This window comes from Microbacterium sp. PA5, from assembly GCF_049860775.1.
GTDB lineage: Bacteria > Actinomycetota > Actinomycetes > Actinomycetales > Microbacteriaceae > Microbacterium.
The window spans coordinates 2884153-2995454 of record NZ_CP187567.1; the positions used below are offsets into that span (position 1 = coordinate 2884153).

Here is a 111302-nt window from a genome sequence, read left to right on the forward strand (position 1 = left end):
AGGTGCGGGCCACCTCGCGGTTGCCGAAGACCTCCGCCACCGTCGCGGGGCGCTGGAGAGCCGGATCGCGCAGCCGCGCCCGCTCGGCCTGCGCGGCCTCGCCCATGCCGGGCACGAACGCCTCGCTGGCCCGGCGGAAGGGCGTGTCGATCGTGAGCGCCGGACGGACGTCGTCGAGCACCCGCTGCAGCAGCAGGTGGAGTTCCTCCAGCTCGTCCGCCTTCTGGGCGACGACGTCGCGGTAGCTGCGCGACGTCGGGCTCGTGTCGGCGACGTCGGGATGCGTCCAGTACGGGAGCTCGGCGATCATCGTCGTCGTTCCGTAGCGCTCGAGGTAGTCGGCGGTGCCCGCGCCACCGGAACGGGTCTCGGGGGGAAGACCGCGCGCCTCGCGATGGTCGTAGCGCTCGCGGGCGAGCGGCGCACGGAAGACCGCGTCGTCGAGACGCGCCAGGCCGTCCATCTCCGGCTCTCCCACATCCAGCGGCAGCCCGAAGGCGGCGGGCAGATCGCGCAGCTCGCGGGCCAGAACCGCGTCGTCCTGGTTGAGGTAGAAGTACACGCCGCCGAACTCGGCGTTGTGGAGGCCCACGAACACGTCGGGCCGCACGCGGTCGAACAGCGCCATCAGCGCGCGCGTCTCGGGGATCGGACGGTCGAACCACGCCTCCTTGTAGTCGAACGGGAACGACCACTCGACCTGCTCCCCCGGCGCCGGGCGGTAGAAGCCCGTGAAGTACACACGGCGGTCGGCTGTGGCGAACCAGGACTCGTTCAGGCGTGCGCCGTCGGGGTCGGCGCACGGGACGATGTGCCAGGTGGCGTTCAGCGCGGTCAGCTCGGGGGCCTCGAGCAGCAGCCGGACGAGCTGCTGGACCGTGCGGAATCCGATCGGCTCGTTGGGGTGGACGCCCCCGGCGACGACGACCTGCAGGGGTCCGTCGCCGACGGCGACGTGGTCGATGGGATCGCCGAGCCGGGAGCGGCCGATGACCGCGTGGCGCAGCCGATCGGGGTGCGCGTCGCAGAGGGCGAGCAGATCGGCTCGCAGCTCGTCGACGGTGGGGAAGCCGTCGATCGCGGGCAGTCGCTGCGCGAGCGAGAGGAGGGGATCGTGCGTCATGGAAGCTCTCGTGGCTGGGTGGTCACGGGGGGTGCGGAGCGCCCCGGGGGGTGGACGCTCCGCACCGCGGTGTCAGTCGTCGAGGACGATCGACCGGTAGGTGGGGTTGCCGACCGGTGACGTGACCAGATCGGCGACCCGCTCCGACGTGACGTAGGAGTACTTCTCGAAGAACAGCGGCACGGCCGGGAACTCCGCCTGGATCAGCTCCTGCACCTCGGCGTAGGCCGAGCCGTCGGTGGACAGATCCGCGTCGGCGGCCGCGATCGCATCGGCGACCTCGTCGCTGTACCAGGGGATGCAGTTGGTGCATCCGCCACCCTCGATGAAGAACACGCGGAGGGTGGCCTGCTGGCTGGGGTACAGCGCACCCCAGCGCGAGAAGAACGGCCCGTCGATGTTCTCGTCGTTGCGGTTCTGGAGGAACTCCGCCCAGTCGGCGCTCGGCTTCGCGGTGGCCTCGATGCCGAGGTTCTGGCGCAGCTGGTTGGCGATCGCCTCGTACAGCGGGTCGAGGCCGCCGCCACCTGGGAAGTAGATCTCGAGCGAGCCGTCGAAGCCTCCGGCCTCGTCGAGCAGCGCCTTGGCCGCCTCCGGGTCGTACTCGCAGTACTCGCCGCAGATGCCGGTCGGCGTCCCGGGCTCGATCGCCGGGGTCCATGCCGTGGCGGGGTCGTAGGTGCCGCCGTAGATCACGTCGATGATCGCCTCGCGGTCGATGGCCATCGAGATGGCCTGACGCACGCGGATGTCGTCGTACGCGTCGTTCCACAGCGGGAGTCCGAGGAACGAGATCCCGGGGGCCTCGAACGAGTACAGCCGGTCGCCGAAGTCGCCGCCGGCCTGGGTGAGCTTGGAGGCGGGCACGCCCGCCACGTCGAGATTGCCGGCGAGCACGTCCGTGTAGGCGGTCTCGCTGTCGGTGTACGGGACGAAGGTGATGCGGTCCACCGTGGGCTTCTCGCCCTGGTAGTCGTCGTAGGCCTCGAGGACGATCGGCTCGTTCTCGACGTAGTCCTCGGCGAAGGCGAACGGCCCGTTGCCGATCGGATGCGTGTTGTAGGCGTCGAAGTCCTCGAGCGCGGACTCCGGCATCGGGAACATCGCGGTCTGGGCCTGGGTCACCTGCAGCGGGAACTGGCTGTCGGCGCCCGTGAGCTCCACGGTGAAGGAGAGCTCGTCGACGACCGCGAGACCCGACATCTCCTCGGTCGACGGCTCGCCTTCGGCGGGGTTCAGGTCGGCGTAGCCCACGATGTTGGCGAGCTGACCGGAGTTCTCGAACGCGTTGGGGCCGTAGGCGACGGCGTTCCAGCTGTCGACGTAGGCCTCGGCCGTCACGGGCGTGCCGTCCTGGAACGTCCACCCGTCGCGGAGGGTGACGGTCCAGGTGATCGCGTCGTCGGACTCGATCGACTCGGCCTGGACGTAGTCGAGCGTCCCGTCGGAGTTCAGGAACGCCAGCGGGGCCCACACCGCCATGTTGACGTCGTAGGCCACGGACTGACGGCCGGGGATGATGAGCTGCGGATCGGTCGCCGCGACGCGGATCTCCGTGGGGGCGTCGCCCTCGGTCGGAGTGGTGCCGGCGCTGCAGGCGGAGAGGGCGAGGGCGGTGACGGAGGCGGCTGCTGCCGCCGCGAGGAGCCTCTTTTTCATTTTTCCTCACAAGGAATCGCTGAAACACGGATGGTGCGGGAAGAGGGTGCCGGGTTGGAGCACGGGCCGGGCTGCGCGGGCCTGGCGACGGTACGGGTGAGTACGTACGCTCACCATAGGGGCTGAGCTTTTCGAACTTTCAGTACGAAATGAAACCTTTACAATCCGGAAACGCGACCTGGATGTCGCGGCGCCGGCTCCCCTGACGCGGCGACCTCCTAGACTTCTGCGCATGAGCACCCCCGGCGAGGCGGCCCGACGGGCGCCCGCCGTGCGCCCCGTGCCGGTGCATCGGGTGCTCAACAACAACGTCGTCATCGCCATCGACGAGTCCGGCAGGGAACGCGTGCTGATGGGCCGAGGGCTCGGGTTCCAGCTGAAGCCCGACGACGTGATCGACCCGGCGAAGGTCGAGAAGACCTTCATCCTCGACGGCGGGGCCCAGGGCGAGCGGGAGCGCCGCCTGCTCGTCGACGTGCCGTACGCGACGATCGAGGCCGTCACCCGCGCGGTCGACGAGGCCGAGCGGATGCTGGGGCGCCATCTCGACCGGCACCTCACGATCGCCGTCATCGACCACGTGCACTACGTGATGGAGCGTCTCGCGCAGGGGCTCCGGATCCCGACGACCACGATGCCGGAGCTGCGCGTGCTGTACCCGCACGAGTTCGCCGCCGCCGACCGCATGGCCGCCTCGCTGGCCGACTCGCTCGGGCAGGCGCTGCCGCCCGAGGAGGCGGTCTTCCTCACGATGCATCTGCTCAACGCCACCCGCGACGAGCCGAACGGCACCGCCGCCCTGCTGCTGCGGCGTCTCCAGCACGTCGTCGACGTCGTCGAGCAGCGCCTGGGCGTGAAGCTCGACGCCGACAGCGCCGACTACGCGCGCTTCATCCTCCACGTGCAGTTCCTGCTGCAGCGCCTCGTCAACCGGACCATGCTCGTCGGCAACGACAGCTCCTTCTTCGAGTTCGCCAAGCACAGCTACCCCCAGGCCCACGCGATCGCCGAGGAGGTCAAGCGCTACGTGTTCGCCGCGACCGAGGCGGCGCTCACCGACGAGGAGGTGCTCTACCTCATCGTGCACGTCGAGCGGCTGCGCACGCATGTGACCAGTGGCGACGCCGGTGAGCCTGTGGTAGGTTGACCTCCGCAGGACCACCGTCCTGCCGAGATCTCCGGATCGTTACCGCGACTGCGGGCGAAACCTGGACTCACATCACCACCGATTCCCGATCGGTGGGGTGAACGAGTCCAGGTCTTTTTTTTGCCCTGACGCGGGCGATCGGACCTCGCGAGAACCACAGAACTGCCGCAGAGCTGCGGCGAGAGGAAGGCGGATCCCAATGGCGGATTACGCGAAGACCGCGGCCGGCGTCCTCGCCGGTGTCGGCGGCGAGGAGAACGTGCAGTCGCTCGTGCACTGCGCGACGAGGCTCCGTTTCGTCCTGAAGGACGAGGCGAAGGCGGACGCCACAACGCTGAAGGCCACGCCGGGCGTCATCACCACGGCGCAGGCCGGCGGCCAGTACCAGGTCGTGATCGGCAACGACGTGCCCGAGGTGTTCGCCGAGATCGGCAAGATCTCCGGGATCGGCGGAGGCGGCTCCGCGGAGGCGGCCTCCGGCCCGAAGGGCAGCCTGTTCAACCGCTTCATCTCCATGATCTCGGCGATCTTCACCCCGCTGCTGTGGGCCCTGGCCGGCACCGGCCTGCTGAAGGCGTTCCTCGCCGCGGCGGTGACCTTCGGCTGGATCGATACGACGACCACCACCTACGTCATCCTCAACGCGCTCTCCGACGCGTTCATCAACTTCCTGCCGCTCGCCCTGGCCTTCACGGCCGCGCGGTACTTCAAGGCGAACGAGTTCACCGCCTTCGCGATCGCGGCGGCGCTGCTGTACCCGACGATCACCCCGCTCGTGGGCCAGCCCGACCTCACGTTCTTCGGCATCCCCTTCACGATGGTCACCTACGTCTCGAGCGTCATCCCGATCATCGTCATCGTCTGGCTGCAGTCCCACGCCGAGCGCTTCCTGTACGCCACGCTCCCCGGCGCCGTGCGCCGCTTCGTGACGCCGATGATCGTCGTCCTGGTCGGCGTGCCGATCGTCTTCGTCGTCATCGGCCCGATCTCCGCGGTCGTCAGCGGCTGGCTGGGAGGCGGCATCGGCTGGCTCTTCGAGTACCTCCCGTGGCTGGGCGGCGCTGTGATGGGCGGTCTCTGGCAGGTCTTCGTGATGTTCGGCCTGCACTGGGGCCTCGTCCCCCTCTTCACGCTCGAGTACCAGACCACCGGCCAGATCATGCTCATCGGTCCCGTGTTCGCCGCCGTCCTCGCGCAGGCCGCCGCCGTCGCCGGCGTCTGGGTGCGCGCGCGGAACAAGAACCTCAAGTCGCTCGCCGCGCCGGCCACCCTCTCGGGCTTCCTCGCCGGCATCACCGAGCCCGCGATCTACGGCATCAACCTGCCGCTGAAGCGGCCGTTCGCCTTCGGCATCGCCGGCGGTGCGCTCGGCGGCACGATCATCGCCCTCGGCGGAGTGTTCTCGACCGCGTTCGTCGTGCCCTCGGGGCTCGCCCTCCCGGCGCTCTTCGGCAACGGCAACATGCTGATGCTCGTCCTGGGCCTCGCCGTCGCGATCCTCCTGCCGTTCCTGCTCACCGCCATCGTCGGGTTCCGGGAGCCGGAGGAGGTCGCCGCGCCGGCGCCGGCCGCGGCGAACGACGTCGCCGTGCTGAGCCCGGTCGACGGCACGGTCGTGCCTCTCAGCGAGGTGCCCGACGCGGCCTTCGCCGACGGTTCGCTGGGTCGCGGCGTGGCCGTCCAGCCGCGCTCCGGCGCCGTCTACGCCCCGTTCGACGCCACGGTGGTCGCCGCGTTCCCGACCGGGCACGCGTTCGGACTGCGCCACGCCGACGGCGCCGAGGTCCTGATCCACATCGGCATCGACACCGTCAAGCTCGGCGGTCAGCACTTCACCGTCAAGGTCACCGCGGGCCAGCAGGTGAAGGCGGGCGACCTGCTGGTGGAGTTCGACGGCGACGCGATCGAGAAGGCCGGCTACGACCTGACGACGCCCGTCATCGTCACGAACCTCGACCTGTATCCCGAGATCGCCGCCGCGGCCACCGGCCCGATCGCCCACGGCGACTCGCTGTTCACCGCCGTGTCGGTGGACTCCCTCGCCACGGCCGCACCCGCGGCGAAGTAGCACGTCGCGCCCCGCAGCCGGCAGCAACCGGCGGGCGGGATGCCCGGCACGACGCGTGCGCGGCATCCCGCCCGCCCCCGAACAGGAGACACACCCACCCATGAGCACCACCCGATTCCCCGACGGCTTCCTCTGGGGCGGCGCGACCGCCGCGAACCAGCTGGAGGGCGCGTACCTCGAAGACGGCAAGGGCCTGTCGATCCAGGACGTCATGCCGAAGGGCATCATGACGCCCCGCACCGAGGGCCCCACCGACGACAACCTCAAGCAGGTCGGCATCGACTTCTACCACCGCTACGCGGAGGACATCGCCCTCTTCGCCGAGATGGGCTTCCGGACCTTCCGCTTCTCCATCGCGTGGAGCCGCATCTTCCCGAAGGGCGACGAGACCGAGCCCAACGAGGCCGGCCTCGCCTTCTACGACCGCGTGCTCGACGAGTTGGAGAAGCACGGCATCGAGCCCCTCGTCACGATCTCGCACTACGAGACGCCGCTCCACCTGGCAGAGCAGTACGACGGCTGGGTGAACCGCGACCTCATCGGCTTCTACGAGCGCTATGTCCGCGTGCTGTTCTCCCGGTACGGCGCGCGCGTGAAGTACTGGCTGACCTTCAACGAGATCAACTCGGTGATCCACGCGCCGTTCATGTCCGGCGGCATCAACACCCCGAAGGACGAGCTCTCGAAGTCCGACCTGTATCAGGCGGTCCATCATGAGCTCGTGGCCTCCGCGCTCGCCACCAAGGTCGCCCGCGAGCTCGCGCCCCACGCGCAGATCGGCTGCATGGTGCTGTCCATGCCCGTCTACCCGCTGACCCCGGACCCCGACGACGTGTTCGCCGCGCTCACGACCGAGCGCGTCAACCTCGCCTTCGGCGACATCCACGTGCGCGGCGAGTACCCCGGCTACTACCTGCGCAGTCTGCGGGAGCAGGGCGTGGAACTCGACATCAGCGACGAGGACCGGGCGCTGCTCAAGGAGCACACGGTCGACTTCGTGTCGTTCAGCTACTACTCCTCGATCTGCGAGACCGTCGACGAGAGCAAGCGCGTGGTCGGCGAGGGCAACCTGTTCGGCGGCGTGAAGAACCCCACGCTCAAGGAGTCGGAGTGGGGCTGGCAGATCGACCCGGTGGGGCTGCGCCTCGTGCTCAACCAGTTCTGGGACCGCTGGCAGAAGCCGCTGTTCATCGTCGAGAACGGGCTGGGCGCGAAGGACGAGCTCGTCGAGGTCGACGGGGTGAGGACCGTGATCGACGACTACCGCATCGCGTACCTGCAGGCGCACCTCGACGCCGTCGGCGAAGCGCTCGAGGACGGCGTCGACCTGCTCGGCTACACGACGTGGGGCTGCATCGACCTCGTCTCGGCATCGACCGCCCAGCTGAGCAAGCGGTACGGCTTCATCTACGTCGACCGCAACGACGACGGGTCCGGCACGCTCGAGCGCTACCGGAAGAAGTCGTTCGATTGGTACGCCGAGGTCATCCGCACCAACGGCGCGAGCCTGCGCGCCTGAGCGGCGCACAGGCTCGGCGAGGTCACGGCCCGTCCGCTCCGGCGGCCACGATGAGGATCGTGACCTCGCTCAGCCGGCCCAGCCGCCCCGAGTCCGGATCGACGTAGCGCACGCCGAGGGTGTGCTCGCCCAGGGCGACGTCGGGGATGTAGCGGTTCAGCGGCTCGCCGGTGAGCAGATGGCGGCGTCCGGTCGACACCCCGTCGACCGCGATGACGACCGACAGACCGGACTCGCCCGACAGCACGACCGCCGCATCGTCGGCCTCGCCGTCGCCGTCCTCGTCCGTGCGGGCGACGGTGAGGCCCTCGCGTCCGGTGACATCGGGCGCCGGCAGGGCGTACGGGCCGACCGGGCCGGCCGTCGAGTGCTCCGCGCCGTCGACCAGCTGACTCACGCGCACCGTCGATTCCCGGTCGAGCAGGTCGACGTCGAGCGGGATCGCCCAGGTACCGTCCGCCGCCACGACGGACTCCCCGACGCGCGCTCCGCTCGAGGACACCGCGGCGACCGCCGCCCCCGGCTCGCCCGTTCCGCTCAGCGGAGCGGGCACTGCGGCGGCCGTGTCGACGGGGCCGAGGGCGACCGCCACCACCGGCGTCGGCGTCGGAGTCGGAGTGGGCGTCGGAGTCGGAGTCGGAGTGGGCGACGCGGTCGGGGTCGGCGTCGGCGTCGGCGTCGGAGGCGGAGTGGGCGACGCGGTCGGCGTCGGCGTCGGCGTCGGCGTCGGCGTCGCGGTCGGCGTGGACGTCGCGGTCGGAGTCGGCGACGGCTCGACGGTCGGCGTCGCGGCCGGCTCAGCCGTCGGAACCGGTTCGGCGGACGGAGAGCTGAGGGGTGCGACGGGGAAGGGCGGAGCGGGCGTCGCGGACGGGCTCTCGGTGATGCTCGGCGTGAGCCCGGGGACAGGCGTTCCGACGGGCTCGACGGCGGACGGGGAGACGGTCGCCGGGATGGGGCCCGGGCCACCCGCGCCCGCGACGGGGCGGCCGGCGCCCGGTCCGGCGACGGAGGCGCTCCACACGATCGCCGCAGCGGCCGCTGCCACCACGACGACTCCCCCCACCGCCGTGAGGACACCGGCTCCGCCACCCAGAGGCGCCGGAGCTGCGGCGGCCGAGGCGGGCAGAGGATGCAACTGAGCGTAAGCTGCGGCGGCCGCGCCGCCCAGCACGCCGACCAGCAGCACGGCGCGCAGGTTCTGACGGGCATCCGCGCCCGCGCCCGCGACCACACGGCATGACGCGCAGTCGTCGAGGTGCTCGTCGAGGCGGCGGCGCGTGGAGCGGGACAGCGGCTCGCCCTCCGCCCTGCCGAGCTCGCCGGTGGCCCAGCGGCACTCGGCCGGCCGGTCGCCGTCGTCGACGTGCTGCGCCAGCCAGGCCTTGCGGAATCCCTCGCGCGCGCGGTACGACAGCGCGGCGACGGCATTGGGCTTCATGCCGAGCATCGGGGCCATCTCACGGGGAGAGAGCCCCTCGACCTCGAGATACCAGAGCACGGTGCGCCACCGCTCGGGCAGCGTCGCGAACGCACGACTCAGCGAGGTCCTCTCGGCGATGAGCGATCCGGGATCGGGGATGCTGTCGTCGGCGCTGTCGTCGAGGGTGTCGATCGAGACGGTGCGCTGGTCCTTGCCCCACGTGGTGGCGATGTTGCGGATCGTGGTGAACAGATAGGGGCGGAAGGCCTCGGTCGGCCCGCCGCCGGCGGAGGTCGCGCGCAGGATCCGCGTGAACGCCTCGGACACGAGGTCGTCGGGCTCGCTGGTCCAGGCGACCGCCCGGGCCACCCGGTGGGCGGCGTCGGCATGACGCGCCCAGAGCGCGGCGAAGGCGGAGCGATCGCCGCCGCGCGTCGCCTCCACGAGCTCGGCATCGGACACGTCGGCCGCACGCCATCCCCTGCGCAGCGAAGGCTCATCCGTCATGGCGTGTGTCGTTCCTCGGGTCGGAGCGGATGCGCCCGTGTTCGGGAGAAGGCGCATCCGAGCGCGTGACATCCGGCACCGGCCGGAATCGCCCTGTGATCCGGGCGGTACAGATAGAGACGCCGCCGGGACGCGATGATGACGGGGCGCGGCGAGAATCTTCTTACCGACCCGCGGCGCGTCATAGCGCGACGGGAGCGGAGTCCCCCAGGCGACGGATCGGACCCGAGATCCCGCCGGAAGGGAGGCCCTCGATGCCGGATGGCGACGCGCCGACGCACTCGGACGCACAGCTCACGCGGCTGGTCAGGAACGGCGATGCGGCAGCCTTCGCCGCGCTCTGGGCACGTCACGAGGGCGCTGCGCGACGCGCGATCGATGCCGTCGGAGCCGCACCGGACGAAGACCTCGCGCTCGTGCGCGCCGCGACGGCGACGGCCCTGCGCCGCCGCGCCGACCCGGCCGATCCGGTCCGCCGGCACGTGCTGCGGATCGTCGGCCGACTGATCCTCGCGCAGGGCACGTTCGACCGGCGGTCGCCGATCCTCCGGGCCTACGCCGCCCTGCCCGCCCGCTCGCGCACGCTCCTCTGGTACACGGCCGCCGAGCACCTCGATCCGTGTGAGCTCGCCGTCCTGCTGGGGATCCCCGAGTCCCGCCTCGCCCGCCGGGTGGCGGCCACCCGGCGGGCGCTCTACCGGCGCTGGCTGACCCTCGCCCGCGAGCGCGGGCTCCGCGGGGAGTGCGCACGGGTCCGCCGGCACGAGCTGCTGACTCCGCGCGGTCCGCTCGCGGCGCGCCTGCGGGAGCACGCGTCGATCTGCCCGCACTGCGTCATCGCGGCCGGGTGCGCCGGCGCACTCCTCGCCCACCTCGGGGTGCTGCTGGTGGACGCCGAGATCGGGCCCGAGGCCGGCGTGCGCTACCGTGCGGGCGCGGCGCCGGCGCGGGCGCGGCGCCCGACGACGGCCGCCGTGTTCGACGACGTGCGCTTCACGGGGAGGTCACCGGAGGAGCTCCCCGCTCCCGGTCTCACGCGATCGGCCCTCACCGTGCTCGACTGCGACGGGTTCGAGTACTCCCTCGGGCCGGTGCTCGTGCCCGAGCACCGGGTGCGCCACCTGCTGGCCGACCTCGCGGCGGCCGAGGAGTCCGTCTGATCCCTGTGCCGGACGCCGCCGGCGGCGACCGCAGCGGTCAGAACTGCCACCGCAGCGAGTGGGCGCCGCGCCGGGGGCGCTCCAGCGCCAGCAGGGCGCTGCCCGCGCGCGACAGCGGGACCGCCCGCACCGCGCGACGCTCGGCGAAGGGCTGGTTCTGGGTGCACTGGTGCACGCGCTGCGGGAGGGCATGCACGTCGAAGCGCACGCGCAGGGTGTACAGCTCCGTCGGGGTCTGGAATCCGCACCCCGCGTGATCCACCGCGGGCGCCGCCGCCTGCGAGGGCCGGCGCAGCTGCGTGTACGAGAGCGTGAAGACGTCGTGCTCGCGCGTCGGCGACTCCAGCGCCAGACGCACCACCCGCACGCCGTTGCCCGCGGTCTCGTCGGCGCTGACGGCGCACCCGTCGAGGTCGGCGAGATCGAAGACGGCCGGACGCGGATCGGGCTCCGCCACGAAGTAGGCGTGCGTGACCGTCCCCCACCGGACGCGCCCCGTCAGCCGCGTCGTCGTCGCGAGCTGCGTGCGCAGCGGCCCGACGCTCACGGTCTGGTCGACATGCAGCAGCGTCACCGCCGACGAGAACCGCCGCGCCTCGTCGAGCAGCGACGACCGGCCGAACGAGAACGGTTCGACCCCCGGGTCGTTCCGGTGGCCCCAGGCCGCCATCACTCGCCCGCGGCTGACGGCGTCGAGGTCGAGGGCGGACGCGATGCGCGACAGCGTGTCGGCGCGCGGGCTCTCGGTCGCCGACAGCTCGAGCGAGCGGATGGTGCGCACGCTCACCCCCGCCCGGCGCGCGAGCCGCTCCTGGCTGAGTCCCAGGTGCTCCCGCGTGCGCCTCATCGCGTGCGCGGCCTGTGCGCGTTCGGCGGTCGCCGAGCGCGGCGTCGTCTCGTCCACATCTCCCCCTGTCGACCCGTCCGGATCGGTCGCGCGGTGCCGGTCTGCGCGCGCGCACCTGAAAGGACTCCGAACCGTCGGACGTATGACGCCGCCGGGAGTGCGGTCTACGCTGAGCGCTGTGGTCCCGCTCGACAACCTCCTCGCCTTCACGCTCGCCGCGATCGTGCTGATCGTGATCCCCGGCCCGGCGGTGCTGTTCTCGGTCGGCCGCACCCTGGCGCTCGGCCGCACGGGGGGCCTGCTGAGCGTGGCCGGGGTGACCCTCGCGCTCGTCCCGATCGTCGCGCTGGTCGCCCTCGGGGTCGGCGGCATCGTGGCCCGTTCCGTCGAGCTGTTCACCGCGCTGAAGATCGCCGGGGCGCTGTACCTCGTGTATCTCGGCGTGCAGGCGATCCGTCACCGCAAGGACGCCGGCCGCGAGGTGGAGATCGCGGGCCTGCCCCGTTCCCACGGCCGTCAGCTGTGGCAGGGGTTCCTCGTGGGTGTCACCAACCCCAAGACCATCGCGTTCTTCGTGGCCGTGCTGCCGCAGTTCGTCGACGTCCGCGCGGGCGGCGTGCCGTGGCAGATGATGGAGCTCGGCCTCGTCTTCGCGGTGCTCGCACTCGTCTCCGACAGCGTCTGGGTGTTCGCGGCCGCAGCGGCGCGCACCTGGTTCGCGCGGTCCCCGCGACGCATCGAGACCCTGACGGCGACCGGCGGCGGGATGATGATCGGTCTCGGCGGCGTCCTGCTGGTCACCGGGCCCAGGCACTGAGCCCGTTCGCCCGCCGCCGGGTGCGGCCGGGGGCAGCCCGCGTGCAGGAGCCGTTCATCCGGGGCTGAGAGGATGGAGCATGTGACTTCCCCGGCATCCCCCTCGCGCATCGTGTTCATCGACGTCGACGGGACGATCCTCGAGCACGGGACGGTCATCGCCCCCTCGACGGTGTCGGCGATCCGCGCCGCCCGGGCCCGGGGGCACCTCGTCTACCTGTGCACGGGACGCTCGGACGGCGACATCCATCCCGACGTGCGCGCGATCGGGTTCGACGGCGCCATCACCAACGGCGGCGGGTTCGCCACCCGCGGCGGCGAGCTCGTCCTGCAGCACACCATGCCGCGCGAGGACGTGGAGCGACTGATCCGCACCTTCGAGGAGGGCGGCATCCAGTACTTCCTGCAGTCGCACGAGGGCGTGTTCGCCAGCCCGGGCATCCTCTCCCTGATGTCCGGCTTCCTGCGTCAGCGCGCCGCGCGCCGAGCGGAGGACCTGCAGCACCTCGGCGTCGACGACGACGACCTGCTCGACGCGGTGCTGCGCGAAGCCTCCGACCGGTACCGTCCGCTCGCGCAGGCGCCGATGGACGCGATCGCGAAGGCCGTGTTCGTCAGCGAGCGCTCCGACAGCGTCGACCACATGCAGGCGGAGCTGGGCGAGCGCTTCCACGTGATCCCGGGGAGCATGCCGATGCCCGGAGGCTCCAACGGCGAGATCTCGCTGCGCGGCATCAATAAGGGCGCGGCCATCCTCGAGATCCTCGATCAGCTCGGCCTCGACGCCGCCGACGCGGTGGGCATCGGCGACAGCTGGAACGACGTCGAGATGTTCCAGGTGTGCGGCACCTCGGTGGCCATGGCCGGAGCCGATCCGCAGCTGCAGGCACTCGCCGACCACGTCACGACGGGTGTGCTCGACGACGGGGTGCACAACGCGCTCGTCGCACTCGACCTGATCTGAGCACCCCGGCCCGCCCGCGACGTGGCAGTCGTCGTCGCTTCCGGCGCGCCGAGGCGGCAACGACTGCCACCACCTCACGTCGAGGCGGCAACGAGTGCCACCCACTCGAGCCGAGTCGCCGCGCGGTCAGAGGAAGATGTCGGGGAACAGCTCCGAGTCGGGGGTGCCGGGCGTCGCGGCGTAGCCGGAGAAGTCGGTGACACCGGCATCCCGCAGCACGTCCTCGACGATCAGCGTCTGACCGGTGTACTCGCGCGACGGCCGGAGCAGCACTTCGTAGGCGGCGTCCGCATAGATCTCAGGGGTGCGGCTGACCTTCATCATCCGGTCGCCGCCGAGGGCGAACTGCACGGCGGCGGTGGCGATCGTCGTCTCGGGCCACAGCGTGTTGGCGGCGATGCCGTCCTTCGCGAACTCCGCGGCGATGCCGAGGGTCGCCATCGTCATCCCGAACTTCGCAAGCGAATAGCCGGTGTGCGCGCCCAGCCAGCGCGGGGTGGTGTTCAGCGGCGGCGAGAGCGAAAGGATGTGGGGGTTCTCGGCATCCTTGAGGATCGGCAGCGCCGCGCGCGACAGCAGGAAGGTGCCCCGCACGTTGACGTCCTGCATGAGGTCGTACTTCTTGGCGGCCAGCTCGAGCGTGCCGGACAGATCGATGACCGAGGCGTTGTTGACGACGACGTCGATCCCGCCGAACTCGCCCTGGGTCTTCAGCACCGCCTCGGTGATGTCGTCGTCGTTGCGGACGTCGCCGACGATCGGGAGCGCCTGGCCGCCGGCGGCGCGGATCTGCTCGGCGGCCGTGTGGACGGTCCCCTCGAGCTTCGGGTGAGGCGTGTCGGTCTTGGCCAGCAGGGCGATGTTGGCGCCGTCGCGCGCCGCGCGCAGTGCGATCGCCAGGCCGATGCCGCGGCTGCCGCCCGACATGAGGATCGTCTTGCCGGCGAGGGATCCGCCGGTCGGGGTGCTGCTCGGGGTGCCGCTGCTCATCGGTTCTCCTTGGGGGTGCGGGATGCCGCGGCGAACGCCGCCACGCGCACCCGGGACTCGTCGGTGTCGAAACGGGTGCCGATCGAACGCGCCTCGTCGTCGAGGTTCTCGGCGAAGTCGCGCCCGGCGCCCGCGCGCACGAGGCGCTTGGCCTGCCCGAACGCCGCGGTCGCCCCCGACAGCCAGAAGCGCGCCACCTCCTCGGCGCGGGCGTCCGGGTCGGCTGCCACCTCGGTGATCAGGCCCCACTCCTGCGCGGTGCCGGCATCGATCGTCAGGTCCTGCAGGAGCAGGCGCAGCGCGCGACGCTGTCCGACCGCGGCCGGCAGCAGGGTCGAGACGCCGAGGTCGGGCGTGAGCCCGATGTTCGCGTACTTGCTCACGAACTTGGCGTCCGGCGACGCCACGATGTAGTCCGCGGTGAGCATGAGGCCGAGCCCGCCGCCGGCGACGGCGCCGCGGACGGCGGCGACGATCGGCTTGTCGGAGGAGACCAGTGCGCGGATGCCGTCGTGGATGGTGCGGGCGGCATCGGTGACGTCGGTCCCCGTCGCCCCCGAGGTGGCCATCTCGACCACGTCGCCGCCCGCGCAGAACGCCGGGCCGTTCGCGCCCAGGAGGACGGCACCCACCGACGGGTCCGCGGCGATCTCGTGCGCGAGGTCGCGCCAGCGCCTCCCCATCTCGAACCCCATGGCGTTCAGCGACGCCGGCCGGTTGAAGGTGAGGCGCGCGAGCGCCCCGTCACGGGTGTACAGGATGGAGTCGCTCACGGTGTCCTCGCTCATTTGGGTGCCATGCGGATCGCGCCGTCGAGGCGGATGGTCTCGCCGTTGAGATAGCCGTTGTCGACGATCGCCATCACGAGGGCGGCGTACTCGTCGGGACGCCCGAGCCGTGCCGGGTAGGGCACCTGCTGGCCCAGGGAGTCCTGCGCGGCCTGCGGGAGGCCGGCGAGCATGGGCGTCTCCATGATCCCCGGCGCGATCGTGCAGACGCGGATGCCGTGGCGCGCCAGCTCGCGGGCGATCGGCAGCGTCATCGCGTGCACCCCGCCCTTGCTGGCCGCATAGGCGGGCTGGCCGATCTGACCGTCGAACGCGGCGACCGACGCGGTGTTCACGATCACGCCGCGGTCGCCGGACGCCGTCGGATCGGTGGCCGCGACCGCGGCTGCCGCCTGGGCGACGACGTTGTAGGTGCCGACGAGGTTGACGCGGACGATCCGCTCGAAGTCCGCCAGCGGCGTCGGCGTGCCGTCGCGGTCGAGGACCTTCGCCGGCGGGGCGATGCCGGCGCAGTTGACGACGACGCGGAGTGGGCCGGCGGCCGACGCGGCGGCGACGGCGGCGGCAATCTGCTCGGCGTCCGTCACGTCGGCGGGGGCGAACGTGCCGCCGAGCTCATCGGCGGTCGCCCCGCCCGCGGACGAGGGGAGATCGACGATCACGACGTGGGCGCCTGCAGCGGCCAGCCGCCGGGCCGTGGCGAGGCCGAGGCCGCTCGCACCGCCGGTGATGAGGGCGGAGGTCCCGCTGATGTCCATGCGCTCTCCTTCGAACGGGTGAAACCGCATCCCAGTCTAGCCGGGACTGCGTCCCGCGCGAGAGAGCAGCCCCCTCGAGCGGGTGCGGCAGTGCAGGATGGGTGCCATGTCGATCCCCACGGAGGCTGTCCCCATCCCCGATCGCGTGCGAGAGCTGGCCGCGGGCGCCGGTCTGGTGCCGGTGTGGCGCAATGGCCTGGGCGGGCACACCTATCGCTCCGACGACGACCGCTACATCAAGCACGGACCCCGGAACCCCGAGACGACGATGGCCGGCGAGGCCGAGCGGCTGCGGTGGGCCCGGCCGTACGCCGTCGTCCCGGAGGTGCTCGAGACCGGCCACGACGCGACCTCCGAGTGGCTCGTGACCCGCGCACTGCCCGGTCTCTCGGCGGTCGACCCACGCTGGGTCGCCGAGCCCGCCGTCGCCGTCGCCGCCGTCGGTGCGGGCCTGCGGGCCCTGCACGATGCACTTCCCGTGGACGCGTGCCCGTTCGACTGGACGGTGCCCGCGCGCCTCGCGAAGGCCGCCGCCCGCGGCATCCGGGTCCCCGACGCGCTCGGCTCAGCCCCGCCCGTCGATGTGCTCGTGGTCTGCCACGGCGACGCGTGCTGCCCCAACACCCTGCTCGACGATCGCGGCGCGCCGCTCGCTCACGTCGACCTCGGCGCACTCGGGGTCGCCGACCGCTGGGCCGATATCGCCGTCGCCGCGATGAGCACCGAATGGAACTACGGCCCCGGCTGGGAGGACGCCCTGCTCGCCGCGTACGGGGTCGAGCCCGACCCGGAGCGCCTCGCCTACTACCGCGATCTGTGGAACGCGACCTGAGCAGCGGGGAGGACGGACCGAGCATGAGTGAGACCGGCAGCAGCCACCCGAGGATGTTCGACGACGACGATCCCGTGCTCGCTCGCGTGCGCGAGCTCGCTCTCGCGCTTCCCGAGGCGGACGTCAAGGTCAGCCACGGGCGACCCGCGTTCTTCACCAGACGCGTCTTCGCCTACTACGGCGGGACGGAACGCAGCGACGACGACCGGGGGCGTCACGACCAGGCGATCATCATCCGGGCCGACCCCGACGACGAGCCCGCGCTCCGTCAGGATCCGCGCTTCTGGGTGCCCGCGTACCTCGGCCCCTCCGGCTGGCTGGGGTTCGACGTGGCCGAGCACAGTGACTGGACGGAGGTCGCCGAGCTCCTCGACGCGTCGTACCGGGTCACCGCGACGCCGCGACAGGTGCGGCTGCTCGACGAGCGCTGACACGGCGCCGGGCCGCGATCAGGACGGGATCAGGACGGGTCAGGGCGGGTCAGGACGGGCCGAGGATGAAGTTCCAGGTTCCGGCGAGCACCGCCGCGCCGATTGCGATCGCCGAGATCGCTGCCCCGACGGCGATGAGCGCCCACTCGCGTGCCCCGAACCGCGACTCGCGGGCCCAGGTGCGGGCACCGGGCGCGCCGAACCCGCGCGCCTCCATCGCCGTTGCGAGCTTCGCACCGCGGCGGATGGAGAGCACGAGCAGCGCGAACGCCATGCCGACGAACCGGCGCACGCGTCCTCGATCGGCGACCCCGCGGGCGCGGCGGGCGAGCTCGAGGGCCCGCCAGTCGTCGAGGAAGAGCCCGACCATCCGCAGGCCCGCGAGGGCGCCGAGGACGAAGCGGGCCGGCAGACGGACGATCTGGGCGAGCCCGTCGGCCAGGTCCGTCGGATCGACGGTCACGAACAGCACCACCGACGGGAGGGCGACGGCCAGCACCCGGACGAGGGTCGCCCCGGCCAGCGCCAGCGACCCCTCGCTGATCCGGACGACGAACCACTCGACGTAGACCTCGCCGGCGGCCTCGCCGTAGAGGGCGATCGTGACCGCCGTCAGCGGTGCCGCGAGCCACACCGGCCACGTCCGCAGCCAGAACTCCCGCCACCCGAGTCCGGCGAAGAGGAACAGCACGCACTCCAGGGCGAGGGCGACCGCGGCCGACACCACGTCGAGGGTGAGGATCAGCGGCACCGCGATCAGGGCGCTCGCGGCGAGCTTCGCGACGGGGTTGATCGCGGCGACCGCACCGGTGCGCGCGCGGGACTCGAAGAGCGTCACGAGGCCTCCTCCCGCCGCGGGAGCGCGAACCGCCGGGCATGCAGCGCCGCGACGACCGCCTCGTCGTGGGTGATCGCGACGATCGCCGCACCGTCGTCGCGGAGCCGTGCGAGCAGGCCCACGAGCTCGGCCCACGTGCGGGCGTCCTGCCCGAACGTCGGCTCGTCGAGCACCAGTACGCGCGGGGCCGTCGCGAGGGCGGCGGCGACCGTAAGCCGCCTCTTCTCGCCACCCGACAGCGTGTACGGGTTGGCGCGGGCGAGCGGTGCCAGCCGCAGGCGGTCGAGCAGCTCGTCGACACGGGCCGCGGTCGCCGCGGCGTCGAGGCCGAGCGCGCGCGGGCCGACTTCGAGCTCCTCCCGCACGGTGCGGGCCAGGAGCTGGTGCTCGGGGTCCTGGAAGACGGTCCCGATGCGGGTGAGCAGCTCGCAGGAGCGCCAGCGGACCGGGGAGGGGCCCGCCCCGGCGGCGAGCGGATCGGTCGCGGTCAGCTCGCCCGCCGCGGGCGGCAGCAGCCCGGCGATCGTGAGCCCGAGCGTCGACTTGCCCGCCCCGTTGGGACCGACGACGGCGAGCGCCTCACCGGCGGCGACCGAAAGGTCGATGCTGTCCGCGACGCGGACGCCCCGCACCCGCTCGACGGCCAGCCCGTGCGCGGACAGCAGCATCTCTCCGGCCGCGCGCGCCGGAGGCGGAGGCGAGGCGGGCGGGATGCCGGGGACCCACACGCCCGCCTCCGCGAGCTGCGTCCGGCGACTGCCGGCCCGGTCGCCGAGCACGTCGCCGGGAGCGCCGTCGGCGATCACGCCGGCGGGTCCGATGACGATCACGCGGTCCACCAGCGGCAGCCACACGTCGACCCGGTGCTCGACCACGACGAGCGTCGCGCCCGTCCTGTCGAGCACGCGACCGACCGCTTCCCGCACCTCGACGACGCCCTCCGGGTCGAGATTGGCCGTCGGCTCGTCCAGCAGCAGGAGCCCGGGCTGCATCGCGAGCGCCCCCGCGAGCGCGAGCCGCTGCTTCTGACCGCCGGAGAGCGCCTTGGTGGGCCGGTCCAGTGGCACGTCGAGGCCGACGGCATCCAGCGCCGCGCCGACCCGTCGCCAGATCTCGTCGCGGGGAACACCGAGGTTCTCGCAGCCGAAGGCGACGTCGTCGCCGACGCGGGCGAGGATCACCTGCGAGTCGGGATCCTGCAGCACGAGACCGGCGCGGCCGCGCGACGCGGTCGCCGGGCTCCCGTCGACGAGCAGTTCGCCCGCCGATTCGCCTTCCTCGTCTCCGCCGAGCACGCCCGCGAGACCGTGGAGGAGGGTCGACTTGCCCGCGCCCGAGGCTCCGAGCAGCAGCACCCGCTCGCCCGTCCCGATGCGGAACTCCACGCCCGAGAGCGCCCACGCCCGCCGGGACGCATGCCGCCAGCCCCAGCCGCGCGCCTCGACGGCGGCGGGAGCGCCGACGACGCCGCCTGTCATCGCCGCGTCAGACGCGTTCGCGTCGCTCGCGCCCCGCGGCGAAGCGGTCGAGCGCGCCGGTGGACGCGAGTCCTCGGGCGAGCACCCACGACAGTGCGCCGGCGATCACCGCCCCCGAGACGATCGTGCTGATGAGGTAAACGACGATGAAGGTGAGATCGGCGCCCGGCCACCACAGCAGCAGGTTGTTGATCCCTCCCGCCAGCGCCGCCCCCGCGCCGGCGAGGACGGCGACCGGCAGCGTCCACGCCCGGTAGAGGAAGAGCAGGAAGACGAGCTCCGCGCCCAGTCCCTGGACGAGCCCGGCCTCGATGGTGAGGAAGCCGCCCCATTGGTTGCCCACGAGCGCCGACAGCACCGCGGCAACCGTCTCGGTGTAGAGCGCGGCGCCCGGCTTGCGGATGATCAGCGCGCCGAGCACGCCGGCGAACAGCCAGGGCCCGTCGAGCAGGCCCTGGAGCCCCGGCAGGAGCGGCTCGAGCAGCAGCTTGGGGCCGACGTAGCCGAGACCCCACGCCCAGAAGATCAGACCGGAGGCGACGCCGAGGACGCTGGCGACGACGATGTCGACGATCCGCCAGCGAAGGCGGCCCCCGGTGAGGGGACGGACGGTGGGGGACGACGCGGACGCGTGCATGTGTTCTCCTCCCTGCGCCGGCATGATCCGGATCAGGTTCGACGGTCGAAGCGTGGATCGCTTCCTCTCAGCCCGGCTCACCGGACTCCCGTGGTTCTGTCGATGAGTATAGTCAGCCGGCGCCGGGGTACGTTGGAGTGCGTGAGTTCGTCCGACGCACCCCCCACGTCGCGGCGCGAGATGCGCGCCCAGGCACAGGAGCGCGCGCGCACCGAATCGGCGCCGATCCCCGCCGTCCCGGCCGCTGCCGAACCGATTCCGGCCGAAACCGTCCCGGCCGCACCCGTCCCGGCCGCGAGGGCCGTTCCGGCAGAACCCTCCTCGGCGGAGCGTGCGGTTCCCGCGCGACCGGTGGCGCTCGCGTGGGTCGACGACGACGCGGTCGGCCTCCGACGCGCACCCGGAGACCTGACGGCGGCGACGAGCCCGTACGTCCCCGTGCTGCCCGACCTCCTTCCCGCGCGGCGGCGGCGCTCCGTCGTGCCCGCGCTCGTCGTCCTGGCGATCGTGCTCGCCCTCGTCGGCGGCTACACCGCGGCGACCCAGCTGTGGACCCTCGACAACGTGGCCCCGGCGGCCGCCCCCGACGAGGCTCCCACGGTGCGCGCACCGGACACCGAGATCTCCTGGCCCGCCGAGGGCCTGGGAGCCGTCGGCATCGGCGGCGTCACGACGGTGGAGGCATCGTCGGGCGACGTGGACGCCATGGCGAGCATCACCAAGCTGGTCTCCGTCCTGATGGTGCAGGACCAGGATCCGATCGCCGAGGGCGAGGAGGGTCCCGCGCGCGAGATCGCGTACGCCGACCGTGTCGACTACTGGGGCTTCCTCGGACGGGGCGAGTCCGCCATCGATGTGCCCGTCGGGGAGACCCTCACCCGCTACCAGCTGATGCAGGGGGCGCTCATCGCCTCGGCGGGCAACTACGCCGACATGCTCGTGCGGGAGTTCTGGCCCACCGACGAGGAGTTCGCCGCCGCCGCGCGCGAGTGGCTCGACGCGCACGGGCTGAAGGGGATCACCGTGGTCGAGCCCACCGGCATCGATCGCGAGAACACGGCCGACGCGGCCTCGCTCGTCCGCCTCGGCGAGGTCGCCCTCGCCGACCCCGTCGTGGCCGAGATCGTCGCCACCCGCACCGCGGAGCTGCCGGGCGCCGGGGAGATCGACAACACCAACCCGCTGCTGTCGGACGACACCGTCGTGGGGATCAAGACCGGCGGGCTGTTCGGCCACTACAACCTCCTGGCCGCGCGCGACGTCGCGGCGGGCGACACGACGGTGCGGGTCTACGCCGCCGTCGTCGGGCAGCCGACCGAGCAGCTGCGCGCCGACGAGACCGCGGCGCTGCTCGACCAGATCGCCGCCGAGGCGTCGGTGCGCCAGACGATCCCCGCCGGGACGCGCGTCGGGAGCGTCACGACCGCCTGGGGCACGACGGCCGGCATCGTCACGGCGGCCGACGCGTCGGTGCTCCTGTGGGACGGCGCGGGCGCGACCGGCTCGGCCGAGCTCGAGCTGGGTGACGCGCGCGCTGCGGGAGACGTCGTGGGCACCATGACCCTCGCCGGCCCGCTCGATTCCGCGTCGACCGACGTGACCCTCACCGCCGCTCTCGGCGAGCCCGACGCCTGGTGGCGCTTCACCCATCCGCTCGAGCTGTTCGGCCTGGCCGGCTCGTCGTCCTGACCGGCGCCTCCGGCGCGTCGTCGTCGCGACCGCCGTCGTCCGTCCGTCAGAACGGCCAGACGAGCGGGACGTAGAGCACCGCGACCGCCAGGAACACGGCCATGAGCGGCAGCCCCAGCCGCCAGTAGTCGCCGAACCGGTAGCCGCCGGGCTGCATGACCATGAGGTTCACCGGGGTCGCGATCGGCGTGAGGAACGCGGCGGCCCCGGCCACCGTGATCGCCATCATGAACGGCAGCACGCTGGCGTCCAGCTCGGCGGCCACGGCCACCGCGATCGGCGCCACGACCAGCACGGTGGCGATGTTGGAGATGAACTGGCCGAGCACCATGGTCAGCAGGCACAGCACGAGCAGGGCCAGATGCGGCGACGCCGAGCCGATGACGCCGAGCACGCGGTCCGCGATCATCCCGGCGGCACCGGTCGTCACGAACGCCGACGACAGTGGCACCATGCCCGCGATGAGGATGACGGTCGTCCACGAGATCGCGCGGTAGGACTGCGGGACCGTCAGCACGCGGGTGAGCACGATCGCGCCCGCCGCCAGGAGCCCGGCCACGACCGGCGGGACGGCTCCGGTGGCGAGGAGGACGACCATGAGGGCGAGGATGACGAGGGCGCGCCGGGCGCCGCGTCCGAGCGGGACCGCGCGCTGCAGCGACTGGGGCGGCGTGACGGCGATCACGTCGGGCGAGGCGGCATAGCGCTCGAGCGCGTCCCACGGTCCCTGCACGAGCACCGCGTCTCCGGCGCGCAGGGTCAGCGAGCCGGCGACCGCCGTGCCGCGGGACGCGTTGGGGCCATCCTCCTCGCCGCGGCGCAGCGCGAGGATCACGAGGTTCTCGTCGCGCGTGGTCATCCCGGCGCACACGGTGCGGCCGATCAGCGGCGACCGCGGAGCCACGAGCACTTCGAGGGCGCCCTCCCGCGCGCTGAAGAGCGTCCCGGTGTCGAGGTCGACGTCGTACGAGGAGCGCAGCGCGCGGGCGTGGTCGCGCGGGTCGGGTGCGGCCGACAGCAGGCGCTCGGCCACCCGGACGGGCAGGAGCCGGTCGCCGAGGAGCACGACCACGACGGTGGTCAGCACGACCAGCGGAAGGCCCACGAGTGCGAACTCGAAGAAGCCGAACGCCCGCCCGCCGGCGGCGGCCGCGGCATCCGAGACGACGATGTTCACGGGCGTGCCGGTGAGCGTCAGGAGCGATCCCGCACTCGCCGCGAACGCGAGCGGGATGAGCATCTTCGACGGCACGATCCCCGCCCGCACCGCGACGACCACCACGACCGGCAACAGGGCGGCGACCGCGCCGTTGATGCTGATGAACGCCGAGAGCGCGGCGGCCAGCAGCACCACGATCACCGTGAGCGTGCGACGTCCCGTCCCCGCCCGGGTGATGACCTGGTGGCCGAGCCATGCGGTGACCCCCGTGGCATCCAGCGCCTCGCTCACGACGAAGAGGCTCGCGATGAACAGCACCGTGGGGTCGCCGAAGCCGGCGAGCGCCTCGGGGAGCGTGAGCACCCCGGTCGCCCACAGCGCGACGGCGACCCCCAGCGCGACGACCGCCAGCGGGATCCGCGAGCTCACGAAGGCGACGACGGCGGCGCCGAGGATGACGAACGTCCAGGCTGCCGGGTCCATGCCCCGACTCTAGGCGCTGAGGCACCCCGCCACCGGTGCCTCCCTCGTTCCGCCGAGCCGACATGCTTTTGCCGAGCCGACACGCTCCATGCGGTGCGTAGCGTGTCGGCTCGGCAAAAGCGTGTCGGCTCGCGGAGGGGGAAGCCGCCGCGGGCGCTAGACGAAGCGGACGGTCTGCTGCAGCCGGGTGCGCACGTCGAAGAGCTCGTTGCCGCCGATCTCGCGGGCGCCCTGCACGCCGCGGCGGAGCACGGTCGCCAGCGCCGAGCGCGACACCACCGCGACGGCGATCCCGCGCACCCGGCCGAGCTCCTCGATGGCGGTCGTGACGTCGTCGTCGGGAAGCACCACGAGCGCGCCGCTGAACTTCACGCGCGCGGCGCGTCCGACCGCGCGCGTGCGGGCCACGAGGGATGCCACGGGGGCGCCCCGGCCGACGGCGTCGCCGATCAGCTCGCCACGACGGGTGCGCACCGGCCCGCCGAAGTCCTCCGAGAGCACGGAATACAGCCCGCTCGGACCGAGCACGATGTGATCGAGCTTCGCGTCGGGCTCGCGCGGGTCCGCGGCCACGTCGTGCCACACCGTGTAGCCCATGCCGAGATCGCCGACGATCCGCGCGGTCGCCTCCTCGGCGAGGGCGTCCGCGAGGAGGCGTCGCAGCTCACGCGGGGCGGTGCGCACGAGCGCCGGATCGTAGGGGTTCTCGAGCGCGACCCCGCGGCCCACCCACTCGCGCATGAGCGTGAGGTAGCGCTCGCGGCGCCAGCCTCCGGGCTGCCCGAACGAGCGGGCGCGGGGGCGCGTGTCGGCTGCGGCCGACGGCGGGCGCCACGTGGGGGCCTCGCCGCCCGCGCCGCCGGCACCTCCCGGGGCGAACGACCGCGGCGCGTCGCCGAACCCGTGCCCGCGGTCGTAGGCGGCCCGCGCCTCCGGCGTGCCGATCAGCTCCCACGCCCGCTGCACCTGCACGAACAGTGCGGCGTCGCCGCCGGTGTCGGGATGGGTCTGGCGCAGCCGCAGGCGGTAGGCGCGCCGGAGCCCTTCCTCATCGACGTCGGGCGCGACGGCGAGGACCTCGTACGCCGAGGCGGACAGGGGGCTGTCGAACACGGTTCAGCTCCAGAGCGCCACGTCGGGCCGGTACGCGAGCGCCTGGGCGCCGATGTCGGACGGCAGCTCGGCGAGGGTCGGCGGGTTCCACACCGGCGACCGGTCCTTGTCGATCAGCTGGGCGCGGATGCCCTCGACGAGGTCGGGCTGGCTGGTCGCGAACCACATCACCAAGCCGTACTCCTGCGCCAGCGCCGCCCGCAGACCGGGAAGCCCTCGCGCCGACCGCACCGCGGCCAGGGTGACCGCCAAGCCCGTGGGGGCCAGCGCCGAGAGCGTGTCGGCCGTCGCCCGCGCGTCGGCCTCGGGGCGTTCGCGCAGCCGGTCGATGATCTCCGCCACCGTGGCGGCCGAGAACGCGTCGTCGATCCACGGGCGCGCCGCCTCCAGCGCCGAGGCGGGCGCGGTCTCGTCGAACAGCAGCACCAGCTCGGTCGGGGTGTGCGGGTCGGCACGGGTGACGAGGGCGTCGTGGAGGTCGCCGAGGCGCTCGGACGGCACGAGGTGGTCGGCGAAGCCCGCGTAGATCGCGTCGGCGGCGTCCATCGTCGCACCCGTGAGCGCGAGGTACTCGCCCGTCCTGCCCGGGGCGCGGGCCAGGAGCCAGGATCCGCCGACATCGGGGGTGAAGCCGATTCGGGTCTCGGGCATGGCGAGCTTCGAGCGCTCCGTCACCACTCGTACGGCTGCGTGGCCGGCGAGGCCGATCCCGCCGCCCATCGTGATGCCGTCCGCGATCGCGACGATCGGGCGGGGGAACTCGGCGAGCCGTGCGTTCAGCGCGTACTCCGCGCGGAAGAAGGTCCCGGTCTCGTCGGCACGGCCCGCGACGATCTGCGCGTGCAGGCCGCGCACGTCACCTCCGGCGCAGAATCCGCGCTCGCCCGCACCGTCGAGCAGTACCACCTGGATGTCGGGGTCGCGCTCCCACCGGTCGAGCGCTGCATCGATCTCGTGGATCATCGCGAGATCGAGCGCGTTGATCGCCTCGGGCCGATCGAGGGTCAGATGACCGACGCTGCCGTCGGCGTGCGCCCGCACGCGGGAGGGAGACGGATCGGCGGTCGTGGCGGGTTCACTCACTCCGCTCACGCTACCCGAGCCGGCCCGGCGGAGGCCGACCGCGGCGCCGGGGGAACGGGGTCGTCACGCTCCGTCCCGGCCGATCACGAGGTACGGGTCGGTGCGCAGCGAGCGACGCGCGGCCAGGCGTGCGACCACGGCGCTCGCGCCGACGCTCAGGAGGACGACGACCACCGAGACGACGGCCGGGCGCCACGCGAGCGCGGCGATCCCCGGATCGCTGCCGAGGAGTTCCGCGGCGGCGGACGCGACGAGAGGTGTCGCGAGGGCCGCGAGGAACCCTCCGGTGAGCGCTCCCCCCACTGTCGCCAGGACGCTCTCCGCGACGACGAGGCGGCGGATGTCGGCGACGCTCCAGCCGTTGACGCGCAGCAGGGCGAGGTCGCGCACCTGCCCCCGCACCATGGTCGCGATGCCGGTGGCCGTTGTCGCCAGCAGGATGAGGAGGCCCAGCCCGGCGGCGACGCCGGCCGCGAGGGGCAGGAGCGTGAAGACGGCGGGGAGTCGCCCCAGCCGGTCCGCGAGGGGGCTCGCCGCGAAACCGAGCGCGCGGAGCTCCGCGGTGAGCGGGCCCACCTGCGCAGGGCTGCGCGCCACGACGAGCGCCGAGACGACGCCGGCGCTCTCGAGGTAGCCCTCCGGCGTCATGCCTTCGCGGGCGGCCACGATCTCCAGCGCGGTCTCGAACGACAGGAGGGCCACTCCGGGTCCGTAGACCTGCCAGGCCGGGTCGTACGCGCCGGACAGCGTGAGGGCGATCGGGGTCGAGGCCCCCTCCTCCGCTCCGGTCCGGGTGGTGATCTCGAGGTCGAGCTGCTCCCCCACGCGGGCGGCGAAGTCGGCGCCCTGCGCCCGGGCGGGTGCCAGGAAGGCACCCGGCCCCGGCGGCTCCGTCACGCCCGGTGGCGGCTGGGACGCCTGGAACGCCGCGATCGGGAGCACCCATCCCCCGTCGGCCGCGTAGAGCGACGCGCCGTCGAGTGCCGGTTCGACGGAGCGGACGCCCTCGAGCTCGGCGATGGCGCCGAGCGCCGTGGCGGTCAGCGGGCGCGCGTCTGCGGCGTCGGCGCGCACGTCGATGACGGCGAGACTGCCGTCGACGAGGTCGCTGGCGATCGTCGCCTGGAGGTTCCAGGCGAGGCCCCCGAGCGCGGCGACCAGGAGGGTCGTCGCGAGCGCGGCGACCATCGGTGCGGCGCGCTGGGTGCCCCGCCGGATGCGCAGCAGCGCCCACGCGAGGATCTCGCCGCTTCTCCGTCGCTGCCCGTTCATGCCGTGCCTCCCGGGGTGAGTTCCACGACCCGGTGGCACCGGAGCCGCACGTGGTCGTCGTGCGTGGCGACCACGACGGCGCGTCCGCGGCGGGTCGCCGCCTCGAGCGCGTCGAGCACGCGGGCGGTGTTGACCGCGTCGAGGCTGCCGGTCGGCTCGTCGGCGACGATGACATCGGCACGCGATGCGACCGCCCGCGCCACCGCGAGCCGCTGGCGCTGACCGCCCGACAGCTCGTAGCCGCGACGATCGGCGAGGGCGCCCAGGTCGAACGCGGCGAGGACGCGCTCGGCGCGCGCCCACATCGCGCGGCGGGGAAGCCCCCAGGCCGTCGCGACGTTCTCCCAGACCCTGAGGTAGGGATGGACGGCGTGCGTCTGCAGCACGTATGCGGATGCGACTGACCCGCGGGACGTCCGCACGCCCGCGGTCGGCTGGAGGAGGCCTCCGATCAGTCCCAGCAGTGTGCTCTTCCCCGCTCCGGAGGGGCCGGTGACGCCGACGAACTCACCCGCGCCGAGCGCGAGGGTGAAGGGGCCGAGAACCGGCGCGCCCGGGCCGCCCGGGTACTCGAACAGGACGTCGTCCAGTCGGACGAGGCACGACGATGGCGTCACGTCAGCTCCACACTCAGATCGAAGGACACCTGGCTCAGCATCCGGGTCACGTCGACGGCGCCGCGGCCGCTCGCTCTCGAGCGGTACCAGCCGCCGGACGACCGAACGAAGCCGGCGGAGACCGCGGCGTCGAAGGGCTCCTGGAGCCAGTCCTCGTCGCGCTCGGGGGTGGCGCCGGCGGCCGCGGCCGCGAGCCCGGAGCGGCACAGCGCCTCGTCGACGTCTCCCCGCCTCAGCGCGGCGAGCACGGCGTCGGCGAGCGCGCGCGGGTCGGCGACCGTCCGGCGCTCGCCGAGGCGGTCGAACCGGACGAGGTGACGGATCACCGCGCTGCGGACGCAGTCGTCGTCGGTCTCGCGCGCCAGCGCGCGGTGCAGCGGCGTGCCCGGGACGCCGTCGAGCACGCCGAGATCGGACGCCGTCTCGATGAGGCTCACCGGGTCGGCGGTGTCGAGGACGTCGGCGTCGGGTTCCCCCAGCAGCCTGGTGGCGGCCGACACCGCCGCCCGGCACCCGTCCGAGTCCCGCGACGACAGGGCGCACACCCTTGCGGCGCCGAGCAGCCGGTGCGGTGCGTGCGTCGTGACGGAGGCGGCCTCGGCGACGTGGTCGATGCGGGCGGCGGTGTCCGCGTCGAGGCGCGGCTCGATCCCCTGGGTCTGCAGGAGCCTCACCGCCGCCGCCGTCGTCCAGAGCCCCTCGTCGAGACCGCCCTCGGCGAGGACGGCACCGTCGAGGCCGCGCACGTCGTGGTCGTGGAGCAGCCCGTCCTCACTGCGGTAGCGGTCGAGGCTCGACGCGTCGAACGCGGGCGCGGGCGCGGGAGCGCAGCCGCCCAGGAGGATCGTCGCGAACAGCGCGGTCACGGCGGCCACGGCGGTCAGGGCGCGAGGCCGCCGGGTCGGGTCAGTCATCGTCGGGTTTCCCTTCGTACAGGTCGAGGTCCGCGGCGGCCGCAGCGACCGACAGCGGGGCGGGCTCGTCGCCCCACAGCAGGAGGCCGCGGGCGCCGGCCCGGACCGGCTCCTCCGGCTGCCCGCCGGCGAGCGCGGCGCTCGCGGTGCCGGCGTCGCGCGGCGCCAGTCGCGCGGCCCAGGAGAGGTCGCAGTAGCCGGTGAGGTCGGCCGCTCGCGCCGCCTCGCGGAACGCGGCACGTGCGGCGGTCCGCTCCGCCGGCGGCCAGGTGCCGGTGGTCGCGACCTCGCGGAACACCGCGATCTGGACGCGCGCGCACCCGTCGAAGGGGCGTTCCGACAGCGAGGCCACGATCGCATCGACGCGCTCCGGGCCTGCCGGACGAGCGAGCGCGAGGGCGGCGAGCAGGCCGTCGAGCGCCGTGGCGGTGAGAGGGGTGCCCGCCGCGACCGCCTCGCCGGCGCGGAGTCCCGGCTCGACGAGCGCACCGCACGTGCTGCGCAGCGTCGCGCAGGCCGCGAGGACGAGCAGTGCGTCTCCGGATGCGGCACGGGCCTCGCGCGTCATGAGGTCCAGCACCTCGGCGGCCTCAGCATCGCCGAGGGCGCGCTCGCCGGCGGTCAGGAGACGCAGCCCCGCGAGCGTGCCGTTGAGCGAGCCCGAGACCTGCGCCGGACGACGGTGGGTGCCGTCCGCGGCACGACGCTCGGCGACGACCGTCGTGATCGCCCGGACCGCATCGGCACGCCGCCCGGATTCGTCGCGCGCCGCCACGCGCAGCGCGGAGAGGAGCACCTGGGGGTCGTCGCTGTCGAGCGCGTCGTCGATCGCGCAGCGCTCGAGCGCCCCCATCGCCGCGGACGGCGTGAGGAGGAGCGCGGCGGCGGCCTCGAGGGAGGTGCGGTCGTCGCACTCCTCCGGCGCGCCGCCGGCGAGGTAGGCGCTGGCCACCTCGATGCGGGCCGGCGACCGGTCCATGTCCGTCAGGACGTCGACCCACTGGAGCGCGAGCGCGGCGTTGGACGACACGGCGGCGAGGATCCGCTCGACGGACACCCTCCGGCCGTCGAGCAGGTCGTCGTCCGCCAGGCACCACGCGACGTGGACGGCGGCGAGGACGTCGAGTGGGACGGCCGCCTCGTCGATCCGCGCGAGTCCGGCGCCCTTCGCCCGCGCGTCGGCGACGATCGCGGCGGCCTCTGCGTCGATCACGGCGCGCGCTGCGGCGGGCCCGAGCGCCGAGCACACCGCATGCGCCTTCCACAGCGGGTCGTCGGCATCGTCCCGCCACAGCTGCCGCCAGCGAGCGAGCGAGGGCGCGTCGTCATCGTCCGTCCGGCGCCGGTCCCGGAGGTCACTCGGAGTCAGCCGGTCGATGCGCACGGCGTAGGCGGTGTCGGCGACCGTCGCCGCGTCGAACGCCGCCACAGCGACGTTCGACAGCAGTCCGTTGCCGCCGCGGTACGCGTCGAGCTCCGCCAGAGAGGCTGTCCGGGCCGGCCCCGCCGCGGGCGCGCATGCGCTGAGCGCACCCGCGATCACGACGAGGCCGGCGCACAGCGCACCGGCTCGGGCTCTCACACCCCGACGCAGGCGCTCGAGCTCGCCCGCACCCCGGCCACCTCGGCGTACGCCCCCGAGCAGAGCCCCAGCGCCACGATCGACCAGGTGGCGGACGCGGAACCGGAGTGGTCGGAGATCCAGGTGTTGTAGTTGGTCCACACGAGGTTGCGGGCCGTGCCGCTCGTGCCGGCGACCGTCACTCCGCCGACAGTGACGGTGCCGACCCCCCAGGCGTTGAAGTCGGCCGTGTTGCGGATCTTCGAGACCTTGTAGGCCGACCCGGACTTCAGCGCCTTGGCGGACGTCTGGAAGCCGCACGACGTGGTCCAGGTGTTGCAGAGCCAGACGTTGGCCTGGATCACCGCCCCGGTGTTCGGCAGCTTGGACGACGAGGAGGAGCTCACCGCCGAGGCCGGCAGCGCCGTCGTCGCGGCCAGCGCGGCGGCCATCAGCACCCCGGCGAGCGCCTTCTTCCATGACGTCGACTTCGACGACCGATTCCCGACCATGTCTCACTCCATCCTCTGCAGCGCCGCGGCGCTTTCGCGGGAGCGGTGCGGCCGGCCCCGTTCGAGACCGGCGCCTTCACACGCGCTCATCAATGAACACTGCTCAAAGTAGTGCGGACCGAGCGCGCCCGTGCGAGTTCTCCACAGGGTGCATGACCCCCATCGTGCGCACGGGCGTGCCGGGACCGGTGCGCAGACGACGTCGAGCCGTGCACCGCGTCGCGATGTTCCGCGTCGGAGCCGCGCACCTCCGTGCCGAGCCTCCGTGCGTCCGTAACGGGAGCGGGCGGAGGCGCGCCCGCGGAATCACCTCCGTCGTCGGGCGCGGCGTCGTGCGATCCGACAGGATGGGAGGACACCGCACCGACGAGAGGTTCGCCATGCCCGACGGACATGTCCTCGAGTTCGCCGGGGTCACCAAGCGCTTCGGCCCCGTGACCGCCGTCGACCGCTTCAGCGCCCGCGTGGAGCCCGGAGTCGTCACCGGCTTCCTCGGTCCCAACGGCGCCGGCAAGACCACCTCCCTGCGGATCCTCCTCGGGCTCATCACCGCGACCGAGGGCACCGCGACGATCGGCGGCCGGCGCTATTCGCAGCTCGACCAGCCGCTGCAGACCGTGGGAGCCGCGCTGGAGGCGTCGAGCTTCCACCCCGGTCGCAGCGCCGCGAACCACCTGGCCGTCTACGCCCGCGCGGCGGGGCTGCCCCTCACCCGCGTCGACGAGGCGCTCGGCACCGTCGGGCTGGCCGACGTCGCGGGGCGCAAGGTCGGCGGGTTCTCGCTGGGCATGCGCCAGCGGCTGGGCCTCGCCTACACCCTGCTCGGCGACCCGGGCGTGCTCGTCCTCGACGAGCCCTCCAACGGCCTCGACCCCGAGGGGATCCGGTGGATGCGCGGCTTCCTGCGCGATCTCGCGCGGCAGGGCCGCACGGTGCTCGTGTCCTCGCATCTGCTCACCGAGATCCAGCAGACCGCCGAGGCGCTGCTGATCATCGCGCGCGGACGGCTCGTCTTCCAGGGCGCGCTCGCCGACCTGACCGCCCAGGACGAGCAGGTCGCCGTCGTCGACGCGCCCGACCGCGCCGCCCTCGGCGACGCGCTGACCGCCGCCGGGATGAGCTTCGACGTGCTGCGCAGCGGACTGTCGGTCCGCGGCGTCGACACCGCCGCGATCGGCGCCGTCGCCGCAGCAGCCGGTGTCGCGCTGTCCGCACTGCAGCGCCGCGGTCCGGCGCTCGAGGAGGTGTTCCTGGCGCTGGTCGACGGGACCGCGGAGCACGCCCTTCCGGACCTCGCCCTCGGCACCGCCCCGGACCCCGACACGGCTGCGGACGCGGCCGCACCACCGCCGGAGGCCACTCCGGACGAGGCCGCACCACCGCCGGAGGCCACTCCGGACGAGCCCGCGCCGCCCGCGGACGCCGACCAGACCTGGGACGCGGGGCACACCCCGACCGACGCCGACCTCGAGGCGGATCGCTTCTTCGCCCGCTACGACGCGGCTGCGGCAGGCGAGGCGGCTGCGGCAGACCACGCGGCTGCGGCACCCGCCGACGAGGCCACCGACGCCGCCGGCACTGATGACACCCAGGGAGGTGACCCGCGATGACCCTGGTCCGCGCCACCCGCTCCGAGCTGACCAAGCAGTTCACCACGTCGATGTGGTGGGTCCTGGCCCTCGTCCTCGTCGTGTATGTGGGCAGCACCGCCGGCGGCCTCGCCGGACTGTTCGCCGCCCTGTCCAACGGCACGCTCCCGGCCGGCGGCGCCAATGCACCGGCGATCCCCGCCGATGCGCTGCCGCCGATCATCTACAGCCTGGCGACGGCGGTGGGCTACATCTTCCCGCTCCTGATCGGTGCCCTGCTGGTCACCGGCGAGTTCCGTCACAAGACCCTCACACCGACCTTCCTCGCGACCCCCCGCCGCGGCGTGGCCCTGGCCGGCAAGGTGCTCGCGGGCGTCCTGATGGGGCTCGTCTTCGCCGTCGTCGCGCTCGTGGCGACCGTCGGCCTCGGGGCGACGGTGCTGGCGCTGATGGGCATCGACACGCAGCTCGGTGAGGCGGACACCTGGGCCATGCTCGGCCGCATCGTCCTCGCCTTCGTGCTGTGGGTGCTCATCGGGATCGGGGTGGGGACGCTCGTGCGCAATCAGGTCGCCGCCGTGGTCGGCGTGATCGCGTTCACCCAGTTCCTGGAGCCGATCCTGCGCACCGTGGCGGGCTTCGTCGACGGGGTCTCGGGCGCCGCGCAGTTCCTCCCCGGCGCCACCTCCGACGCGCTCGTCGGAGCCAGCTTCTACTCCACGCTGAGCGTCCCCGGCGGCGGATCCGACGCGCTCGAGTGGTGGGCGGGCGGTCTGGTGCTGCTGGCGTACGCGCTGGTGCTGATCGTCGTCGGCTACCTGGTCAGCTGGCGACGCGACGTGAGCTGACGGGATCCCGCGATCAGGTCGCGGCGGGGGCGATCTTCGGCGTGCGCGCGCGCCGCGGCTTGACCACCGGCGCCGGGATCGCGCCCGTCACGATCTCCGTGACCTCGACGGCCTCGGCGTCGGTCTCGAGCCGCAGCGCCTGCACCAGGGCGAGACCGTGACGCGTGGTGAGCACCACGCGCTGGAACTCCGCCGCCGCTCCCGCCCCGGTGCCGGGGTCGAGATCGATGACGACGGCGGGCTTGCGGCGCTTGACGACGATGAAGTCGTCGCCGCCGGCCGACTTCCACGTGCCCATCGCGACGACGCCGCGCACCTGCGTGCCCGGACTGGGCACTCCGCGCAGCCACGTCCACGGGTCGTCGGTCAGCTGCACGCGGACGATGTGGGCGCGCTCGATCCGCAGCCTCGAACGACGGAACGAGAGGGCGCGCTCGAGCGGCGACAGCACGACTTCGAGCTGCGCGGAATCGAGCAGCAGAGTCACCATGCCTCCCAGTCTGCCCGGTTTCCGCTGCGCGTTTCCTCACAGAGCGGCAACGATCCGCACGGGTCGCCCCGTGCCGCCCGCGCGCGCTGTCAGACGGCGAACTCGTCTGTGGCGTGCGGGAGCGGGAAGCCCGAGACGGCGGCGATGAGGCCGTCGACGGTCTGCTCGCGTGCGACGACGCTGACGCCGAGGCCGGCGCGCTTGGCGTCCTTCGCCGTGCGCGGACCGATCGCCGCGATCACCGTCTCGGCGGGGATGTCGGGGAACTGGAGGTGCACCTGCTCGGCGACCGAGCCGCTCGTCACGAGGATCGCGTTGATGCGGCCGGAACGGACGTCGGCGGCGATGCGCTCGGTCACCGGTACACCGACCGTCCGGTAGGCGACGACGCTGCGCACGTCGTGACCGGCGGCGCTGAGCTCGCGGGTGAGCACGGGCTTGGCGATCTCGCTGCGGAGGGTCAGGATGCGGCGCGGCTCGGGTTCGAGGGCGATGAGCTGGGCGGCCATCCCCGCGGCGGAGTTGTCGTCGTCGGGCACCAGGTCGACCCGGTAGCCGACCGCCGTCAGCGCCGCCGCCGTCGTCTCGCCCACCGCGGCGACCTTCGTGGTCGCGGGGATCGCGGCGCGGTAGGCGTACAGCACGTCGACCGTCGTGGCACTGGTGAGGGTGACCCAGTCGAACGCCCCCGCCGCAAGGTCGGCCAGCGCCTCTTCGAGCGTCGCCTGATCGGTGGACGGGGCGAAGTTGATGAGCGGCGCGATGACAGGGGTCGCACCCTGGGCGCGCAGGGTGGCGGCGACCGAGTCTCCCCAGGGCCCGCCGCGCGGAACGAGCACACGCCAGCCCTTGAGGGGCTTGTGCGGCGCGGCGGCCGTGCTGTGTGCGTTCATCGTCGACTCTCGTGGTGCAGGGATCGGACGCACAGGGCGCCCGACAACGCGATGCCCTGTCGCGCGGATGAGCGCGTGCCTCGGGCGTGCATCGCCGGCAGCATCCGCCTCATTGCCACTGCCTGTAGATGGATACTACCCCCGGCAGCGGCATGCGAAGCCGGGCCTGCGCGAAGCGGATAGCGGCCCGGCGTGGCTCAGCGCGTGTACAGGCGCACCAGACCCCAGACCGCCAGGCCCGCCGCCGCGGCCACCCCGACCGCTGCGACGACCGCTGCCGACGGGTTCTCGCGGTGGAACCTGCGCACCGCCACGACGCCGCGTTCGGTGGCCCGGGCGACCCGCTTGGGCACGTTCGCCTTCTCCTCGATGGCCGCCAGGGCGGCCTTGAGCTCGGCACGGGCCTTCTCGACGGGGTCGGTGATGCCCAGGGGCACGGCGGTGCGGGGAACGACCGCCCCTGCCACGGGGGCTCCGGTCACGGCGGTGCGGGGGCGCGAGGTCTCAGAACTCATCGAAGACGTCCTTCACGATGCGGGTGTCGGTGGCGAGGGCCTTCTTGGGGCCCTCGGAGCTGCGGAGGTGACGGATGCGCCGCAGGCCCAGCAGGGCGAACACGACGGCGGCCAGCAGTCCGACCACCAGCACGATCAGACTCGCCAGCCACGCGGGGATCCACGACGAGAGCCCGATGATCGCGAAGGCGCCCAGCGCCGGCAGCGACCAGAACAGGAAGAACAGGGCGACGATGAACCAGACACCGCCCATTCCGACGTCCTTGCCCGCGCTGGCGGCCCACTTCTTGGCCGAGTCGACCTCGGCCACGACGAGGTTGCGCACCAGCTCGGGCACGTCGCCCAGCAGGGTGAGGAGTCCGTCGTCCGCGCGATCGCGGAAGCCGCGAGGCGTGGTCATCTCAGCTCTCCGCCGCCTTCTTGGTCCGCGTCGACGCCGAGCTCTTCGTCCCGGTGGACGTCGAGCCCGTCGACTTCTTCGCGCCGCCGGTCGCGCCCTCGGTCGCCTTCTTCACCTCGGCGGCGGTGGTCTCCGCTCCGCGGCTGACCTCCTCGGCCGAGTCCTTGCCGGCGCTGATGACGGCGTCGAGGCGCTGACCGGGCGTGCCGTTCTTGGTCGCCGCCTTGGTCACCTTGACCGCGCCGTCCCAGATCGCGCTCGGCAGGGCGAGGGCCGCCGACTTGCCGAGCCCGGCCACCTTGTCGACCTGCTTCTGCACCGGGTCCGTGTTCCAGACCTTCAGGAAGCCCGACTTGATCTGGTCGTACCGCTCACGTCCGGCACGCGACCCGAGCACGTAGCCCGCTGCGATTCCGACGACGAGTCCGAATTTGCCCCTCATGGGGTCTCCTCACGCTGGTGGCGATGTTGCGTCCTTCGCTCCAGGGTAGCCCCGTATGCCGATTCCGGCATGCCCCCTTCTCTCTGGGAGTGAGGAGTGCTAGAAGGAGCCCGCCGCGTCATCCCCCCAGAGCACCCGGCGACGGAGTCTCACGGCCTCGTCGATCGCGTCGGCCACGGCGTCGGCGCGTCCGCCTCCGCTGATCCACGGCGCGGCCAGCCCGAGCGCCGGGGTCGCCTCGACGGCGGCGTGCAGCGCCGCGGCCTCCTCCGCCGCGCCCAGCCGGACCGCCGGGACCGCACCGCCGCGGCGCACCCGCCGCGACGCCACGACGGCGGACGCCGCGAGCGGCACCCCGAGCGCGACCGATGCGGCCGCCTGCGCCGTCGCCACCGTCGCCGCGTCGTCGGCATCCGACGCCGGAAGGGTCACGTGCAGCACGCGCTCGCCGTCGCCCACCGCCGCGGCGAGCGAGGGGTGCGTGGCAGTCAGGTCGACGACGCGACGGACGCCTTCCCGTGAGGAGACGACCTCGGACGGGGCCGCGCCGGAGATCGAGGGCGCCCGGACCCGCAGCAGGACGACGTCGACGGGCGGCGTGGCCTCGGCCGGCGGCAGCTCGACCAGTTCCGCCAGCAGGCTGCGGGTGCGCGCCTCGTCGGCGGCGACGATGACGATGTCGGCCGTCACGACGGACGACGCGGAGTCGTCCGCGAGATCGTCCGCGGCCGGCTCGCCCACCTCGATGCGCCACTCCCCTCCCTCCCGCGAGATCGACCGCACGCGCGTGCCGGTGCGCACCTCACCGCCGAGGTCGCCCAGTCTCGTCGCCAGCGCGGACGGCCACGCGCCGGGGTCGTCGAAGACGAGGGCGCCCGCCTGCGGCTGCGCCGCGACCTCTGCCACCGCGCCGCCGAGGGAGCCGCTGCGGGTGAGCGCGCTGTTGAGGCCACGCGCCGCCACCTCGACGTCGACGTCGGACGGGTCCAGGCCCCACCGCGCCCGTGTCACCGGTGCGACGAGTCGGTCGCACACGCGATCGCCCATTCGCGAGCGCACGAGGGCCGCGAGGTTCCGCTCGCGTCCGATCGTCAGCGGCGGGCGTACGCGATCGAGGTAGGCCCGCCAGGTGCCCGCCCAGCCGATCACCCGGCGCACGGCAGGATCCCACGGGTTCGGCGGGATGCCGAGCAGGGCGCCCTCCGGAAGCGGCGCGACGGGCGCCGGGGCGGCTGCGGAGAGGTCGGCGATCCCGGTCCGCGCCGGACGCAGCACCTCCACGCGGTCGGCGAGGCCGAGGTCGGAGACGAGCTCGGTGAACGCCGGCACGTCGGCGCCGAACCCGTCGGCGTCGACGTCGACCGTCACACCGCCGAGGTCGACCGTGTCCGCGACCGGGACGCCCGCGCCGGCGTCGTCGAGGACCGTCACCGCCATGCCCACCTTCGCGCACTCCAGTGCGGCGACCGCCCCCGCGGCGCCGATCACCACCACGCGGGTCTCGCGCGCGTGGGCGACCAGTTCGGCGGCGTCGGGCATGACATCCATCCTTCCACTCCGCCTCTGCGCGTTCGGTGGGACGATGGCTCCATGGCTCTGCACATCACCGGCGACCCCGATGCCGATCGCCTGCTCACCGACGACCCGCTCGCGCTGCTGATCGGCATGCTGCTGGATCAGCAGATCGCGATGGAGACGGCGTTCAGCGGCCCGCGCAAGATCGCCACGCGCACCGGATCCGGCGACCGCCTCGACGCCGCCGCCCTCGCGGGGTACGACCCCGATGAGCTGACGGCGGTGTTCACGCAGACGCCGGCGGTCCACCGGTTCCCGGGATCGATGGCCGGGCGGGTGCAGTCGCTCTGCCAGAGCCTTCTCGACGACTGGGACGGCGACGCCGCCGCGATCTGGCGCGATGCCGACGGCCCCACCGTGCTCAAGCGGCTGAAGGCGCTGCCCGGGTTCGGCGATCAGAAGGCGAGGATCTTCCTCGCCCTGCTCGGCAAGCAGTACGGCTTCTCGGGCGCGGGCTGGCGGGAGGCCGCGGGCGCGTACGGCGAGGAAGGGTCGTTCCGCTCCGTTGCCGACATCGTCTCGCCCGAGTCGCTGGCGAAGGTCCGCGAGCACAAGCGGGCGATGAAGGCCGCCGCCAAGGCCGGCTGACCGCTCGTCGATTCGTGCTTGCCCCGCGGCGTGCGGTGCGGGAGGGTGGACGGGACGCCTTGCGGGAGGCGTCGCCGACATGGCGCGGCACGCTGCGCACTGGGGACCTGGGAGTCACAATGAAGCTTCGCGCTGCCGCCGTCTTCGCCGCCTTCGCCGTCGTCGCCGGGGCACTCGTCGCACCGGCGGGCGGCGCACCGTCCACCGCTGAAGCCGCCGGGCCGGCGGCATCCGCTCCGCCGCTGGCGGTGCCGGCAGCCGACGATCGCCCGGCGCCGCCGAGCTCCGGGCGTCGCGACCTCACCGGAGCCGCACCGAGCGAGGAGGCCGGCGTGGTGGGCAACGGCGCCCTGTCGAGCCTCGTCGAGAGCCTGACCTCGGGCGACGGCGTGCCCGATGAGCTGGTCGGCGCGGTGACCGTGCGGGGCGACGCGATCCGCGTGGAGGTGACCCACACCGACGAGGCCGCAGCGCGCGCGGCGATCGCCGCCGCCGGCGGGTCCGACGTCGTCTCGATCGTCAGCGGGCTCCTCGCCGCCAGCGTCCCCGCCCGCGGGATCGCCCGTCTCGAGGCTGCGCCCGCGGTCACCGCCCTCACCCTCCCGGCCTTCGCAGCGCCGGCGCCCGACAGCATCCCCGTCCCGCACGCCGCGCAGGGCGTCAACGGCGGCGACGTCTACGCGAAGACCCTCGTGCAGCAGTGGCACGACATCGGGATCACGGGCAAGGGCGTCTCGGTCGGCATCATCGACTACTTCGATCGCGCCACCTGGCGGGATGCCAGGGCCGGCGGTGAGGTGCCCGACGTCGCCGGCACCTTCTGCCGCTGGGGCGGCCTGAGGTGCGACGTCTTCGCCTCGCCGAGTCCCGACATCCACGGCGTCGCCGTGGCCGAGGCGATCCACGACATGGCGCCGAAGGCCACGATCTACGTGGCGACGGTCCAGTCGAACGAAGACCTGAAGGGCGCGATCGACTACTTCGCCTCGAAGAAGGTCAAGATCATCAGCCGTTCGCTCGGCGGCTTCTACGATGCCGCCGGTGACGGCTCGGGCGCCTCGGCGAAGCTCGTCAACTACGCCGTGAGCAAGGGCATCACGTGGTTCAACTCCGCGGGCAACTCCGGCGCGTACAACCAGACGTACTCGGACGGCTCGACCGAGTGGGTCGGCGGCTACTGGCGCCAGAAGTGGCGGGACACGAACGCGAACGGCTGGATGGACTTCGAGACCGTCGTGCGCGACGCCGACGGCGTCCCGACCGGCGCCAAGACGTACTCCGAGACCATGTGGATCTACTGCACGCCGTATTTCCGCCTGCGCTGGAACGACTGGGGCACCGGAAAGCGCACCGACTACGACATCTACCGGATCAACGGCGACGGCACGGTCCGCGCGCCGGGCTACACGCCGAACGATCAGTCGGAGAGCGGCGTGGTACCCCTGGAGCTCCAGAACGGCAGCTCGAACTACTTCGGGTGCACCTCGGACTGGATCGAGGTAGGCATCTACCGGCACTCGGCGGGCGACGGGTCGTCGGACGACGTCCTCGAGCTCGCCGGGAACTCCGGCGACATCGCGCTGACCGCCTCCTCGGCCGGAAGCGCCGGGGCCGCCTATGTCGACAGCCGCAACAAGGGGATGGCGGCCGTGGGCGCCGTCGACCCGGTCGAGGGTGTCGCGATCGCCGGCTACAGCTCGCAGGGCCCCACGAACGACGGCCGCATCAAGCCCGAGATCAGCGCCGGCTCCAACTTCACGAGCCGCGCCTACACGTACGCCGGCAAGGGCGGGCACTTCAACGGCACCAGCGCGGCGACCCCGGTGGTGGCCGGACTCGCCGCGGTCGTGCTCGAGCGTCACGACCACCTGACGCCTGCGCAGCTGGTGAACTACCTCCGGAAGAGCCAGACCACCGACCGCGGAGCCGCCGGCGCCGACAACGTCTTCGGTTCGGGCGAGCTCATCATGAAGCCGATCTCCGTCGTGCCGTTCACGTCGACGCCCGCCCCGACGATCAGCGGCACACGCGCGGTGGGCTCGACCCTCACCGCGGTGGCCCGGTGGTCGCCCACGGCGAAGTTCACCTACCGGTGGTACCGCAGCGGCACCCTCATCTCGGGGGCGACGAGGGCCACCTACACGCTCACGGCGGCCGACGGCGGCAAGCGCATCCGCGTGATCGTGCGCGGCACGCACGCCGGCATCACACCCGCGGAGAACCACTCGGCGTACACCGCGGTCATCGCGAAGCTGTTCGCGAAGTCGCCTGCTCCGAAGATCACGGGGACGGTCAAGGTCGGCCGGACGCTGACGGCCTCGGTCGGCACCTGGTCGCCCCGGCCCGCGTTCACCTATCAGTGGAAGCGCAACGGCAAGAGCATCAGCGGCGCGACGAAGTCGAGCTACAAGCTGACCTCGAAGGATGCCGGCACCCGCATCACGGTGACCGTCACCGCGAAGAAGTCCGGCTACAAGACGACGGTCCGCACGAGCGCGAAGACCGCCACCGTCAAGCACTGACGGCGGCCGCGCGTGCGCGCTTCTTCCGGTGCCGCGCGGCGGTCACGGGAGCGGCGGGCAGCGCGGCTCAGGCGCCGCGGAGACGCTCGGCGAGGTAGCCCTGCAGCGCGTCGAGGGGCACGCGCTCCTGCGCCATGGTGTCGCGGTCGCGGACGGTGACGGCCCGGTCGTCGAGGGAGTCGAAGTCGACGGTGACGCAGAACGGGGTGCCGACCTCGTCCTGCCGGCGGTAGCGGCGGCCGATGGCGCCGGCGTCGTCGAAGTCGACGTTCCAGCCCTGCGCGCGCAGGGCGTCGGCCGTCTCGCGGGCCAGCGGCGACAGGTTCTCGTTGCGGCTGAGCGGCAGCACCGCGACCTTGACGGGCGCCAGGCGCGGGTCGAGCTTGAGCACGGTGCGAGTGTCGGTGCCGCCCTTGGCGTTGGGCACCTCCTCCTCGACGTACGCGTCGACGAGGAAGGCCATCATCGACCGCGTCAGACCGAACGACGGCTCGATGACGTACGGCACGTACTTCTCGCCGGACGCCTGGTCGAAGTACGTGAGCGACTGGCCGGACGCCTCGATGTGGCTCGACAGGTCGAAGTCGGTGCGGTTGGCGACGCCCATGAGCTCACCCCACTCCTTGCCGGGGAACCCGAAGCGGTACTCGAAGTCGATGGTGCCGGCGGAGTAGTGCGCGCGCTCGTGCTCGGGCACGTCGAACTGCCGCATGTTCTCGGGGTTGAGGCCGAGGTCGAGGAACCAGTCCCAGCACGCCTGCACCCAGTGCTCGAACCACTGCTGCGCCTCGGCGGGCGGCGTGAAGAACTCGATCTCCATCTGCTCGAACTCGCGCGTGCGGAAGATGAAGTTCCCGGGCGTGATCTCGTTGCGGAACGCCTTGCCGACCTGGCCGATGCCGAAGGGCGGCTTCTTGCGCGACGCGGTCAGGACGTTCGAGAAGTTCACGAAGATGCCCTGCGCCGTCTCGGGGCGCAGGAAGTACAGGCCCGACTCGTCGTCGACGACGCCGAGATAGGTCTTCACCAGACCGGAGAAGGCCTTCGGCTCGGTGTACTGACCCTTGGTGCCGCAGTTCGGGCACGGGATGTCGGCGAGGCCGTTCTCGGCGGGGCGGCCCTTGCGCGCCTCGAAGTCCTCGACGAGGTTGTCGGCCCGGAAGCGCTTGTGGCAGTGCAGGCACTCCACGAGCGGATCGGTGAACGTCGCGACGTGGCCGGAGGCCTCCCAGACGCGCTTGGGGAGGATCACCGAGGAGTCGAGCCCGACCATGTCGCCGCGGCCGCGGACGAAGGTCTGCCACCACTGCCGGCGGATGTTCTCCTTCAGCTCGGTCCCGAGGGGTCCGTAGTCCCACGCCGACCGCGAACCGCCGTAGATCTCACCGGCCTGGAACACGAACCCGCGGTGACGGGCGAGGGCGATGACTTTGTCGAGACGGGACTGCTCGGCCACAGGTGGCTCCAAATGGTCGGATTCGCGAAGGCGAGGAGGGCGGATGACGGCCCGCGGGTGCGGGATCGGCATCCGTCAAGTCTAGCCGCGAGGCGTCCGCCCCACTCCCGCTCCGGCAGGCCGGGGACTAGCATGGCGCGCGTCGAGCGAGGAGGCGCGATGGATGACGCGGAGGCGTTCGCCGGCGAGCTGTTCGGCCGGCTCGTCGGCGGCTTCGAGATCCTGTCGGTCTACGTCGGCGATCGGCTGGGACTGTATCGGGCGCTGGCGGGCGGACCGCACACCGTCGATGGGCTGGCCGAGGCCACGGGCATGCATCCGCGGTACGCGAGGGAGTGGCTCGAGCAGCAGGCGGTGGCGGGCATCCTGACCGTCGACGGCGACGCGTTCGTGCTGCCCGCCGCGCACGCGCGCGTGCTCGCCGACCCCGCGTCGCTGCTGTACACGAGCCCGCTCGCCCGCATGATGGTCGCTGCCGCCACTCGGCTCCCCGACCTCCTCGCCGCGTACCGGACCGGACGGGGGGTGAGCTGGGCCCAGTTCGGCGCCGACGCCCGCGACGCCCAGGGCGACGTCAACCGCCCGTGGTTCGCGCAGGAGCTGGCACCCGCGCTGGCCGCGGTGCCCCGCGTGCACGCGCTGCTGTCCCGGCCCGGCGCGAGGATCGCCGACGTCGGCTGCGGTCACGGCTGGTCGACGCTGGCCCTCGCGGCGGCGTACCCGGCGGCGCGGGTCGAGGGCTTCGACGTGGACGCGCCGTCGATCGAGGCCGCACGCACGCACGCCGCCGAGGTCGCAGCCGCGGGCGAGGTGTCGTTCACCCTGCTGGACGGCGAGCGCCTCGACGAGGGTCGCGAAGGCGCCTTCGACGCGGCGTTCGTCTTCGAGGCGCTGCACGACATGCCCGACCCGGTCGCCGTGCTGAGCGCGATGCGCCGCGCCCTCGTGCCGGGTGGCGTGGTCGTCGTCATGGACGAGGCCGTGGCCGACGCGTTCGCAGCGCCGGCCGAACCTCCCGGCGACGGGATCGAGCGCGTGATGTACGGCTACAGCCTGTTCCTGTGCCTGCCGGACTCGCTCTCGACGCCCGGCTCGGTCGGCACCGGAACCGTCATGCGACGGCCGACGCTGGAGCGCTACGCGTCGGAGGCCGGCTTCGCGTCGGTGGAGGTGCTCCCCATCGACGGCTTCGCCGCGTTCCGCTTCTACGCGCTCACCCCGGACGTGCCAGCCGTCAGCTGAGGAAGGTGATCGACAGCGGGTACTTGTACCACTGACCCTGGTTGGCCTTCACCGCGGCGATGATCGAGAACACGATACGGACGATGTAGACCGCGAGCACGATGAAGAAGCCGATGATCAGCCAGCTGGTGAGCCAGCCGACCACCTCGGCGATCAGCAGAGTGAGCTGGAAGTTGAGGGCGGTCGACGTGTGCGAGCGCACGAACGGACCGCGGTCCTTCATCACGAGGTAGCCGATGAGGGCCGGGAGGAAGCCGAAGAAGATGCCGCCGACGTGGACGAGGGTCGACCAGAGCTTCTCGTCAGCCGGGTTCAGCGGCTGCGGGGGCACGGGACCGCCGTACGGGGGCTGGACGGGAGGCTGCTGCGGAGGCTGCGGAGGCGTGGTCACGGGGTCAGCCTAGGGGCACGACGACGACGATCGCATCCGGTTACCCCGAAATTCCGCCCGGTCACAGAATGCGGCAGCGGCCACCCGAGTAGTCCACAGGGTCGGAGTGCCACAGCATCGGCGACTTCGCGATCGGCGAGTTGGAGGAACAATGATCGGTGAGATCTCCCGTACGGAGCTCGAATGGTTCGAGCGGTGGACCGAGCAGGATCACCCCGTCCGGTATGCAGAGGCGGCGCGGCGGGTCGTGATCCTCCACCCGGGCACGCGGTGGCGGGCCCGCCAAGCGTCACCCGGAGAACTCCCCTACGAGAACGGTCCGGACGATGCGCGTGCGTCGGACGAGCAGCGGCGTCTGCTCGAAGCGTGCCTGCACGAAGCAATCGGACCGCACGCGCGGTGCTCGTTCGCGCTGTACGCGGGGTTCCTCACCGAGAGCGATGACGGCCGCTCCGACGGCTTCGACGAGCCGAGCGGGACCTGGTATCGGGGTCGACTGAACTACGTGCTCTTCTCCGGAGAACTGCACGAAAGCGCCTACGCCGGCGTCGACCTGCGGTGGGGGTCCGGGCGACCTTTCGTCGCGGAGGCACCCATCCCGATGGTCGAGCTCAGCTACCTCTGGAGCGGCGATCACTCGGTGCTCGTCGCGTCACCGCCCGACACCGCCGGGACGATCGTCCTCGGTCCGGATACGCTGCTCGATCGGCTGATCTCTCTGCCCGAGCTTCACGCGCGGGAATGGCGCACGCCCGCATGATCCACCGGCGAACTGCTCAGAACCCGCACCACTCGGCGATCCAGCCGAGGATCTCGCCGCGCAGCTCAGGCGTCGCCGCGAGGTCGAACGACCCCGCCCGGCCGTCGACCTCGACGAGCACGCGGAACACGGTGCCGCGTTTGTCCTCCTGCACCGCGTGCGCGTCGCAGCGGGCGGGCAGGATCGGCAGCTCCACCGTCGCGGCGGAGCGATCGGGCCCCGTCTGATCGATGTCGAGCGGGTGGACGGAGTCCTCGACGTCGGGCGTCGTGAGCAGGTTCGTCTCGCGGATGCCGACGATGCGGAGCGCGCCGGTCCCGGCCGTCGGCGTCACCACCATCTCGAGGCGTGCGGGCTCGCCCGGGGGTGACGGAGTGAACCGGCCGAACGCGACGCGGGCGGATCGCTCCGCCTCCGCCTGGAGGCACTCGTTCGCGTGGAGGGCGGCGACGAACGGCACCGCGTCGACGATGGGGACGGTCGCGACGGCCTCCGCGTCGTCCTCACCCCAGCGGTAGTGGAGCGTGACCGTCGCCGCGGCCTCGTCGGGAACGTCGCAGGCCACGTCGGCCAGTTGCACCCGCACATCGGCGACGGCGCCGGGCGCGATCCTCGATGCGCGGTCGACGACGCGCTCGGCCGGCGCGGCGAAGCGCGGGTCGGCCACGGAGACGTCCGCCACCACGAGCGGCTCAGCCGTGCCGTTGCGCACCGAGACCGCCGCCTGCCGGAGGGCGACGTCGGCGCGGGTCTGCCGGAGCTCCACCGTCACACCGGCGGGGAGTCCCGTCGAGGGCGTGGCCCCCGGATCAGCCGGCGCCGCGCACCCCGCAAGCAGGACGATCACGGTCGCCAGCGGTGCACAACTCCGGAAGAGCCGACGCGATCGGGCCGCCCGAGCCCTTCCCGGCCCGTCGACCGCACGAACGTCCGGAGTGGTGAACACGTTAGCGCCGCACCTCGACCCGGTCGACCGTGACCTCATCGAGCGCGTCGGCGTCGATCTCCACGCCGATGCCGGGGCCGGTGGGCACGCGCACGTGACCGTCCTCGAGCACGATCGGCTCGGTCACGATGTCGCGGCGGTAGAACCGGTCGGATGCCGACACGTCGCCGGTGAGGGTGAAGCCCGGCAGCGCGGCGAGCGCGGCGTTGGCGGCCCGGCCGATGCCCGTCTCGAGCATGCCGCCGCACCACACGGGCACGCCGGCGTCGCGGCACAGGTCGTGCACCCGCACCGCTTCGAGATAGCCGCCCACGCGGCCGGCCTTGATGTTGATGACGGACGCCGCCCGCAGCGCCAGCGCGTCGGTGGCGGCCTTGGCCGAGACGATCGACTCGTCCAGGCACACGGGCGTGCGCAGCCGTGCGGCCAGGGTCGCGTGGTCGACGATGTCGTCCTCCTGCAGGGGCTGCTCGATGAGCAGGAGATCGAACCGGTCGAGCGCGGCGAGGGTGTCGGCGTCGGCGAGCGTGTAGGCGGAGTTCGCGTCGACCTGCAGGGGGATGGCGCCGAACGCCTCGCGCACGGCGGCCGTGTCGTCCACGTCCCGCCCCGGCTTGATCTTGATCTTGATCCGGACGTATCCCTCGTCCAGATAGCCGCCGACGGTCTCGACGAGCGCCGCCGGGTCGCGTTGAATGCCGACCGACACCCCGCTGGGAATGCGGTCGCGCACCGCCCCGAGGTAGTCGCCGAGGGAGCGGCCGTCGGCCCGCAGCGCCGCATCGAGCACGGCGAGCTCGATCCCGGCCTTGGCCATGCGATGCCCGACGAAGGGAGCGAGGATGCCGGCGACCTCCTCGGGGGCCACCCGCCCGCGCGACAGGAGCGCGGGGATCAGGAAGCGCTGCGCCACATCCCACGCGCTGTGCGTGTACTCGGACGAGTACAGCGGCGCGTGCTGCGTGACGATCTCCCCCCAGCCGTCGCCGTCGGTCGTGCGCGCCCGCACCACGATCACCTCGCGCACGGTCTCGGTGCCGAACGACGTCGTGAACGGCGAGACGAGGGGCAGCTGCAGCACGCGCAGCTCGATCGCCTCCAGGGCGACCGACGCGGCGGGACGGACGATCGGCATGCGGTCAGGCTAGCGGCGCACGGCCGCGGGCGCGCCGTCAGCGGGCGGCGAAGCTCACCTCGTCGGTGGCGGCGACGGTGCCCTCGGCGTGCGGACTGCGCGCGAAGGTCCAGTAGAGGTTGGCGTACCCGATCGACTGCTCGGGGCTGATCGGCGAGCCCCACTCCCGAAGGTCCTCGGTGGTGTGCGCGTCGGAGACCAGCGTGACGTCGTAGCCCCGGGTGAGCGCGCCGTGGAGGGTCGAGCGGATGCACGCGTCGGTCTGCGCACCCGCGACCACCAGGCGATCGACGCCGAGCGCAGCCAGCCGGGCCTCGAGGTCGGTGTCCTCGAAGGAGTCGCCGTAGACCTTGTCGATTTGCGTCTCGCCGTCGTGCGGGACGAGCTCGTCGACGAGCTGCCACTCGGGCGAGCCCTTCTCGAGCTCGTTGTGATCCTGCACCCAGACCACCGGCGCGCCCTGCTCGCGTGCGCGGTCGACGAGCGCGGCGACGTTGCGCGTCACGCGCTCCACCTCGTGGTTGCCGGCGATGACGCCGCGCTGCATGTCGATGACGACGAGGGCCGTGCCCTCACGGTCGGGGAAGTTGCTCATCGGTTCCTCCTGGGCTGTCCCGCACAGCATGCCACCGGGTTGCGACATCGACCAGTGACTCGGGCGGCGGGCGCCGCGGCGGGGGCCTCAGCGGAGCGCGCGGGCGAGCAGGCGGTCGCGCTGGGCGACGAAGGTGGAACGCCGGGCGCGGGACGGCCGCGGCGTGCGCAGCCGCCGCACGAGTGCGTCGATGAGCGTGTGCACGGCGTCCTCCCTTCGGTCCACAGATGAGACGGAGAACCCGCCCGGTTATGACGCGACTTCCGCTCCCTGCCCTGAAGAGCGCAACGCGACCGGCCTGATACCGGGCACCCCTCTTGACGGCGGCCCCCCGGAGGCACACGATGAACGCGAGCAGCGGTCGGGGGGCCGCGGATGCTCCGATCTCCGGGGGGACGATCATGGCCGACCGCGCCGCACGCCCGAGCTCCATCTCCGGCGTGCGCCGGCTGGCCGCCGCCGCCATCGCCGGCGCCCTGCTCTTCACCGCGGGCACGGCGATCGGCGGCCCGCCCACGTCTGCGGCAGACCCGTCCGTGAGCTTCAGCGCCGCCGGCGACTACGGCATGAACGTGAACGGCGACGCGGTGCTGCGGGGCATGCGCACCTCGGGCAACGACCTCACCCTCGCCCTGGGCGACATGCTGGGCGCCGGCGGGGTCACGGGCACCGAGCAGACGTTCTGCGACTACGTCACCGCGCGGGTGGGCGCCGGCTATCCGTTCGAGCTGATCGCCGGCAACCACGACAACGGCAGCAACGGCAACATCAACGACTTCTCGGCCTGCCTGCCCAACCAGCTCCCGGGACTGGTCGGCACGTACGGCCGCCAGTACTACGTGGACTATCCGCACGACGACCCGCTCGTCCGCTTCGTCATGGTGTCGCCGAACATGGCCTTCAACGGCGCCTCGGCCTGGTTCTACGGTGCCGGATCGGCCCGCTACGCCTGGACGGAGGCGGCCATCGACGGCGCGCGCGCCGCCGGCATCCCGTGGGTGGTCGCGGGGATGCACTACCAGTGCCTCTCGGTGGGGATGTACGACTGCCCGATGGGCGCCGACCTCGCCGACCTCTTCGTCGCCAAGCGCGTCGACCTCGTCCTCACCGGCCACGAGCACCTCTACCAGCGCACCAAGCAGCTCGCCCACGGCGCCGGCTGCACGCGACTGACGATCGGCGGCTACCAGGCGGCGTGCGTCGCCGACGCCGACAGCGCCCTCACGAAGGGCGCCGGCACGGTCTTCCTGACGGTGGGACTCGGAGGCGTGCAGAACCGCACGGTGAACCAGGCGGACCCCGAGGCGCCCTACTTCGCGGCGCTGAGCGGGCAGAACCTGGAGTCCTCCTACGGCTTCCTGTCGACGACGCTGACCGAGACCACGATGACGGCGCACTTCGAGAACGCGGTCGGGCCGTTCACCGACGCGTTCACGATCGGCGCGGGCGGGGAGCCGCCCAACATCGCCCCCACCGCCCGCGGCGACCTCAGCTGCACGGGGCTGACGTGCCGCGCCGACGGCTCCGCCTCGTCCGACCCGGACGGCACCATCGCGTCGTACCTCTGGGACTTCGGCGACGGGACCGTGGCCACGACCGCCGTGGCCGACCACACCTACGCCTCCCCCGGCATCCGCACGGTCACCCTGACCGTCACCGACGACGACGGCGCGAGCCATACGCTCACCCGCACACTGACCGTGGCCGATCCGGGCGCGGTGACGGTGCACGCGGCCGACGCGTTCGACCGCACCCTCACCGGGTCGTGGGGCACCGCCGACACCGGTGGCACGTGGAGCGGCGGCTCGGCGCTGTCGGTCGCCGGCGGGTCGGGCGTCATCACCTCGGCGGCGGGAGCCGTTCCGTCGGCGACGCTGTCGGCGGTGTCGGCCGCCGATGTCGACGTGCGCACGTCGTTCGTCTTCGACAAGATCCCCGTCGGGGGGACCACCGGCACGACCGTCTCGACGTTCGTCCGCCGCACCGCCGACGGGCGCTACTGGGCGAAGATCCGCGTCGCACCGGGCGGCGCCGTGTATCTGACGCTCACGCGCGTCTCGGCGGGTGGAGCGCAGACCTCGATCGCGTCGGAGACGCGGATCGCGGGACTCGTCCTCACCGCCGGCACACCGCTGAACCTGCGGCTCACCGCGTCCGGGTCCTCCCCCACGCAGCTGAGCGCGCGGGTGTGGACCGGCTCGACCGAGCCCGCCGCGTGGCAGCGCAGCGCGACCGACTCCACGGCCGGCCTCCAGGGGCCCGGGAGCCTCGGATTCGAGGCCTACACCTCGACGAGCGTCACCAATGCGCCGCTGCGGATCTCGGTCCCCGACCTGCGGGTGGTCGACAGCACGCCCTGAGCGGCGGCAGCCCCGGACCTCGGCGTCAGCGGTCGATGACGAAGGCGTCGGGGTCGCCGGGACGCGGAGGACGCAGGCGCGCGGGGATCGGCCAGGGCAGCTCCCACCGCCGCGTCAGCGCGTCGACCGCGCCGAAGTCCTCGCCCTTGACGACGATGCGCTGCGGGGTCACCTCCACGAACCGCACCCGGACGGGGCTCTCGCCCTCGCCCTCCAGCATCCACGGCTCGGCGAGGTAGGCGATGCCGAGGGCCTCCAGCGCCGCCTCGGCATCCAGCCACTCCGTCGCCCCGGACGCCGGACGCCCGAGCAGGTCGACGGCCGCCCAGGCGTCGCCGTCGGGGCGGATCCAGCCGAGCAGCTCGCCGTCGTCGCGGCGGTGGGGCGTCCAGTCCGCGCCGATCACGTCAGCTCCGCGTACGCGCGGTCGAGCGGGTCGAGATGGCGCATGGCCCTCAGCCTACGACCGCGCCCGCGCGGGCTGCGCCGGATTCGGAGAATGGCACCGGACTCGGACCGGATGGCAGGTAATGCTCCGAATGCGTGGCGCGACTCCGAATCCGACGCGCGTCGCGGGCGGCGTCAGGCGCGGACGAAGAGATAGCCGCGGTCGTCGAAGCCGCCCACCGCGAAGCCGTCGGCGAGCAGCCCCTGGAACGCGTCACGGACGCGGTAGCGCCAGTCGAGCGCCTCCGCCGGGTCGTCGCGGCGCAGCTGCTCGATGTCGCGGGGCACGGCGACGGTCGTCACGACGTCCTCCTCGCGGGGCGGGGCCGCCGGTGCGGCGAGCGCCCACGAGATCATGAGCCGGTCGGACTCGTCGCCGCGGTTGACGCCGTCGTCCATCGGCCCGTAGTGGTCGACGAGGTACTCGGTGGCGCGCGCGCCCAGCACGTAGAGGTTGAAGTGCGCGTTGCGCGCCACGAGCGGGTCGTAGGTCCAGGTGATGTGTCCCACGTCGTGGGCGAACGCCCAGGCGCGCTGGTGCTGCTTGAGGACGCGTCCGAGCCCCTGCGAGCGGTAGCCGTCGAGCACGCCGGTGATGTGCGAGTGCATCGACCGCGCCGCCGGTGCCGCGAAGAAGGCGACCGACGCGCCGATCATCCGGTCGCCGTCGTACAGTCCGACCGCGTAGTTGCCCGAGTGCGCCAGCGCCCGCAGCAGGTTCGGCGGCATGCCGGTGCGATCGCCGCCCCACACCCGGGAGAGCACGTCGGAGGCGGCGAACACCTCCTCGACGGTGTCGAGCGCACGGATCTCGATGCCCTCCGGGGCGGCGGCGTCTTCGAAGTCGGCCATGCCAGCACCCTAGCCCGCGCACCCGCGGAGGCCGCACCCGCCCGGGGACCGAACCCCGGCGCGCGGCCCCGGCACCCCTGGGGCGCGGATAGCCTGAATCGGTGAACCGCGATGAGGATGCCCGCCGACGCCTCACCCGGAAGCCACCGCAGGGCGCCGTCGTCGCCGTCCTCGCCATCGCGGGCCTGAGCTCCTCGTTCATGTTCACGCTGGTCGTCCCGATCCAGGCGCGGCTGCCCGAGCTCCTCCACGCGAGCCGCGAGGACACCGCGTGGGTCGTCACGGTGACCCTGCTCGTGGCCGCCGTCGTGACCCCGATCGCCGGCCGCCTCGGCGACATGTACGGCAAGCGCCGTATCGTCCTGGTGCTGCTCGCCGCCCTGGTGCTCGGATCGGTCATCGCGGCGCTATCGCCCGGCATCGTGGGGGTCATCATCGGCCGCGGCCTGCAGGGCGCCGTGACCGGCGTGGTGCCGCTGGGCATCTCGATCCTCCGCGACATCCTCCACGAGGACCGCGTCGACAGTGCGATCGCGCTCATCAGCGCGACGCTCGGCGTGGGCGGCGCCCTCGGGATGCCGCTCAGCGCACTGGTCACCCAGTACGCCGACTGGCACGCCCTCTTCTGGATGTCGGCGGGTCTCGGCGCTGTCGTGTTCGCGCTGGTGGTGTGGATCGTCCCGGTGAGCGTGCTGCGCACCGCCGGGAGGTTCGACTACGTGGGCGCCGCAGGACTGGCCGTCGGGCTCACCGGCATCCTGCTGGCCATCTCGCGCGGCAACGAGTGGGGATGGACGTCGCCGGTGGTGCTCGCCTTCGGCCTGGGCGGCATCGCGGTGCTCCTCGTGTGGGGATGGTACGAGCTGCGCATCGACGAGCCGCTGCTCGACCTGCGCGTGGCCGCCCGGCGCCCCGTGCTCCTCACGAACATCGCCTCGGTCGCCATGGGGTTCTCGCTGTTCTCGTCGAACGTGTCGTACCCGCAGCTGCTGGAGCTCCCGCCGCCGGCCGGGTTCGGGCTGTCGCTCCTCCTGGCGAGCCTCGTGATCATGCCGGCGGGCCTCGTGATGATGGTGCTCTCGCCGTACTCGGGCCGGCTGGCGCGCACCGTCGGGCCGCGGCGCCTGCTGGTCCTCGGCGCCGTGGCGCTCATCGTCGCCTACGGCTTCACCCTGCTGTTCTCGTCGGAGGTCTGGCACCTGCTCGTCGCCAACATCCTGGTCGGCGTGGGCATCGGCTTCGGCTACGCCGCGATGCCGATGCTCATCATGCGATCGGTGCCGCAGAGCGAGACCGGCGCCTCCAACGGGCTGAACGCGCTGTTCCGCTCCCTGGGCACGAGCACGGCTGCCGCCATCATCGGCGCCGTGCTGGCGACGATGTCGACCACGCAGGACGGCGTGCAGGTGCCCACCGCGGCCGCGTTCCAGCTGTCGTTCGTCCTCGGCGGCGGCGCGGCCGTCGTCGCGCTCGTGGTCGCCGCCTTCATCCCGACCCGGCCCGCCGCCGAGGCGCATCCGTCGCTGCCGTCCTGACGGCTGCCGCCCGGCCCGCCTTCCAACGCGCGGGCCGCCACCCGACCTGACAGGGCGCCCGCGCCGGGGATAGCCTCGAAGGATGGATGATCCTCGTATCCAGGAGCCCGTCGGACCGGAGCCGGGCGCAGCGACCGCACCGGCACCGGGGACCCCCTCCCGCGACACCCGCGACCACGACACCCGGTTCTTCGGGCAGCCCTGGGCGCTGGCGCACGTCTTCGGCGTGGAGATGTGGGAGCGCTTCAGCTTCTACGGCATGCAGGGGATCCTCCTCATCTACCTGTACTTCTCGGTCGCCGACGGCGGACTCGGCGTGGACCAGACGGTCGCGGCGAGCATCGTCGGCGCCTACGGCGGCGCCGTCTACCTCTCCACGATCCTCGGAGCATGGATCGCCGACCGCCTGCTGGGCGCCGAGCGCGTGCTGTTCCTCAGCGCCATCGTCATCATGGCGGGCCACATCGCCCTGGCGCTCCTGCCCGGCTTCATCGGCGTCGGCGTCGGCCTGGTGCTCGTCGCCATCGGCTCGGGCGGCCTCAAGGCCACGGCCACGAGCGTCGTGGGAACGCTGTACCGGCCGGAGGATCCGCGGCGCGACGCCGGGTTCTCCCTCTTCTACCTGGGCATCAATCTCGGCGCCTTCGCCGGCCCCCTACTGACCGGCCTCCTGCAGGACCGCCTCGGCTTCCACTGGGGCTTCGGGCTCGCCGCGGTCGGCATGGCCGCCGGCCTCCTGCAGTACTCGTTCGGCCGCCGAGGGCTCCCCGCCGAGGCCGGCGTGATCCCGAATCCCCTCCCCCGCAGCCGCTATCCGCTCATGATCGGGATCGCCGTCGGCGCGCTCGCGCTCATCGTGGTGCTGGTGCTCGTCGGGGTGATCCGCGCCGACAACCTCGCGCTCGTGGTGATCGTCGCCGTGATCGCGGCCGCCGTGGCCTACTTCGCGGTCATCCTCTCGAGCCGCCGGATCACGACGGTCGAGCGCTCGCGCGTGTGGGGCTTCCTGCCGCTGTTCCTGACCTCCGTGGCGTTCTGGTCGCTCTACCAGCAGCAGTTCACGGTGCTGACGTTCTACTCCGACCAGCGGCTGGACCGGAACCTCTTCGGCTGGGAGATGCCCGTCCCCTGGGTGCAGTCGATCAACCCGGTCTTCATCATCGTGCTGTCCGGCGTCTTCGCCTGGGTGTGGACGAAGCTCGGCGAGAGGCAGCCCTCGACGCCGGTGAAGTTCGGCCTCGGCGCCATCGTGATGGGAGCCGCGTTCCTGCTGTTCCTGCCGTTCTCCGGCGGCGGGGCGAACTCCACGCCGCTGCTCGCGATCATCGGCATCCTGCTCGTGTTCACCATCGCCGAGCTGCTGCTCTCGCCCGTCGGGCTCTCGGTGACCACCAAGCTCGCCCCCGAGCGGTTCCACACGCAGATGGTGGCGCTGTTCTTCCTGTCGGTGTCGCTCGGCACGGCGGTCGCGGGACAGCTGGCGACCCTCTACGACCCCGAGAACGAGGTGCCGTACTTCGCGACCCTCGGACTCATCGCGGCGGGCGTCGGCGTGGCGCTGCTGGTGGCGGTCAAGCCGGTGCTCGCGCTCATGAAGGGCGTGCGCTAGCGGCGTCGTCCCGCAGAGCCGCGCTCAGGCCGTCGTCCTCAGCCAGACCATGACGGGCAGGTGGTCGGAGGCGAGCCGCGTGTACTTCGAGCCGGTCATCTTCTGCACGTTGGCCCACTTCAGGACCACGGTCTTGCCCGGCTGCACGAGCACCTTGTCGATGTGGTCGCCCCACTTGATGCCCAGCGGCGGCGTCGCGAGCATCTTGGGGTTCATGCTGTTGTGGTGCTGCCGGACGAGCACCCGGGCCTGATCGAACGCGTCGTGCCAGCCGGCGGCGGCCAGCCTGTCCAGCGTGGCGTCACCGGTGCGCGACTTGTGAGTGTTGAGATCGCCCGCGACGAAGGTGGCCGCGGTGTCCCAGTCGAGCGACGGGTGCTCCATCCGCAGCACGGCCAGCGTGCTGCGCACCAGCGCGACCATCCGGGTGCTCTCGTAGATCCGCTGATTGACGTCGCGCGAGGTCGCCCCGGTGCGCAGGTGCGCGTCGAACACGACGGCGAGGCGTCCCGTCGTCCGGTCCTTCAGCGCAGCCCACGAGACGCCGTTGCCGCCGCTCGCGTACTTCGAGGAGAACAGGATCTGCTCGCCGGTGGCGGCCAGGCTGAAGACGTCGGTGTCGTACAGGATCGCGTTGTTGCCCTTGAAGGCGAACCGGTAGCCGCTCGGCGCCGCGGTGTACTTGATCGCCTCCTGCAGTGCGACCATGCTGGGCTGGGTCTCGACGATCCTCGCGTTCACGAGCTTCTGCCGCGTGGCGATCCCTGCGCACTTGTTCGAGCAGACGTTCCACGTCATGAGCTTGTAGGTGCTCGCCGCGCCGGAGCCCTCGGCGACGATCGTGCGGTGGCCGACGCGGTACGACTTGTACCCCGCCTTGCCCGCGGCATCGACGGCACGGACCTGGACGAAGTAGTCCTTGCCGCGGGCGAGACCGGGGATGACGGCCTGGGGCTCGCGCACCGTGACCCGCGGCGTGGTGACCCCGGCCACGCCGGTGAAGCTGCTGCCCACGAAGACCTCGTACTTCACGGCCGTCTTCACCGGCGCCCACCGGATCGTGAGCGACGCGCTGTCGGAACCGGTCAGAGCGGCCCCGACATAGCTGACGATGCCGACCTGGGCCGGTCTCGAGGTCGCCGCGGTCGCCGGGCTCACGGCGGCGACCGACAGGAGGAGGGCGAGCAGGATCGTCAGCGCGGCAGCGGGACGTCGCCGGGACGCGGGCAGGGGGTACGCGGTCGAACGCATCTGCGTCGCCTTTCGTCTGGGGGTGCCGAGAATGCTACCGGCGAACCGGGGAATCCGCGCGGCCGGTGCGGCCGCCGATGCCGTGGCATCCGTCCGGACACGGCAGAATCGATGCATGCCTCCCGTGCACAACCCGCACCTGCTCCCTGCCCACGCCTGCCTCATCGTGCACGGCAAGGACACGCCCGGCATCGTCGCCGCCGTCTCGGCGATGATCACGCGCATCGGGGGCAACATCGTCGCGTTCGACCAGTACTCCGACGATCCCCGGGGCGGGGCGTACTTCCAGCGGGTCGTGTTCCACCGCCCCGACTTCGCGGCGGACCGGCCGCAGATCGAGGCGGAGGTCGATCGCACGCTCGCCGAGTTCGAGCTCGAGTGGTCGCTCACCGATCAGTCGGTCCCCAAGCGCATGGCGATCCTGGCCTCCAAGCAGGACCACTGCCTGCTCGACCTGCTGTGGCGCCATCGCCGCGGCGACCTGCCGGTGACGATCCCGATGGTGATCTCCAACCACACCACCACCGCCGAGGACGTCCGCAGCTTCGGCGTGCCGTTCTTCCACGTGCCCTCGGTCGCCGGACCCGACAAGTCGGCGTCGGAGGCGGAGATCCTCAAGCTGCTCGTCGGCAACGTGGACTTCGTCGTGCTCGCCCGCTACATGCAGATCCTGTCGCCCGACTTCCTCGAGCAGCTCGGCGTGCCGGTGATCAACATCCATCACTCGTTCCTGCCCGCGTTCATCGGCGCCGAGCCGTACAAGAAGGCGAAGGAGCGCGGCGTGAAGCTCATCGGGGCGACGAGCCACTACGTCACGAGCGACCTCGACGAGGGCCCGATCATCGAGCAGGACACCATCCGCGTCACCCACGCCGAGACGACCACCGAGCTCGCCCGCCGCGGTGCGGACGTCGAGCGGCAGGTGCTCTCCCGCGCCGTGCTGTGGCACGCGCAGGACCGCGTGATCCGCCACGGCAACCACACCATCATCTTCTGAGTCCCCCTCGGCCATGTCCCACTTTCGGCTGGTTCGGACCGGCCGGAACCGCCGAAAGTGGGACATGCCCCGCCGAATGTGGGACACGGTGGGAGACGGCCAGCGTCAGTAGACGTACTCCATCAGCTCGAGACCGAGGGTGCGGAACGCCTCGTGCGCGCGCAGCCGGTGCGCCATCGAGAGGTCGTCGAAGCAGACGATGAGCGCGTAGGCGACGCCGGCGCGCGGACCGGCCAGCACCCCGGCCTCGGCGCGGACGCCGTCGGCGCGCCCGGTCTTGTTGACGAACAGGAGCTGGTGCCGGTCGTCGTCGTGGGCGAACGGGTCGAGGCCGGTCGCCGAGGCCACGAGCGACAGGTCGTGGCCGAGGCTCAGCCATTCCGACACCTGCGCACTGACGGCGGGCGAGACGACCTGCGCGTTCACGAGCGCGCGGAACAGCGTCGTCAGCTCCCCCGCGGAGGCGAGCGCGACGTGCGGGGCGTCGTCGGGGCCGCGGCGGTCGCGGAAGCCGTCCATGAGCGCGGTGCGCACCAGTCCGATCCGCTCGATGCGCTCGCGCACCGCCTCCAGCCCGACGCGGGAGAGGAGCGCGTTGGCCGCGATCGCATCGCCCGTGGCGGCGGCGAGCACGGCGAGGTCGCACACCGGCAGGGCCGGCGCCTTCAGGTGCCGCCAGAGCCCGCCCACCTCGACCGGGTCCACCGAGGAGCGCTCCACGATCTCGAGCGCGTCGAGGGTCCCCCGCTCCAGCTGCGAGGCGGTCTCGATGAGAAGGGGGACCACGCCGATGCCGCCCACCGGCAGCGTCAGGTGGTCGTCGCCGGCGAGCACCTCGGTGCCGCGGTCGAGGTCGGACACGTGCACCGAGACCTGGGCGCCCGAGGCGGCGAGATCGTCGAGGGCGCGCAGCGTCGCGGTGAACGACCGCCGCCCGGCTCCGGACCGACGGGGGCGGGAGCCCGCCCGGAGGTCGCCTCGGGCAGCGGTGTCGCGCCGCAGCCCGGTGGCCGCGACGGCGGGAGCGTGGGACTCGAACGGCTCGGCCGCGTTCACGCTGATCCTTCCGCTGGGGGTTCGCCCCGCTCGTCCGGCACGTCGCGTGCCCGGGGCCGGAGTGTGCCGCTCACGCGGCGCTCGTCACCAGATGGTGACACGCTTGTCGGCGTCGAGCCAGAGCCCATCGCCTTCGCTGACATCGAACGCCGTGTAGAACTCGTCGACGTTGCGCACGATCTGGTTGCACCGGAACTCGTTCGGCGAGTGCGGATCGATCGTGAGCAGGCGGATCGTCTCGGCGTCGCGCCCCTTCTGCTGCCAGATCTGGCCCCAGCTGAGGAGCAGCCGCTGGATGCCCGTCAGCCCGTCGATGACCGGACCGTCCGCGTCCTCCCCGGTGGCGGCGAGGTGGAGCCGGTAGGCCTTGATCGCGATGCCGAGCCCTCCGAGGTCGCCGATGTTCTCGCCGATCGTGAGGGCGCCGTTCACGGTGTGCTCGGGGGCCAGCCCCAGCGGGACGAGCGCGTTGTACTGCTCGATGAGGGCCGCCGTCCGCTCCTGGAACGCCGCCCGGTCCTCGTCGGTCCACCAGTCGTTGAGCGCGCCGGTCCCGTCGAAGGCGCTCCCCTGGTCGTCGAAGCCGTGACCGATCTCGTGGCCGATCACCGCGCCGATCCCGCCGTAGTTGGCGGCGGCGTCGCGCTCGAGGTCGAAGAACGGGTACTGGAGGATCGCCGCCGGGAACACGATCTCGTTCATCAGCGGGTTGTAGTACGCGTTGACGGTCTGCGGGGTCATGTACCACTCGTCGCGGTCGATCGGCCGGCCGAGCTTGGCGAGCTGACGGTCGTGCTCCCACGCGTTGGTGCGGCGGACGTTGCCGATGAGGTCGGCGGCATCCACCGTCAGGGCGTCGTAGTCCTTCCACTTCACCGGGTAGCCGACCTTCGGCGTGAAGGCGGCGAGCTTCTCGAGGGCGCGCCCCCGCGTCGCCTCGGTCATCCACTCGAGCCGGGAGATCGACTGCCGGTACGCCTCGATGAGGTTCGCGACGAGCTCGTCCATCGCCTCCTTGGCCGCGGGCGGGAAGTGGCGCTCGACGTAGACCTTGCCGACCGCCTCGCCCATCGCCGCCTCGACGAATCCCACCCCGCGCTTCCAGCGCTCCCGGTTCACCGGCACGCCGGTGAGCTCGGTGCCGTAGAAGGCGAAGTTCGCCTCGACGAACGCGTCCGACAGGAAGGGCGCCGACGAGCGGACGACGTGCAGGCGCAGCCACGCCTTCCAGTCGTCCAGGCGCTCCTCGGTCAGCAGCCCGCCCAGGCCTTCGAGGTAGCTCGGCTGGTTCACGTCGATCTCGGCGAAGCCGTCCTCGTGCCCGGGCGCCACGGCCGTCAGCCACGGATCGAGGTCGACGCCGACCAGGTCGCCGACGGCGTCCCACGACATGAGGTTGTAGGTCGCGACGGCGTCGCGGCTGCGGACGTTGTCCCAGTGGTGCGAGGCGAGCTCGGTCTCGAGGGCGAGCACGCGATCGGCCTGAGCGTCGGCGTCGGCGGCTCCGGCCAGGCCGAGCACCGTCTGCACGTACGAGCGGAACGCGACGCGCGTCTTGTCGAAGTTCTCCAGCCGGTAGTAGCTCTCGTCGGGCAGCGACAGGCCGCCCTGCACGAAGAAGACGACGTAGCGCTGCGGGTTGCCGGGATCGGGCTCGATGTAGGTGCCGAGGAACCCGCCGACACCCTCGCGCTCCAGCTCGCCGACGGTCCGCAGGAGCGCGGGGATGCCGTCGATGGCGTCGACGCGGGCCAGCTGCTCCTGGAGCGGCGCGGCGCCGAGCTCCTCGATCCGGGCGGTGTCCATGAAGCTGGCGTACAGGTCGCCGACCTTGCGCGCCTCGGTGCCGGGCTCGGCCGACTGCGCCTCCTCGATGATCGCGCGGACATCCTTCTCGGCCTGCTCGGCGATGAGGTGGAACGAGCCCCACCGCGCCTTGTCGTCGGGGATCTCGGTGCGCTCCAGCCACGCCCCGTTGACGTGACGGAACAGGTCGTCCTGGGGGCGGATCTCAGAGCTGAGTTCGGCGAGCACGATGCCCGAACGGAGGGAGGTATCGGTCATGGCATCCAGGATACGGCGCCGTCTCCCCGGGTCCGCCGCTCGCGGGGTAGATCGTCACGGCGACGGGATCACGCTCTCCTGGCATCCGGACTCCACGGGGACGGCCGCGAAGCGGTCCGCCGTCCACGCGAGCAGATCCTCGCGCAGGGGCGAGGACTTCAGCTCGACGATCTGGGTGTGGCCGAACCCCTCGTAGAGCCGGTAGTCCAGCAGCTGCCCGGCGGCGCAGAAGCGCTCCACGAGCGGGCGCTGGGTCGCGGGGCGGACGATCCCGTCGGTGCCGCCCTGAGCCACCAGCACCGGGGCGCTCACCGTCGGCGGCGGGGCGTTCTCGCGCAGGTGGCGGCCCAGCGGACCGGTGGCGGGCGAGGTCGCGAACAGCCGCGGGTCGGTCGACAGGCCGATGGAGGCCACGGCCGACACCAGCGTGCCGGGGTCTGCCAGGCAGCGCTCCGACATGGCCCGCACCGTCACCTCCGCTCCCGGGCGGATGTACTCGCGGTAGGTGACGTCGTCGTAGATCGCCTCGTACGACGCGAACGCGAACGAGGTGAAGATGCTCCCCCCGACCACGCCCGTGAGGTGGGCGACGAGCGCGGCCGGCTCGGCGGCGGGAGCCAGCGCCGCGACGCCGCGGAGGAACAGCTCCGGTGCGTACGAGCGCGCCAGCGCACCGGTCCACAGCGCCGCCCCGCCGCCCTGCGAGTGCCCCCAGACCACGGTGTTCACGCTCAGGTGCGCGTCCTCCAGCTCGTGGGCGGCGCGCACCGCGTCGAGCGACGCGTACGCGCTCGCCGGCCCGACGAGGTACGGATGCGGCCCCTCCGTGCCGAGCCCGATGTAGTCGGTGGCCACGAGCGCCCAGCCCTCGTCGATCACCTGCGGCAGCTGGAAGAGCGCCCCCGCCCAGAACGGGCGCTCCATCAGCGACGGCGCGCAGTGCTGCGCGAACCCGGTCGTCCCGTGGTTCCAGTCGATCACCGGCCACGGCCCCTCGCCCTTGCGGGGCACGACGACCAGCCCGCTCGCCACCCTAACCTCGCCGTCGACACCGGTCGTCGTGTAGAGGATGCGCCACCCCGTCGCGTCGGCGGGGATCTGGTTCGTGAACGGCTCGGCGCGGATCAGCCGTCCGGGCTCGTCCGGCGCGTCACGCGGCGCGGCGTAGAACTCGTCGACGACGGTCGACCCCTCGCTGAGCGGAGCCGTCACGAGCGCAGTGGTCACCGCGAGGGCGACCGCCCCGAGCGCGACCACGGTGCGTCCCCACCGGCGTGCGGGCCGGCGCCGATCCGCCGCGCCGCGCCCCCGGCGATCGCGCCGTTCGCGCAGGAGCGTCCACAGCCCCGCGATACCCTGCGCCAGGAGCCACACGCCCGAGGCGGCGGCCGCGACCAGCAGGGTGATGTCGGGCCAGGCGAGCGCCACCGCGCCGAAGATCAGCCCCGACGTGCCGAAGGCGGCATCCGCGATCCGGGCGTCGAGACCCCGTCCCCGCCGGAAGGCGCCGACGACGCCGAGCAGTCCCGCCAGCAGCAGCGAGCCCCCCACGAGCACCGCCGCCACCCGCACGGTCAGTCCCGGCCACAGCAGCACGAACAGTCCCGCCGCCAGCCAGACGCCCACGAGCGCGAACCGCCAGCGCACCCGGGGCGGGTCGGCGCCGGCATCCTCGAAGAACAGGAGGATCCCGGCGAGCACCATGCCGCCGCCCAGCAGCAGGGCGAGCACGTCCAGCGCCGTCGTCGGCCGGACCGCGAGCACGGCGCCGAGGACGACGGCCGTGATGTCGAGGGCGACCCGCATCCACACGGGCAGGCGTCCGCGCAGCCGGTTGAGGCGCGGCGCGATCCTCGGCAGCGTCATGCCTCCTCCTGCGGTCGTCGGGGTTCGTCCGTCGGTCCCCCCAGCCTAGGCGGGGGCCGACCTTGCGGCCGCGGGGCCCGGCGTCGGGCGCGAATGACGGCGAGGGTGTCGTCCGGCGCCCCTAGGCTCGGAGTCATGGCCGCGCTCACCCTCAACCGGGAGATCCTGCGCCTGGCCGTCCCCGCCCTCGGCGCGCTCGTGGCCGAGCCCATGTTCCTGATCGTCGACGCGGCCCTCGTGGGGCATCTCGGCGTCGTGCCGCTGGCGGGCCTCGGGATCGCCTCGGCGGTGCTCCAGACGATCGTCGGGCTCATGGTGTTCCTCGCCTACTCGACGACACCCGCCGTCGCGCGTCGCTTCGGCGCCGGCGACCACACCAGCGCCGTGCGGGCGGGCATCGACGGCCTCTGGCTGGCCCTCGGGCTGGGCGCCCTCCTCGCCGTCGCCGGATCGGTGCTCACCCCCGGCCTCGTCGGGCTGTTCGGTGCGACGCCGGACGTGGCCGAGCAGGCGCGGATCTATCTGCAGCTGTCGATGTGGGGCCTCCCGGCGATGCTCATCGTGTTCGCCGCCACCGGGCTCCTGCGCGGCATGCAGGACACCGTGACCCCGCTGTGGATCGCGGGTCTCGGCTTCGCCGCCAACGCCCTCCTCAACTGGCTCTTCATCTACGGCTTCGGATGGGGCATCGCCGGCTCGGCGGCCGGCACGGTGGCGGCGCAGTGGGGCATGGTCGGCGCCTACGCGCTCGTGGTGGGGCGGCTGGCGCGCCGGCACGCGGCATCCGTCCTGCCCCAGCGCGACGGCATGCGCGGCTCCGCGCGCTCGGGAGGCTGGCTGTTCCTCCGCACGGTGTCGCTGCGCGTCGCCTTCCTGGCCACGGTGGTCGTCGCCACCGGCCTCGGCACGGCCAAGCTCGCCGGCTGGCAGGTCGCGTTCACGATCTTCTCCACCGCGGCGTTCGCCCTCGACGCGCTCGCGATCGCGGCCCAGGCGCTCATCGGCCGCGGCCTCGGCGCCGGCGACGAACCGTTCGTGCGGCGGGTGCTCGGACGGACGGTCGCCTGGGGCGCGTGGTTCGGTGTGCTCGTCGGGGCGGCGATCGCCGCGCTCTCGGGCGTCATCGGCCTCGTCTTCACCGGCGACCCGCTGGTCGCCGCCCTCGTGCAGCCGTCGCTGCTCGTCCTCGCCGTCGCGCAGCCGGTGTGCGGCGTGGTCTTCGTGCTCGACGGCGTGCTCATGGGGGCGGGCGACGTGCGGTACCTGGCGATCGTCGGCGCCCTGAACCTCGTTCCGTACACGCCGGCGCTGATCCTCGTCGCCCTCCTGGGACCGACCGGCGCTGCGGGTCTGGCGTGGCTGTCGGTGTGCTTCTTCGGCGTCTACATGCTCGCCCGGCTGGTCACGCTCGGCTGGCGCGTCCGCCGCTCCGAGTGGCTGAGCGTGCCGGTCTAGCCCCGGCCCGCACCTGCGTCGCGGTTGGGGTCGCGGTTGGGTCGCGGTTGCGGTTGCGGTCGAGGTCGCGGTCGGGCATGTCCCACTTTCGGTCGGAATCACCCTCCGCAATCGGCGGAAATGGGGACATGCCCTGCAGAGAGTGGGACATGCCCTGCAGAGAGTGGGACATGCCTGTGGGGAGGGGGACATGCCCTGCGGAGAGGGGGACATGCCTGTGGAGAGGGGTCATGCCCAGCGGCGGCACCAGTCGTACATCACGACGGCCGCCGCGGCGCTCGCGTTGATGGAGCGGGTCGAGCCGTACTGGGTGATCTCGACGACGAGCTCGGCGGCCGACAGCGCCTCGGCCGACAGGCCCGGCCCCTCCTGTCCGAACAGGAGCACGCAGCGCTCGGGCAGGTCGGCACGATCGACCGGCACCGAGCCCGCCACGTTGTCGACGGCGACGACCGGGATGGCGGCGTCCTCGGCCCAGGCGGCGAACGCGGCCACATCCTCGTGGTGACGCACATGCTGGTAGCGGTCGGTGACCATCGCGCCCCGCCGGTTCCAGCGACGCTTGCCGATGATGTGCACCTCCGCGGCGCCGAAGGCGTTGGCGCTGCGGACGATCGAGCCGATGTTCATGTCGTGCTGCCAGTTCTCGATCGCGACATGGAACGGATGCCGGTGCGCATCGAGGTCGGCGACGATCGCCGCCATCGTCCAGTACCGGTAGCGGTCGACGACGTTGCGCCGGTCGCCGTCGGCGAGCAGCTGCGGGTCGTAGCGCGGATCGTCGGGCCACGCGTCGGGGCCCCCGGGCCAGGGACCGACGCCGATGGGGAGCTCCGGCTCGGTCGCCGCCTCACCGTCTGCCGTGGTCACCGGACCAGGGTAGCCGCCGTCGCGGTTCACAACTCCGGACGATCGTCGAGCGGCATCCCTGCGTCGGCGGTATCGAGACGTTGCACGCCCGAAAGTCCGGAGTTGCGAACCCTCCGCCGATCTTTCGGCTCACCGAAATCTGCCGCTATAGTTTTCGGCATGCCGAAATCATCGGATGCCCTCGCTTCGACGCAGACCCCGCCACCCCCGGGCGCCCGGACGCCCCGCCGGCCGGGCCGCGCGGCGTGGCTGCTCGGTCCCGCCCTCGTCGCCGGCGTCGCCTATCTCGATCCGGGCAACGTCGCCAGCAACATGACCGCCGGAGCCCGCTACGGCTACCTGCTGGTGTGGGTCGTCGTGCTGGGGAACGTCCTGGCCTGGCTCATCCAGTACCTCTCCGCCAAGCTCGGAGTGGTCACCGGCCGGAGCCTCGCCGAGACCCTCGGCGAGCGCATCCGCAACCGATGGGGCCGCCGGGCCTACTGGCTGCAGGCCGAGCTCGTGGCGATGGCGACCGACATCGCCGAGGTGATCGGCGGCGCCGTGGCGCTGTGGCTGCTGTTCGGCGTCCCGCTGCTGTGGGGCGGCCTGGCCACGGGCGCCGTCTCGCTCGCCCTGCTGCTAGTGCAGCAGCGGCGCGGGGCGCGCAGCTTCGAGTTCGTGGTCATCGGGCTGCTGCTGATCATCGCGTTCGGCTTCACCTACGGCGTGTTCGCGTCGCCGCCGGATGCTGCGGGCGTGGCCGCCGGGCTGCTGCCGCGGTTCGAGGGCGCCGACTCGGTGCTGCTGGCCGCGTCCATCCTGGGCGCGACGATCATGCCCCACGCCATCTACGCCCACAGCGCGCTGGCACGCGACCGCTTCACCGCCGACACCGCCGCCCCGGCCGACCGCGGCATCGCCACCCCGCGCTTGCTGCGGGCCACCCGCTGGGACGTCACGATCGCGCTGGCGATCGCCGGCACGGTGAACCTGGCGATCCTGCTGCTGGCGGCGTCGGCCCTCGCGGGTGTACCCGGCACCGACAGCCTCGAGGGCGCGTACGCCGCCCTGCGCGACGGCATCGGCCCGGTCGTGGCGACGCTGTTCGCGGTGGGGCTGCTGGCGAGCGGCCTGGCGAGCACCGCGGTCGGCGCGTACGCCGGCGCGGAGATCATGCACGGCCTGCTGCGGGTGCGGATCCCGCTGCTGGCCCGGCGCCTGATCACCCTCGTGCCCGCGCTCGCGATCCTGGCCGCCGGCGTCGATCCGACCCTCGCGCTCGTGCTCAGCCAGGTCGTGCTGAGCTTCGGCATCCCATTCGCCCTGGTGCCGCTCGTGGCCCTGACGGCCCGGAGGGATGTGCTCGGCGCGTACCGCAACCGCGTGCTGACGACGGCGGTGGGGGTGGCGGCGTCGGTCTTCCTCATCACCCTGAACCTCGTGCTCCTGTGGCTGGTCTTCTCGGGCGGATAGCCTGGAGCGTGCCTTCCGCCGCGATCGACGACTACCTGAAGACGATCTACCACCACACCGAGTGGCAGAGCGCGCACATCACGCCGTCCCAGCTGGCCGCCGAGCTCGGCCTGGCGCCGTCGAGCGTGACCGAGATGGTGCAGAAGCTCGCGGCCCAGGATCTCGTCTCGCACCGGCCGTACGGGCCGATCGCGCTGACGGATGCCGGCCAGCGCCGCGCGGCGGCCATCATCCGCCGTCACCGGCTGATCGAGACGTGGCTCGTGCGGGAGTTCGGCTACGCGTGGGACGAGGTGCACGACGAGGCCGAGGTGCTGGAGCACGCGATCAGCGACCGCCTGCTCGAGGGCATCTCGGTGCGGCTCGGGCATCCCCGGTTCGATCCGCACGGCGACGCCATCCCCGATGCCGAGGGGCGCGTCGAGCGGGTGCCGTTCCTCCGCCTGGACGAGGCGGGCGACGGCCACGCGGGCCGCGTGCTGCGGGTGAGCGACCGCGACCCGGCGCTGCTGCGCTCGCTGGAGCGGGCCGGCATCGACGTCGGCCACACCGTCACGGTCACCGCGCCGGGCACGGTCGCCGTCGACGGCGGCACACCGATCACCCTCCCCGCGGGCGCCTCCGCGGCGGTCTGGCTCACCGCCTGACCATGCTCCGACCGGGCATGTCCCCCTCTCGGCGGGGCGTGTCCCACTTTCGGCTGCTTCCGACCGCGCAGAACAACCGAAACCGGGACACGCGCGACAGCAACCCGCTCAGCGGCGGCGGGCCTTGCTGGCCTTCAGGTACGGCCAGACGGTGCCGGTGGCGTGCTCGCAGTAGTTCCACAGCCGCGCGGCGAGCTCCGGATCGCGCGTGCCCCGGGCGGGGGTGGCCGGCCGCGGCGGTCCGCTGACGCCCCGCGAGGGTCCCCAGAACTGCCCGCCCTCGACGGCGGGGTCCACGAGGGCGCGGACGAGGGTCCAGGCGCCCTGCTCCTTGGACTGGGTGATGGGCGCCTGCAGGTTCGCGGTGAACCGCTTCAGCCGGCCGGGCGCATTGATGCCGATGATGCCGCGGGTGCGGCCGCTCAGCGAGTAGCCGGGATGGGCGACGACGCTCGAGATGGGCACGTGCGCGGCCCGCAGGCGCCGGTCGGCCTCGAACCCGAGCGCGGTCGTCGCGATCTTGGACTGCACGTAGGCCCGCCACGGGGTGTACTCGTTCTGGAGCTCGGGGTCGATGAGCTCCATCGGCGTGAGCGACGTGGACATCGAGCCGACCCACACCATGCGTCCCCGGCCGGCCGCGAGGGCCAGCAGCAGCTCCCCCGCGAGCGCATAGTGGCCGAGGGCGTTGGTGGCGAAGACGATCTCGTGGCCGTCGTGGGTCTCCTCGCGCTCCCGCGGCGGGTGCACGATCCCGGCGTTCAGGAGCAGTCCGTGCAGGCCGGTGCGGCCGCGGGCGGTGGCCGCGGCCGCGCGCACCGATCCGAGGTTGCTGGTGTCGAGCAGGAGCGTCTCCACGTCCGCCTCGCCGTAGTGGCGCTGCACGGCGGCGCGCGCGGCGGCGAGGCGGTGCGGGTTGCGTCCGGTCATGATGACATGGGCGCCCGCGCCGGCGAGCTGGAGCGACGAGAAGAAGCCGAGTCCGGCGGTCGCGCCGGTCACCAGGTACCGTCTGCCGGAGAGGTCCGGCAGGCGTTCGGGGTCCCACAGGTCGCGCGCCACGGAACCGACACTAGAGCGGCTCGGCCCGGATAGGCTGGCCCCATGCGGACACGCGCCGATATCGAGTGCTGGCTCACGGACATGGACGGCGTTCTCGTCCATGAGAACCGTCCGATCCCGGGGGCGGCCGAGCTTCTCGCGCAGTGGCGCGACACGGGGACGCCCTTCCTGGTGCTGACGAACAACCCCTTCTACACGCCTCGCGATCTGAGCGCCCGCCTGGCGCGGTCGGGCCTGAAGGTGCCGGAGGACCGGATCTGGACCTCGGCGCTCGCGACGGCGGAGTTCCTGAAGTCGCAGCATCCCCACGGCACCGCGTTCGTCATCGGGGAGGCGGGCCTGACCACCGCCCTCCACGAGGCCGGCTTCGTCATGACCGAGACCGACCCCGACTACGTGGTCGTCGGCGAGACGCGCAACTACTCGTTCGACCGGATCACCCAGGCGATCCGCTTCATCAACGCGGGCGCGCGGTTCCTCATCACCAACCCTGATGCCACCGGCCCCACCCCCGAGGGCGTCGTCCCGGCGACCGGCTCCTTCGCCGCCCTCATCACGCACGCGACCGGCAAGGCGCCGTACGTGGTCGGCAAGCCGAATCCGATGATGTTCCGCTCCGCGATGAACCGGATCGGCGCGCACTCCGAGAACACGGGCATGATCGGCGACCGGATGGACACCGACGTCATCGCGGGGATCGAGGCGGGCCTGCACACGATCCTCGTGCGCACCGGCATCTCGGACGACGCGGAGATCGAGCGCTACCCGTTCCGCCCCGACGAGATCCTGGACTCGGTCGCCGACCTGCTGGTGTCCGATCCGATCGAGTCGGAGATGCCGGAGCTGCTGTGAGCGAGTTCGAGCAGACCCTGCTGTTCGCCGCGACCGGCGTGGTGCTGGTGGGCACGCTGGTCGTGTTCGTGGTGCAGTACGTCCGCGGCCGGGGCCGCAAGGACGACTGACGCTCAGCCGCGACGGAGGATCAGCGCTGCGGCGCCGATGAGCGGCCCTTCGTCGCCCAGGGCGCTGCGCACGACCCGCACCCGCCGGGCGAACTCGAGCACGGCGGCCTCGCGGAGGGCGGTGCCGACGAGCTCGATGTAGTCGTCCGACACGTGCGAGAAGCCGCCGCCGATCGAGATGACGTCGAGGTCGACGAGCGTCGACGCGTTCGCGAGGCCGATGCCCACGGCGCGGGCCGAGCGCTCGACGGCGGCCCGGGCGGTCGCGTCGCCGGCGGCGGCCGCTGCGCCGAGCTCCATCCCTGTCGTGCCCGACCAGCCCTGCGCCCGCGCCCACGCGATGCTCGCCGGACCGGAGGCGATCTCCTCGAGGGTGGTGTCGCCGACGAGCGTCTGGCCGAGGTGGCCGGCGTTGCCCGACGCGCCGGTCATGAGCGCGCCGCCGAGCACGAAGCCGCCGCCGATCCCGGTCGAGACGACGATCGACAGGGAGGCCACCGCATCTGCGGCGGCGCCGATCCACGACTCCGCGAGCGCGAGCGCGCCGCCGTCGTGACCGAGGACCACGGGCACGTCGAGGCCCGCGGCGCGGACGGCGCGGGCGACGGCCGCGGCCAGGTCGAACCCGACGAGCGCGGGCATGTTCACGGGGAGGATGCCGCCGCTCGGGCGGTCGACCGGGCCGGCGCTGCCGATCCCGGCGCCGACCACCTGGGCGTCCGCCGGCAGCGCCGTCAGCGCTTCGGCGACGACCGCCGCCAGCGCTTCGTCGAGGGCGGCCGGGGTGATGTCGCGGCCCGTGGCCCGGCGCGCGCGCGAGCCGGCGAGCACGGTCCCGGAGGGATCGACGAGCGCGGCGTCGAGCTTGGTGCCGCCGAGGTCGAGGGCGAGGGCGAACGTGGTCACGGGGGCTCCTGGGGGTCTCGGCCGGCGCCGCGTCACTGCGGCGTGGGGATCACGGGGTTCTGGGGATCACGAAGATCTGGGCATCACGAAGCTCTGGGCATCACTGGGGCTGGAGGCCGAGGTCGTCGAGGTCGATCGCGGCCAGCCACTGCAGCCCGGCGTCCTCGACGGCGGCCTGCGCCCCGGTCTTGCGGTCGACGATGACCGCCACCGCGACCGGCTCGGCGCCCTCGCGACGGAGCGCCTCCACGGCCTTCAGCGCGGACTGCCCGGTGGTGGACGTGTCCTCGACGACGACGACGCGCTTGCCGACGACGTCGGCGCCCTCCACCTGGCGGCCGCGGCCGTGGTCCTTCGGCTCCTTGCGCACCACAAACGCGTCCAGGGGCGCGTCGGTGCGCGCCGACTCGTGCATGACGGCGTTGGCGATCGGGTCGGCTCCGAGGGTGAGCCCTCCGACGGCCACGATGCCGTCGACGTCGCGGATGAGGTCGAGCATGATGCGGCCGATCGCCGGCGCGGCGCGGTGGTCGAGCGTGAGCTTGCGCATGTCGACGTAGTACGACGCCTTCTTGCCGCTGGACAGCGTGAAGTCGCCGTGGAAGACGGCCTCGTCGCGGATGAGGCCGATGAGGGCCTGACGGTCGGCTTCGAGCGCGGGCGTGGAGGCGGCGGTCATGACTCAGAGTCTACGGATGCGGGAACCGCGGTTTTTCACGCGACTTTTCCCCCGCACGCTCCCGCCCGGGCCATAGAGTCGGGAACGTCGCCCCGGCCCGTCCGGCGGGCGGCAGCGAACCCGAAGGAGCACCATGGCCCGTATCGCCGTCGTCGCCGAGCAGCCCGGGGAGACGCGGGTGGCAGCGACTCCCCTGACGGTCGCGAAGATCCGCGCGCTGGGTCACGAGGTGATCATCGAGTCGGGCGCGGGTGCGGCCTCGTCGTTCCCCGACGCCGCGTATGCCGAGGCCGGCGCAGAGGTCCGCGGGCACGCCGAGGCCTGGGCGGCCGACGTCGTGCTGACCGTGGGTGCTCCGTCCGAGGACGACATCGCGCTGCTGCGCCCGGGCGCGACCCTCATCGGGATGCTGAGCCCCGCCTTCCGTCCCGAGCTGCTGGACCGGCTGGCCGCGCACGGGGTGACGGCGCTGTCGATGGACGCCGTGCCGCGCATCTCGCGGGCGCAGTCCATGGACGTGCTCAGCTCGATGGCGAACATCTCCGGATACCGCGCCGTCGTCGAGGCCGCCCACGAGTTCGGCCGCTTCTTCACCGGCCAGGTGACGGCCGCCGGCAAGGTCCCGCCGGCGAAGGTGCTGGTGGCCGGCGCCGGGGTGGCGGGGCTCGCGGCGATCGGCGCGGCATCGAGCCTGGGCGCCATCGTGCGGGCGACCGATCCGCGGCCCGAGGTCGCCGACCAGGTGCGCTCGATCGGCGGCGAGTACCTGGAGGTCATCGTCCCCGAGGAGCACACGGAGGTCTCCGCCGACGGCTACGCGAAGGCGACGAGCGAGGCCTACGACCGGAGGGCGGCCGAGATCTACTCCGAGCAGGCCGCCGACGTGGACATCGTCATCACCACCGCCCTCATCCCGGGGCGCGCGGCGCCCGTGCTGCTCACCGCCGCCGACGTCGCCGCGATGAAGCCCGGCTCGGTCATCGTCGACATGGCCGCAGCACAGGGCGGAAACGTGGCCGGCTCGGTCGCCGGCGAGCGCGTGGTCACCGACAACGGCGTCGTCATCCTGGGGTACACCGACCTTCCGGGCCGGCTCCCCCAGCAGGCCTCGCAGCTGTACGGGACCAACCTCGTGAACCTGCTGACGCTGCTGACCCCCGGGAAGGACGGCGAGCTGGTGCTCGACCTCGACGACGTGGTGCAGCGCGCCGTGACCGTCACTCGGGAGGGCGCGGTCACCTGGCCGCCGCCGCCGGTGCAGGTGTCGGCGGCTCCGCCCGCCGCCGCGTCGGCGGCTCCCGACCGGCCGGCCGCCGCCGCGCGCACCCCGCTGTCCCGCGGCGCGCGGACCGGGCTCATCGTCGCCGGGATCGCGGCGCTGTTCCTCGTCTGCGCCGTCGCGCCGCCCCCGCTCCCGCAGCACTTCCTGGTGCTCACCCTGTCGGTCGTCGTCGGCTTCTACGTCATCGGCAAGGTCGCCCACGCCCTCCACACCCCGCTCATGAGCGTGACGAACGCCATCAGCGGCATCATCGTGGTCGGCGCGATGGTGCAGATCACCGCCGACGACCCGCTCGTCCGGGTGCTCGTGGCGGTCGCGGTCCTGGTGGCGTCCATCAACGTCTTCGGCGGCTTCGCCGTCACCCGGCGCATGCTCGCCATGTTCCAGAAGGGTGCGGGCCAGTGACCCCCGACGTCGCCTCCTCCGTCTCCGCCGGCGCCTACGTCGTCGCGGCGCTGCTGTTCATCCTGAGCCTCGCGGGCCTCTCCACGCACGACACCGCCCGACGGGGCGTCGCATTCGGCATCGCCGGCATGGCGATCGCGCTGGGCGCGACGGTGTGGCTCACCGCCTCCGACGCCTGGGGCACGCCGGGGGCGACGATCGGCCTCGTCCTGCTGGTCGCGGCCGTGCTCGTCGGCGGCGCGATCGGGCTGTGGCGCGCGCGGGTCGTGGAGATGACCGGGATGCCCGAGCTCATCGCGCTGCTCCACTCCTTCGTGGGACTGGCGGCCGTGCTCGTCGGCTGGAACGGGCACCTGGACGCCGGCCACGTCTCGGCGGAGCTCATCGACATCCACCACGCCGAGGTCTTCATCGGCGTGTTCATCGGCGCCGTGACCTTCACCGGCTCGATCGTCGCCTTCCTGAAGCTCTCGGGCCGGATGAGCTCCCGGCCGCTCATGCTCCCGGGGAAGAACATCCTCAACGTCGGGGCCCTCGTCGCGTTCGTCGCGCTCACCGTCTGGTACGTCGTGACGCCGTCGATCTGGCTGCTGGTCGCCGTCACCGTGCTCGCGCTCGCCCTGGGCTGGCACCTCGTGGCGTCGATCGGCGGCGGCGACATGCCGGTGGTCGTCTCGATGCTCAACAGCTACTCCGGCTGGGCCGCCGCCGCGGCGGGCTTCCTCCTGAACAACGACCTCCTGATCGTGACCGGCGCGCTCGTCGGCTCGTCGGGCGCGTACCTCTCGTACATCATGTGCAAGGCCATGAACCGCTCGTTCCTGTCGGTCATCGCCGGCGGCTTCGGCATCGAGGCACCGCGCTCGGGTGACGAGGAGCACGGCGAGCACCGCGAGATCGATGCCGAGGGGGCGGCGGAGCTGCTGGCCTCCGCACGCTCGGTCATCATCACGCCCGGCTACGGGATGGCGGTCGCCCAGGCCCAGTACCCGGTCGCGGAGCTGACCTCGGCGCTGCGGGCGCGCGGCATCGAGGTGCGCTTCGGCATCCACCCGGTCGCCGGCCGGCTGCCGGGGCACATGAACGTGCTCCTGGCCGAGGCGAAGGTGCCCTACGACATCGTGCTCGAGCTCGACGAGATCAACGACGACTTCGCGGGCACCGACGTGGTCCTCGTGATCGGCGCCAACGACACGGTCAATCCCGCCGCCGCGGAGGACCCGGGCTCGCCGATCGCCGGCATGCCGGTGCTGCACGTCTGGGAGGCGCGCGACGTGATCGTCTTCAAGCGCTCGATGGCCTCGGGGTACGCGGGCGTGCAGAACCCGCTGTTCTTCCGCGAGAACGCCCAGATGCTCTTCGGCGACGCGAAGGACCGCGTCGACGACATCCTCCGCGCCCTCGCCTCCTGACCCCGCGCCCTCGCCCGAGCCCCGCCCCCCGCCCCCTCGCCGAGCCGACACGCTTTCACCGAGCCGACACGCTTTCACCGAGCCGACACGCTTTCACCGAGCCGACACGCCCCGTGCGGTACGCGACGTGTCGGCTCGCACGCGACGTGTCGGCTCGGGCGGCAGGGGCAGCGTCAGCGGGGGGCGCGGGTGAGGAACGGGTGCGGCCAGGCGCCGAGCGCCAGCACGGCCAGCACCACCTGCGCGAGACCGGCCACGAAGTAGACGCCGTGCAGCGGCGACCACACGAGCATGATGGCGATCTCCACGATGATCCAGATCATCATCACGAGTCCGGCGGCCGCATGGAGCCCCGCGGCGAGCGCGTACCGGCGGTGCTGGGCGACGAGCGCGAGGGCCTGCGCGCCGCCGACGACCACGCCGAGGATCACCCCGGGCCACGCATACGAGTCGAACACGCTGTTGTCGATCCACTCGCGCGGCAGCCCCATCCCGCCGCCGATCGTGAGCCCCGCCATCCCGATCAGGGCGGAGATCAGGCTGAATCCGGCGACGACCCGCAGGCCGATCGCGACCCACCGCGGTGCGCGCGTCATGGCGCCGACGGTACGCGCGGGCGGGCCCGCCGTCATCGGCCGCCCGCCGTGACTATCGGCGTGCGGGAGCGTCGGCGGGGGCCAATACGCTGGATGCATGCGCCTCGCCACCTGGAACGTCAACTCGATCCGTGCCCGCGTCGCCCGCACCGTGGAGTTCGCCGTCCGCGAGCACATCGACGTGCTGGCGATGCAGGAGATCAAGTGCAAGCCGGAGCAGTTCCCGTACGAGGAGTTCGAGGCGGCCGGGTACACCGTCGAGGCGCACGGGCTGAACCAGTGGAACGGCGTGGCCATCGCGAGCCGGGAGCCGATCGAGGACGTGCAGATCGGGTTCCCCGGCATGCCCGGGTTCGCGAAGGGGCACGACGGCCCGGATGCTCCGCAGGAGGCGCGCGCGATCGGCGCGACGATCGGCGGCGTCACGGTGTGGAGCCTGTACGTCCCGAACGGTCGCTCGCTCGACGACCCGCACTACCGCTACAAGCTCGACTGGCTCGAGGCGCTGCGCGGCTACACGGCCGATGCGCTCACCGCCTCGCCCGACCTCGCGCTCGCCCTGACGGGTGACTTCAACATCGCCCCGACGGATGCCGACAACGGCGACCCGACCGTCATCGAGGGCGTCACGACGCACGTCTCGCCGCCCGAGCGCGCCGCGTTCCAGGCCCTCCTCGACGCCGGTCTCGCCGACACCGTCCGTCCGCTCGTGCCGACGGGATACACCTACTGGGACTACAAGCAGCTGCGCTTCCCGCGCAACGAGGGTCTCCGCATCGACTTCATCCTCGGCTCGCACGCGTTCGCCGACGCCGTGACCGGCGCGGCGATCCACCGCGAGGAGCGCAAGGGCGAGATCCCGAGCGACCACGTGCCGGTGGTCGTCGACCTCGACCTCGAGGGCGCGGACGACGACGACCGTCCGATGATCTTCTGACCCGGCTCTTCTGATCCGATCACCTGAACCGAGGGAACTTCTCGCCTCCGGTCATCAGCTGATGCCCCCGGCGAGTCATGTCCCAGATTCGGTCGATCTAGACGGCGTGAAGCCACCGAAAGTGGGACAACACTCACCGAGAGTGGGACAAGGCGGGACGGTTGGAGGCTGCGACCGGCACCGGCGGGACCGTGATCGCGACGGTGGGGAATCAGTCGCGCGGGTCGATGTCGGCCAGCCGCGGCCGGCCGGCCGGGCCGTAGCGCAGCAGCACCGCACCGGTGCCGGCGACGAGCGGGGGCTCGAGCAGGGCGAGCCGCGCGGCCTCGACGCCCTCGGGGAAGACCCGCTTCCCCTCGCCCAGCACCACGGGGAACACCCACAGATTCAGGACGTCGAACAGCTGTGCGTCGAGCAGGGTGCGGGCGAAGTCCAGGCTGCCCACGACGTGGATCTCCCGGTGCCTCTCCCGCAGCGCCGCCACCTCGGCGAGGGTGTCCGGGCCGAGCTGCTCCGACCCCTGCCACTCCAGCGACGGCCGTCCGCGTGAGGCCACGTACTTCGGCACGCTGTTGAACTTCGCCGCGATGGGGTGCGCGGCACCCTCCCCGTAGGCGGGCCAGTAGGGCGCCCAGATGTCGTAGGTCCTGCGGCCGAGCAGCAGCGCGTCGAGCGCGTCGATGCCGGCCATGATCTCCGCGCCGACCACGTCGTCGGTCACCGGGCCCTGCCAGCCGCCGTAGCGGAAGCCGCCGGAGGTGTCCTCCTCGATGCCGCCCGGCGACTGCCCGACGCCGTCGAGCGTGCTGAAGATGTCGATGTGGATGCGCCCGGTCATGACCGGCTCCTTTCCCGCACGCGCGCCGCCCGGTCGCCCGCGGCGGAGGTCAGACGGCGCGCGACCGTCGCCAGTCGCGCGTGAAGCTCGTGCCGACGGCGAACATCGCGATCCCGAGCAGGCCGAGGATCGGGGCGAACCACCAGAACGGGAAGCCGCCGCCGCCGTCCACGCCCCAGGGGACCATGCCCCGCACGGTCCAGGTCACGGCCAGCACGACCGCGATCACGACGAACACCGCCCCCGCCGTGTCGGCGACGACGGCGCCCACGAGCGACATCGTGCGGCGCGCCCTCGGCTGCTCTGCCATGACCAGACAGTATCGGCTCGGGCGGGCGGGTCGCTAGGAGTGCGTCCGAGTGACCGGTCGTGTCGCGCGCGTCATGCCCACCGGTCGATGAGCTCGCGCAACGCGTCGAGGAAGCCCGCGAGGAACTCGCGGGTCCCCTCGCTCGCGATCGACCCGTCGTCGGCGAAGAAGCCGTCGCCGACGCGGATGTACGCCTCGGGCACGCCGACGAGCGGGACGCCCTGCGACGTGAGGATCGACTTCAGGTGCGCCTGCGCCACCGCGGTCGACACGGCGCCCTTGGTGGCCCCGATGACCGCCGTCGGCACGCCCGGCAGCGAGGACGCTCCCCCCGGACGGGTCGCCCAGTCGATCGCGTTCTTCAGCACGCCGGGGATCGAGCGGTTGTACTCCGGCGTCACGATCAGGAGGCCGTCGACGTCCTCGATGGCCCTCTTGAACTCCCAGCCCACCTCGGGGAAGTCCTTGTCGAACTGGGTGCCGTAGAACGGCAGGTGCGCGATCGGGATGTCGACGAACGTCAGCCCCGCCTCCTCGGCCAGCGGCGCCAGCCCCTCCGCCAGCCGCCTGTTCAGCGACGCCTCCGATGCCGATCCGACGATGACTCCGACGCGATGGCCCATCCTGTGCCTCCTGACGATCTGCGGTCCCCCCATCCTGTCAGCCGGTCCGCCGGGTGGGGCCGGCTCCCCCTCGCGGGGGATGCCGCCACCATCTCTCCCCCGTAGCGTGGAGGGATGACCGCCAACGCTCCCCTGCGCGCGCTCGCCGACCCGCAGGTGCGCCGTGACCTGTGGCTGGCCGCCGGTCTGTGCGTGGCCGCGATCGTGAGCGCCTGGCTCGGCCAGGTCGCCGGCTTCTACGGCGAGGAGTCGCCGCCGTTCACGTGGGCGCTCCTCTACGCGGCGGCGCTGACGCTGCCGCTCGCGCTGCGTCGCCGGGCGCCCGAGATCGTGCTCGTGGTCGTCGCCGTGGCGTTCTTCGTGGGCGTGACCCTGCGCATCCCCGAGGTGTACGTCGCCAACGTCGCCCTCTTCCTGGCGATGTACACGGTGGGCGCGTACGTCGCCGATCGCCGCCGGGCCACCGTCGTGCGGCTCCTCGTCATCGTCGGCATGTTCGTCTGGCTGCTGGTGACCACCTTCCAGACGGCCACCGACCCCAGCGACGACGGCCTGTCGCGCGCGGGCCTGTTCTCGCCGTTCGCAGCGTTCATCCTCATCCAGTTCCTCGTCAACGCCGCCTTCTTCGGCGGCGCGTACTTCTTCGGCGAGCGCGCCTGGGCCGACGCGCAGGCGCGCCGCGTCCTCGAGGAGCGGACCGCCGAGCTCGAGCTCGAGCGCGAGCGGACCGCCGCGCAGGCGGTCGCCCTCGACCGGGTGCGGATCGCGCGGGAGCTTCATGACGTCGTGGCCCACCACGTCTCCGCCATGGGGGTGCAGGCCGGGGCCGCCCGGGCGGTGCTCGACCGCGATCCCGAGGCCGCGCGCGCCGCGCTGTCGGGCGTGGAGGACTCGGCGCGGGGCGCCCTCGCCGACCTGCGGAACCTCCTCGATACGCTGCGCACCCCGGACGCCGAGACCGCCGGCGACGCCGCCGGGGCCTCGACGCTGCGGCTGACCGCGCTCCCCGAGCTCGTCGCGCATGCGGCCGCGAACGGGCTGCCGACCGAGCTCACCGTCGTCGGCGAGCCGGTCGCGGCGTCGGAGCTCGTGCAGGTGAACCTCTACCGGATCGCCCAGGAGGCGCTGACCAACGCCCGCCGCCACGGCGGTCCCGATGCCACCGCCGACGTGCGCGTGCGCTACGGCGCGGAGACGATCGAGCTCGAGATCGCCAGCACGGGGGCGGTGCGCGGCGGGGGCCGGCCCGGGCTCGGTCTCGTCGGCATGCGCGAGCGCGCCACCGCCTCCGGCGGCACGCTGGAGGTCGGACCGCGCCCGCGCGGCGACGGCTGGCTCGTGCGCGTGCGGGTGCCGGCACCGCAGGCGGTGGGACCACGATGACCGACGTGCGGGTGCTGCTCGTCGACGACCACGCCGTCATGCGCGCGGGGTTCCGGATGATCCTCGAGAGCCAGGACGGCATCGCCGTCGTCGGCGAGGCGGCCACCGGGGTCGAGGCGGTCGCCGCGGCGCGGGACCTGTCCCCCGACGTGGTGTGCATGGACGTGCAGATGCCCGACATGGACGGGCTCGAGGCCACCCGGCGGATCGTCGCCGACCCGGCGGTCACGGCCTCCGTCGTCATCGTGACCACCTTCGACCGCGACGACTACCTCTTCCAGGCGCTCGCCGCCGGGGCGAGCGGGTTCCTGCTCAAGAACGCGGGACCGGAGGAGCTCATCGCCGCGGTCCGCGTCGCCGCCGACGGCGACGCGCTGCTGGCTCCGGCCGTCACCCGGCGGGTGATCGAGAGGTTCGCGGGCGGCTCGTTCGCCCCGTCCGCCGGTGCGTCCGCGTCCACCGCCTCGCCCGGTGGCGCCGACGACGCCGGCGCGGCCGCGGACCTGACCGAGCGCGAGGCCGAGGTGCTGAAGCTGCTCGCCCAGGCGCTCAGCAACGCCGAGATCGCCCAGCGGCTCTTCATCGGCGAGGCGACCGTGAAGACGCACGTCTCGAACGTGCTGCAGAAGCTCGGCGCCCGCGACCGCGTCGCCGCCGTGGTCTACGCCCACCGCCACGGTCTGGCCTGACCGCCGCCCTCGTCGCCCACGGGGAGGAGGGGCGATCTCCCCCGGGGGGTGGAGGCGCCCGCCGGCCCGCCTGCCTAGCGTGGAGGCAGAGGGTCGGGAGCGGCCCGCCACCTGAGGAGGAGCGCATGCTCGAACTGAACGGGATCACCAAGAGCTACGGCGGACGCCGTGTGCTCGACGACGTCGGGTTCCACGTCGCGCCCGGCCGGCTCACCGGCTTCGTCGGGGGCAACGGAGCCGGGAAGACCACGACGATGCGCATCGTGCTGGGCGTGCTCGCTCGCGACGGCGGCACCGTCACCCTGAACGGCTCCCCCGTGACGGCCGCCGACCGCCGCAGCTTCGGCTACATGCCGGAGGAGCGCGGCCTCTACCCCAAGATGCGCGTGCTGGAGCACATCGTCTACCTCGCCCGGCTCCACGGCTTCTCCAAGCCCGACGCCACGGGCCGCGCGACCGCGCTCCTCGAGGAGCTGGGGCTCGGCGAGCGCCTCACCGACAACATCGAGACGCTCTCGCTCGGCAACCAGCAGCGCGCCCAGATCGCCGCGGCGCTCGTCCACGACCCGAAGGTGCTGATCCTCGACGAGCCGTTCTCGGGCCTGGACCCCCTCGCGGTGGACGTCGTGGCCGGCGTGCTGCAGGCACGCGCCGCCCAGGGCGCGGCCGTGCTGTTCTCCTCGCATCAGCTCGACGTCGTCGAGCGGCTCTGCGACGACCTCGTCATCATCGCCGGCGGCACGATCCGCGCCGCCGGCACCCGTGACGAGCTCCGCAGCCAGCACGCGCAGCGGCGCTTCGAGCTCGTGTCGGCCGGCGACGCCGGGTGGCTGCGCGACGAGCCCGGGATCGAGGTCCTGGAGTTCGACGGCGGCTACGCGCTGTTCGACGCCGACAGCGACGAGTCGGCGCAGCGCGTGCTGCGCCGGGCCGTCGACACCGGCGACGTGGCGAGCTTCTCGCCGCGGCATCCCTCGCTCGCCCAGATCTTCAAGGAGGTCATCCAGTGACCGCGTCCGCCCCGTCCTTCGCCCAGAGCGTCTGGCTCGTCACCGAACGCGAGATCGGCTCGAAGCTCCGCAGCAAGGCGTTCCTCATCTCGACCGGGATCCTCTTCGTGATCGCGCTGGCCTCGGTGCTGTGGGGCGGGTTCACCGCCGGCAGCGACAGCCGCATCCCCGTGGCGGTGACGCCGCAGACCGCGAGCGCGCTGCAGCCCTACGGCGACGCGGTCGAGGTCACCGAGGCCGCCGACGCCACGGAGGCGCGCGAGCTCGTCCGCTCGGGCGACGTCGACGCGGCGCTGATCCCCGGCGGCGCCGATCCGTTCGGCTTCACCGTCGTCGCCGACGAGTCCGCGCCGGGCGGCCTGCTCCAGCTGCTGAGCATCACCCCGGCGGTCGAGCTGCTCGACACCGGCGGCGTGGACTGGGCGCTGCGCTACTTCGTCGCCCTCGGATTCGGGCTCATCTTCTTCATGGCGGCGCTGACGTTCGGCTCCACGATCGCGCAGAGCGTCGTCGAGGAGAAGCAGACCCGCGTGGTCGAGCTGCTCATCTCGGCGATCCCGACGCGGGCGCTGCTGGCGGGCAAGGTGCTCGGCAACACGATCCTCGCCATGGGGCAGATCATCGGACTGGCCGCCATCGCGATCGTCGGGCTGACGGTCACCGATCAGGGGGCGCTGCTGACGGGCCTCGGCGCGCCGCTGGTGTGGTTCGCCGTCTTCTTCCTCTTCGGGTTCATCCTGCTCGCGTCGCTGTTCGCGGCCGCCGCTGCGATGGTCTCGCGGCAGGAGGACATCGGATCGACCACGACGCCGCTCACGTTCCTCGTGATGGCGCCGTACTTCCTCGTCATCTTCTTCAACGACAACCCCGTTGTCATGTCGATCATGTCGTACGTGCCGTTCTCCGCCCCGGTGGGGATGCCGGTGCGCGTCTTCCTGGGCGAGGCGCAGTGGTGGGAGCCGCTCGTCTCGCTGGCGATCCTGCTCGCGACCTGCGCGCTGGCCATCGTGATCGGCGCCAAGATCTACGAGAACTCGCTGCTGCGGATGGGCGCCCGTGTGAAGCTCGCCGAGGCGCTCAAGGCCTGAGCCGGCGCGGCGTTTCGTCTCTGCGTTTCGTCTCTGCGTTTCGTCTCGCTTCGCTCGCTCAACGACCGGTCGGGGTGCTGCTCCGGCCGGTCGTCGAGCGAGGAGCGCAGCGACGAGACGAAACGCCTCAGCCGAGGAGCGCAGCGACGAGACGAAACGCCTCAGCCGACGAGCACCGACAGGACGTTGCCGGCCGGATCGCGGAACCAGGCGATGTCGGGTCCGCCGTTGCCGCGGGCGATGCCGCGCTCGTCGGTGGGCAGGTCCTCGCGGTCGTAGATCTTGGTGGTCACCCCGGCGGCGTTGAGCTCGTCGACGGCGGTGTCGATGTCGTCGACGACGAGGTTCAGGATCGTGAAGGTGGCCGGCTCGTGGTCGTCCTTCGGGTACGCGATCACGTGGCCGCCGCCGGGGAGGGCGATCTCGAGGATGCCCATCCCGTTCCGCTCGACGGCGAGGCCGAGGGTGTCGCGGTAGAACGACTCGGCGGCGGCGAGGTCGTCCACGGAGAATCCCGCGAACGCCGAGCTGATGGTGACCATGGCTGCTCCTGTGGATCGGTGCGGAGGATGAGGCGGGGCTCCGCCGTGACCTCAGTCTTCTTCTCCACGCGGCGTTGCGCCAGGGGTCGCGGCGGCGTCAGCGCTCCACGAGGATGCCGTCGGCATCGGCCCAGACGTGCGCGCCCGGACGGAAGCGGACGCCGCCGATCTCGACGGGGACATCCACCTCGCCCGCGCCGTCCTTCGCGCTCTTGCGCGGGTTGGAGCCGAGGGCCTTGACCCCGAGCGGCAGGCGGCCGATCGCGTCGCGGTCACGGATGGCGCCGTGGACGATGATGCCCGACCAGCCGTGCGCGACGGCCGAGGCCGCGATGAGGTCGCCGACGAGCGCCGACTCCAGCGATCCGCCGCCGTCGATCACGAGCACCGCGCCCTCGCCCGCCGTGGCGAGGACTTCCTTCACGAGCGCGTTGTCGCGATGGCACCGCACGGTGCGCACCGGACCGTCGAACGCGGTGCTTCCGCCGAAGTCGTGGAACTGTACCGCGACGGAGTCGAGCTCGTCGCCGCGCTCGTCGAAGAGGTCGGCCGTGGCGATCGTCATCCCCTCACGGTACTGCGGGAACAGATGGGCGTCGTATGCGGTTGCATGCATCAGGACGATGGCGTCCCCATCCGAGAAAGCCGAACGAGGAGACGCCATGAGCATCACCACCGTCCACACCGCCCAGACCGACGCGCCCATCCTGGACGTCCTGGCCGAGCGCTGGAGCACCCGCGTGTTCGACGCCGAGACCCCGGTCGACGAGGAGGCGCTGCACAGCGCGCTCGAAGCGGCCCGCTGGGCGCCGTCCGCCAACAACACCCAGCCGTGGCGCTTCGTCGTCGCGCGCCGCGGCAGCGCCGAGCACGCGGCCATCGTGGCCGCGCTCATGGGCTTCAACCGCTCGTGGGCGGGCGACGCGGCGGCACTCGTCGTCTTCGCCACGACCACCTCGGTCGACGGCAAGCCGCTGGCCTGGGCGTCCTACGACGCCGGCCAGGCGGCCGCGTACTTCACGATCCAGGCGCACGCGTCGGGCCTGCACACCCACCAGATGGGCGGGTTCGACCGCGAGGCGATCGCCCGCGCGTTCGGCTTCGGCGCCGACCTGGCGGCGGTCACCGTCATGGCCGTCGGCGCTCTCGGCGACATCGACGCGGCACCCGAGGCCCTGCGCGAGCGCGAGCTCGCCCCGCGCACCCGCCTGCCGCTGGAGACGACGGTCGTCGCGAACGCCTGACCCCGCGCTGCGCGCAGCGGCTCGGGCGTCGAGCCCACCCCTTGCCACCGAGCGGGCCCCTTGTGACCCGACACAGGGGGCCCGCTCGGCGTGTAGGGGTGGGCTCGGCGAGCGAGGGCGAGGTCCGCCGGTCAGGGGGCGGGCGGGTTCAGGTCGGGATGGAGCACCGTCACGAGCGAGAAGGTCTCGCCGTCGACGTCGGGACCGCGCTGCTTGAACTCCTCGAGGAGGCCGTAGAGCCGGTCCCGGAGCTCGTCGACGTGCTCCTGATTCAGGCGCAGGCCCAGCCAGGTCGTCTCGATGTCGGCGGGATCCACGCCCACGATCTGCTGGCGCATGGTCTCCAGCAGCACGATCGACTGGTTGGGCACCCGCGGCGCGCGCCACGAGCGGCCCGTCGCGCGGTACGGCACCTCGCGGGCCCCTCGTGCGCCGGCCCGCGCCGGCTCGGCAGCGAGCAGCCCGGTGTCGACGAGCGTGCGCACGTGATGGAGCATGGTGCCCGGGTTCACCTCGAGCAGATCGGCGAGCTCCTTGTTGGTCCGCGCCTCCCACGCGCACAGCCGCAGCATGCGCAGGCGCAGCGGCGAGCTGAGCGCGCGGGCGAGCGCCTCCGACTCGGCCTCGGAGGGCACGTCGGCGCCGTCGTCCCGGGTTTCGGTCGTGTCGGCCATGTCCGCAGTCTAGCGCCCGATTGACAATTCCCAATCGGTGATCGACACTGATTGGCATGTCCCAATCGGAACAGCCTCCGGAGGTCGTCGCGGCCGCCCGCGCCGAGTCGCCGTCCGGCATGTCGCGCGCCGACGCCGCCGACGCGGTCGAGTCCGAGCAGGGCGCGCCCCCCGCCCCCGCCGCCCGCGGATCGCTGTGGCGCGACCGCAACTTCCTCACCATGTGGGGCGGCCAGGCGCTCAGCCAGTTCGGCTCGCAGATCACCGAGCTCGCCCTTCCCGTGCTCGCCGTCCTGGTGCTGCAGGCCACCGAGGCGCAGGTCGGCTACCTCAATGCGGCCGCGATGGCCGCGTTCCTCGTGGTGGGCCTTCCCGCCGGCGCGTGGATCGACCGCATGCGCAAGCGGCACGTCATGATCTGGGCGGACGCGGTGCGCGCGCTCGCCCTCGCCGCTGTCCCGGTGCTGTTCCTCACCGGCGGGCTCGAGATGTGGCATCTGTACGCGGTGGCCCTCGTGGTGGGCGTCGCGACCGTCTTCTTCGACGTGTCGTACCAGTCGATCGTCCCCTCGCTCGTGCGACCCGACCAGATCGCCGAGGCCAACGGCAAGCTCGAGTCCACCCAGCAGCTGGCAGGCCTGTCGGGCCCGGCCGTCGCCGGCGGCCTCGTGGGGCTCATCACCGCTCCGCTCGCCGTCCTGGCCACCGTCGCCACCTACGTGGCGTCGCTGATCGCCCTGCTGCGCACACGCGACCACGAGACCCTCCGGGCGCCCGAGGATCGCGCGCCCCTGCACCGGGAGATCGCCGAGGGGCTCGCGTGGGTCTTCGGCAACAGATTCCTGCGGCGCATCGTCGCCACGACGGGGATCTCGAACCTCTTCAGCACCTTCATCTTCACCCTCATGCCGATCTACTACCTGCGGATCATCGGGTTCACGCCCGCCGTCATGGGTCTCGTCTTCTCGCTGACGGCCGTCGGCGGGCTGCTCGGCGCGATCGCCACACCGCGCATCGTGGCCCGGGTCGGCGAGGCGCGGGCGATCCCCCTGAGCGCGATCGCCTTCAGCCTGTCGGTGATCCCGTTCCCGCTCGCGGTGCTGCTCCCCACCCCTGCCGCCTTCGCCCTGGTGGTCGCCCAGGGGTTCGTGATGAGCTTCGCGGTGCTCGTCTACAACATCACCCAGGTGACCTTCCGCCAGCGCATCACACCGCCGCGTCTGCTCGGCCGGATGAACGCGTCGATCCGGTTCTGCGTCTGGGGGGTGATGCCGCTGTCGGCGCTGGCCGCGGGATGGCTGGGCACCTGGCTCGGCACCGTGCCGGCGCTGTGGATCGGCGCGGCCGGCTCGGTGGCGTCGGCGCTGCCGGTCGTGCTCGGGCCGTTCTGGCGGGTGCGCGACCTGCCGCGCGCCGAGGATCCGTCCGGCGACGCCGCCGCCTGAGCGAGGTCACCTCCGCGGCGTCTGTCCGCAACCCCCATCGGGAATCCGCCGATGCCGGTTACGGTGAACCATGCCCGCCAGCATCCTGTCGATCGGAACCGCCGTTCCCCCGACGCGCCTCCCGCAAGAGCACGTGCGCGACCTGTTCACCGCGCAGCCGGGGGTGGACCGATTGACGTCACGACTGATCCACGCCGCCTTCGACGCCGCGGCCATCGACACCCGGCACACGGTGCTCGCCGAGCTCGGCGAGGGCGCCGCCCGCACCTCGGCCGACCGGGCCCCCGGAACGCTGCCGGTGATCGGCGCCGACGGGGTGCTCCACGCTCCCACGACCGCCGCCCGCAACGCCGAGTACGTGCGGCTCGCGCCGCCCCTGTTCGCCGAGGCCGCCCGCGCCGCGCTGGCCGGCGCCGCCCTGGAGCCGGCGGCGATCACCCATGTCGTCACCGTGTCGTGCACCGGCCTGTTCGCCCCCGGCCCGGACTACCGTCTGATCCGCGACCTGGGGCTGGCGCCGACCGCCGAGCGCTTCCATCTGGGATTCGTCGGCTGCGCCGCCGCCATGCCCGCGCTGCGGCTGGCCGACGCCCTGTGCGCCGCCCAGCCCGACGCCGTCGTCCTCGTCGTGTGCGCCGAGCTGTGCACCCTCCACTTCCGCCCCTCACCCGACCCCGAGCAGATCGTCGCGGCCTCGGTGTTCGCCGACGGCGCGGCCGCCGCGATCGTCAGCGCCCGCGCCGACCTGCGAGATCGCGCCGGCGCGCGGCTCGACCTCGAGCGCTTCGGGACCACCGTCACCGACGACGGCGAGCGCGACATGGCGTGGACCATCGGCGACCACGGCTTCGAGATGACGCTCACCGCCGAGGTCCCCCGCATCATCGGGAGGGAGATCCGCGCCGCGGTGGGCGCGTTCCTCGCCGGCGACACCCCCGCGGTGTGGGCCGTGCACCCCGGGGGCCGGAGCGTCCTGGACCGGGTCGAAGCGGGACTCGCTCTGCCGGCCGACGCATTGGCGGCCTCGCGCGCCGTCCTGCGCACGCACGGCAACATGTCCAGCGCGACGATCCTCTTCATCCTCGCTGAGCTCCTCGCCGACGAGACCGGCACCGGGGGCGGGTCCGGCACCGGCGGCGGGTCCGCCTCCATCGCCGCCCTCGCCTTCGGCCCCGGCCTGACCGTCGAGTCCGCCCTGCTCACCCGCCGCCCCGGCCCCGCGTCATGAGCCTGCGCGAGCGCGACACGGCCGTGCGCGAACTGATGGACGATCCGGACTGCGATCCCGACCGCCTCGCGGCGACGCTGCGCCGCTTCCGGATCGTGAACCGGCTCGTGGCGGCGTGGGGCGGGGTGTACCGCGACCACCTCCGCCCGCACCTCGTCGCCCGGCAGCGCGAAGGACGGGGCGCCGCGCGCGTGCTCGACCTGGGATCGGGCGGCGGCGACGTCATCGCCCGGCTGGCGGGCCTCGCGCGCCGCGACGGCCTGGACGTCGAGTGGGTCGGTGCCGACCCCGACCCCCGCGCGCATGCGGTGGCCTCGGCGGCGGCGATCCCCGGTGCGCGCTTCCGCTGCACCGACTCCGGCACCCTCCGCGCCGAGGGGGAGGTGTTCGACGCCGTGCTGTCGAACCACGTGCTGCATCACCTCGCGGCCGACGAGCTCGCCGCCTTCGCGGACGACTCCCTCGCCCTGACGGACGGGCCCGTGCTGCACGGCGACATCGCTCGCTCGCCCGCCGCCTACGGCCTGTACGCCGTGGGCATCACTCCGCTCGCGCCCGGGACCTTCCTGCGCACCGACGGCCTCCGCTCGATCCGGCGCAGCTACCGCACGGAAGAGCTGGCGCAGGCGCTCGGACCCCGGTGGCGGGTCGAGACGCCGGCGGCGTTCCGCGTGCTCGCGGTGGGGACCGGCCGTGCCTGACGTCGTCGTGGTGGGTGCGGGACCGGTGGGCCTCCTGCTCTCCGCGGAGCTCGCGCGCCGCGGGCTCGATGTGCTCACCCTCGAGCGCCGCGCGGAACGGGGCTCCCGCTCCCGCGCGATCGGACTCCACGCGCCGGTGCTGGCCGCCCTCGAGCCGAGCGGGATCACCGAGCGCCTCCTCGCCGGCGCCGTGCGCGTCGACCGAGGGGAATGCCGCGCCGACGGGCGGGTGCTCGGCGTCGTGCGGTTCGACGCCCTCTCGACGCGGTTCCCGTTCGTGGCGACCCTGCCGCAGCCGGTGACCGAAGCCGCCCTCGCGCAGGATGCTCCCGCCGTGCGGCGCGGGGTCCTCGTCACCGGCATCCGCACGATCGCGGGCGACGGCCGGCGGCGCGTGCGCGTGCACGCCGTGACGGAGGACGGCGCGCGCGAGTGGGACGCCGCGGTGGCGATCGTCGCGTCGGGAGCGGGCGGGCGGGACCTCGTCTACCGCCCGGGTGGCGTCGCGGTCCACGCGTACGCCGACCGCTACCTCATGGCAGATGCCGACGTCGATCCCCGGCCGGACGCCGACGTGGCCGTCGTGACCCTCGCGCGCGACGGCGTGCTGGAGTCGTTCCCGCTCCCCGGGGGCCGGCGGCGCTTCGTCGCGTGGGACGGCCTCGGCGACGACCTCGACACCGGACCGGAGACCCGCGACGAGCGCCTGCGCGCGGCGATGCGTCGACGCGGCGAGGCGGCGGCCGCGGAGCGCGTGACCGGCGCCACATCGTTCCGGGTGCGCCGGGCGGTGGCTCCGCGTCTGCGCCGCGGGCCGGTCCTCGTCGTCGGCGATGCCGCCCACGAGGTGAGCCCGATCGGCGGCCAGGGCATGAACCTCGGACTGCTGGACGCCGTCGGCCTGGCCCCGCTCGTCGCCACGTGGGTCCGCACCGGTGCGGCCCCCGATGCCGAGCTGGAGCGGTGGGAGCGGTCGCGGGTGCGGTCGGCCCGGGTCGCCGCCGCCATCGCGAGCGTCAACACGGCTCTCGGCCGGCCGCGCAGTCCCGTGCTCCATCGCGTGCGGTCGAGCGTGCTGGGGGCCGCGATCTCCGGTCCGGGCGGGCGGCTCCTCGCGCACGCCTACGCGATGGGGTTCGACAGCGGCCGACACCCCACCGCGGCAGGGTAGCGGCCGTGCGGGTCGTCATCGTCGGGGCGGGTGGGCTCGTGCTCGCGCACGCACTCCGTCGCCGTGCCGACGTCGTCGTTCTCGACCGGGATGCGAGCGCGGCGGACACCGGCGGCTATCGCATCGCCCTCACCCCCGAGGCGGTCTCCGTCATCGAGCGGCACGTCCCGGGGTCTCTGGTGGACCGCATCCGCGCCGTCTCCGACGGGCCGGACACGTTCTCGCAGTTCACGATCGCGAACTCCCGGCTGCGACCGATCGTGATCGCTCCGGAGCCGGCGGGACAGGATCGGATGCTCTGCCAGCGCCGCGCGCTGCGTCAGATCCTCGCCGAGGGGCTGCGCGACGAGCTCCGGTTCTCCTCGACGGTCGTCGCGGCCGAGTCCAGCGCGACGCAGGCCGTCGTCAGCCTCGCCGACGGCTCGCGGATCGCCGGAGACCTCGTCGTCGCCGCCGACGGCGCCCGGTCGCCGACGCTCCGCTCCCTCGCCCCGCCGACGAGCTCCGACACCGGCCTCATCGGGATCGCCGGTTCGACGCCGCTCGCCGACACGAGCGCCTTCCCCTTCTACCTCGAACGCGGACCGGCGCTCGCCCTCGACCGGCGCGGGGTGGGGATGTTCCTCTCCCTCACGTCCCGGAATCTGCCGGCCGTGCCGGCCGAGCTCTCCTCCGCCGTGGGACCGCCGTCGCTCGTGTGGGGACTGATCGCGCGCCGGGATGCTGTCGCGGATCCGTTCACGGCGCCCGGGCCGATGCTCGCCGGGCTCGCCGCCGAACTCCTCGGCGCGTGGCATCCGTGGATGGGCGAGGTGGTTGCGAAGTCGGACCCGGCACGGACAGCGGCGTTCTCCTTCCGCAGCGCCGATCCGAGAGCGCCCCGCTTCCCGTGGCCGGTCTCACGGATCACCGCGATCGGCGACGCCGTGCACGCCATGCCGCCCACGGGCGGACGTGCCGGGTCCACCGCCATCCGGTCCGCGGGCGCGCTCGCCGACGCGCTGACGGACGCCGCGAGCATCCCCGCCGCCGTCACGAGGTACCAGTCGCAGGTCGACGAGTGGGCGGTGCCCGCGATCGTCGAGTCGCTCGGCCCCGTCCGCGTCATCCGGGCCCTGCGCCATCCGCTGCTCCAGCTCGCGGCCGGTCCGGCGCTCGCCCTCGCGGGCGCCGCGGGGTCCGCCGCCCACCGCAGCCGCCGGTAGCCGCACGCCGCGCGAAGGGGGCGGGCGCCGTCGCAGTGCGGGTGCCGCCGTCAGACGCTGGTGGCGACGAGCTGCGCGGCGAGCACCAGCGCCGCGAGCATCGTCAGGCGGAAGAGCACCCGCGCGGGCGGGCGGCCGACGGCGAGGTACAGCGTCGCCGCGGCCACGAGCACGGCGAGCGCGAAGAACAGCCAGGAGAGCACCGTGATGTCCGCGCCGTCGAGCAGGACCGGTCCGACCAGCACGGACACGGCGCCCACGAGGATGCCGGTGACCGCCAGCATCACGGAGGTCCGCACGCCGAGGCGGTGCGGAAGCCCGCGCACACCGGTGCGGGCGTCGTCCTCGAGGTCGGGCAGCACGTTGGTGAGGTGCACCGCGGCGCCGAGGGCCGCCCCCGCGACCGCGGCCCACGGGGCGGCGAACGCCGGCTCGGCGGCCGACAGCGTCGCGAGGGAGGGGAAGAGTCCGAAGCTCACCAGGAACGGCGCGATCGACAGCGGCGTGTTCTTGAGCCCCGCGTTGTACGCCCACGCGGACGCCAGCGCGGCGGCGTGGGCCAGCGCCATCACGGGCGACAGCGCCAGCGACAGCGCGAGCGATCCGACGACGAGCGCCGACGCGACGATCCACGCCGTCCGCACCGACACGTCGCCGCGGGCGATGGGCTTGTCGGTGCGGCCGACCGCGCGGTCGCGGGCCGCGTCGATCGCGTCGTTGGAGATCCCCACCGACAGCTGACCGGCCAGCACGGCCACGCCGAGCAGGACCACCCGCCACGGCCCGAGGCCGGCGGCGATGCCGAGGGCGACCGCGAGCGCCGTGACCACGAGGGAAGGCCCCGGGTGCGACGCACCCCAGAGGGCGAGCGAGCGCGAGGGTCGTGGCATCCCTCGACGCTACCCCGTCCCATCCGCTACGCTCGCCCGGGCCCCGCTTCTCTGCCGAGCCGACATGCTCGCGCCGAGCCGACACGCTGCGTACGCGCGAAGCGTGTCGGCTCGGCAGAAGCGTGTCGGCTCGCGGGCAGGGGTGGGAGGCGAGGGGCGACTCAGGCGGGGCGGCGACCGAGCTGGGCGCCGCGGACGGCGACGACGATCGCGGCGATCCAGGCGAGCACGGCGACGCCGGCTCCGGCCGTGAACAGCGATGAGGAGAACTCGTACGAGGCGCCGGTCCACGCCGACACGGCGGAGGTCAGGTGGCCGCTGTCGCCGGAGTCGGGGATCGACACGCCCGCGAGCAGCAGCCCGAACCACAGGAGCGCCGTGAAGATCGCGTACAGCTCGCGCACGGTGCCCGCCTGACGAGCCGCGGTGTCGAACAGCGTGATCACGGGCGGGATCAGCAGCAGCGGGATGGTCACCCAGCCGTAGACGATCCCGATCACCGCCATCCAGCCGAGCTCGGCTCCGACGAACCCGCGGCCGAGGAAGACGAAGGCGGGCAGCAGCACGGCCAGCACCCACTGGGCGACGACCACGATGCGACCGGAGGAGGCGAACTGCATCCTCCGACGCTAGCCGACCCGCCCCCGCCGAGCCGACACGATTCCGCCGAGCCGACACGCTGCGTGCGGTCCGAATCGTGTCGGCTCGCGCAGGACGTGTCGGCTCGGCGAAATGGGGGAAGGATCAGGCGGGGCCGGCGCTGGTCAGCACGAGGGCCGAGCCGTCGGCGGCGACGTCCACGCGGACGAGGTCGCCGTCGTGCACCCCGCCCGACAGCAGGGCCATCGCGAGGCGGTCCTGGATCTCGGACTGGATGAGACGGCGCAGCGGCCGCGCGCCGAAGATCGGGTCGTAGCCGCGCTCGGCCAGCCAGGCCCGGGCGTCGGGGGTGACCGCCAGCGTGAGGCGCCGGTCCTTGAGCCGTCGCTGCAGCGCGTCCACGGAGAGCTCCACGATCTGCGCGAGGTCGTCCTCGCTGAGCGCCTGGAACATCACGATGTCGTCCAGACGGTTGAGGAACTCGGGCCGGAACGCCTGGCGCACCAGGGCCATCACCTGCTCGCGCCGGCTCTCGGGCGACAGGGTCGGATCGATGAGGATGGGCGAGCCGAGGTTGCTCGTGAGGATCAGGATCGTGTTCGTGAAGTCGACGGTGCGCCCCTGCCCGTCGGTGAGCCGTCCGTCGTCGAGCACCTGGAGCAGGATGTCGAACACCTCGGGGTGGGCCTTCTCGACCTCGTCGAGGAGCACGACCGAATAGGGCCGGCGCCGCACCGCCTCGGTCAGCTGTCCGCCCTGCTCGTAGCCGATGTAGCCCGGAGGGGCTCCGACGAGGCGTGCCACCGAGTGCTTCTCGCCGTACTCGCTCATGTCGATGCGCACCATGGCGCGCTCGTCGTCGAAGAGGAAGTCGGCGAGCGCCTTGGCGAGCTCGGTCTTGCCGACGCCGGTCGGGCCGAGGAAGAGGAACGATCCGGTCGGCCGGTTCGGGTCGCTGATGCCCGCGCGCGAACGGCGCACCGCGTCGGAGACCGCCTTGACGGCGTCCTTCTGACCGATCAGGCGCTTGCCCAGCTCGGCTTCGAGGTGGACGAGCTTCTCCCCCTCGCCCTGCAGGAGGCGTCCGACCGGGATGCCGGTCCAGGCGGCGATGACCGCGGCGATGTCCTCGTCCGTCACCTGCTCGTTGACCATCCGGCCTTCGCCGTCGGGCCCCGCGGACGTGTCGGCGCGCTCGGCGTCGGCGACCTCCTGCTCGAGCCGCTTGATCGTCTCGTACTCCAGCTTGGAGGCGCGGGCGTAGTCCGCCTCGCGGAGGGCCCGGTCACGATCCGTGTAGGCCTGGTCGAGCTGCTTCTTCAGATCGCCGACGCGGTTGAGCTCGGCGCGCTCCCGCTCCCAGCGGGCCTCGAGCACGCGCAGCTCGGACTCGGCGGCATCCATCTGCTCGCGCAGCGCCGCGCGGCGCTCCTTGGACGCGTCGTCCTTCTCCTTCTTGAGCGCGAGATCCTCCAGGCGCATGCGGTCGACGCGGCGACGGAGCTGGTCGATCTCGACCGGGCTGGAGTCGATCTCCATCTTGAGGCGGCTCATGGCCTCGTCGATGAGGTCGATCGCCTTGTCGGGCAGCTGACGCGAGGGGATGTAGCGGTTGGACAGCGCGGCGGCGGCGACCAGCGCGCTGTCGCTGATGGTGACGCCGTGGTGCGCCTCGTAGCGCCCCTTGAGTCCGCGGAGGATCGCGACGGTGTCCTCCACCGACGGCTCACCCACGTACACCTGCTGGAAGCGCCGCTCCAGCGCGGCGTCCTTCTCGATGAACTCGCGGTACTCGTCGAGGGTGGTCGCCCCGATCAGGCGCAGCTCACCGCGGGCGAGCATCGGCTTGAGCATGTTGGACGCCGCGACCGAGCCCTCGCCGCCGCCGGCCCCCATGAGCACGTGCAGCTCGTCGATGAAGGTGATGACGCGACCCTCGGACTCGGTGATCTCCTTGAGCACGCTCTTGAGGCGCTCCTCGAACTGACCGCGGTACATGGCTCCGGCCACGAGCGCCGAGATGTCGAGAGTGACGAGCTCCTTGTCCTTGAGCGACTCGGCCACGTCGCCCGCGACGATGCGCTGCGCGAGCCCCTCGACGACGGCGGTCTTGCCGACGCCGGGCTCGCCGATCAGGACGGGATTGTTCTTCGTGCGGCGGGTCAGCACCTGGCTGACGCGGCGGATCTCGCTGTCGCGTCCGATGACGGGGTCGAGCTTGCCCTGGCGGGCGCGATCGGTGAGGTTGATCCCGAACTGCTCGAGGGCGCTCTGCTGCTCCTCCTGCCCGGGTGCGGGTTGTGCGTTCATGTGTGCTCCTGAAAGTCGATGGGACTCAAACTTGAGTCGCTCTGGCTCAACTTTACCACGGACGTTGAGGATGGTGGAGGCGTTTCGTCTCGTCGCTGCGCTCCTCGCTCAACCACCGAGCACCTCCCCGGCCGTCGAGCGAGCGCAGCGGGACGAAACACCGCACCCACCCCGTGACTCAGGAGGCGAGCGCGCCCATCGGCTCGGCGGGGACAGGACAGGCGAAGCGGGCGCGATACGCGGTCGGCGTCGTGCCGAGGGCGCGCGCGAAGTTCTGCCGCAGCACCGCCGCCGAGCCGAAGCCGCACTCGTAGGCGATGGCGTCGAGCCCGAGCTCGGTCTGCTCGAGCAGGCGCTGCGCGTGGATGATGCGCTGGCGGCCGAGCCACGCCGCCGGAGTGGTGCCGAAGTCCGCCTTGAAACGACGGGCGAAGGTGCGCGGCGACATGTGGGCGCGGGCGGCGAGCTGGTCGACGGAGAGGTCCAGGCGCAGATTCGCGAGCATCCAGTCGGTGACGGGCGCGAGCGAGAGCGAGGCCGTCTCGGGCAGGGGCTTGTCGATGAACTGCGCCTGCCCGCCGTCGCGCTGGGGCGGGACCACCATGCGCCGTGCGATCTTGTTGGCGAGCTCGGCGCCGAGCTCGATGCGCAGCAGGTGCAGGCACGCGTCGATGCCCGCGGCCGTGCCGGCGCTCGTGATGATCCGGCCGTCCTGCACGTAGAGCACGTTCGGGTCGACCTCGATGCCGGGATACATCTCCGACATGGTGTCGGCGTAGCGCCAGTGGGTCGTCGCGCGGCGCCCGTCGAGCACGCCGGCGGCGGCCACGACGAAGGCGCCGCTGCACACGGTGAGCACCCAGGCGTCGCGCGCGACGGCGCGACGCACCACGCCGACCACCCGCTCGTCGACCGCGGACCACGAGGCGCGCGGGATCGGTGCGAGCACCACGAGGTCGGCCTCGTCGGCGAAGGAGAGGTCGTGCTCGACGTTGATCGAGAAGCTGAGGTTGCTGTCGACGGCCCCCGGGTCGGGGGTGACGATGCGGAAGTCGAAGTTCGGGATGCCGTCGTCGGAGCGGTCGAGGCCGAACGCCTCGCAGGCGAGCCCGAACTCGAAGGGCGCGAATCCGGGGAGGACGACGAGGGCGACGGTCTTCATGGCAGAAATCCTACCCTGATGTGCAGTCCTGCCACTAGTGGCGGGATATCGGCGTCCGTAGTGTTTCTGCCATGTTCATCCTTCTGCTGATCGCGGGCCTCGCGATCGTGGGCGCCGTGGCCACGCTGCGCGCGCTCCCGACCGACGGCTACCGCGCCGTCCCCACCGATCCCGCGCGCCTGCCCTGACGTCGCCTTCCGACGTCGCGGCCGACGCGCGCGGACCGTGCACACCGCACCTCCGCCTCCGTCACCGTCACCCACTCGCCGAGCCCACCCGTTCGAGTCGACCCCACCCCGCCGCACCTCGCCGCAGAGGGTGGGGTCGACGAGAACGGGTGGGCTCGGCGCGCGAGAGGCGGCGCGAGGGGGTCAGCGCGCGAGGTCCGCGACCGTGTCGAGGAGGATGCCGGCCGAGCGAGCCCAGTCGAAGCGGGCGATGTGCGCGGTGCCGGCGGCGACGACGCGGGAGAGCTCGTCGGGGTCGTCGAGGGAGCGCACGGCCCGGGCGAACGCCGCCGCATCCGTGCCGGGTGCGTACAGGGCGCCGCCACCGGCGACCTCGCGGAAGATCGGCATGTCGGTGACGACCGCCGGCACGCCCAGCGCGAGCGCCTCGGCCAGCGGAAGCCCGTAGCCCTCGTCGAGGCTCGCGCTCACGAGCACCGCCTCGTCGGCCAGGAGCGCGGCGTACTCGGCATCGCTCACCCCGCCGTGGAACACCACATCGGCGCCGGCGGGGACGAGGGCCTCCAGCTCCGCCCGGCGCTCCGGCGAGATCCGCGAGAGCAGGTGCAGGGTGCGCCCGGGAAGGTCGGCCATGGCGCGCACGAGGGTCTCGACGTTCTTGTAGGGCATGAACGAGCCCATGTAGACGAGGTGGCGGGCGCCCGGTTCGACGGAGCCGCCCTCCGGAAGGAGCTCGGCCAGCCGCTGCGGGGCGTTGGGCACCACGACCACGGGCCGGCGCGTCAGCCGCACGTCGGCGAACTGGCGGGCGCTCGTCTCGCTGACGGTGGCCACGACGTCCGCGGCGTTCAGGGTGAGCCGCTGCGGCACGTACGACAGGTGGAACAGCCGCCATGCGACGCGCACGAACCAGGGCAGGTCCTTGGGCGGCGTGCGGTGGCGGTAGTAGATGGTGTCGTGGAGGGTGAGGATCTGCCGGTAGCGTCGCCCCATCGTGCCGATCGTCTGCATCGGCGAGAACACGACGTCGGGTCGGTGGCGGTTGAGCTCGCGCGCACGCAGGGGCTCGGTGATGGTGGTCGGCGCCCCGATCAGGAGCGTCGCCGCCCCGTCGGGCAGGAGCGCGCGCTGGCGCTCGTCGAAGACGAGGAAGGTGACCTCGACCCCGCGGGCCGGCGCCTGCGCGGCCACCGCCGCCGCGAGCTCGGCGGTGTAGCGGCTGATGCCGTCGTGGAAGTCCGTGCGGAGGTAGCGCGCGTCGAAGAAGAGCCGGGTCACACGCCGCTCACAGCGGCTCGCCGCGGTACAGCTTCTCGAAGGTGTCGAGCGTCTTCTCGATGTCGTGGACGTTCACTCCCTCGAGCGACGCCTGCTGCATGCGCAGGTACTCGTCGGGCGCCGCAGTCAGCACGCGACGCAGCTTGTCGGCGAGGTCGTCGACGTCTCCCGGCTCGAAGAGGTAGCCGTTCACGCCGTCCTGCACGAGGTGCGGGAGGGCGACGGCGTTGGCGGCGACGACCGGGAGACCCGACGCCATCGCCTCCATCGTGGCGATCGACTGCAGCTCGGCGATCGAGGCGATCGCGAACACGTCGGCCTTCGAGTACGAGGCGCGCAGCTGATCCTCGTCCACGCGGCCGTGGAACGTGACGCGGTCGGCGATGCCCAGGCGCTGGGCGGTCTGCTCGAGATTGCGGCGCTGGTCGCCGCCGCCGACGATGTCGAAGGTGATCTCGGGAAGCTCGGGCGCGAGCTTGGCGACCGCTTCGAGGGTCACCTCGACGTGCTTCTCGGTCGTCAGCCGGCCGACGAACAGCACGCGTCGATGAGGTCGCGGCGTGAAGTCGGGCGTGTAGTTGCGCTTGTCGATGCCGCAGCTGATGGCGATGACGTTCTGGATGTCGATGGTCGACTCGAGGAACTCGGCCGCACGTCGCGTTGGGGTCGTCACGGCCTGCGACATCTTGAAGGTGCGCTCGGCATCGTCCCACGCCAGCTTGAGCGCCACCTTGTCCAGCAGCGGCGGAAGCGTCGTGAAGTCGATGATGTTCTCGGCCATCACGTGGTTGGTGGCGATCACCGGGATGCCGCGCTGGCGGGCGATGCGGGTGAGGCCGCGTCCTATCACGATGTGCGACTGGCTGTGCACGACGTCGGGCTTGACCTCGCTGAGCACGCGGCGGGCGTAGTGCTTGCTCATCCACGGCAGGGCGAAGCGCAGCCAGTCGTGGGGGTACCAGCGCCATCCCGGCAGCCGGTGCACGGTGAGGTCCTGTCCCTCGATGCGCTCGGTGAAGGTGCCGTGCTGGGAGTGGGTGACGCTGGGTGTCACCACGTGCACGGTGTGGCCGCGCGCGGCCAGGCCCGCCGACAGGCGCTCGGCGAACCGCGCGGCACCGTTCACGTCGGGAGCGAAGGTGTCGGCGGCCATCACGATGGTCAGCGGGCTGCGGGCGGGTTGCGGGTCGTCGGCAGGGCTCGCGGATTCGGTCACGGGGTGCGGGGCCAATCTGTGCGGCGGAGGAACGCGGTCGCGTGCGCGCCGCTGCGAGTCTACCGGAGCGGCCTCGTGCGGCCGGGAGCGGGCGCCGCGGCCCGCGGGGAGTGCGGGATCAGCGCAGTCCGACGTCCACGAGGAGGGGGTGGTGGTCGGAGCCGAGCGGGGTCACGTATCGGCCGTTCACCATCTCGCCCGCGTTCGCCCAGCGGTACACGACCGAGCGCGACGGACGCACGAGCGCCTTGTCCACGTGCGCGCCCCACGTGACGCCGATCGTGGGCTTGGTGCTCCACTCGGGGTTCGCCGTGTTGTGGTGCTGCCGCGTGAGGGCGTGCGCCTGGTCGAAGGTGTCGTACCAGCCGCGCTTCTCGAGGATCGCCATCGTGTCCTCGCCCGTCCGCGACTTGTGCGTGTTGAAGTCGCCGAGGATGAGGACGTGCGCCTTCGTCCAGTCGGTGAGGGAGCCGTGCGTCTTGGCCAGCCGGTTCATCGTCGCGGAGATGTAGGTGTTGAGGCGGCTCGCCTCGTACTCGCGCTGATTGACCTGCGCGCGCGAGGTGCCGGTGACCAGGTGCACGTCGAAGACCAGCACGTAGGAGCCCGACCGGTGCTTCAGGGCGGCGTAGGCCAGGCCCTTGCCCGACGTCGCGTACTTGCTCGCGAACCGGGCGGTGCCGCTCGTGGGCGCCGAGGTCTTCTTCGCGACGAGGGAGAACTGCCCCGTGCGCACGAGGATATCGTTCTGCCCGTTGACGACGTGACGGAAGCCCACGGGAGCCTTGGTGTAGCGGGACGCCTCCTGGAAGCCCAGGATGTCGGCCTTCAGCTCCTTCACCCGCGTGTTGATGACCCGTGCCCGGGTGGAGATCGACGAGCACGCGTTGGAGCAGATGTTCCAGCTGATCGCGCGGTAGCGCGGGGAGTCGGAGGTGAGCTTCGCCTCGGTCAGGATCGTGCCGTGGCCCACGCGGGCCGAGCGCCCGCCGAAGCCGACGCTGTTGACGGCGCGCACCTGCACGAAGTAGTCGCGGCCCGGGGTGAGGCGGGTGAGGGTCGCCTTCGAGGAGGTCACGGTGAGAGAGGGCGTGCGCTTGTCGGCGACGCCCTCATAGGTCGTGGCCGCGAACACCTCGTACTTCCGCGCACCGGACACGTCGGCCCAGTCGACGGTGAGGGTGGCTCCGGAGGAGGTGAGCGACGCGCTGACGAAGCTGACGAGGCCGACCGGCGCGGGACGCGAGGCGGCGGAAGCGGAGGCGACGGGCGTCGCGACGACGAGGGCGGCGGCGGCCAGGACGGCGACGGCCCCCCGGGGGGAGAGGAGGCGCATGCGGGGATGCTAGCAACTTACGCTGGGGGAATGGTGAGACTCTCTGCGGACGCCGACCGACGGCGATGGGTCCCGGTGACGGGCTCGTTCGGATTCGGCAGCCGCCGCGCCCGCAAGAAGGCGATAAGGATGCTGCTGACGCAGGCGAACGCGTCGTTCGGCGCCGCCGCGCGCCCGGGCAGCGGCTTCGCCGCATGGGCGATGAGCCAGGCCGCGCCCGCCCTCATGCGCAGGGCCGCCGGACGGGTGCTCGTGTGGGTGTGGAAGGACGAGCCCGATCTGCTCGTGGTGATGGCGCAGGTGCAGCAGGCCACGACGCAGCTGCGGGCCGCCCGGGCGATGATGCCGATCGAGTACGACGACACCGAGCCGTTCCGCGGCACGCATCTGGGCATGGGCGAGCGGCTCGTGATGCCGCTTCCGCCCGTGCGCGCGGACGGCACCGGCGGCCCGCCTTTCGCGACCTACACCTGGGACACCGGATCCCTGTTCGTCACCGTCACCGCGGTGTGCGCCGATCGCGAGCGGTTCGGCACCCTGATCGGCGCGGTCGACGATCTCGCGCGGTCGCTCCGCGTGATCGAGGACATCCCCGCCGGCGAGGGGCCGGACGTGCTGCGCCTCGATCCGAGCTGACCCCGCTACGCGCGACGACGGCCGGCGACGGCCGGGACGAGCGCGCCGAGCACGAGGGCGATCCCGATCCCGATCCCGGTCTCGACGACCCGTTCGACCAGACGCCTCGCGGGGTCCTCGCCGGGGAGGGCCAGGATGAGCGTGAGCACGACGAACGTCGTGAAGGCCGGTGCGACGTACCAGCGGCTGCCCGCGGAGGCCGCCAGCGCGGCGACCGCGACACCGGCGGCCAGAGCAGTCAGCGCCGGCGGCGCCGGGACCGACCCCAGCAGCGCCGCCGCCAGCGCTCCGATGCTGACGCTGATCGCCCGCCCGACGCTGCGCGTCAGCAGCTGCTCCTGCGCCGGGCGCATCACCAGGAGCGCCGCGCCCGTCACCCAGCCGACGTGCTCGAGGCGCAGCGCGAACCCGAGCCCCGCCGCCGTGGCGCCCACCGCGCCCAGCACGAACGCGTAGACGAGCAGCCGGGCGCGATCGGGCGTCGGCGCGGCGGGCGCGGCGGGCCGCTCTCCCTGCGGCCAGAGCAGCGACACGAGGCCGGCGTACACGGACCCTCCCACGATGAGCGCGGCGGCCACCGCCGCCGGCGCCGGATCGAAGCTCAGCCCGATCCCGATCAGAGGAAGGCAGAACGTCATCGCCGCGCGGCCGGTCGGCGCTGCACGCGCCCACAGTCCCGCTCCGACGCCGAGGACGAACATGGCCGCCACCGCCACGGCCGGGTGGGGTGACAGCAGCGATCCGAGCAGCAGCGACGCCGCACTGAGGAGGCCCACCAGCGGCAGCACCCCCCGCCGGCGACGACGCGCCGGCAGCGGGAGGGCGGCCACCGGGATCACGCCGACCGCCAGGGCGATCCCGAGAAGCGGCCAGACGCACCCGACGACCATCGCGGGAAGCGCGTAGACCGCGCCCCGCACGAAAGACGCCCATCGCCACGACACGGGAGCGACGGGGGCGACGGAGGCTCCGGTGTCAGCCATGCCGCCACGCTAGCGCCGGCGGGGGGCGGACGCAGCAGGGGTCGCCCAGACGCGTGCGGCGGCGCGGGAGCGGTGCCAGGATGGGCCCCATGACGCCGCGGACTGCGCACAGCGGGGGCATCTCCCCGCGGACCCTCGCGTGGGAGGACCGCACCGCGTGGCCGCTGTTCGTCCTATCGCTGGCGTTCTTCGCCGCCTGGGTGTGGGTGCTGGCCGACCTCGGCCCGGCCACACCGTGGCGCACCGCGATGTGGACCACGATCGCCGCCACCTGGATCGTCTTCGCTGCCGACTTCGTCGTCCGCTGGGTCCTCAGCGGCGATACGCGCGCCTTCTTCCGCACGCGGTGGTTCGAGGCGGTCTCCCTCGCCGTCGTCTACCTCCGGCCGTTCGTGATCATCGCCTACGTCTGGCGTCTGCCGTGGTTCCGGGTGACGCCCGCCCGGCAGCGGGCCCGGCTGGTGATCCTGGTGACGATGTTCACCTTCCTCTTCGTCTTCACGGCGTCCACCCTCGTGTGGCTCGCCGAGCGCGGCGACCCGCGCGCGAGCATCGTGGATCTGGGAGATGCGATCTGGTGGGGCTTCTCGACGATCGCGACCGTGGGCTACGGCGACTTCGTGCCCGTCACCCTCGCGGGCCGGACGATCGCCGTCGGCCTGATGATGGGAGGCCTCGTCGTGCTGGGTGTGACGAGCGCGACGGTCATCTCGGCGCTGAACGACCAGATCCAGCGCACCGCCCGCGTGCGCGAGAGCGAGCGGGCCGGCATGCCGGCGTCGCACGAGTCCCCGCGGCCCCCGATGTCAGGATGACGACATGACCGCACCCGCCTGGGAGCCCCCGCCCTCCCGAGAGCAGCGCGTCGCCGAGGGGCGAGCGGCACGACGGGCCGCGCCCCGGCGAAGCCTCGCCGAGCTCGCGACCGACGGCCGCGATCCGCTCGGGATCCTCGCGTCGCAGAACGCCGGACGCGTCGCCGAGCTGGTGCCGCTGCGGGCCGAGCGGATGGCGGCGAGCCCGTTCGCGTTCTACCGCGGGACCGCCGCGCTCATGGCGGCCGACCTCGCCCGGAGCCCCGGCAGCGGCATCCCCGTCGCCTCCTGCGGCGACGCCCACGTCGCGAATTTCGGCCTCTACGCGTCGCCGCAGCGCAGCCTCGTCTTCGATCTGAACGACTTCGACGAGGCCGCGTGGGCGCCCTGGGAGTGGGACGTCAAGCGCCTCGTGACGAGCGTCGTCATCGCCGGGCAGGCGACGGGCCGCGACGAGCGGGTGGTGACGGATGCCGCGCGCGTCACGGTGCGCGCCTACGCGCAGGCCATCGCCGCCTACACGCGCCGCAGCGCGCTGGCGCGCTACTACGAGCACTTCGACGTGTCGGGCGGGCGCGCGGTGCGCGACAAGGCCGGGCGGCGCGTGGTGCGCGCCGCGATCCGGCATGCGGAGCGCCGCACCGCAGAGCGCGCCGCGCGCAAGCTCACCGAGGCCGATGCCACCGGCAGGCTCCGCTTCGTCGAGGAGCCGCCGGCCATGACGCACCTCGACGAGCTCACGGCAGCCCTCGTCGAGGGCGCGTTCGCCGGCTATCGGGCCACCGCCGGGGTGGACATCCGCCTCCTGCTGCGGCACTACCGCGTCTCGGACACGGTCCGCCGCGCGGTCGGGGTCGGCAGCGTGGGAACGCGCTGCTTCGTCACCGTGCTGCAGGACGGCGACGGCAGCGCCCTGCTGCTCCAGACGAAGGAGGCAGGCCGGAGCGTGCTCATCGAGCACGGCCGGTGCCCGCAGCCCGAAGGCCTCGATCAGCAGTGGGCGGAGAGCGGCGAGGGATCCCGGGTGGTGTCGATGCAGCGGATCCTCCAGGGCGTGTCCGATCCCTTCCTCGGACACCTGCGCGGCCGGACGGGCGACTACTACGTGCGCCAGTTCCGCGACATGAAGGGCGGCATCGACATCGAGACGCTCGAGGACGGGCCGTTCGCCCTCTACGCCCGGGCCTGCGCGGTCACGCTCGCCCGCGCGCACAGCCAGTCGCCGAACGCGACGAACGTCGCCGGATACGTCGGCAGCGGGCGCACGCTGGCCGAGGCGCTCACCACCTGGGCCTACGCGTACGCGGACCTGTCGCGCGCCGACTACGACGCGTTCCTCGCCGCTCGGGCGTAGCGGATTCGGAGGATCACCGCGGAGTCGGAGGATCCGCCGCTCGTGCTCCGAATCCGGCGACATGCTCCGAATCCGGTGCGGGGGTCAATCCGCGTCGGAGGCCGGTGGGCGCCAGACGACCACCTCGGTGGCCCTCCGCACCCGCGTGCCGTGGCGCAGGGTCACCACCGAGCCGGAGGCGCCGGCGGCGAAGACCCGGGCACCGCGGCGCTGGTCGACCTCGTCGCGCAGGCGCTGCTCCAGCTCGCCGACCTGCCGCTGCAGGGAGCGCACGCTGTTCTCGAGCTCGATGATGCGCGAGATCGCGGGAAGGCTGATGCCCTCCGCGGACAGCGCCGCGACCTCGCGGAGCTGCTTCACGTGCCGCAGCGAGTAGCGACGCGATCCGCCCTGGGTGCGTCCGGGCACGACGAGGCCCAGCCGGTCGTACTGGCGGAGGGTCTGCGGGTGCATGCCCGCGAGCTCGGCGGCGACCGCGATCGCGAAGATCGGGGTCTCCTCGTCTACGTCGGGATCGCTCATTCGCGTGCCCTGCTCATCAGCTCGGCGCGCGGGTTCTCCTTCGGCTCCAGGTCCTGGAACCGCTCGAGCGCCTCGCGCGCACGGTCGTCGAGATGTGCGGGAACCGCCACCTGCACCTCCGCGAGGAGGTCGCCGGTGCCCTTGCTGGACTCCACGCCGCGCCCCTTGACGCGCAGGACGCGTCCCGAGGGCGTGCCCGGCGCCACCCGCAGCTTGACGGGATCGCCGCCGAGCGTCGGGACCTCGATGGTCGCCCCGAGAGCCGCCTCGGTGAAGGTCACCGGCACGGTCACGCGCAGGTTCAGTCCGTCGCGGGTGAACACGGGATGCGGACGCACGGTCACCGACACCACGATGTCACCGGCCTCGCCCCCGTCGGGAGAGGGACGACCACGACCGCGCAGCCGGATCTTCTGGCCGTCCGAGACACCCGCGGGGATCTTGACCTTGAACGGCTTGCCGTCCTCGCCCTGGAGCGTGATCGTCTCGCCCTTGACGGCGGTCTGGAAATCCAGCGTCGTGCGCGCCGAGACGTCGGCGCCGCGCTGCGGTCCGCCGAAGCCGCGGAATCCCCCGGTCGGCTGCCCGAACCGGCCGGAGCCGAAGCGGCCGCCCGACTGCTCGCCGAACATGGCGAACAGGTCGTCGAAGTCGGCCTGCTGCGTGCGCGTCCCGCCGCCGAAGCGGCTGAAGACGTCCTCGAAGCCGCCGCCGGACGAGCCCGGCGCCTGGAAGCGGGCGCTGCCCGATCCCATCGCGCGGATCTGGTCGTACTCCTGGCGCTGCTCCTTGTCGCTCAGCACGGCGTAGGCCTCGCTGATCTCCTTGAACTTCGCCTCGGCGACCGGGTCGCCCTGCGTCGAGTCGGGGTGGTACTGACGCGCGAGCTTTCGGTACGTCTTCTTGAGATCGGCGTCGGAGACGTCCTTGGCGACACCCAGGACCTTGTAGAAGTCCCTGTCGAACCAGTCCTGACTGGCCATACGTCTCCTAGTCGGTCCCTGAGGTCGACGCCGGAACGGCGACGACGACCTTCGCCGGCCGCAGCTCGATCGCGCCGAGGCGGTAGCCCACCTCGACGACCTCGAGGATGGTCGGCGTCTCGGTGCCGGGCGTCGGGGCCTGGAAGATCGCCTCGTGCTGCTGCGGGTCGAACGTGTCGCCGGCCGCGCCGTAGGTCTCCACGCCCAGGCGCGCCACGACGGCGCGCAGCTTCTCGGCGATCGCGGTGAGCGCCGAGCCCTCCACCAGGTCGCCGTGCTTCTCGGCGCGGTCCAGGTCGTCGAGCACCGGCAGCAGACCCTTCGCGACCGCGCCCTTGGCGCGCTCGATCTCGACCTCGCGCTGGTCCTCGGTGCGACGGCGATAGTTCGCGTACTCCGCCTGCAGGCGCTTCAGGTCGAGGAGCAGGTCGTGCTCCTCCGCGGGGGCGTCGGCCACGGCGGCGTCATCGTTCTGGGCGGCGCCCAGGATGTCGTCGATCGTCAGCTCGTCCTCTTGCGACTCAGGGTCGGATGCCGTGGCATCCGACCCCTCCTCGCCGAGGACCTCGTCGCCGTCTTCAGGCTTGTCGAAGTCCTTGTTCGTCATGCTTACTTCTTCTCGTCTTCGTCGTCGACGACCTCGGCGTCCACGACGTCCTCCTCAGAGGATGCCGCATCGGCCGCCGGCTCGTCCTGCGCCGGAGCGCTCTGCTCGGCCTGCGAGGAGGCGTAGATCGCCTCGCCCAGCTTGCCCTGCGAGGCGTTGAGCTTGTCGAACGCGTCCTTGACGGCGTCGTCGTTGTCTCCGGCGAGCGCGGTCTTCAGCGCGTCGACGTCAGCCTGCACCTCGGACTTGACGTCCTCGGGCAGCTTGTCGGCGTTGTCGGCGATGAGCTTCTCGATCGAGTACGAGAGGGTCTCTGCCTGGTTGCGGACCTCGGCGGCCTCACGGCGCTTCTTGTCCTCGGCCGCGTGCTCCTCGGCCTCGCGCACCATCCGCTCGATGTCGTCCTTCGGCAGCGACGAGCCGCCGGTGATCGTCATCGACTGCTCCTTGCCGGTGCCCTTGTCCTTCGCGGACACGTGCACGATGCCGTTGGCGTCGATGTCGAAGGTGACCTCGATCTGCGGGATGCCGCGCGGCGCCGGCGCGATGCCGGTGAGCTCGAACGTCCCCAGCGGCTTGTTGTCGCGGGTGAAGTCGCGCTCGCCCTGGAAGACCTGGATGGCGACCGACGGCTGGTTGTCGTCGGCGGTCGTGAAGGTCTCGCTCCGCTTGGTCGGGATGGCCGTGTTGCGCTCGATGAGCTTGGTCATGATCCCGCCCTTGGTCTCGATGCCGAGGCTCAGGGGGGTGACGTCGATGAGGAGGACGTCCTTGCGCTCGCCCTTGAGGACGCCGGCCTGGAGAGCGGCGCCGACGGCGACGACCTCGTCCGGGTTCACGCCCTTGTTGGGCTCCTTGCCGGTCTCCTTCTTCACGAGCTCGCTCACGGCGGGCATACGCGTCGAACCGCCGACGAGGACCACGTGGTCGATGTCGGACACCTTGATGCCGGCCTCGCGGATGACGTCCTCGAACGGCTTCTTGGTGCGGTCGAGGAGGTCCTTGGTGAGGTCCTCGAACTTGGCGCGGGTCAGTGTCTCCGACAGCGACACGGGGCCGGAGTCGGTCAGCGACAGGTAGGGCAGGTTGATCGAGGTGCTCGTCGAGCCCGACAGCTCCTTCTTGGCCTGCTCCGCCGCCTCCTTGAGGCGCTGGAGGGCGATCTTGTCGCCCGAGACGTCGACGCCGGTCGTGTCCTTGAACTGCTTGATGAGGTAGTCCACGATGCGCTGGTCCCAGTCGTCGCCGCCGAGGCGGTTGTCACCGGCGGTGGAGCGCACCTGGATGGTCGAGAAGTCGTCGTCCTTGCCCACCTCGAGCAGCGACACGTCGAACGTTCCGCCACCGAGGTCGAAGACGAGGATGAGCTCGTCCTCCTTGCCCTTGTCGAGGCCGTAGGCCAGCGCGGCGGCGGTCGGCTCGTTGATGATGCGCAGGACGTTCAGGCCCGCGATCTCACCCGCGTCCTTCGTCGCCTGACGCTCGGCGTCGTTGAAGTACGCGGGGACGGTGATGACCGCGTCGGTCACCGTGTCGCCCAGGTACTGCTCGGCGTCGCGCTTGAGCTTCTGGAGGATGCGCGCCGAGATCTCCTGCGGCGTGTAGTTCTTGCCGTCGATCGACTGGGTCTTCCAGTCGGTGCCCATGTGGCGCTTGACCGAGGTCAGCGTGCGGTCGACGTTGGTGACGGCCTGGCGCTTGGCGGTCTCGCCGACGAGCACCTCGCCGTCCTTGGTGAAGGCGACGACCGACGGGGTCGTGCGGAAGCCCTCGGCGTTGGCGATGACCTTCGGCTCGCCGCCCTCGAGGACGGAGACGACGGAGTTCGTCGTGCCGAGGTCGATTCCCACTGCACGTGCCATGTGTGTTTCTCCTTTGTGGAACGGATCGGGGTGAAGTCTTTCGAGATTGAGCCGTCGCGGCTCAAGTTCGCTCTGCTTCCACGATAGACCGCACCGCCGGTACTGTCAAACCAAGTTGATACGACTCTTATCAACTTTTCAGGTGCGGTGGTGGCTGCTCGGCGGCGGCCGGCGTCGGCCGGCGTCGGCCTCTGCGCGGCGGACGGGGGCGAAAGCAGGCTGGATCGGCCGGAGGCGTCCCCGGCGGCGCCCGCCCCGGCAGTCGGGCCTGCTTTCCGCACGTCTGCCCGCGCCGGACCCCGCCCGGCGGGCAGGATGGATGCCATGTCCCTGCCCGCCGTCTTCACCCGCCTCGTCGGCCCCCGCGTCACCCTCGACCCGCTGCGCCCGGACGACATCGAGCCCCTCTACGCGATGCAGTCCGACCCCGAGGTGTGCCGCTACCTGCTCTACGAGCCCCGCACCCGGGAGAAGGTCGAGGAGGTGCTCGCCCGCGACGCCGCGGCGCTCCGCCTGGCCGAGCCGGGCGACTACCTGCAGCCCGCCATCCGCGACGAGCACGGCGACTTCATCGGGACGATGTACCTCGACCTCAAGAGCGTCGACGACCGCACCGCCGAGATCGGCTGGATCCTGCTCCCGTCGGCGCAGGGCCGAGGATACGCCGCCGAGGCGGCGCGCCTGCTCCTCGCCTACTGCTTCGACGACCTCGGCCTGCACCGCGTGTACGCGGAGCTCGATCCCCGCAACGACGCCTCGGTCGCGCTGTGCCTGCGCCTGGGCATGCGCCACGAGGGACACTTCGTCGAGGACATGTTCCTCAAGGGCGAGTGGACCGACACCGGCCGCTACGCGATCCTGGAACGCGAATGGGCGGGGCGCCGGGGCACGGCGCCGGTAGCCTGAGCACACCCCCGCACCGCCGCGGGGGTGCAGCACCCGTCGCGGGTGCGGCACCCTCCGTTCACGGAAGAGTCCTAGCGTGACCCACATGTCGCTCCCCGACCAGCCCGCACCCGACTCCGTCCACGCCGCGGCGGCGGGCACGACCGAGGCCACCCGCAAGCCCGGCGTCCTGGCGTGGGCGCTCTGGGACTGGGGTTCGGCGGCGTTCAACGCCGTCGTCACGACATTCGTCTTCAGCACCTACCTCTCCAGCAGCTACTTCATCGATCCGGCGATCGTCGAGGCCGCGGGCGGCAACGCCGAGGACCCGGCCCTCGTCGCCGCCGAGGCGTCCAACGCGTCGCTGATCGGCGTGGCGCTGATGATCGCCGGCATCCTCATCGCCGTCCTCGCCCCCGTGCTCGGCCAGCGCTCCGACGGCTCGGGGCGCCGCAAGCTCTGGCTCGGGATCAACACGGGCGTCGTCGTGCTGGCGATGGCGGCGATGGTGTTCGTCGAGGGAGCGCCCGGCTACCTCGTCCTCGGGGCGACCCTCCTGGCCGTCGGCAACGTTTTCTTCGAGTTCGCGGGCGTCAACTACAATGCGATGCTCGTGCAGGTCTCCACCCGCGAGAACATGGGCCGCGTCTCGGGCTTCGGGTGGGGCATGGGCTACGTCGGCGGGATCGTGCTGCTGATCATCCTCCTCGTCGGCTTCATCGGGCTGGGCGACGAGCCGGGCCCGCTCGGGATCACCGAGGAGGGCGGACTCAGCATCCGCCTCGCGGTGCTCGCCTCGGCCGTGTGGTTCGCCGTCTTCGCGATCCCGGTGCTCCTGCGCGTTCCCGAGATCCCCGCCCGCGCCCGCGCGAACCGGGTCGGCTTCTTCGCCTCCTACCGCGTGCTGTTCGGCACGCTCCGCAAGCTCTGGCACGGCAATCGGCAGGTGCTGCAGTTCCTGCTGGCGAGCGCCGTGTTCCGCGACGGCCTGGCCGGCGTCTTCACCTTCGGCGCGATCATCGCCGCACAGGTGTTCGGCTTCACGTCGACGCAGGTGCTCTATTTCGCCGTCGCCGCCAACGTCGTGGCGGGCGTCTCGACGATCCTCGCCGGACGCCTCGACGACCGATTCGGTCCGAAGAACGTCATCATGGCCTCGCTCATCGGGCTCGTGATCGCCGGCACCGCGGTGCTCTTCATCGGCACCGCCGCGGTCGGCTTCTGGATCGTCGGGCTCATCCTGTGCATGTTCGTGGGGCCGATCCAGTCGGCGTCGCGATCGTTCCTGGCGCGGATCACGCCCGAGGGGCGCGAGGGCGAGATCTTCGGCCTGTACGCCACCACCGGCCGCGCGGTGTCGTTCCTGGCGCCCGGACTGTTCGCCCTCTTCGTCGGGCTGTCCGGCGATACGCGCCTGGGCATCCTCGGCATCGTGATCATCCTGCTGGCGGGCCTGCTGCTCATGCTGCCGGTGAAGACACAGCAGGTCGCCATCGACTGACCGGTCGAGCCGGTTGCGCGTTCACAACTCCGGAAGCGCCTGGCGCTCGAGGGGCGGAGGCGGCCGATGCGTCGCCCTGCGGCCCGGATGTCCGGAGTTGTGCACCGGGCGACGCGCCCAATGGGAAGTCGGTCAGGCCTGGGGCCAGGCCGCTGCGAGCTTGGACAGCAGACGCGCGAGCTCGGCACGCTCGGCGTCGCTGAATCCGGCGAGCGCGGCCTGGATGCGCTCCCGCCGCTCGCCGCGGAAGCCGCGGGCGATCCGGCTCCCCTGCTCGGTGAGGGCGACGCGGGTGCGGCGCGCGTCGTCGGGATCGGCCTCGCGCTGCACGAGGCCGAGGTCGACGGCCTGCTGGATCAGACGGGAGGCCCGCGGCTGGTCCACCCCGATCGCCTCGCCCACGTCGCTCACCGAGAGGGGGTGGGAGGCTGCCGCGAGGGCGTCGAGCAGGCGCAGTCGCGCCGGTCCGCCGCCGAAGCGCGCGTGAGGAGCGAAGGGACCGTGGCCCCAGCCAGGTCCGCCGGGGCGCCCTCGCCCGCCCGGGCCGTCGCCGCGGGCGCCCGCGTCGTGGGCGTCGTGACCGCCGCCGCCGTGGCTCCCGCCGTCGCCGTGCCCACCGCCGCCGTGCCCGCCGGGTCCGAACGGACCACCCGGCCCGAACGGCGGGCGAGGGGGACGGCCGCGCAGCTGCGAGAGGGCGGCGACGATCGCGTCGAGGTCGGCAGCATCCGTCATGCCTCCACGGTACATGCCACTTGACATGTTTCTTGGATGCATGTCACAATACATACGCATGCACAAGTACATGCATCTGCGACGCTCACCGCAGCGACAGACGACCCGGCGGGATCAGATCCCGCCCACGAAAGGACTTCTCATGGAGAACCCCACACCCCACCCCGAACACCCGCAGCCCGCGTCCCGGCCCCTCGGCTTCTGGCTGCGCGCCGTCGACCGGCTCCTCACGCGCGAGTTCGCCGCGGCCTTCGAGACCGAAGGCGTGACGCGACGCGAGTGGATGATCCTGAACGTCCTCGACGGATCCGTCGAGGCACCCGAGATCGCCGCCCGCATCGCGCGCGGCAAGAAGCTCCGCTCGCTCGCCGAGCGCGGCTGGGCCGTCGAGACCGACGGCACCTGGACGCTCACCGACGAGGGACGTGCCGCCAAGGCGCGCCTGTCCGAGACGGTCGACGGCATCCGCTCCCGCGTGGCCGGCGCCGTCTCGGAGGCCGACTTCGCCACGACCCTCGCGTCACTGCAGGCGATGGCCCGCGAACTCGGCGGCGACGACCTCGCCGCCGGACTCGGCCGGCCCGGCCGCGGCCGTGGCTTCGGCCGTCCCGGATTCCGTCCCGGGTTCCGCCCGGGCTTCGGCGACGTGCCCGGATTCGGCCCGCACCGCTTCGACGGCCAGCGGTTCCCCGGCGCCCTCCACGGCGGACACGGCCCCTGCGGTGGCCCGCGCGGGCACCGCCACAGCCACCACCACGGCGACGGCGGCGAGCGCGCCTACGAGCGCGGCTTCGATGCCGGCTTCGCCCGCGGACGCGAGGAGCGCACGGCCTGACCCGCACGAGCCGACCTGCACGACCAGACGGCCGCTGCCCTTCCGGGGAACGGCCGTCTGGTCGTATCGGGGCGCGAGATCGGGTCAGTGACCGGGCGCGCCCGCGTCGGTCGTGCCGACGTCGGTGCGGTGGAAGTTCTGGAAAGAGCGGGAGGCGGTCGGTCCGCGCTGCCCCTGGTAGCGGTTGCCGTACGGACCCGATCCGTAAGGCGACTCGGTGGCCGACGACAGACGGAAGAAGCAGAGCTGTCCGATCTTCATCCCCGGCCACAGCTTGATCGGCAGGGTCGCGACGTTCGACAGCTCGAGGGTCACGTGCCCCGAGAAGCCCGGATCGATGAAGCCGGCCGTCGAGTGGGTCAGCAGGCCCAGACGACCGAGCGAGGACTTGCCCTCCAGGCGGGCGGCGACGTCGTCGGGCAGGGTGACGAGCTCGAACGTCGATCCGAGCACGAACTCGCCCGGGTGGAGCACGAACGGCTCGTCGGGGTCGACCTCGATGAGGTGGGTCAGGTCCGGCTGGTCCTCCGCCGGGTCGATGAACGGGTACTTGTGGTTGTCGAACAGCCGGAAGTACCGGTCGAGACGGACGTCGACGCTCGAGGGCTGGACCATCGCCGGGTCCCAGGGGTCGAGCCCGACCCGTCCGAGGTCGATCTCCCGGCGGATGTCGCGATCACTGAGCAGCACGCGGCCAGCCTACTGGCCGAGGACGGCCGCCCGGATCGCCGCGACGGGCACCTTCGGCGACCTGTCGTCATACAGCAGGCCGTTGGTCTCCTGCCCGGTGTCGGTGAGCTGGGTGTAGCAGAACCCGCTCAGCGGCGGCGCGGCCTCGGCGGCGGCGATGAGGGCGCACACCCGGTCGCCGAACTCCTCCGGGGTGTCGGCCGTGGAGTAGCCCCAGTCGGTGCCGTTCGCGGGACGCAGGCTCACTCCGCCGAACTCGGTCAGCATGATCGGCTTGACGCCCGTGTCGCCGTCGACCGAGATGCGGCGTCCGGCCGGCCCGAAGCCCGAGATCATGGCGTCGAGCGAAGCGGCGTCGCCGTAGCGGGCGGCGAGGACCTCGGGGCGCGCCTCGTAGTCGTGGATCGTCCAGATGTCGGAGCGCGTGTGCTCCCAGCCGTCGTTGGAGATGACGGGCCGCGAGCCGTCGAGGGCGCGGGTGATGTCGGCCACCGAGCGGCTGAGCGCGCGCTGACGCGGATCGTGGGCGATGTGCTGCACGCCCCAGCTCTCGTTGAGCGGAACCCAGACGATCACACTGGGGTGCGATTGGTCGCGCCCGACGAGGCTCGTCCACTCGGAGACGAGGTTGGTCACCGCGCGCCGATCGAACGCGTAGGCGCTGGCGGTCTCGGCCCACACCATGAGGCCGAGCCGGTCGGCCCAGTAGAGGAAGCGGGGATCCTCGGCCTTCTGGTGCACGCGCGCTGTGTTGAAGCCCAGATCGCGGATGAGCTCGACCTCCCGGCGGAGCGCCTCGGCGCTCGGAGCGGCCAGATGCGACTCGGGCCAGTAGTTCTGGGCGAGCACCGCCCGGAGCCTGGTCGGCCGGTCGTTCAGGAGGAAGGCCGTGCCGTCGGTGCCGACGCTGCGCATGCCGAGGTAGCTCGCCACGGCATCGGACGAGGACGGCGACGCGAGGCGGACCACGGCGTCGATCAGCTGCGGGCTCTCGGGGCTCCACAGGAGCTCCTCGTGCTGCTGGCCGTTCGTCTGACGCGGCAGCGTGAGCCGCAGCGTCTCGAACCGGGACAGCACCTTCGTCCGCGCCTCGGCGAGGATCTCGCCGTCGTGCCGCAGCTCGACGTGCAGCCACGCGTCGTCCTCGACGGGGCCGGACAGCTCCACCTCGACGCTCACGCCGGCCGTGGGGATGTCGGAGTCCCACCCGAGCCGCGCGATCGCGGTGCGCGGCACCACCTCCAGCCACACCGGCTGCCAGATGCCGGTCGTGCGGTGATACCAGATGGCATGCGGCTGATCCCGCCAGTCCTGCTTGCCACGCAGGATCGATACGTCCTCGGGGTCGTCGACGGCGTGGACGACGATCTCATCGCCGCCGTCGGCGCGCAGCACCGCGGTGATGTCGGCGGTGAACGGGGACTGGCCGCCGCGGTGGGTGGCCACCACCACGCCGTTGACCCAGACGGTCGCCTCCCAGTCCACGGCGCCGAAGTGGAGCAGCACCCGTCCGTCGCCGGCGTCGCCGCCCGCCGCCGCGAGGTCGGCCGCCGTGATCGCGCGGCGGTACCAGACCGAGTGCAGCATCCCGGACTCCGCCAGCCCCGAGGCGGCGGACTCGGGCGGGAAGGGCACGGTGATGGTGCGGTCGAAGGAGACCTCTGCCGGCTGCGCGTCTGGCGCGCCGAGCGCGAAGTCCCACGGCCCGGTGAGGTCGGCCCAGTCCGGCCTCATCAGCTGAGGGCGCGGGTAGGTCCCGTCCTGCGTCGATGCGACGGGAAGCGGGGTGGCGCTCACGTGTGTCCTCCTGTGCTCGCCCGGTCGGCGATGGTGAATGGGATCGCCGGCGACCCTGCCGACGAGGGGGTGATCAGCAGGTCGATGGCGGCGCGCGCGAGTGCCCGCGTGTCGGGCGCGACCGAGCTGAGCGACGGTGTGCTGTAGCTGGCCTCGTCGATGTCGTCGAAGCCGATCACCGCGACCTGCTCGGGCACGCTCACGCCGCGCGCGCCGAGCACGTGGAGGGCGCCGAGGGCCAGCAGATCGTTGAAGGCGAAGACGGCGTCGAACTCCACGCCGGTGTCGAGCAGGTGTGCGGCGGCGGCGGCGCCGTCGGCGCGGTGGTAGCCGTCGACGACGCCCACGAGAGCGGGATCGAACGGGATGCCCACCGCCTCGAGCGCGGCGCGATATCCCGACAGGCGGAGCACCGAGGTCTCGTTCGGGCCGTCCTGCTGCATGCCGATCGCGGCGATGCGGCGGCGGCCCCGGGAGAGCAGATGC

General features: G+C 72.5%; 104 protein-coding genes and 1 riboswitch (2 of these 105 only partly in view). Of the genes, 42 read left to right on the forward strand and 62 right to left on the reverse strand.

Annotated features, from left to right (window positions below; all coding sequences use genetic code 11):
• Both ACPWUT_RS13615 and ACPWUT_RS13620 read right to left on the reverse strand, forming a co-directional pair.
• Positions 1-1123 carry the 5' portion of a M14 family zinc carboxypeptidase gene (locus ACPWUT_RS13615; protein WP_425838563.1) on the reverse strand. 224 nt of this gene lie to the left of the window's left edge, so only the first 1123 of its 1347 coding nucleotides appear in the window; its start codon is at positions 1121-1123; its stop codon lies beyond the left edge, outside the window.
• 72 nt (positions 1124-1195) lie between these two features.
• Entirely contained in the window at positions 1196-2782 is a 1587-nt protein-coding gene (locus ACPWUT_RS13620; protein ID WP_284529040.1) for a peptide ABC transporter substrate-binding protein, read from the reverse strand.
• 232 nt (positions 2783-3014) lie between these two features.
• On the opposite strand from ACPWUT_RS13620, the gene ACPWUT_RS13625 reads away from it, so the two are divergent.
• From ACPWUT_RS13625 to ACPWUT_RS13635, 3 genes are all read left to right on the forward strand, one after another.
• Positions 3015-3929 (forward strand): PRD domain-containing protein, encoded by a 915-nt coding sequence (locus ACPWUT_RS13625; RefSeq protein WP_284529038.1) that lies wholly within the window; start codon positions 3015-3017, stop codon positions 3927-3929.
• Between the two features lie 199 nt (positions 3930-4128).
• Positions 4129-5997 carry a beta-glucoside-specific PTS transporter subunit IIABC gene (locus ACPWUT_RS13630; protein ID WP_425838568.1) on the forward strand — a complete coding sequence of 623 codons (1869 nt, stop codon included), beginning with the start codon at positions 4129-4131 and terminating at the stop codon, positions 5995-5997.
• Positions 5998-6097: 100 nt separating this feature from the next.
• Positions 6098-7516 carry a glycoside hydrolase family 1 protein gene (locus ACPWUT_RS13635; protein WP_425838571.1) on the forward strand — a complete coding sequence of 473 codons (1419 nt, stop codon included), beginning with the start codon at positions 6098-6100 and terminating at the stop codon, positions 7514-7516.
• 22 nt (positions 7517-7538) lie between these two features.
• Here the strand turns inward: ACPWUT_RS13635 and ACPWUT_RS13640 are convergent, their stop codons facing one another.
• Entirely contained in the window at positions 7539-9446 is a 1908-nt protein-coding gene (locus tag ACPWUT_RS13640; protein ID WP_425838574.1) for a sigma-70 family RNA polymerase sigma factor, read from the reverse strand.
• A 254-nt stretch (positions 9447-9700) separates the two neighbouring features.
• Between ACPWUT_RS13640 and ACPWUT_RS13645 the strand changes: the two genes are divergently transcribed.
• On the forward strand, positions 9701-10606 hold the full coding sequence (locus ACPWUT_RS13645; protein WP_425838577.1) for a hypothetical protein: 906 nt from the start codon (positions 9701-9703) through the stop codon (positions 10604-10606).
• Positions 10607-10643: 37 nt separating this feature from the next.
• Here the strand turns inward: ACPWUT_RS13645 and ACPWUT_RS13650 are convergent, their stop codons facing one another.
• Positions 10644-11510 (reverse strand): helix-turn-helix domain-containing protein, encoded by an 867-nt coding sequence (locus tag ACPWUT_RS13650; protein WP_425838580.1) that lies wholly within the window; start codon positions 11508-11510, stop codon positions 10644-10646.
• Between the two features lie 121 nt (positions 11511-11631).
• On the opposite strand from ACPWUT_RS13650, the gene ACPWUT_RS13655 reads away from it, so the two are divergent.
• Both ACPWUT_RS13655 and ACPWUT_RS13660 read left to right on the forward strand, forming a co-directional pair.
• The gene (locus tag ACPWUT_RS13655) at positions 11632-12270 is read left to right on the forward strand and encodes a LysE family translocator (RefSeq protein ID WP_284529031.1); all 639 of its coding nucleotides are present in this window, start codon (positions 11632-11634) and stop codon (positions 12268-12270) included.
• Between the two features lie 81 nt (positions 12271-12351).
• On the forward strand, positions 12352-13233 hold the full coding sequence (locus ACPWUT_RS13660; RefSeq protein ID WP_425838584.1) for a Cof-type HAD-IIB family hydrolase: 882 nt from the start codon (positions 12352-12354) through the stop codon (positions 13231-13233).
• Positions 13234-13359: 126 nt separating this feature from the next.
• On the opposite strand, the gene ACPWUT_RS13665 is transcribed toward ACPWUT_RS13660, so the two are convergent.
• The 3 genes from ACPWUT_RS13665 to ACPWUT_RS13675 are packed head-to-tail and all read right to left on the reverse strand — an operon-like array spanning position 13360 to position 15769.
• Positions 13360-14223 (reverse strand): SDR family oxidoreductase, encoded by an 864-nt coding sequence (locus ACPWUT_RS13665; RefSeq protein WP_425838587.1) that lies wholly within the window; start codon positions 14221-14223, stop codon positions 13360-13362.
• Complete coding sequence (locus ACPWUT_RS13670) at positions 14220-14996, reverse strand: enoyl-CoA hydratase/isomerase family protein (protein WP_425838590.1); 777 nt, start codon at positions 14994-14996, stop codon at positions 14220-14222. Before ACPWUT_RS13670 ends, ACPWUT_RS13665 begins: the two co-directional genes overlap by 4 nt.
• Before the next feature lie 11 nt (positions 14997-15007).
• Positions 15008-15769, reverse strand: a complete 762-nt coding sequence (locus ACPWUT_RS13675) for an SDR family NAD(P)-dependent oxidoreductase (RefSeq protein WP_425838593.1) — start codon at positions 15767-15769, stop codon at positions 15008-15010.
• A gap of 106 nt (positions 15770-15875) precedes the next feature.
• Here ACPWUT_RS13675 and ACPWUT_RS13680 point away from each other — a divergent pair, with 106 nt between their 5' ends.
• A complete protein-coding gene (locus ACPWUT_RS13680; protein WP_425838596.1) occupies positions 15876-16601 on the forward strand; it encodes a phosphotransferase in 726 nt (241 codons plus the stop codon).
• Positions 16602-16624: 23 nt separating this feature from the next.
• The gene (locus tag ACPWUT_RS13685; protein ID WP_425838599.1) at positions 16625-17032 is read left to right on the forward strand and encodes an MmcQ/YjbR family DNA-binding protein; all 408 of its coding nucleotides are present in this window, start codon (positions 16625-16627) and stop codon (positions 17030-17032) included.
• A 49-nt stretch (positions 17033-17081) separates the two neighbouring features.
• On the opposite strand, the gene ACPWUT_RS13690 is transcribed toward ACPWUT_RS13685, so the two are convergent.
• The 3 genes from ACPWUT_RS13690 to ACPWUT_RS13700 form a co-directional block, all read right to left on the reverse strand.
• Positions 17082-17870: an energy-coupling factor transporter transmembrane component T family protein gene (locus tag ACPWUT_RS13690; protein WP_425838602.1), complete on the reverse strand. Its 789-nt coding sequence runs from the start codon at positions 17868-17870 to the stop codon at positions 17082-17084.
• Entirely contained in the window at positions 17867-19348 is a 1482-nt protein-coding gene (locus tag ACPWUT_RS13695; RefSeq protein ID WP_425838605.1) for an ABC transporter ATP-binding protein, read from the reverse strand. Before ACPWUT_RS13695 ends, ACPWUT_RS13690 begins: the two co-directional genes overlap by 4 nt.
• 7 nt (positions 19349-19355) lie before the next feature.
• Positions 19356-19985, reverse strand: a complete 630-nt coding sequence (locus tag ACPWUT_RS13700; protein ID WP_425838608.1) for an ECF transporter S component — start codon at positions 19983-19985, stop codon at positions 19356-19358.
• Positions 19978-20087, reverse strand: a riboswitch (TPP riboswitch). Its footprint overlaps the gene before it by 8 nt.
• Positions 20088-20126: 39 nt before the next feature.
• Between ACPWUT_RS13700 and ACPWUT_RS13705 the strand changes: the two genes are divergently transcribed.
• A complete protein-coding gene (locus ACPWUT_RS13705; protein ID WP_425838611.1) occupies positions 20127-21674 on the forward strand; it encodes a D-alanyl-D-alanine carboxypeptidase family protein in 1548 nt (515 codons plus the stop codon).
• Positions 21675-21720: 46 nt separating this feature from the next.
• Here the strand turns inward: ACPWUT_RS13705 and ACPWUT_RS13710 are convergent, their stop codons facing one another.
• The 8 genes from ACPWUT_RS13710 to ACPWUT_RS13745 form a co-directional block, all read right to left on the reverse strand.
• A complete protein-coding gene (locus tag ACPWUT_RS13710; protein ID WP_425838614.1) occupies positions 21721-23316 on the reverse strand; it encodes an SLC13 family permease in 1596 nt (531 codons plus the stop codon).
• Positions 23317-23472: 156 nt separating this feature from the next.
• Positions 23473-24429 carry a DnaJ domain-containing protein gene (locus ACPWUT_RS13715; RefSeq protein WP_284529018.1) on the reverse strand — a complete coding sequence of 319 codons (957 nt, stop codon included), beginning with the start codon at positions 24427-24429 and terminating at the stop codon, positions 23473-23475.
• Positions 24430-24432: 3 nt separating this feature from the next.
• Complete coding sequence (locus ACPWUT_RS13720) at positions 24433-25512, reverse strand: enoyl-CoA hydratase/isomerase family protein (protein WP_425838617.1); 1080 nt, start codon at positions 25510-25512, stop codon at positions 24433-24435.
• 63 nt (positions 25513-25575) lie between these two features.
• Entirely contained in the window at positions 25576-26784 is a 1209-nt protein-coding gene (locus ACPWUT_RS13725) for an FtsX-like permease family protein (protein WP_425838620.1), read from the reverse strand.
• Entirely contained in the window at positions 26781-27401 is a 621-nt protein-coding gene (locus ACPWUT_RS13730) for an ATP-binding cassette domain-containing protein (RefSeq protein WP_425838623.1), read from the reverse strand. Before ACPWUT_RS13730 ends, ACPWUT_RS13725 begins: the two co-directional genes overlap by 4 nt.
• Positions 27398-28315, reverse strand: coding sequence for a hypothetical protein (locus ACPWUT_RS13735; protein ID WP_425838626.1), 918 nt, complete (start codon positions 28313-28315; stop codon positions 27398-27400). Before ACPWUT_RS13735 ends, ACPWUT_RS13730 begins: the two co-directional genes overlap by 4 nt.
• A complete protein-coding gene (locus ACPWUT_RS13740) occupies positions 28308-29897 on the reverse strand; it encodes a hypothetical protein (RefSeq protein WP_425838629.1) in 1590 nt (529 codons plus the stop codon). The genes ACPWUT_RS13735 and ACPWUT_RS13740 overlap by 8 nt, the downstream gene beginning before the upstream one ends.
• A complete protein-coding gene (locus ACPWUT_RS13745) occupies positions 29894-30388 on the reverse strand; it encodes a hypothetical protein (protein ID WP_284529012.1) in 495 nt (164 codons plus the stop codon). Before ACPWUT_RS13745 ends, ACPWUT_RS13740 begins: the two co-directional genes overlap by 4 nt.
• Positions 30389-30768: 380 nt before the next feature.
• On the opposite strand from ACPWUT_RS13745, the gene ACPWUT_RS13750 reads away from it, so the two are divergent.
• On the forward strand, positions 30769-31998 hold the full coding sequence (locus ACPWUT_RS13750) for an ATP-binding cassette domain-containing protein (protein WP_425838632.1): 1230 nt from the start codon (positions 30769-30771) through the stop codon (positions 31996-31998).
• Positions 31995-32825 (forward strand): ABC transporter permease, encoded by an 831-nt coding sequence (locus ACPWUT_RS13755; RefSeq protein ID WP_284529010.1) that lies wholly within the window; start codon positions 31995-31997, stop codon positions 32823-32825. Before ACPWUT_RS13750 ends, ACPWUT_RS13755 begins: the two co-directional genes overlap by 4 nt.
• Before the next feature lie 13 nt (positions 32826-32838).
• Here ACPWUT_RS13755 and ACPWUT_RS13760 read toward each other — a convergent pair whose 3' ends face one another.
• From ACPWUT_RS13760 to ACPWUT_RS13785, 6 genes are all read right to left on the reverse strand, one after another.
• Positions 32839-33315, reverse strand: a complete 477-nt coding sequence (locus ACPWUT_RS13760; protein WP_425838635.1) for a hypothetical protein — start codon at positions 33313-33315, stop codon at positions 32839-32841.
• A gap of 89 nt (positions 33316-33404) precedes the next feature.
• Positions 33405-34208, reverse strand: a complete 804-nt coding sequence (locus tag ACPWUT_RS13765; RefSeq protein WP_284529008.1) for a uroporphyrinogen-III synthase — start codon at positions 34206-34208, stop codon at positions 33405-33407.
• 197 nt (positions 34209-34405) lie between these two features.
• Positions 34406-34723 carry a hypothetical protein gene (locus tag ACPWUT_RS13770; RefSeq protein ID WP_425838638.1) on the reverse strand — a complete coding sequence of 106 codons (318 nt, stop codon included), beginning with the start codon at positions 34721-34723 and terminating at the stop codon, positions 34406-34408.
• On the reverse strand, positions 34713-35123 hold the full coding sequence (locus tag ACPWUT_RS13775; RefSeq protein ID WP_284529006.1) for a phage holin family protein: 411 nt from the start codon (positions 35121-35123) through the stop codon (positions 34713-34715). The genes ACPWUT_RS13770 and ACPWUT_RS13775 overlap by 11 nt, the downstream gene beginning before the upstream one ends.
• A 1-nt stretch (position 35124) precedes the next feature.
• Complete coding sequence (locus tag ACPWUT_RS13780) at positions 35125-35565, reverse strand: hypothetical protein (RefSeq protein ID WP_425838642.1); 441 nt, start codon at positions 35563-35565, stop codon at positions 35125-35127.
• Positions 35566-35664: 99 nt separating this feature from the next.
• Complete coding sequence (locus ACPWUT_RS13785) at positions 35665-37104, reverse strand: protoporphyrinogen/coproporphyrinogen oxidase (RefSeq protein WP_425838645.1); 1440 nt, start codon at positions 37102-37104, stop codon at positions 35665-35667.
• A 51-nt stretch (positions 37105-37155) separates the two neighbouring features.
• On the opposite strand from ACPWUT_RS13785, the gene ACPWUT_RS13790 reads away from it, so the two are divergent.
• Both ACPWUT_RS13790 and ACPWUT_RS13795 read left to right on the forward strand, forming a co-directional pair.
• Positions 37156-37728 carry an HhH-GPD-type base excision DNA repair protein gene (locus tag ACPWUT_RS13790; protein WP_284529003.1) on the forward strand — a complete coding sequence of 191 codons (573 nt, stop codon included), beginning with the start codon at positions 37156-37158 and terminating at the stop codon, positions 37726-37728.
• A 119-nt stretch (positions 37729-37847) separates the two neighbouring features.
• Positions 37848-40250, forward strand: a complete 2403-nt coding sequence (locus ACPWUT_RS13795; protein WP_425838648.1) for a S8 family serine peptidase — start codon at positions 37848-37850, stop codon at positions 40248-40250.
• Between the two features lie 67 nt (positions 40251-40317).
• Here ACPWUT_RS13795 and ACPWUT_RS13800 read toward each other — a convergent pair whose 3' ends face one another.
• Positions 40318-41706: a glycine--tRNA ligase gene (locus ACPWUT_RS13800; RefSeq protein ID WP_425838651.1), complete on the reverse strand. Its 1389-nt coding sequence runs from the start codon at positions 41704-41706 to the stop codon at positions 40318-40320.
• A gap of 159 nt (positions 41707-41865) precedes the next feature.
• Between ACPWUT_RS13800 and ACPWUT_RS13805 the strand changes: the two genes are divergently transcribed.
• A complete protein-coding gene (locus tag ACPWUT_RS13805) occupies positions 41866-42948 on the forward strand; it encodes a class I SAM-dependent methyltransferase (RefSeq protein WP_425838654.1) in 1083 nt (360 codons plus the stop codon).
• On the opposite strand, the gene ACPWUT_RS13810 is transcribed toward ACPWUT_RS13805, so the two are convergent.
• Positions 42941-43339 (reverse strand): DUF4870 domain-containing protein, encoded by a 399-nt coding sequence (locus ACPWUT_RS13810; RefSeq protein ID WP_425838657.1) that lies wholly within the window; start codon positions 43337-43339, stop codon positions 42941-42943. The two genes, ACPWUT_RS13805 and ACPWUT_RS13810, sit on opposite strands and share 8 nt — an antisense overlap.
• A gap of 151 nt (positions 43340-43490) precedes the next feature.
• Here ACPWUT_RS13810 and ACPWUT_RS13815 point away from each other — a divergent pair, with 151 nt between their 5' ends.
• Complete coding sequence (locus ACPWUT_RS13815) at positions 43491-44099, forward strand: hypothetical protein (protein WP_425838660.1); 609 nt, start codon at positions 43491-43493, stop codon at positions 44097-44099.
• A gap of 16 nt (positions 44100-44115) precedes the next feature.
• Here the strand turns inward: ACPWUT_RS13815 and ACPWUT_RS13820 are convergent, their stop codons facing one another.
• The 3 genes from ACPWUT_RS13820 to ACPWUT_RS13830 form a co-directional block, all read right to left on the reverse strand.
• A complete protein-coding gene (locus tag ACPWUT_RS13820) occupies positions 44116-44946 on the reverse strand; it encodes a hypothetical protein (RefSeq protein WP_425838663.1) in 831 nt (276 codons plus the stop codon).
• A gap of 100 nt (positions 44947-45046) precedes the next feature.
• A complete protein-coding gene (gene menC / locus ACPWUT_RS13825) occupies positions 45047-46180 on the reverse strand; it encodes an o-succinylbenzoate synthase (protein ID WP_425838666.1) in 1134 nt (377 codons plus the stop codon).
• A 37-nt stretch (positions 46181-46217) separates the two neighbouring features.
• Positions 46218-46775 (reverse strand): cysteine hydrolase family protein, encoded by a 558-nt coding sequence (locus ACPWUT_RS13830; protein ID WP_284528993.1) that lies wholly within the window; start codon positions 46773-46775, stop codon positions 46218-46220.
• Between the two features lie 401 nt (positions 46776-47176).
• Between ACPWUT_RS13830 and ACPWUT_RS13835 the strand changes: the two genes are divergently transcribed.
• A complete protein-coding gene (locus ACPWUT_RS13835) occupies positions 47177-49135 on the forward strand; it encodes a PKD domain-containing protein (protein ID WP_425838669.1) in 1959 nt (652 codons plus the stop codon).
• Positions 49136-49160: 25 nt separating this feature from the next.
• Here ACPWUT_RS13835 and ACPWUT_RS13840 read toward each other — a convergent pair whose 3' ends face one another.
• Positions 49161-49541: a hypothetical protein gene (locus ACPWUT_RS13840; RefSeq protein WP_425838672.1), complete on the reverse strand. Its 381-nt coding sequence runs from the start codon at positions 49539-49541 to the stop codon at positions 49161-49163.
• A 176-nt stretch (positions 49542-49717) separates the two neighbouring features.
• The gene (locus tag ACPWUT_RS13845) at positions 49718-50434 is read right to left on the reverse strand and encodes a GNAT family N-acetyltransferase (protein ID WP_284528988.1); all 717 of its coding nucleotides are present in this window, start codon (positions 50432-50434) and stop codon (positions 49718-49720) included.
• Positions 50435-50535: 101 nt separating this feature from the next.
• On the opposite strand from ACPWUT_RS13845, the gene ACPWUT_RS13850 reads away from it, so the two are divergent.
• The gene (locus tag ACPWUT_RS13850) at positions 50536-51969 is read left to right on the forward strand and encodes an MFS transporter (protein ID WP_425838676.1); all 1434 of its coding nucleotides are present in this window, start codon (positions 50536-50538) and stop codon (positions 51967-51969) included.
• A gap of 82 nt (positions 51970-52051) precedes the next feature.
• Complete coding sequence (locus ACPWUT_RS13855) at positions 52052-53578, forward strand: peptide MFS transporter (protein ID WP_425838679.1); 1527 nt, start codon at positions 52052-52054, stop codon at positions 53576-53578.
• A 24-nt stretch (positions 53579-53602) separates the two neighbouring features.
• On the opposite strand, the gene ACPWUT_RS13860 is transcribed toward ACPWUT_RS13855, so the two are convergent.
• On the reverse strand, positions 53603-54829 hold the full coding sequence (locus ACPWUT_RS13860) for a fibronectin type III domain-containing protein (RefSeq protein WP_425838682.1): 1227 nt from the start codon (positions 54827-54829) through the stop codon (positions 53603-53605).
• Positions 54830-54944: 115 nt separating this feature from the next.
• Here ACPWUT_RS13860 and purU point away from each other — a divergent pair, with 115 nt between their 5' ends.
• On the forward strand, positions 54945-55826 hold the full coding sequence (purU, locus tag ACPWUT_RS13865) for a formyltetrahydrofolate deformylase (RefSeq protein ID WP_284528984.1): 882 nt from the start codon (positions 54945-54947) through the stop codon (positions 55824-55826).
• A gap of 105 nt (positions 55827-55931) precedes the next feature.
• Here the strand turns inward: purU and ACPWUT_RS13870 are convergent, their stop codons facing one another.
• The 3 genes from ACPWUT_RS13870 to ACPWUT_RS13880 form a co-directional block, all read right to left on the reverse strand.
• A complete protein-coding gene (locus ACPWUT_RS13870) occupies positions 55932-56882 on the reverse strand; it encodes a serine hydrolase (RefSeq protein WP_425838686.1) in 951 nt (316 codons plus the stop codon).
• Positions 56883-56966: 84 nt separating this feature from the next.
• On the reverse strand, positions 56967-58946 hold the full coding sequence (locus ACPWUT_RS13875) for a M13 family metallopeptidase (RefSeq protein WP_425838689.1): 1980 nt from the start codon (positions 58944-58946) through the stop codon (positions 56967-56969).
• A gap of 54 nt (positions 58947-59000) precedes the next feature.
• Positions 59001-60812 (reverse strand): lipase family protein, encoded by a 1812-nt coding sequence (locus ACPWUT_RS13880; protein ID WP_425838692.1) that lies wholly within the window; start codon positions 60810-60812, stop codon positions 59001-59003.
• Between the two features lie 135 nt (positions 60813-60947).
• Between ACPWUT_RS13880 and ACPWUT_RS13885 the strand changes: the two genes are divergently transcribed.
• Positions 60948-62267, forward strand: a complete 1320-nt coding sequence (locus ACPWUT_RS13885; RefSeq protein WP_425838695.1) for an MATE family efflux transporter — start codon at positions 60948-60950, stop codon at positions 62265-62267.
• Positions 62268-62495: 228 nt separating this feature from the next.
• On the opposite strand, the gene ACPWUT_RS13890 is transcribed toward ACPWUT_RS13885, so the two are convergent.
• Positions 62496-63137 carry a TrmH family RNA methyltransferase gene (locus ACPWUT_RS13890; RefSeq protein WP_284528980.1) on the reverse strand — a complete coding sequence of 214 codons (642 nt, stop codon included), beginning with the start codon at positions 63135-63137 and terminating at the stop codon, positions 62496-62498.
• Between the two features lie 159 nt (positions 63138-63296).
• On the opposite strand from ACPWUT_RS13890, the gene ACPWUT_RS13895 reads away from it, so the two are divergent.
• Entirely contained in the window at positions 63297-64592 is a 1296-nt protein-coding gene (locus tag ACPWUT_RS13895; protein WP_425838699.1) for an Nramp family divalent metal transporter, read from the forward strand.
• Positions 64593-64600: 8 nt separating this feature from the next.
• On the forward strand, positions 64601-65239 hold the full coding sequence (locus ACPWUT_RS13900; RefSeq protein ID WP_284528976.1) for a metal-dependent transcriptional regulator: 639 nt from the start codon (positions 64601-64603) through the stop codon (positions 65237-65239).
• 108 nt (positions 65240-65347) lie between these two features.
• Here ACPWUT_RS13900 and ACPWUT_RS13905 read toward each other — a convergent pair whose 3' ends face one another.
• Entirely contained in the window at positions 65348-66301 is a 954-nt protein-coding gene (locus ACPWUT_RS13905) for an SDR family NAD(P)-dependent oxidoreductase (protein WP_284528975.1), read from the reverse strand.
• 42 nt (positions 66302-66343) lie between these two features.
• Between ACPWUT_RS13905 and ACPWUT_RS13910 the strand changes: the two genes are divergently transcribed.
• Positions 66344-67153 (forward strand): HAD-IIA family hydrolase, encoded by an 810-nt coding sequence (locus ACPWUT_RS13910; protein ID WP_284528974.1) that lies wholly within the window; start codon positions 66344-66346, stop codon positions 67151-67153.
• A gap of 113 nt (positions 67154-67266) precedes the next feature.
• Here ACPWUT_RS13910 and ACPWUT_RS13915 read toward each other — a convergent pair whose 3' ends face one another.
• Together ACPWUT_RS13915 and pyrE are read right to left on the reverse strand one after the other, a co-directional pair.
• A complete protein-coding gene (locus tag ACPWUT_RS13915; RefSeq protein WP_425838704.1) occupies positions 67267-68169 on the reverse strand; it encodes an ROK family protein in 903 nt (300 codons plus the stop codon).
• A 100-nt stretch (positions 68170-68269) separates the two neighbouring features.
• Positions 68270-68848 carry an orotate phosphoribosyltransferase gene (gene pyrE / locus ACPWUT_RS13920; protein ID WP_284528971.1) on the reverse strand — a complete coding sequence of 193 codons (579 nt, stop codon included), beginning with the start codon at positions 68846-68848 and terminating at the stop codon, positions 68270-68272.
• 133 nt (positions 68849-68981) lie between these two features.
• Between pyrE and ACPWUT_RS13925 the strand changes: the two genes are divergently transcribed.
• Together ACPWUT_RS13925 and pntB are read left to right on the forward strand one after the other, a co-directional pair.
• Positions 68982-70535 (forward strand): Re/Si-specific NAD(P)(+) transhydrogenase subunit alpha, encoded by a 1554-nt coding sequence (locus ACPWUT_RS13925; RefSeq protein WP_425838707.1) that lies wholly within the window; start codon positions 68982-68984, stop codon positions 70533-70535.
• Positions 70532-71947 carry a Re/Si-specific NAD(P)(+) transhydrogenase subunit beta gene (gene pntB, locus ACPWUT_RS13930; protein ID WP_284528968.1) on the forward strand — a complete coding sequence of 472 codons (1416 nt, stop codon included), beginning with the start codon at positions 70532-70534 and terminating at the stop codon, positions 71945-71947. The genes ACPWUT_RS13925 and pntB overlap by 4 nt, the downstream gene beginning before the upstream one ends.
• 173 nt (positions 71948-72120) lie before the next feature.
• Here the strand turns inward: pntB and ACPWUT_RS13935 are convergent, their stop codons facing one another.
• A complete protein-coding gene (locus tag ACPWUT_RS13935; RefSeq protein ID WP_425838710.1) occupies positions 72121-72543 on the reverse strand; it encodes a hypothetical protein in 423 nt (140 codons plus the stop codon).
• Positions 72544-72640: 97 nt separating this feature from the next.
• On the opposite strand from ACPWUT_RS13935, the gene ACPWUT_RS13940 reads away from it, so the two are divergent.
• Positions 72641-73480, forward strand: coding sequence for an exodeoxyribonuclease III (locus ACPWUT_RS13940; protein ID WP_425838713.1), 840 nt, complete (start codon positions 72641-72643; stop codon positions 73478-73480).
• Positions 73481-73691: 211 nt separating this feature from the next.
• On the opposite strand, the gene ACPWUT_RS13945 is transcribed toward ACPWUT_RS13940, so the two are convergent.
• From ACPWUT_RS13945 to ACPWUT_RS13955, 3 genes are all read right to left on the reverse strand, one after another.
• Positions 73692-74318 (reverse strand): dihydrofolate reductase family protein, encoded by a 627-nt coding sequence (locus tag ACPWUT_RS13945; protein ID WP_284528964.1) that lies wholly within the window; start codon positions 74316-74318, stop codon positions 73692-73694.
• A 49-nt stretch (positions 74319-74367) separates the two neighbouring features.
• A complete protein-coding gene (locus ACPWUT_RS13950; protein WP_284528962.1) occupies positions 74368-74628 on the reverse strand; it encodes a hypothetical protein in 261 nt (86 codons plus the stop codon).
• A gap of 71 nt (positions 74629-74699) precedes the next feature.
• Positions 74700-75251: an NADPH-dependent FMN reductase gene (locus tag ACPWUT_RS13955; RefSeq protein ID WP_284528961.1), complete on the reverse strand. Its 552-nt coding sequence runs from the start codon at positions 75249-75251 to the stop codon at positions 74700-74702.
• A gap of 114 nt (positions 75252-75365) precedes the next feature.
• Here ACPWUT_RS13955 and ACPWUT_RS13960 point away from each other — a divergent pair, with 114 nt between their 5' ends.
• The 4 genes from ACPWUT_RS13960 (at position 75366) to ACPWUT_RS13975 (ending at position 79421) form a co-directional block, all read left to right on the forward strand.
• On the forward strand, positions 75366-76634 hold the full coding sequence (locus ACPWUT_RS13960; protein WP_425838718.1) for a sensor histidine kinase: 1269 nt from the start codon (positions 75366-75368) through the stop codon (positions 76632-76634).
• Positions 76631-77323 (forward strand): response regulator, encoded by a 693-nt coding sequence (locus tag ACPWUT_RS13965; RefSeq protein ID WP_284528958.1) that lies wholly within the window; start codon positions 76631-76633, stop codon positions 77321-77323. Before ACPWUT_RS13960 ends, ACPWUT_RS13965 begins: the two co-directional genes overlap by 4 nt.
• Before the next feature lie 125 nt (positions 77324-77448).
• Entirely contained in the window at positions 77449-78333 is an 885-nt protein-coding gene (locus ACPWUT_RS13970; RefSeq protein WP_284528956.1) for an ABC transporter ATP-binding protein, read from the forward strand.
• On the forward strand, positions 78330-79421 hold the full coding sequence (locus tag ACPWUT_RS13975) for an ABC transporter permease (protein ID WP_425838723.1): 1092 nt from the start codon (positions 78330-78332) through the stop codon (positions 79419-79421). Before ACPWUT_RS13970 ends, ACPWUT_RS13975 begins: the two co-directional genes overlap by 4 nt.
• 161 nt (positions 79422-79582) lie before the next feature.
• Here ACPWUT_RS13975 and ACPWUT_RS13980 read toward each other — a convergent pair whose 3' ends face one another.
• Both ACPWUT_RS13980 and rraA read right to left on the reverse strand, forming a co-directional pair.
• Positions 79583-79963, reverse strand: coding sequence for a VOC family protein (locus ACPWUT_RS13980; RefSeq protein ID WP_425838726.1), 381 nt, complete (start codon positions 79961-79963; stop codon positions 79583-79585).
• A gap of 97 nt (positions 79964-80060) precedes the next feature.
• Positions 80061-80528, reverse strand: coding sequence for a ribonuclease E activity regulator RraA (rraA, locus tag ACPWUT_RS13985; RefSeq protein ID WP_425838729.1), 468 nt, complete (start codon positions 80526-80528; stop codon positions 80061-80063).
• Positions 80529-80625: 97 nt separating this feature from the next.
• Here rraA and ACPWUT_RS13990 point away from each other — a divergent pair, with 97 nt between their 5' ends.
• A complete protein-coding gene (locus ACPWUT_RS13990) occupies positions 80626-81207 on the forward strand; it encodes a nitroreductase family protein (RefSeq protein WP_284528951.1) in 582 nt (193 codons plus the stop codon).
• A gap of 131 nt (positions 81208-81338) precedes the next feature.
• On the opposite strand, the gene ACPWUT_RS13995 is transcribed toward ACPWUT_RS13990, so the two are convergent.
• On the reverse strand, positions 81339-81881 hold the full coding sequence (locus ACPWUT_RS13995) for an ArsR/SmtB family transcription factor (protein WP_425838732.1): 543 nt from the start codon (positions 81879-81881) through the stop codon (positions 81339-81341).
• Between the two features lie 56 nt (positions 81882-81937).
• On the opposite strand from ACPWUT_RS13995, the gene ACPWUT_RS14000 reads away from it, so the two are divergent.
• The 5 genes from ACPWUT_RS14000 (at position 81938) to ACPWUT_RS14020 (ending at position 87631) form a co-directional block, all read left to right on the forward strand.
• The gene (locus ACPWUT_RS14000) at positions 81938-83326 is read left to right on the forward strand and encodes an MFS transporter (protein ID WP_425838735.1); all 1389 of its coding nucleotides are present in this window, start codon (positions 81938-81940) and stop codon (positions 83324-83326) included.
• Positions 83327-83396: 70 nt separating this feature from the next.
• On the forward strand, positions 83397-84554 hold the full coding sequence (locus tag ACPWUT_RS14005; protein WP_425838738.1) for a type III polyketide synthase: 1158 nt from the start codon (positions 83397-83399) through the stop codon (positions 84552-84554).
• Positions 84551-85255, forward strand: a complete 705-nt coding sequence (locus ACPWUT_RS14010) for a methyltransferase domain-containing protein (RefSeq protein WP_284528946.1) — start codon at positions 84551-84553, stop codon at positions 85253-85255. The genes ACPWUT_RS14005 and ACPWUT_RS14010 overlap by 4 nt, the downstream gene beginning before the upstream one ends.
• A complete protein-coding gene (locus ACPWUT_RS14015; RefSeq protein ID WP_425838742.1) occupies positions 85248-86426 on the forward strand; it encodes an FAD-dependent oxidoreductase in 1179 nt (392 codons plus the stop codon). Before ACPWUT_RS14010 ends, ACPWUT_RS14015 begins: the two co-directional genes overlap by 8 nt.
• Before the next feature lie 5 nt (positions 86427-86431).
• Positions 86432-87631 (forward strand): FAD-dependent oxidoreductase, encoded by a 1200-nt coding sequence (locus tag ACPWUT_RS14020; RefSeq protein ID WP_425838745.1) that lies wholly within the window; start codon positions 86432-86434, stop codon positions 87629-87631.
• Positions 87632-87681: 50 nt separating this feature from the next.
• Here the strand turns inward: ACPWUT_RS14020 and ACPWUT_RS14025 are convergent, their stop codons facing one another.
• From ACPWUT_RS14025 to ACPWUT_RS14055, 7 genes are all read right to left on the reverse strand, one after another.
• Positions 87682-88521 carry a UbiA family prenyltransferase gene (locus ACPWUT_RS14025; protein WP_284528942.1) on the reverse strand — a complete coding sequence of 280 codons (840 nt, stop codon included), beginning with the start codon at positions 88519-88521 and terminating at the stop codon, positions 87682-87684.
• 161 nt (positions 88522-88682) lie between these two features.
• Entirely contained in the window at positions 88683-89141 is a 459-nt protein-coding gene (locus ACPWUT_RS14030; RefSeq protein ID WP_284528940.1) for a hypothetical protein, read from the reverse strand.
• Between the two features lie 124 nt (positions 89142-89265).
• Positions 89266-91431: an ATP-dependent Clp protease ATP-binding subunit gene (locus ACPWUT_RS14035; RefSeq protein ID WP_284528939.1), complete on the reverse strand. Its 2166-nt coding sequence runs from the start codon at positions 91429-91431 to the stop codon at positions 89266-89268.
• A 178-nt stretch (positions 91432-91609) separates the two neighbouring features.
• Positions 91610-92593 (reverse strand): GlxA family transcriptional regulator, encoded by a 984-nt coding sequence (locus ACPWUT_RS14040; protein ID WP_425838750.1) that lies wholly within the window; start codon positions 92591-92593, stop codon positions 91610-91612.
• A gap of 371 nt (positions 92594-92964) precedes the next feature.
• Positions 92965-94059 carry a glycosyltransferase family 4 protein gene (locus ACPWUT_RS14045; RefSeq protein WP_425838753.1) on the reverse strand — a complete coding sequence of 365 codons (1095 nt, stop codon included), beginning with the start codon at positions 94057-94059 and terminating at the stop codon, positions 92965-92967.
• Positions 94060-94066: 7 nt separating this feature from the next.
• Positions 94067-95275 (reverse strand): glycosyltransferase, encoded by a 1209-nt coding sequence (locus ACPWUT_RS14050; protein WP_425838756.1) that lies wholly within the window; start codon positions 95273-95275, stop codon positions 94067-94069.
• A gap of 118 nt (positions 95276-95393) precedes the next feature.
• Entirely contained in the window at positions 95394-96611 is a 1218-nt protein-coding gene (locus ACPWUT_RS14055; RefSeq protein WP_425838759.1) for a fibronectin type III domain-containing protein, read from the reverse strand.
• Between the two features lie 30 nt (positions 96612-96641).
• Between ACPWUT_RS14055 and ACPWUT_RS14060 the strand changes: the two genes are divergently transcribed.
• On the forward strand, positions 96642-97247 hold the full coding sequence (locus ACPWUT_RS14060; RefSeq protein WP_284528931.1) for a hypothetical protein: 606 nt from the start codon (positions 96642-96644) through the stop codon (positions 97245-97247).
• Positions 97248-97252: 5 nt separating this feature from the next.
• Here ACPWUT_RS14060 and ACPWUT_RS14065 read toward each other — a convergent pair whose 3' ends face one another.
• Positions 97253-98230: an FUSC family protein gene (locus tag ACPWUT_RS14065; RefSeq protein WP_425838762.1), complete on the reverse strand. Its 978-nt coding sequence runs from the start codon at positions 98228-98230 to the stop codon at positions 97253-97255.
• Positions 98231-98319: 89 nt separating this feature from the next.
• Here ACPWUT_RS14065 and ACPWUT_RS14070 point away from each other — a divergent pair, with 89 nt between their 5' ends.
• Together ACPWUT_RS14070 and ACPWUT_RS14075 are read left to right on the forward strand one after the other, a co-directional pair.
• Positions 98320-99045: a potassium channel family protein gene (locus ACPWUT_RS14070; RefSeq protein ID WP_425838765.1), complete on the forward strand. Its 726-nt coding sequence runs from the start codon at positions 98320-98322 to the stop codon at positions 99043-99045.
• Between the two features lie 4 nt (positions 99046-99049).
• On the forward strand, positions 99050-100399 hold the full coding sequence (locus ACPWUT_RS14075) for a DUF2252 domain-containing protein (protein ID WP_425838768.1): 1350 nt from the start codon (positions 99050-99052) through the stop codon (positions 100397-100399).
• 84 nt (positions 100400-100483) lie between these two features.
• Here the strand turns inward: ACPWUT_RS14075 and ACPWUT_RS14080 are convergent, their stop codons facing one another.
• From ACPWUT_RS14080 to dnaK, 4 genes are read right to left on the reverse strand one after another with little or no spacing between them, the layout of a single operon-like run.
• Positions 100484-100921, reverse strand: coding sequence for a heat shock protein transcriptional repressor HspR (locus ACPWUT_RS14080; protein ID WP_284528925.1), 438 nt, complete (start codon positions 100919-100921; stop codon positions 100484-100486).
• Positions 100918-101904, reverse strand: coding sequence for a DnaJ C-terminal domain-containing protein (locus tag ACPWUT_RS14085; protein ID WP_425838772.1), 987 nt, complete (start codon positions 101902-101904; stop codon positions 100918-100920). The genes ACPWUT_RS14080 and ACPWUT_RS14085 overlap by 4 nt, the downstream gene beginning before the upstream one ends.
• Positions 101905-101911: 7 nt before the next feature.
• Entirely contained in the window at positions 101912-102511 is a 600-nt protein-coding gene (locus tag ACPWUT_RS14090; RefSeq protein WP_425838775.1) for a nucleotide exchange factor GrpE, read from the reverse strand.
• A gap of 2 nt (positions 102512-102513) precedes the next feature.
• Positions 102514-104373 (reverse strand): molecular chaperone DnaK, encoded by a 1860-nt coding sequence (gene dnaK, locus ACPWUT_RS14095; RefSeq protein WP_425838778.1) that lies wholly within the window; start codon positions 104371-104373, stop codon positions 102514-102516.
• Between the two features lie 324 nt (positions 104374-104697).
• Here dnaK and ACPWUT_RS14100 point away from each other — a divergent pair, with 324 nt between their 5' ends.
• Together ACPWUT_RS14100 and ACPWUT_RS14105 are read left to right on the forward strand one after the other, a co-directional pair.
• A complete protein-coding gene (locus tag ACPWUT_RS14100) occupies positions 104698-105279 on the forward strand; it encodes a GNAT family N-acetyltransferase (RefSeq protein ID WP_425838781.1) in 582 nt (193 codons plus the stop codon).
• Between the two features lie 85 nt (positions 105280-105364).
• Positions 105365-106759, forward strand: coding sequence for an MFS transporter (locus ACPWUT_RS14105; RefSeq protein ID WP_425838784.1), 1395 nt, complete (start codon positions 105365-105367; stop codon positions 106757-106759).
• A 132-nt stretch (positions 106760-106891) separates the two neighbouring features.
• Here ACPWUT_RS14105 and ACPWUT_RS14110 read toward each other — a convergent pair whose 3' ends face one another.
• Positions 106892-107494 (reverse strand): MarR family winged helix-turn-helix transcriptional regulator, encoded by a 603-nt coding sequence (locus tag ACPWUT_RS14110; protein ID WP_425838787.1) that lies wholly within the window; start codon positions 107492-107494, stop codon positions 106892-106894.
• A 142-nt stretch (positions 107495-107636) separates the two neighbouring features.
• Here ACPWUT_RS14110 and ACPWUT_RS14115 point away from each other — a divergent pair, with 142 nt between their 5' ends.
• Positions 107637-108329, forward strand: a complete 693-nt coding sequence (locus ACPWUT_RS14115; protein ID WP_425838790.1) for a MarR family winged helix-turn-helix transcriptional regulator — start codon at positions 107637-107639, stop codon at positions 108327-108329.
• Between the two features lie 84 nt (positions 108330-108413).
• Here ACPWUT_RS14115 and dcd read toward each other — a convergent pair whose 3' ends face one another.
• The 3 genes in view from dcd to ACPWUT_RS14130 are tightly spaced (at most 9 nt apart) and all read right to left on the reverse strand, a layout consistent with a single transcriptional unit that may run on beyond the window.
• The gene (dcd, locus tag ACPWUT_RS14120; RefSeq protein WP_284528915.1) at positions 108414-109019 is read right to left on the reverse strand and encodes a dCTP deaminase; all 606 of its coding nucleotides are present in this window, start codon (positions 109017-109019) and stop codon (positions 108414-108416) included.
• A 9-nt stretch (positions 109020-109028) separates the two neighbouring features.
• Positions 109029-110816, reverse strand: coding sequence for a glycoside hydrolase family 2 protein (locus tag ACPWUT_RS14125; protein WP_425838793.1), 1788 nt, complete (start codon positions 110814-110816; stop codon positions 109029-109031).
• On the reverse strand, positions 110813-111302 hold the end of the coding sequence (locus tag ACPWUT_RS14130; protein ID WP_284528914.1) for a LacI family DNA-binding transcriptional regulator. The gene runs 509 nt beyond the window's last position; only the last 490 of its 999 coding nucleotides appear in the window; the start codon falls outside the window, past its right edge — the gene reads right to left on this strand; it ends in the stop codon at positions 110813-110815. Before ACPWUT_RS14130 ends, ACPWUT_RS14125 begins: the two co-directional genes overlap by 4 nt.

What these genes read in the sequence shown, in the direction of transcription:
- ACPWUT_RS13685 (WP_425838599.1), top strand. Translation starts at nt 16,625, where the DNA reads ATGAGTGAGACCGGCAGCAGCCACCCGAGGATGTTCGACGACGACGAT.
- ACPWUT_RS13885 (WP_425838695.1), top strand. Translation starts at nt 60,948, where the DNA reads ATGGCCGCGCTCACCCTCAACCGGGAGATCCTGCGCCTGGCCGTCCCC.
- ACPWUT_RS13815 (WP_425838660.1), top strand. Translation starts at nt 43,491, where the DNA reads ATGATCGGTGAGATCTCCCGTACGGAGCTCGAATGGTTCGAGCGGTGG.
- ACPWUT_RS13700 (WP_425838608.1), bottom strand. Translation starts at nt 19,985, where the DNA reads ATGCACGCGTCCGCGTCGTCCCCCACCGTCCGTCCCCTCACCGGGGGC.
- ACPWUT_RS13645 (WP_425838577.1), top strand. Translation starts at nt 9,701, where the DNA reads ATGCCGGATGGCGACGCGCCGACGCACTCGGACGCACAGCTCACGCGG.
- ACPWUT_RS13960 (WP_425838718.1), top strand. Translation starts at nt 75,366, where the DNA reads ATGACCGCCAACGCTCCCCTGCGCGCGCTCGCCGACCCGCAGGTGCGC.
- ACPWUT_RS14065 (WP_425838762.1), bottom strand. Translation starts at nt 98,230, where the DNA reads ATGGCTGACACCGGAGCCTCCGTCGCCCCCGTCGCTCCCGTGTCGTGG.
- ACPWUT_RS13875 (WP_425838689.1), bottom strand. Translation starts at nt 58,946, where the DNA reads ATGACCGATACCTCCCTCCGTTCGGGCATCGTGCTCGCCGAACTCAGC.
- ACPWUT_RS13625 (WP_284529038.1), top strand. Translation starts at nt 3,015, where the DNA reads ATGAGCACCCCCGGCGAGGCGGCCCGACGGGCGCCCGCCGTGCGCCCC.
- ACPWUT_RS13760 (WP_425838635.1), bottom strand. Translation starts at nt 33,315, where the DNA reads ATGGTGACTCTGCTGCTCGATTCCGCGCAGCTCGAAGTCGTGCTGTCG.
- ACPWUT_RS13995 (WP_425838732.1), bottom strand. Translation starts at nt 81,881, where the DNA reads ATGGCCGACACGACCGAAACCCGGGACGACGGCGCCGACGTGCCCTCC.
- ACPWUT_RS13770 (WP_425838638.1), bottom strand. Translation starts at nt 34,723, where the DNA reads ATGAGTTCTGAGACCTCGCGCCCCCGCACCGCCGTGACCGGAGCCCCC.
- ACPWUT_RS13750 (WP_425838632.1), top strand. Translation starts at nt 30,769, where the DNA reads ATGCCCGACGGACATGTCCTCGAGTTCGCCGGGGTCACCAAGCGCTTC.
- ACPWUT_RS14025 (WP_284528942.1), bottom strand. Translation starts at nt 88,521, where the DNA reads ATGCCACGACCCTCGCGCTCGCTCGCCCTCTGGGGTGCGTCGCACCCG.
- menC (WP_425838666.1), bottom strand. Translation starts at nt 46,180, where the DNA reads ATGCCGATCGTCCGTCCCGCCGCGTCGGTCGCCCTGGAGGCGATCGAG.
- ACPWUT_RS13935 (WP_425838710.1), bottom strand. Translation starts at nt 72,543, where the DNA reads ATGACGCGCGCACCGCGGTGGGTCGCGATCGGCCTGCGGGTCGTCGCC.
- ACPWUT_RS13735 (WP_425838626.1), bottom strand. Translation starts at nt 28,315, where the DNA reads ATGACTGACCCGACCCGGCGGCCTCGCGCCCTGACCGCCGTGGCCGCC.
- ACPWUT_RS13665 (WP_425838587.1), bottom strand. Translation starts at nt 14,223, where the DNA reads ATGAGCAGCGGCACCCCGAGCAGCACCCCGACCGGCGGATCCCTCGCC.
- ACPWUT_RS13755 (WP_284529010.1), top strand. Translation starts at nt 31,995, where the DNA reads ATGACCCTGGTCCGCGCCACCCGCTCCGAGCTGACCAAGCAGTTCACC.
- ACPWUT_RS14005 (WP_425838738.1), top strand. Translation starts at nt 83,397, where the DNA reads ATGCCCGCCAGCATCCTGTCGATCGGAACCGCCGTTCCCCCGACGCGC.
- ACPWUT_RS13635 (WP_425838571.1), top strand. Translation starts at nt 6,098, where the DNA reads ATGAGCACCACCCGATTCCCCGACGGCTTCCTCTGGGGCGGCGCGACC.
- ACPWUT_RS13640 (WP_425838574.1), bottom strand. Translation starts at nt 9,446, where the DNA reads ATGACGGATGAGCCTTCGCTGCGCAGGGGATGGCGTGCGGCCGACGTG.
- ACPWUT_RS13925 (WP_425838707.1), top strand. Translation starts at nt 68,982, where the DNA reads ATGGCCCGTATCGCCGTCGTCGCCGAGCAGCCCGGGGAGACGCGGGTG.
- ACPWUT_RS14110 (WP_425838787.1), bottom strand. Translation starts at nt 107,494, where the DNA reads ATGACGGATGCTGCCGACCTCGACGCGATCGTCGCCGCCCTCTCGCAG.
- ACPWUT_RS13745 (WP_284529012.1), bottom strand. Translation starts at nt 30,388, where the DNA reads ATGGTCGGGAATCGGTCGTCGAAGTCGACGTCATGGAAGAAGGCGCTC.
- ACPWUT_RS13680 (WP_425838596.1), top strand. Translation starts at nt 15,876, where the DNA reads ATGTCGATCCCCACGGAGGCTGTCCCCATCCCCGATCGCGTGCGAGAG.
- ACPWUT_RS13980 (WP_425838726.1), bottom strand. Translation starts at nt 79,963, where the DNA reads ATGGTCACCATCAGCTCGGCGTTCGCGGGATTCTCCGTGGACGACCTC.
- ACPWUT_RS14035 (WP_284528939.1), bottom strand. Translation starts at nt 91,431, where the DNA reads ATGAACGCACAACCCGCACCCGGGCAGGAGGAGCAGCAGAGCGCCCTC.
- ACPWUT_RS13855 (WP_425838679.1), top strand. Translation starts at nt 52,052, where the DNA reads ATGGATGATCCTCGTATCCAGGAGCCCGTCGGACCGGAGCCGGGCGCA.
- ACPWUT_RS13895 (WP_425838699.1), top strand. Translation starts at nt 63,297, where the DNA reads ATGCCGAAATCATCGGATGCCCTCGCTTCGACGCAGACCCCGCCACCC.
- ACPWUT_RS13955 (WP_284528961.1), bottom strand. Translation starts at nt 75,251, where the DNA reads ATGGGCCATCGCGTCGGAGTCATCGTCGGATCGGCATCGGAGGCGTCG.
- ACPWUT_RS13945 (WP_284528964.1), bottom strand. Translation starts at nt 74,318, where the DNA reads ATGACCGGGCGCATCCACATCGACATCTTCAGCACGCTCGACGGCGTC.
- dnaK (WP_425838778.1), bottom strand. Translation starts at nt 104,373, where the DNA reads ATGGCACGTGCAGTGGGAATCGACCTCGGCACGACGAACTCCGTCGTC.
- ACPWUT_RS13790 (WP_284529003.1), top strand. Translation starts at nt 37,156, where the DNA reads ATGGCTCTGCACATCACCGGCGACCCCGATGCCGATCGCCTGCTCACC.
- ACPWUT_RS13950 (WP_284528962.1), bottom strand. Translation starts at nt 74,628, where the DNA reads ATGGCAGAGCAGCCGAGGGCGCGCCGCACGATGTCGCTCGTGGGCGCC.
- ACPWUT_RS13965 (WP_284528958.1), top strand. Translation starts at nt 76,631, where the DNA reads ATGACCGACGTGCGGGTGCTGCTCGTCGACGACCACGCCGTCATGCGC.
- ACPWUT_RS14030 (WP_284528940.1), bottom strand. Translation starts at nt 89,141, where the DNA reads ATGCAGTTCGCCTCCTCCGGTCGCATCGTGGTCGTCGCCCAGTGGGTG.
- pyrE (WP_284528971.1), bottom strand. Translation starts at nt 68,848, where the DNA reads ATGACCGCCGCCTCCACGCCCGCGCTCGAAGCCGACCGTCAGGCCCTC.
- ACPWUT_RS13620 (WP_284529040.1), bottom strand. Translation starts at nt 2,782, where the DNA reads ATGAAAAAGAGGCTCCTCGCGGCGGCAGCAGCCGCCTCCGTCACCGCC.
- rraA (WP_425838729.1), bottom strand. Translation starts at nt 80,528, where the DNA reads ATGACGATCGCCACGGCCGACCTCTTCGACGAGCGCGGCGACGAGCTC.
- ACPWUT_RS13940 (WP_425838713.1), top strand. Translation starts at nt 72,641, where the DNA reads ATGCGCCTCGCCACCTGGAACGTCAACTCGATCCGTGCCCGCGTCGCC.
- purU (WP_284528984.1), top strand. Translation starts at nt 54,945, where the DNA reads ATGCCTCCCGTGCACAACCCGCACCTGCTCCCTGCCCACGCCTGCCTC.
- ACPWUT_RS13880 (WP_425838692.1), bottom strand. Translation starts at nt 60,812, where the DNA reads ATGACGCTGCCGAGGATCGCGCCGCGCCTCAACCGGCTGCGCGGACGC.
- ACPWUT_RS13830 (WP_284528993.1), bottom strand. Translation starts at nt 46,775, where the DNA reads ATGAGCAACTTCCCCGACCGTGAGGGCACGGCCCTCGTCGTCATCGAC.
- ACPWUT_RS13860 (WP_425838682.1), bottom strand. Translation starts at nt 54,829, where the DNA reads ATGCGTTCGACCGCGTACCCCCTGCCCGCGTCCCGGCGACGTCCCGCT.
- ACPWUT_RS13630 (WP_425838568.1), top strand. Translation starts at nt 4,129, where the DNA reads ATGGCGGATTACGCGAAGACCGCGGCCGGCGTCCTCGCCGGTGTCGGC.
- ACPWUT_RS14090 (WP_425838775.1), bottom strand. Translation starts at nt 102,511, where the DNA reads ATGACGAACAAGGACTTCGACAAGCCTGAAGACGGCGACGAGGTCCTC.
- ACPWUT_RS13775 (WP_284529006.1), bottom strand. Translation starts at nt 35,123, where the DNA reads ATGACCACGCCTCGCGGCTTCCGCGATCGCGCGGACGACGGACTCCTC.
- ACPWUT_RS14080 (WP_284528925.1), bottom strand. Translation starts at nt 100,921, where the DNA reads ATGAGCGATCCCGACGTAGACGAGGAGACCCCGATCTTCGCGATCGCG.
- ACPWUT_RS13695 (WP_425838605.1), bottom strand. Translation starts at nt 19,348, where the DNA reads ATGACAGGCGGCGTCGTCGGCGCTCCCGCCGCCGTCGAGGCGCGCGGC.
- ACPWUT_RS14070 (WP_425838765.1), top strand. Translation starts at nt 98,320, where the DNA reads ATGACGCCGCGGACTGCGCACAGCGGGGGCATCTCCCCGCGGACCCTC.
- ACPWUT_RS13710 (WP_425838614.1), bottom strand. Translation starts at nt 23,316, where the DNA reads ATGGACCCGGCAGCCTGGACGTTCGTCATCCTCGGCGCCGCCGTCGTC.
- ACPWUT_RS13795 (WP_425838648.1), top strand. Translation starts at nt 37,848, where the DNA reads ATGAAGCTTCGCGCTGCCGCCGTCTTCGCCGCCTTCGCCGTCGTCGCC.
- ACPWUT_RS13805 (WP_425838654.1), top strand. Translation starts at nt 41,866, where the DNA reads ATGGATGACGCGGAGGCGTTCGCCGGCGAGCTGTTCGGCCGGCTCGTC.
- ACPWUT_RS13725 (WP_425838620.1), bottom strand. Translation starts at nt 26,784, where the DNA reads ATGAACGGGCAGCGACGGAGAAGCGGCGAGATCCTCGCGTGGGCGCTG.
- ACPWUT_RS14000 (WP_425838735.1), top strand. Translation starts at nt 81,938, where the DNA reads ATGTCCCAATCGGAACAGCCTCCGGAGGTCGTCGCGGCCGCCCGCGCC.
- ACPWUT_RS13835 (WP_425838669.1), top strand. Translation starts at nt 47,177, where the DNA reads ATGGCCGACCGCGCCGCACGCCCGAGCTCCATCTCCGGCGTGCGCCGG.
- ACPWUT_RS13765 (WP_284529008.1), bottom strand. Translation starts at nt 34,208, where the DNA reads ATGAACGCACACAGCACGGCCGCCGCGCCGCACAAGCCCCTCAAGGGC.
- ACPWUT_RS14115 (WP_425838790.1), top strand. Translation starts at nt 107,637, where the DNA reads ATGGAGAACCCCACACCCCACCCCGAACACCCGCAGCCCGCGTCCCGG.
- ACPWUT_RS13780 (WP_425838642.1), bottom strand. Translation starts at nt 35,565, where the DNA reads ATGAGGGGCAAATTCGGACTCGTCGTCGGAATCGCAGCGGGCTACGTG.
- ACPWUT_RS14040 (WP_425838750.1), bottom strand. Translation starts at nt 92,593, where the DNA reads ATGAAGACCGTCGCCCTCGTCGTCCTCCCCGGATTCGCGCCCTTCGAG.
- ACPWUT_RS14105 (WP_425838784.1), top strand. Translation starts at nt 105,365, where the DNA reads ATGTCGCTCCCCGACCAGCCCGCACCCGACTCCGTCCACGCCGCGGCG.
- ACPWUT_RS13990 (WP_284528951.1), top strand. Translation starts at nt 80,626, where the DNA reads ATGAGCATCACCACCGTCCACACCGCCCAGACCGACGCGCCCATCCTG.
- ACPWUT_RS13970 (WP_284528956.1), top strand. Translation starts at nt 77,449, where the DNA reads ATGCTCGAACTGAACGGGATCACCAAGAGCTACGGCGGACGCCGTGTG.
- ACPWUT_RS14075 (WP_425838768.1), top strand. Translation starts at nt 99,050, where the DNA reads ATGACCGCACCCGCCTGGGAGCCCCCGCCCTCCCGAGAGCAGCGCGTC.
- ACPWUT_RS14060 (WP_284528931.1), top strand. Translation starts at nt 96,642, where the DNA reads ATGGTGAGACTCTCTGCGGACGCCGACCGACGGCGATGGGTCCCGGTG.
- ACPWUT_RS13785 (WP_425838645.1), bottom strand. Translation starts at nt 37,104, where the DNA reads ATGCCCGACGCCGCCGAACTGGTCGCCCACGCGCGCGAGACCCGCGTG.
- ACPWUT_RS13910 (WP_284528974.1), top strand. Translation starts at nt 66,344, where the DNA reads ATGCGGACACGCGCCGATATCGAGTGCTGGCTCACGGACATGGACGGC.
- ACPWUT_RS14100 (WP_425838781.1), top strand. Translation starts at nt 104,698, where the DNA reads ATGTCCCTGCCCGCCGTCTTCACCCGCCTCGTCGGCCCCCGCGTCACC.
- ACPWUT_RS14085 (WP_425838772.1), bottom strand. Translation starts at nt 101,904, where the DNA reads ATGGCCAGTCAGGACTGGTTCGACAGGGACTTCTACAAGGTCCTGGGT.
- ACPWUT_RS14055 (WP_425838759.1), bottom strand. Translation starts at nt 96,611, where the DNA reads ATGCGCCTCCTCTCCCCCCGGGGGGCCGTCGCCGTCCTGGCCGCCGCC.
- ACPWUT_RS14010 (WP_284528946.1), top strand. Translation starts at nt 84,551, where the DNA reads ATGAGCCTGCGCGAGCGCGACACGGCCGTGCGCGAACTGATGGACGAT.
- ACPWUT_RS13845 (WP_284528988.1), bottom strand. Translation starts at nt 50,434, where the DNA reads ATGGCCGACTTCGAAGACGCCGCCGCCCCGGAGGGCATCGAGATCCGT.
- ACPWUT_RS13675 (WP_425838593.1), bottom strand. Translation starts at nt 15,769, where the DNA reads ATGGACATCAGCGGGACCTCCGCCCTCATCACCGGCGGTGCGAGCGGC.